This window comes from Homoserinimonas aerilata, assembly GCF_006716125.1.
Lineage (GTDB): Bacteria > Actinomycetota > Actinomycetes > Actinomycetales > Microbacteriaceae > Homoserinimonas > Homoserinimonas aerilata.
Genome location: NZ_VFOM01000001.1, coordinates 1,431,509 through 1,545,365, shown reverse-complemented (window position 1 = coordinate 1,545,365; position 113,857 = coordinate 1,431,509). Strand labels below are relative to the sequence as shown.

Annotated in this window: 107 protein-coding genes, 1 tRNA gene, 3 rRNA genes and 2 pseudogenes (1 of these 113 only partly in view); 91 read left to right on the top strand and 22 right to left on the bottom strand. The window is 66.1% G+C overall.

The genetic code is table 11. From position 1 onward, the window contains the following. The first annotated feature begins 2 nt into the window (after positions 1–2). Positions 3–2,282 (top strand): polyribonucleotide nucleotidyltransferase, encoded by a 2,280-nt coding sequence (locus FB562_RS07320; RefSeq protein WP_141880503.1) that lies wholly within the window; start codon positions 3–5, stop codon positions 2,280–2,282. A gap of 69 nt (positions 2,283–2,351) precedes the next feature. On the opposite strand, the gene FB562_RS07315 is transcribed toward FB562_RS07320, so the two are convergent. Then, complete coding sequence (locus FB562_RS07315) at positions 2,352–2,669, bottom strand: hypothetical protein (RefSeq protein WP_141880502.1); 318 nt, start codon at positions 2,667–2,669, stop codon at positions 2,352–2,354. Between the two features lie 104 nt (positions 2,670–2,773). On the opposite strand from FB562_RS07315, the gene FB562_RS07310 reads away from it, so the two are divergent. Next, positions 2,774–3,694 carry an aldo/keto reductase gene (locus FB562_RS07310; protein ID WP_185740472.1) on the top strand — a complete coding sequence of 307 codons (921 nt, stop codon included), beginning with the start codon at positions 2,774–2,776 and terminating at the stop codon, positions 3,692–3,694. 171 nt (positions 3,695–3,865) lie between these two features. Next, positions 3,866–5,023, top strand: a complete 1,158-nt coding sequence (locus FB562_RS07305) for an aldo/keto reductase (protein ID WP_246081379.1) — start codon at positions 3,866–3,868, stop codon at positions 5,021–5,023. Between the two features lie 8 nt (positions 5,024–5,031). On the opposite strand, the gene FB562_RS07300 is transcribed toward FB562_RS07305, so the two are convergent. Then, positions 5,032–5,664, bottom strand: a complete 633-nt coding sequence (locus tag FB562_RS07300) for a TetR/AcrR family transcriptional regulator (protein ID WP_221625366.1) — start codon at positions 5,662–5,664, stop codon at positions 5,032–5,034. 385 nt (positions 5,665–6,049) lie between these two features. Here FB562_RS07300 and FB562_RS07295 point away from each other — a divergent pair, with 385 nt between their 5' ends. From FB562_RS07295 to FB562_RS07270, 6 genes are read left to right on the top strand one after another with little or no spacing between them, the layout of a single operon-like run. After that, the gene (locus FB562_RS07295; protein ID WP_141880500.1) at positions 6,050–7,393 is read left to right on the top strand and encodes a M16 family metallopeptidase; all 1,344 of its coding nucleotides are present in this window, start codon (positions 6,050–6,052) and stop codon (positions 7,391–7,393) included. Positions 7,394–7,444: 51 nt separating this feature from the next. Further along, the gene (locus FB562_RS07290; protein WP_141880499.1) at positions 7,445–8,047 is read left to right on the top strand and encodes a histidine phosphatase family protein; all 603 of its coding nucleotides are present in this window, start codon (positions 7,445–7,447) and stop codon (positions 8,045–8,047) included. A gap of 34 nt (positions 8,048–8,081) precedes the next feature. Continuing rightward, positions 8,082–8,834: a 4-hydroxy-tetrahydrodipicolinate reductase gene (gene dapB, locus FB562_RS07285; protein ID WP_141880498.1), complete on the top strand. Its 753-nt coding sequence runs from the start codon at positions 8,082–8,084 to the stop codon at positions 8,832–8,834. Next, positions 8,831–9,274 (top strand): hypothetical protein, encoded by a 444-nt coding sequence (locus FB562_RS07280; RefSeq protein ID WP_185740471.1) that lies wholly within the window; start codon positions 8,831–8,833, stop codon positions 9,272–9,274. The genes dapB and FB562_RS07280 overlap by 4 nt, the downstream gene beginning before the upstream one ends. Before the next feature lie 52 nt (positions 9,275–9,326). Continuing rightward, on the top strand, positions 9,327–10,136 hold the full coding sequence (locus FB562_RS07275; RefSeq protein ID WP_141880497.1) for a thymidylate synthase: 810 nt from the start codon (positions 9,327–9,329) through the stop codon (positions 10,134–10,136). Beyond that, positions 10,133–10,690, top strand: a complete 558-nt coding sequence (locus FB562_RS07270) for a dihydrofolate reductase (protein WP_141880496.1) — start codon at positions 10,133–10,135, stop codon at positions 10,688–10,690. Before FB562_RS07275 ends, FB562_RS07270 begins: the two co-directional genes overlap by 4 nt. On the opposite strand, the gene FB562_RS07265 is transcribed toward FB562_RS07270, so the two are convergent. Both FB562_RS07265 and FB562_RS07260 read right to left on the bottom strand, forming a co-directional pair. Next, positions 10,687–12,366, bottom strand: a complete 1,680-nt coding sequence (locus FB562_RS07265) for a SulP family inorganic anion transporter (RefSeq protein ID WP_141880495.1) — start codon at positions 12,364–12,366, stop codon at positions 10,687–10,689. The two genes, FB562_RS07270 and FB562_RS07265, sit on opposite strands and share 4 nt — an antisense overlap. Then, positions 12,363–12,698 (bottom strand): ArsR/SmtB family transcription factor, encoded by a 336-nt coding sequence (locus FB562_RS07260; RefSeq protein ID WP_141880494.1) that lies wholly within the window; start codon positions 12,696–12,698, stop codon positions 12,363–12,365. The genes FB562_RS07265 and FB562_RS07260 overlap by 4 nt, the downstream gene beginning before the upstream one ends. Before the next feature lie 99 nt (positions 12,699–12,797). On the opposite strand from FB562_RS07260, the gene dapA reads away from it, so the two are divergent. The 8 genes from dapA (at position 12,798) to FB562_RS07220 (ending at position 22,514) form a co-directional block, all read left to right on the top strand. Then, positions 12,798–13,775 (top strand): 4-hydroxy-tetrahydrodipicolinate synthase, encoded by a 978-nt coding sequence (gene dapA, locus FB562_RS07255; protein ID WP_141880493.1) that lies wholly within the window; start codon positions 12,798–12,800, stop codon positions 13,773–13,775. Positions 13,776–13,855: 80 nt separating this feature from the next. Continuing rightward, the gene (locus tag FB562_RS07250) at positions 13,856–15,532 is read left to right on the top strand and encodes a ribonuclease J (RefSeq protein ID WP_141880492.1); all 1,677 of its coding nucleotides are present in this window, start codon (positions 13,856–13,858) and stop codon (positions 15,530–15,532) included. Between the two features lie 145 nt (positions 15,533–15,677). After that, positions 15,678–16,649 (top strand): efflux RND transporter periplasmic adaptor subunit, encoded by a 972-nt coding sequence (locus FB562_RS07245; protein WP_141880491.1) that lies wholly within the window; start codon positions 15,678–15,680, stop codon positions 16,647–16,649. After that, complete coding sequence (locus FB562_RS07240) at positions 16,646–17,371, top strand: ABC transporter ATP-binding protein (RefSeq protein WP_141880490.1); 726 nt, start codon at positions 16,646–16,648, stop codon at positions 17,369–17,371. Before FB562_RS07245 ends, FB562_RS07240 begins: the two co-directional genes overlap by 4 nt. Next, positions 17,371–18,591 (top strand): ABC transporter permease, encoded by a 1,221-nt coding sequence (locus tag FB562_RS07235; RefSeq protein WP_141880489.1) that lies wholly within the window; start codon positions 17,371–17,373, stop codon positions 18,589–18,591. The genes FB562_RS07240 and FB562_RS07235 overlap by 1 nt, the downstream gene beginning before the upstream one ends. 65 nt (positions 18,592–18,656) lie before the next feature. After that, the gene (locus FB562_RS07230) at positions 18,657–21,404 is read left to right on the top strand and encodes an FtsK/SpoIIIE family DNA translocase (RefSeq protein WP_141880488.1); all 2,748 of its coding nucleotides are present in this window, start codon (positions 18,657–18,659) and stop codon (positions 21,402–21,404) included. A 4-nt stretch (positions 21,405–21,408) separates the two neighbouring features. After that, positions 21,409–22,023: a CDP-diacylglycerol--glycerol-3-phosphate 3-phosphatidyltransferase gene (gene pgsA / locus FB562_RS07225; protein ID WP_141880487.1), complete on the top strand. Its 615-nt coding sequence runs from the start codon at positions 21,409–21,411 to the stop codon at positions 22,021–22,023. Further along, positions 22,020–22,514: a CinA family protein gene (locus tag FB562_RS07220; RefSeq protein ID WP_141880486.1), complete on the top strand. Its 495-nt coding sequence runs from the start codon at positions 22,020–22,022 to the stop codon at positions 22,512–22,514. Before pgsA ends, FB562_RS07220 begins: the two co-directional genes overlap by 4 nt. A 16-nt stretch (positions 22,515–22,530) precedes the next feature. On the opposite strand, the gene FB562_RS07215 is transcribed toward FB562_RS07220, so the two are convergent. Then, positions 22,531–23,223 (bottom strand): response regulator, encoded by a 693-nt coding sequence (locus FB562_RS07215; RefSeq protein ID WP_141880485.1) that lies wholly within the window; start codon positions 23,221–23,223, stop codon positions 22,531–22,533. Then, positions 23,220–24,860 carry an ATP-binding protein gene (locus tag FB562_RS07210; protein WP_246081378.1) on the bottom strand — a complete coding sequence of 547 codons (1,641 nt, stop codon included), beginning with the start codon at positions 24,858–24,860 and terminating at the stop codon, positions 23,220–23,222. The genes FB562_RS07215 and FB562_RS07210 overlap by 4 nt, the downstream gene beginning before the upstream one ends. Before the next feature lie 192 nt (positions 24,861–25,052). On the opposite strand from FB562_RS07210, the gene FB562_RS07205 reads away from it, so the two are divergent. The 11 genes from FB562_RS07205 to dapF all read left to right on the top strand — a co-directional run bounded on the left by FB562_RS07205 (position 25,053) and on the right by dapF (position 35,539). Further along, positions 25,053–26,093 carry a Bug family tripartite tricarboxylate transporter substrate binding protein gene (locus FB562_RS07205; RefSeq protein WP_246081377.1) on the top strand — a complete coding sequence of 347 codons (1,041 nt, stop codon included), beginning with the start codon at positions 25,053–25,055 and terminating at the stop codon, positions 26,091–26,093. Between the two features lie 2 nt (positions 26,094–26,095). Then, positions 26,096–26,641 (top strand): tripartite tricarboxylate transporter TctB family protein, encoded by a 546-nt coding sequence (locus FB562_RS07200; RefSeq protein WP_141880484.1) that lies wholly within the window; start codon positions 26,096–26,098, stop codon positions 26,639–26,641. Next, a complete protein-coding gene (locus tag FB562_RS07195) occupies positions 26,641–28,188 on the top strand; it encodes a tripartite tricarboxylate transporter permease (RefSeq protein ID WP_141881126.1) in 1,548 nt (515 codons plus the stop codon). Before FB562_RS07200 ends, FB562_RS07195 begins: the two co-directional genes overlap by 1 nt. Positions 28,189–28,321: 133 nt before the next feature. Continuing rightward, positions 28,322–28,669 carry a helix-turn-helix domain-containing protein gene (locus FB562_RS07190; protein WP_141880483.1) on the top strand — a complete coding sequence of 116 codons (348 nt, stop codon included), beginning with the start codon at positions 28,322–28,324 and terminating at the stop codon, positions 28,667–28,669. A gap of 208 nt (positions 28,670–28,877) precedes the next feature. Next, entirely contained in the window at positions 28,878–29,096 is a 219-nt protein-coding gene (locus tag FB562_RS07185) for a DUF3046 domain-containing protein (protein WP_141880482.1), read from the top strand. A 351-nt stretch (positions 29,097–29,447) separates the two neighbouring features. Beyond that, positions 29,448–30,527, top strand: coding sequence for a recombinase RecA (recA, locus tag FB562_RS07180; RefSeq protein ID WP_141880481.1), 1,080 nt, complete (start codon positions 29,448–29,450; stop codon positions 30,525–30,527). A gap of 8 nt (positions 30,528–30,535) precedes the next feature. Further along, the gene (locus FB562_RS07175) at positions 30,536–31,243 is read left to right on the top strand and encodes a regulatory protein RecX (RefSeq protein WP_141880480.1); all 708 of its coding nucleotides are present in this window, start codon (positions 30,536–30,538) and stop codon (positions 31,241–31,243) included. 26 nt (positions 31,244–31,269) lie between these two features. Then, positions 31,270–32,091 carry an ammonia-dependent NAD(+) synthetase gene (gene nadE / locus FB562_RS07170; RefSeq protein ID WP_141880479.1) on the top strand — a complete coding sequence of 274 codons (822 nt, stop codon included), beginning with the start codon at positions 31,270–31,272 and terminating at the stop codon, positions 32,089–32,091. 63 nt (positions 32,092–32,154) lie between these two features. Continuing rightward, positions 32,155–33,711, top strand: coding sequence for a tRNA (N6-isopentenyl adenosine(37)-C2)-methylthiotransferase MiaB (miaB, locus tag FB562_RS07165; RefSeq protein ID WP_141880478.1), 1,557 nt, complete (start codon positions 32,155–32,157; stop codon positions 33,709–33,711). 3 nt (positions 33,712–33,714) lie between these two features. Beyond that, on the top strand, positions 33,715–34,635 hold the full coding sequence (gene miaA, locus FB562_RS07160; RefSeq protein ID WP_141881125.1) for a tRNA (adenosine(37)-N6)-dimethylallyltransferase MiaA: 921 nt from the start codon (positions 33,715–33,717) through the stop codon (positions 34,633–34,635). Between the two features lie 28 nt (positions 34,636–34,663). After that, a complete protein-coding gene (gene dapF, locus FB562_RS07155) occupies positions 34,664–35,539 on the top strand; it encodes a diaminopimelate epimerase (protein WP_141880477.1) in 876 nt (291 codons plus the stop codon). Positions 35,540–35,557: 18 nt separating this feature from the next. Here dapF and FB562_RS07150 read toward each other — a convergent pair whose 3' ends face one another. Next, the gene (locus FB562_RS07150) at positions 35,558–36,166 is read right to left on the bottom strand and encodes a class I SAM-dependent methyltransferase (RefSeq protein WP_141880476.1); all 609 of its coding nucleotides are present in this window, start codon (positions 36,164–36,166) and stop codon (positions 35,558–35,560) included. Positions 36,167–36,208: 42 nt separating this feature from the next. Between FB562_RS07150 and hflX the strand changes: the two genes are divergently transcribed. After that, positions 36,209–37,738 (top strand): GTPase HflX, encoded by a 1,530-nt coding sequence (gene hflX, locus FB562_RS07145; protein ID WP_141880475.1) that lies wholly within the window; start codon positions 36,209–36,211, stop codon positions 37,736–37,738. A gap of 13 nt (positions 37,739–37,751) precedes the next feature. On the opposite strand, the gene lexA is transcribed toward hflX, so the two are convergent. Then, positions 37,752–38,429 (bottom strand): transcriptional repressor LexA, encoded by a 678-nt coding sequence (lexA, locus tag FB562_RS07140; RefSeq protein WP_141880474.1) that lies wholly within the window; start codon positions 38,427–38,429, stop codon positions 37,752–37,754. Positions 38,430–38,715: 286 nt separating this feature from the next. Here lexA and FB562_RS07135 point away from each other — a divergent pair, with 286 nt between their 5' ends. The 6 genes from FB562_RS07135 (at position 38,716) to FB562_RS07110 (ending at position 43,244) form a co-directional block, all read left to right on the top strand. Then, a complete protein-coding gene (locus FB562_RS07135) occupies positions 38,716–39,117 on the top strand; it encodes a LysM peptidoglycan-binding domain-containing protein (protein WP_246081376.1) in 402 nt (133 codons plus the stop codon). Positions 39,118–39,150: 33 nt separating this feature from the next. After that, positions 39,151–40,230 carry a histidinol-phosphate transaminase gene (locus FB562_RS07130; protein ID WP_141880473.1) on the top strand — a complete coding sequence of 360 codons (1,080 nt, stop codon included), beginning with the start codon at positions 39,151–39,153 and terminating at the stop codon, positions 40,228–40,230. A gap of 82 nt (positions 40,231–40,312) precedes the next feature. Continuing rightward, positions 40,313–40,936, top strand: coding sequence for an imidazoleglycerol-phosphate dehydratase HisB (gene hisB, locus FB562_RS07125; RefSeq protein WP_141880472.1), 624 nt, complete (start codon positions 40,313–40,315; stop codon positions 40,934–40,936). 16 nt (positions 40,937–40,952) lie between these two features. After that, positions 40,953–41,585 (top strand): imidazole glycerol phosphate synthase subunit HisH, encoded by a 633-nt coding sequence (gene hisH / locus FB562_RS07120; protein ID WP_141880471.1) that lies wholly within the window; start codon positions 40,953–40,955, stop codon positions 41,583–41,585. Between the two features lie 100 nt (positions 41,586–41,685). Next, entirely contained in the window at positions 41,686–42,435 is a 750-nt protein-coding gene (gene priA / locus FB562_RS07115; protein ID WP_141880470.1) for a bifunctional 1-(5-phosphoribosyl)-5-((5-phosphoribosylamino)methylideneamino)imidazole-4-carboxamide isomerase/phosphoribosylanthranilate isomerase PriA, read from the top strand. Then, positions 42,435–43,244, top strand: coding sequence for an SseB family protein (locus FB562_RS07110; RefSeq protein WP_141880469.1), 810 nt, complete (start codon positions 42,435–42,437; stop codon positions 43,242–43,244). The genes priA and FB562_RS07110 overlap by 1 nt, the downstream gene beginning before the upstream one ends. Positions 43,245–43,334: 90 nt before the next feature. Here FB562_RS07110 and FB562_RS07105 read toward each other — a convergent pair whose 3' ends face one another. Continuing rightward, positions 43,335–43,712, bottom strand: a complete 378-nt coding sequence (locus tag FB562_RS07105) for a DUF1844 domain-containing protein (RefSeq protein WP_141880468.1) — start codon at positions 43,710–43,712, stop codon at positions 43,335–43,337. 280 nt (positions 43,713–43,992) lie between these two features. Between FB562_RS07105 and infC the strand changes: the two genes are divergently transcribed. The 46 genes from infC to FB562_RS06875 all read left to right on the top strand — a co-directional run bounded on the left by infC (position 43,993) and on the right by FB562_RS06875 (position 96,348). Next, positions 43,993–44,637 (top strand): translation initiation factor IF-3, encoded by a 645-nt coding sequence (gene infC / locus FB562_RS07100; protein ID WP_221625393.1) that lies wholly within the window; start codon positions 43,993–43,995, stop codon positions 44,635–44,637. 62 nt (positions 44,638–44,699) lie between these two features. Beyond that, positions 44,700–44,903 carry a 50S ribosomal protein L35 gene (gene rpmI / locus FB562_RS07095; protein WP_141880466.1) on the top strand — a complete coding sequence of 68 codons (204 nt, stop codon included), beginning with the start codon at positions 44,700–44,702 and terminating at the stop codon, positions 44,901–44,903. A 41-nt stretch (positions 44,904–44,944) separates the two neighbouring features. Further along, positions 44,945–45,331, top strand: coding sequence for a 50S ribosomal protein L20 (gene rplT / locus FB562_RS07090; RefSeq protein WP_141880465.1), 387 nt, complete (start codon positions 44,945–44,947; stop codon positions 45,329–45,331). Positions 45,332–45,359: 28 nt separating this feature from the next. Beyond that, positions 45,360–46,178 carry a TrmH family RNA methyltransferase gene (locus tag FB562_RS07085; RefSeq protein WP_141880464.1) on the top strand — a complete coding sequence of 273 codons (819 nt, stop codon included), beginning with the start codon at positions 45,360–45,362 and terminating at the stop codon, positions 46,176–46,178. Positions 46,179–46,362: 184 nt separating this feature from the next. Further along, a complete protein-coding gene (locus FB562_RS07080; protein ID WP_221625392.1) occupies positions 46,363–47,082 on the top strand; it encodes an amino acid ABC transporter ATP-binding protein in 720 nt (239 codons plus the stop codon). 35 nt (positions 47,083–47,117) lie between these two features. Continuing rightward, positions 47,118–47,996 (top strand): glutamate ABC transporter substrate-binding protein, encoded by an 879-nt coding sequence (locus FB562_RS07075; RefSeq protein ID WP_141880462.1) that lies wholly within the window; start codon positions 47,118–47,120, stop codon positions 47,994–47,996. Positions 47,997–48,073: 77 nt separating this feature from the next. Next, a complete protein-coding gene (locus tag FB562_RS07070) occupies positions 48,074–48,721 on the top strand; it encodes an amino acid ABC transporter permease (protein ID WP_141880461.1) in 648 nt (215 codons plus the stop codon). Further along, a complete protein-coding gene (locus tag FB562_RS07065) occupies positions 48,718–49,632 on the top strand; it encodes an amino acid ABC transporter permease (RefSeq protein ID WP_141880460.1) in 915 nt (304 codons plus the stop codon). The genes FB562_RS07070 and FB562_RS07065 overlap by 4 nt, the downstream gene beginning before the upstream one ends. Positions 49,633–49,652: 20 nt before the next feature. Beyond that, positions 49,653–50,690: a phenylalanine--tRNA ligase subunit alpha gene (gene pheS, locus FB562_RS07060; protein WP_141880459.1), complete on the top strand. Its 1,038-nt coding sequence runs from the start codon at positions 49,653–49,655 to the stop codon at positions 50,688–50,690. Beyond that, positions 50,690–53,185: a phenylalanine--tRNA ligase subunit beta gene (pheT, locus tag FB562_RS07055; protein ID WP_141880458.1), complete on the top strand. Its 2,496-nt coding sequence runs from the start codon at positions 50,690–50,692 to the stop codon at positions 53,183–53,185. Before pheS ends, pheT begins: the two co-directional genes overlap by 1 nt. 250 nt (positions 53,186–53,435) lie before the next feature. Beyond that, positions 53,436–54,482 (top strand): N-acetyl-gamma-glutamyl-phosphate reductase, encoded by a 1,047-nt coding sequence (gene argC / locus FB562_RS07050; RefSeq protein ID WP_141880457.1) that lies wholly within the window; start codon positions 53,436–53,438, stop codon positions 54,480–54,482. Beyond that, positions 54,479–55,630 (top strand): bifunctional glutamate N-acetyltransferase/amino-acid acetyltransferase ArgJ, encoded by a 1,152-nt coding sequence (argJ, locus tag FB562_RS07045; RefSeq protein ID WP_141880456.1) that lies wholly within the window; start codon positions 54,479–54,481, stop codon positions 55,628–55,630. Before argC ends, argJ begins: the two co-directional genes overlap by 4 nt. Beyond that, complete coding sequence (argB, locus tag FB562_RS07040) at positions 55,630–56,592, top strand: acetylglutamate kinase (RefSeq protein ID WP_141880455.1); 963 nt, start codon at positions 55,630–55,632, stop codon at positions 56,590–56,592. Before argJ ends, argB begins: the two co-directional genes overlap by 1 nt. Then, positions 56,592–57,779: an acetylornithine transaminase gene (locus FB562_RS07035; protein ID WP_281284314.1), complete on the top strand. Its 1,188-nt coding sequence runs from the start codon at positions 56,592–56,594 to the stop codon at positions 57,777–57,779. Before argB ends, FB562_RS07035 begins: the two co-directional genes overlap by 1 nt. After that, positions 57,776–58,750: an ornithine carbamoyltransferase gene (argF, locus tag FB562_RS07030; protein WP_141880454.1), complete on the top strand. Its 975-nt coding sequence runs from the start codon at positions 57,776–57,778 to the stop codon at positions 58,748–58,750. Before FB562_RS07035 ends, argF begins: the two co-directional genes overlap by 4 nt. Then, complete coding sequence (gene argH / locus FB562_RS07025) at positions 58,743–60,185, top strand: argininosuccinate lyase (protein ID WP_141880453.1); 1,443 nt, start codon at positions 58,743–58,745, stop codon at positions 60,183–60,185. The genes argF and argH overlap by 8 nt, the downstream gene beginning before the upstream one ends. A 63-nt stretch (positions 60,186–60,248) precedes the next feature. After that, on the top strand, positions 60,249–60,866 hold the full coding sequence (locus tag FB562_RS07020; RefSeq protein WP_141880452.1) for a DNA-3-methyladenine glycosylase: 618 nt from the start codon (positions 60,249–60,251) through the stop codon (positions 60,864–60,866). 56 nt (positions 60,867–60,922) lie between these two features. Beyond that, positions 60,923–61,663 (top strand): ABC transporter ATP-binding protein, encoded by a 741-nt coding sequence (locus FB562_RS07015; protein ID WP_141880451.1) that lies wholly within the window; start codon positions 60,923–60,925, stop codon positions 61,661–61,663. Between the two features lie 38 nt (positions 61,664–61,701). Then, a complete protein-coding gene (locus FB562_RS07010; RefSeq protein ID WP_246081375.1) occupies positions 61,702–63,048 on the top strand; it encodes an FtsX-like permease family protein in 1,347 nt (448 codons plus the stop codon). Between the two features lie 75 nt (positions 63,049–63,123). Continuing rightward, positions 63,124–64,431, top strand: coding sequence for a tyrosine--tRNA ligase (gene tyrS, locus FB562_RS07005; RefSeq protein WP_425459818.1), 1,308 nt, complete (start codon positions 63,124–63,126; stop codon positions 64,429–64,431). 51 nt (positions 64,432–64,482) lie between these two features. After that, entirely contained in the window at positions 64,483–66,108 is a 1,626-nt protein-coding gene (locus FB562_RS07000) for a DUF4190 domain-containing protein (protein WP_141880449.1), read from the top strand. A gap of 665 nt (positions 66,109–66,773) precedes the next feature. After that, positions 66,774–68,298 (top strand): 16S ribosomal RNA (locus FB562_RS06995). Between the two features lie 447 nt (positions 68,299–68,745). After that, positions 68,746–71,871, top strand: a 23S ribosomal RNA gene (locus FB562_RS06990). A gap of 163 nt (positions 71,872–72,034) precedes the next feature. After that, a 5S ribosomal RNA gene (gene rrf, locus FB562_RS06985) occupies positions 72,035–72,151 on the top strand. The 16S, 23S and 5S rRNA genes sit together here, the layout of an rRNA operon. A 170-nt stretch (positions 72,152–72,321) precedes the next feature. Then, on the top strand, positions 72,322–73,692 hold the full coding sequence (locus FB562_RS13795) for a primosomal protein (protein WP_246081374.1): 1,371 nt from the start codon (positions 72,322–72,324) through the stop codon (positions 73,690–73,692). Then, on the top strand, positions 73,640–74,731 hold the full coding sequence (locus FB562_RS06975) for an HAD-IIA family hydrolase (RefSeq protein ID WP_425459817.1): 1,092 nt from the start codon (positions 73,640–73,642) through the stop codon (positions 74,729–74,731). Before FB562_RS13795 ends, FB562_RS06975 begins: the two co-directional genes overlap by 53 nt. Before the next feature lie 63 nt (positions 74,732–74,794). After that, a complete protein-coding gene (locus FB562_RS06970; protein WP_141880447.1) occupies positions 74,795–75,010 on the top strand; it encodes a hypothetical protein in 216 nt (71 codons plus the stop codon). Next, entirely contained in the window at positions 75,003–75,839 is an 837-nt protein-coding gene (locus FB562_RS06965) for a TlyA family RNA methyltransferase (protein ID WP_141880446.1), read from the top strand. Before FB562_RS06970 ends, FB562_RS06965 begins: the two co-directional genes overlap by 8 nt. 79 nt (positions 75,840–75,918) lie before the next feature. After that, entirely contained in the window at positions 75,919–76,905 is a 987-nt protein-coding gene (locus tag FB562_RS06960) for an NAD kinase (RefSeq protein ID WP_246081373.1), read from the top strand. After that, a complete protein-coding gene (gene recN, locus FB562_RS06955; RefSeq protein WP_141880444.1) occupies positions 76,902–78,638 on the top strand; it encodes a DNA repair protein RecN in 1,737 nt (578 codons plus the stop codon). Before FB562_RS06960 ends, recN begins: the two co-directional genes overlap by 4 nt. A 77-nt stretch (positions 78,639–78,715) precedes the next feature. Then, positions 78,716–80,410 (top strand): CTP synthase, encoded by a 1,695-nt coding sequence (locus FB562_RS06950; RefSeq protein WP_141880443.1) that lies wholly within the window; start codon positions 78,716–78,718, stop codon positions 80,408–80,410. A gap of 1 nt (position 80,411) precedes the next feature. Then, positions 80,412–80,975 carry an NUDIX domain-containing protein gene (locus FB562_RS06945; protein WP_141880442.1) on the top strand — a complete coding sequence of 188 codons (564 nt, stop codon included), beginning with the start codon at positions 80,412–80,414 and terminating at the stop codon, positions 80,973–80,975. An 8-nt stretch (positions 80,976–80,983) separates the two neighbouring features. Further along, positions 80,984–81,913: a site-specific tyrosine recombinase XerD gene (xerD, locus tag FB562_RS06940; protein WP_141880441.1), complete on the top strand. Its 930-nt coding sequence runs from the start codon at positions 80,984–80,986 to the stop codon at positions 81,911–81,913. A gap of 168 nt (positions 81,914–82,081) precedes the next feature. After that, positions 82,082–83,317 carry a hypothetical protein gene (locus tag FB562_RS06935; protein ID WP_141880440.1) on the top strand — a complete coding sequence of 412 codons (1,236 nt, stop codon included), beginning with the start codon at positions 82,082–82,084 and terminating at the stop codon, positions 83,315–83,317. Between the two features lie 150 nt (positions 83,318–83,467). Next, the gene (locus FB562_RS06930; protein WP_141880439.1) at positions 83,468–84,370 is read left to right on the top strand and encodes a ParA family protein; all 903 of its coding nucleotides are present in this window, start codon (positions 83,468–83,470) and stop codon (positions 84,368–84,370) included. Further along, positions 84,354–85,190, top strand: coding sequence for a segregation and condensation protein A (locus FB562_RS06925; protein ID WP_141880438.1), 837 nt, complete (start codon positions 84,354–84,356; stop codon positions 85,188–85,190). The genes FB562_RS06930 and FB562_RS06925 overlap by 17 nt, the downstream gene beginning before the upstream one ends. Beyond that, complete coding sequence (gene scpB, locus FB562_RS06920) at positions 85,180–85,827, top strand: SMC-Scp complex subunit ScpB (RefSeq protein ID WP_141880437.1); 648 nt, start codon at positions 85,180–85,182, stop codon at positions 85,825–85,827. The genes FB562_RS06925 and scpB overlap by 11 nt, the downstream gene beginning before the upstream one ends. Next, positions 85,796–86,617 (top strand): pseudouridine synthase, encoded by an 822-nt coding sequence (locus FB562_RS06915; RefSeq protein WP_246081372.1) that lies wholly within the window; start codon positions 85,796–85,798, stop codon positions 86,615–86,617. The genes scpB and FB562_RS06915 overlap by 32 nt, the downstream gene beginning before the upstream one ends. A gap of 5 nt (positions 86,618–86,622) precedes the next feature. After that, a complete protein-coding gene (locus tag FB562_RS06910) occupies positions 86,623–87,726 on the top strand; it encodes a prephenate dehydrogenase (protein WP_141881119.1) in 1,104 nt (367 codons plus the stop codon). After that, positions 87,699–88,406, top strand: a complete 708-nt coding sequence (cmk, locus tag FB562_RS06905) for a (d)CMP kinase (protein WP_141880436.1) — start codon at positions 87,699–87,701, stop codon at positions 88,404–88,406. Before FB562_RS06910 ends, cmk begins: the two co-directional genes overlap by 28 nt. 30 nt (positions 88,407–88,436) lie before the next feature. Continuing rightward, a complete protein-coding gene (der, locus tag FB562_RS06900) occupies positions 88,437–89,969 on the top strand; it encodes a ribosome biogenesis GTPase Der (protein WP_141880435.1) in 1,533 nt (510 codons plus the stop codon). A 69-nt stretch (positions 89,970–90,038) separates the two neighbouring features. Continuing rightward, the gene (locus FB562_RS06895) at positions 90,039–91,097 is read left to right on the top strand and encodes a serine hydrolase domain-containing protein (RefSeq protein WP_141880434.1); all 1,059 of its coding nucleotides are present in this window, start codon (positions 90,039–90,041) and stop codon (positions 91,095–91,097) included. Between the two features lie 65 nt (positions 91,098–91,162). After that, a complete protein-coding gene (locus FB562_RS06890; protein ID WP_141880433.1) occupies positions 91,163–92,248 on the top strand; it encodes an LLM class flavin-dependent oxidoreductase in 1,086 nt (361 codons plus the stop codon). A 199-nt stretch (positions 92,249–92,447) separates the two neighbouring features. Beyond that, a complete protein-coding gene (locus FB562_RS06885; protein WP_141880432.1) occupies positions 92,448–92,918 on the top strand; it encodes an NUDIX domain-containing protein in 471 nt (156 codons plus the stop codon). A 71-nt stretch (positions 92,919–92,989) separates the two neighbouring features. Beyond that, the gene (locus tag FB562_RS06880) at positions 92,990–94,201 is read left to right on the top strand and encodes an acetyl-CoA C-acetyltransferase (RefSeq protein WP_141880431.1); all 1,212 of its coding nucleotides are present in this window, start codon (positions 92,990–92,992) and stop codon (positions 94,199–94,201) included. A 2-nt stretch (positions 94,202–94,203) separates the two neighbouring features. Next, on the top strand, positions 94,204–96,348 hold the full coding sequence (locus FB562_RS06875) for a 3-hydroxyacyl-CoA dehydrogenase NAD-binding domain-containing protein (RefSeq protein ID WP_141880430.1): 2,145 nt from the start codon (positions 94,204–94,206) through the stop codon (positions 96,346–96,348). A 15-nt stretch (positions 96,349–96,363) separates the two neighbouring features. Here FB562_RS06875 and FB562_RS06870 read toward each other — a convergent pair whose 3' ends face one another. Beyond that, entirely contained in the window at positions 96,364–97,608 is a 1,245-nt protein-coding gene (locus tag FB562_RS06870) for a TetR/AcrR family transcriptional regulator (RefSeq protein ID WP_141880429.1), read from the bottom strand. 341 nt (positions 97,609–97,949) lie between these two features. Between FB562_RS06870 and FB562_RS06865 the strand changes: the two genes are divergently transcribed. Next, positions 97,950–98,023, top strand: a tRNA-Pro gene (locus FB562_RS06865). A 196-nt stretch (positions 98,024–98,219) separates the two neighbouring features. Here FB562_RS06865 and FB562_RS06860 read toward each other — a convergent pair. The 6 genes from FB562_RS06860 to FB562_RS06835 all read right to left on the bottom strand — a co-directional run bounded on the left by FB562_RS06860 (position 98,220) and on the right by FB562_RS06835 (position 103,085). Further along, positions 98,220–99,374 carry a tyrosine-type recombinase/integrase gene (locus FB562_RS06860; RefSeq protein WP_246081370.1) on the bottom strand — a complete coding sequence of 385 codons (1,155 nt, stop codon included), beginning with the start codon at positions 99,372–99,374 and terminating at the stop codon, positions 98,220–98,222. Positions 99,375–99,435: 61 nt separating this feature from the next. Next, complete coding sequence (locus FB562_RS06855; RefSeq protein WP_036297574.1) at positions 99,436–99,654, bottom strand: helix-turn-helix transcriptional regulator; 219 nt, start codon at positions 99,652–99,654, stop codon at positions 99,436–99,438. After that, entirely contained in the window at positions 99,651–100,214 is a 564-nt protein-coding gene (locus FB562_RS06850) for a hypothetical protein (RefSeq protein ID WP_036297572.1), read from the bottom strand. The genes FB562_RS06855 and FB562_RS06850 overlap by 4 nt, the downstream gene beginning before the upstream one ends. Before the next feature lie 15 nt (positions 100,215–100,229). After that, positions 100,230–100,694, bottom strand: coding sequence for a single-stranded DNA-binding protein (locus tag FB562_RS06845; protein ID WP_036297570.1), 465 nt, complete (start codon positions 100,692–100,694; stop codon positions 100,230–100,232). Positions 100,695–100,776: 82 nt separating this feature from the next. Further along, positions 100,777–102,501 carry a type IV secretory system conjugative DNA transfer family protein gene (locus tag FB562_RS06840; RefSeq protein ID WP_425459824.1) on the bottom strand — a complete coding sequence of 575 codons (1,725 nt, stop codon included), beginning with the start codon at positions 102,499–102,501 and terminating at the stop codon, positions 100,777–100,779. A gap of 53 nt (positions 102,502–102,554) precedes the next feature. Continuing rightward, on the bottom strand, positions 102,555–103,085 hold the full coding sequence (locus tag FB562_RS06835) for a hypothetical protein (protein WP_036297576.1): 531 nt from the start codon (positions 103,083–103,085) through the stop codon (positions 102,555–102,557). 266 nt (positions 103,086–103,351) lie between these two features. Here FB562_RS06835 and FB562_RS06830 point away from each other — a divergent pair. Continuing rightward, positions 103,352–103,507 (top strand): annotated as a pseudogene (locus tag FB562_RS06830) (ATP-binding protein); the annotation flags it as partial. 298 nt (positions 103,508–103,805) lie between these two features. Here FB562_RS06830 and FB562_RS06825 read toward each other — a convergent pair. Next, positions 103,806–104,789: an arsenic resistance protein gene (locus FB562_RS06825; RefSeq protein ID WP_036301240.1), complete on the bottom strand. Its 984-nt coding sequence runs from the start codon at positions 104,787–104,789 to the stop codon at positions 103,806–103,808. A 53-nt stretch (positions 104,790–104,842) separates the two neighbouring features. Between FB562_RS06825 and cmtR the strand changes: the two genes are divergently transcribed. From cmtR to FB562_RS06810, 3 genes are read left to right on the top strand one after another with little or no spacing between them, the layout of a single operon-like run. After that, complete coding sequence (gene cmtR / locus FB562_RS06820) at positions 104,843–105,202, top strand: Cd(II)/Pb(II)-sensing metalloregulatory transcriptional regulator CmtR (protein WP_081766446.1); 360 nt, start codon at positions 104,843–104,845, stop codon at positions 105,200–105,202. Continuing rightward, the gene (locus FB562_RS06815) at positions 105,199–105,864 is read left to right on the top strand and encodes a cation efflux transmembrane domain-containing protein (RefSeq protein WP_036301243.1); all 666 of its coding nucleotides are present in this window, start codon (positions 105,199–105,201) and stop codon (positions 105,862–105,864) included. Before cmtR ends, FB562_RS06815 begins: the two co-directional genes overlap by 4 nt. Next, positions 105,861–106,178, top strand: coding sequence for a hypothetical protein (locus tag FB562_RS06810; RefSeq protein WP_036301234.1), 318 nt, complete (start codon positions 105,861–105,863; stop codon positions 106,176–106,178). Before FB562_RS06815 ends, FB562_RS06810 begins: the two co-directional genes overlap by 4 nt. A 283-nt stretch (positions 106,179–106,461) precedes the next feature. Here the strand turns inward: FB562_RS06810 and FB562_RS06805 are convergent, their stop codons facing one another. Then, positions 106,462–107,703, bottom strand: coding sequence for an MFS transporter (locus tag FB562_RS06805; protein ID WP_051514050.1), 1,242 nt, complete (start codon positions 107,701–107,703; stop codon positions 106,462–106,464). After that, on the bottom strand, positions 107,700–108,044 hold the full coding sequence (locus tag FB562_RS06800; protein ID WP_141880427.1) for an ArsR/SmtB family transcription factor: 345 nt from the start codon (positions 108,042–108,044) through the stop codon (positions 107,700–107,702). Before FB562_RS06800 ends, FB562_RS06805 begins: the two co-directional genes overlap by 4 nt. 138 nt (positions 108,045–108,182) lie before the next feature. Here FB562_RS06800 and lgt point away from each other — a divergent pair, with 138 nt between their 5' ends. From lgt to FB562_RS06780, 4 genes and pseudogenes are all read left to right on the top strand, one after another. Then, positions 108,183–109,193: a prolipoprotein diacylglyceryl transferase gene (gene lgt, locus FB562_RS06795; protein WP_246081369.1), complete on the top strand. Its 1,011-nt coding sequence runs from the start codon at positions 108,183–108,185 to the stop codon at positions 109,191–109,193. An 11-nt stretch (positions 109,194–109,204) separates the two neighbouring features. Beyond that, positions 109,205–109,528: pseudogene (locus FB562_RS13945) on the top strand (YkvA family protein); the annotation flags it as partial. 229 nt (positions 109,529–109,757) lie between these two features. Further along, positions 109,758–110,162: a four-helix bundle copper-binding protein gene (locus FB562_RS06785; RefSeq protein ID WP_141880425.1), complete on the top strand. Its 405-nt coding sequence runs from the start codon at positions 109,758–109,760 to the stop codon at positions 110,160–110,162. Between the two features lie 61 nt (positions 110,163–110,223). After that, positions 110,224–110,814, top strand: a complete 591-nt coding sequence (locus FB562_RS06780; RefSeq protein ID WP_221625365.1) for a DUF305 domain-containing protein — start codon at positions 110,224–110,226, stop codon at positions 110,812–110,814. Positions 110,815–110,903: 89 nt separating this feature from the next. Here the strand turns inward: FB562_RS06780 and FB562_RS06775 are convergent, their stop codons facing one another. From FB562_RS06775 to FB562_RS06765, 3 genes are read right to left on the bottom strand one after another with little or no spacing between them, the layout of a single operon-like run. Continuing rightward, entirely contained in the window at positions 110,904–111,362 is a 459-nt protein-coding gene (locus FB562_RS06775) for a hypothetical protein (RefSeq protein WP_051513709.1), read from the bottom strand. A gap of 40 nt (positions 111,363–111,402) precedes the next feature. Next, entirely contained in the window at positions 111,403–113,301 is a 1,899-nt protein-coding gene (locus tag FB562_RS06770) for a heavy metal translocating P-type ATPase (RefSeq protein WP_051513710.1), read from the bottom strand. Then, positions 113,298–113,705, bottom strand: coding sequence for an ArsR/SmtB family transcription factor (locus tag FB562_RS06765; RefSeq protein ID WP_051513712.1), 408 nt, complete (start codon positions 113,703–113,705; stop codon positions 113,298–113,300). The genes FB562_RS06770 and FB562_RS06765 overlap by 4 nt, the downstream gene beginning before the upstream one ends. Positions 113,706–113,752: 47 nt before the next feature. On the opposite strand from FB562_RS06765, the gene FB562_RS06760 reads away from it, so the two are divergent. After that, on the top strand, positions 113,753–113,857 hold the 5' portion of the coding sequence (locus FB562_RS06760; protein WP_036299925.1) for a hypothetical protein. The gene runs 96 nt beyond the window's last position; only the first 105 of its 201 coding nucleotides appear in the window; the start codon lies at positions 113,753–113,755; the stop codon falls past the right edge of the window.

Below are 113,857 nucleotides of genomic sequence, written 5' to 3'. Positions count from 1 at the left end.
TAATGGAGGGTCCAGAAATCAAGTTCGCCGAAGCCGTTCTCGACAACGGCAAGTTCGGCAAGCGCACGGTCCGTTTCGAGACGGGCCGCCTCGCGCAGCAGTCGCAGGGTGCGGTCGCCGCATACCTCGACGAGGAGACCATGCTTCTGAGCGCGACCAGCGCCGGCAAGCACCCGCGTGAAGGATTCGACTTCTTCCCGCTCACCGTCGACGTCGAAGAGCGTTCGTACGCCGCGGGCAAGATCCCCGGCTCGTTCTTCCGCCGTGAGGGCCGCCCCTCGACCGAGGCGATCCTCGTCTGCCGCCTCATCGACCGGCCGCTGCGTCCGTCGTTCGTCGACGGCCTCCGCAACGAGGTCCAGATCGTCATCACCGTGCTGAGCATCGCCCCCGGCGAGTTCTACGACGCTCTCGCCATCAACGCGGCATCCGCGTCGACGCAGATCTCGGGTCTTCCGTTCAGCGGCCCGATCGGTGGCATCCGCCTCGCCCTGATCGGCGACCAGTGGGTTGCGTTCCCGAACGTCGAGCAGCTTGCCGATGCAGTGTTCGACCTGACCGTCGCAGGCCGCCTCGTCACCGACAAGGACGGCAACGAGGACATCGCCATCATGATGGTCGAGGCCGAGGCCACCGAGGGTTCCTGGGAGCTGATCAAGGCCGGCGGCACCAAGCCCGACGAGGCCGTTGTCGCTCAGGGTCTCGAGGCGGCGAAGCCGTTCCTCAAGCAGCTCGTGAAGGCGCAGGCGGAGCTTGCCGCGCAGGCGCCCAAGGCTCCGATCGTGTTCCCCGTCTTCGCGGCATACTCCGACGAGACGTTCGCCGCGGTCAAGGAGCTCGCCTCCTCCGAGCTCGCCTCGATCTACCAGATCGCCGCCAAGACGGAGCGCCAGGACGCGGATGACGCGCTCAAGGCCCGTGTCAAGGAAGCGATCGCCGCGAAGGTCGAGGCCGGCGAACTGCCCGACTCCGCCAACGGCGAGGTCTCGGGTGCCTACAAGTCGGTGACCAAGAAGATCGTCCGCGATCGCATCCTCACCGAGGGCGTCCGCATGGACGGCCGTGGGCTGGCGGACATCCGCCCGCTCGACGCCGAGGTTCAGGTCATCCCGCGCGTTCACGGTTCCGCCATCTTCCAGCGCGGCGAGACCCAGATCATGGGCATCACCACGCTGAACATGCTCAAGATGGAGCAGCAGATCGACTCGCTGAGCCCGGTCACCAAGAAGCGCTACCTGCACCACTACAACTTCCCGCCCTACTCGACCGGTGAGACCGGTCGTGTCGGTTCGCCGAAGCGTCGCGAGATCGGGCACGGCTTCCTCGCCGAGCGCGCCCTCGTGCCGGTGCTGCCGAGCCGCGAGGAGTTCCCCTACGCGATCCGCCAGGTGTCCGAGGCTCTCGGCTCCAACGGTTCGACGTCGATGGGTTCTGTCTGCGCCTCGACCCTGTCGCTGCTGAACGCCGGTGTGCCGCTGCGCGCGCCGGTCGCGGGCATCGCGATGGGCCTCGTCTCGGATGAGATCGATGGGGAGACGCGCTACGCGGCCCTCACCGACATCCTGGGTGCTGAGGATGCTCTCGGTGACATGGACTTCAAGGTTGCGGGAACGAGCGATTTCATCACCGCGATCCAGCTCGACACGAAGCTCGACGGCATCCCGTCGTCGGTTCTCGATGGCGCGCTCAAGCAGGCGAAGGAGGCCCGCACGGCCATCCTCGCCGTCCTGAACTCGGCGATCGACGCGCCCGATGAGATGGCTCCGACCGCGCCCCGCGTGATCTCGGTCCAGATCCCGGTCGACAAGATCGGTGAGCTGATCGGCCCGAAGGGCAAGACGATCAACCAGATCCAGGACGACACGGGCGCCGACATCTCCATCGAGGACGACGGCACCGTGTACATCGGCGCGGTCGACGGACCGTCGGCTGAGGCTGCCCGCATGGCGGTCAACGCCATCGCGAACCCCCTCAACCCTGAGGTCGGCGAGCGCTTCCTGGGCACCGTCGTGAAGATCGCCACCTTCGGCGCCTTCGTGTCGCTCATGCCCGGCCGTGACGGCCTGCTGCACATCTCCGAGGTGCGCAAGCTCGCCGGCGGCCAGCGGGTCGAGAACGTCGAGGATGTGCTCTCCATCGGTCAGAAGATCCAGGTGCAGATCACCAAGATCGACGACCGTGGCAAGCTCTCGCTCGAGCCCGTCCAGGACGAGGCTGAGGCTGCCGACACCGATGGTTCCGGCGCGACCGCCACCTCGGCGGAGGCTCCGGCAGAAGGCTAGGCTCCACGCATCACCACGATCGGCTCCGTCCCTGCAAGGGGGCGGGGCCGATCATCGTTTCGGGGTGCTTCAGCTCTCGTAGCCGAGGATGATGATCGAGGCGACGGTGATGAAGGTTCCCGCGATCGCGATCGCCAGCACGGCCAGCATCCAGAGCCTCACCCGGGTGTTGGCGATGCCGTAGCGCACCGCGATCATCGCCAGATACAGCACGATTATCGTCACGAAGCCGGTCGTGGCCGCGCCGATGGGTTCGAGTTCGCGCATGAACCAGAGCATCACCAGACAGATGAGGGCGGTCACGCCTGAGGTGAGCAGCCAGGTGGCCCCGGATGCGGTGGTGAGGTTGCGCTGCTGGGTGACCTTCTGTGGGTCTGACATTGTCATCACTTCCTGCTCTCCACGCTGCCACGTTGCGCACCGAAACGCCACCGTCGGAATCGCATGCCTCGGATGACGGGCGGATGCGCATCCGCCCGTATGCTTTCTGCATGCGGCAGGTGGGCGATACCGGGGTCATGGTGGCTCCCGTCGGTATCGACGGGGGAGTGTTCGGCTGGACGTCGGGCGCGAGCGCGACGAGCCGTGCGCTCGACAGCTTCGCCGATGCGGGGGGCAACCTCGTCTGCACGGCCGATCACTATGCGGGCGGCCGCAGCGAGGTGATGATCGGCTCTTGGCTGGCCACGCTGGCCGACCGTTCGAAGGCTGTCGTCTCGACGACGATCGGCAGGCATCCGGATGCTTTGGGGCTCGGTTCGCGTGAGGTGGTTCGCGCGGCGGAGGGCTCGCTGCGCAGACTCGGAACCGACTACATCGACTTCCTCACTCTTGACGGCGGCGGCGATGCCCCGGATGTTCCCATCGATGACACGCTCGAGGCGCTCGACATGCTGCGCCGTTCGGGAAAGGTCAGGCATGTGGCGGTCACGGGGCACAGCGTCGCCCGCATCCGGGCGATCGACGCCCGCGCGGAGGAGGCGGTGTATCCGAGTGTGAGTGCCATCGTGCAGCAGTACTCGCTGATGCAGCGCAGCGTCTTCGAGCGTGATCTGGCCCCCTTGGCTGCTGAGTTGGGGGCGGGCGTGTTCGCGCAGTTCCCGTTGGCGCACGGTTTTCTGACGGGCGACTTTCGCGACAGGAGCGCGTCGGTGGATGCCCCGGGTGCGGAGGAGGCGGTCGCCCACGTCGGGCGCAGGGGCTCTCGCGTGCTCGCTGCGATGGAGGGTGTCGCCGCGGAGCACGGCACGAGTCTGGCCTGCGTCGCCGTCGCCTGGACGATCTCGAGGCCGGGCGTCACGGCCGCTGTCGTGGTTCCGCGGAGCGTCGACGAGCTGCTCGGGGCGTTCGATGCGCGGGGTCTCTCCCTGACCCGGCAGCAGGTCGCGATGCTCGACAAGGCATCCGAGTAGCTGTTCGGCTGCTCGGCGCTGATGCGCCACTTGGTAACAATCGTGCCCAAATGTCGTCGTAAGGGGCGGTCGTGACGTATCCTCGGGGCAGGCGTGATGGCACCCGAAGCCGACCGACTCATACGCAGCATCGTTACCCCGAAGCTGCCAGAGAGGTAAGGCAGGGTGCTCGTGGTCGATACGAAGTCATATGCAGGGTCCGCGCCGACGGAGGCCACAGTACTGCCGGGCGTGGTGGCCGAGGTTGCAGAGCCCGAGGTCGCAGAGTTCGTGGAGAAGATCGAGCCCGTCGGCACCGCACCGGTCACGCTCTCTGAGCGCCCGGCTGAGCCTGCGGCGACCGTGCCGTTCCCTGTCATCCCGCGCACCGCACTTCTGCTGTCGCATGCGCCCAAGACCCTTGAGTTCTGGGGCAGGCGCTTGGGGGCATCCGATCTCACCGTGTTCCCACTCGCGATCGGCGGCAATGTGTTCGGTCTGTCGGCCGATGCTGCGGCCTCCCGCGAGGTGCTCGATGTCTTCGCCGATCACGGCGGCAACCTCATCGACACGGCCGACAGCTATTCCGACGGTCGGAGCGAGGAGATCATCGGCGAGTGGATGCGCGACAGGGGCGCGCGGTCACGCATGGTCATAGGCACGAAGGTCGGCAAGGGCGCCGAGTTTCCGGGGGTGACGGGCCCTGCCGTGACCTCGGCGGTGGAGGCGTCATTGCGGCGGTTGGGCACCGAGTACATCGACCTGCTCTCGCTCCACATCGATGATGAGGCCGTGCCGTTCGACGAGACGCTGCTGGCGGTCGATGAACTCATCCGGGCGGGCAAGGTGCGCTATTTCGGCGTCTCCGATCATTCGGCTAACCGGCTCGTCGAGGCGAGGGTCATTGCGGCGCAGCTCGGCGTCGCCCCGCTGATCGCGGTGCAGAGCCGGTACAACCTGATCGAGCGAACGGGCTATGAGCCGGATCTGGCTCGTGTGGTGGCGCAGCAGGGGCTCGGCTTTCTTCCGCGCTTCGGTCTTGCCGGCGGATTCCTGGCCGGTAAGTACCGCACGCGCGCAGACCTGGGCGGCCGGGCGCGGCGCAAGGAGACGGCGGGTCATCTGACGAAGCGGAATCTGCGCGTCCTGTCGGCGCTTGATCGGGTGGCGGAGGAGCAGGGTGCCAGTGTCGCGACGATCGCGATCGCCTGGCTGCTCACTCGCCCCGGCGTGGTCGCCCCTGTCGTGAGCGCGAACTCGGCTGAGCAGGTCTATGAGTTGGTGGCGGCCGCGAGGGTGCAGTTGAGTCGCCATCAGGCGCTCGACTTGGAGCGCGCTTCTGATCTGTAGCCGGGGCGTCAGCGGTCGCCGAGAATCCGATCCGCGAAGCGGCTGAGGGCTGAGCCTGCGGCGATGCTGTCGCCCACGTAGGCGCCGGTCATGGCGCCGTCGCGCAGGAGCATGAACTCGTCGGCTGCGTCGCCGGGCATCGGATGCTCTGCGGCACGGAACAGGGAGGCGAGCAGCTCGCTGAACCAGTCGCGGTGATCGCGCACGACCTCGCGCACCGGATGCCTGCTGTCGGCGAATTCGACGGCGGCGTTGTTGAAGGCGCAGCCTCTGAAGTCGGGTGCCTGGGTCTCGTGTTGGATGCGGGCGATGAGGCGCCGGAGGGCGTCGGAGGCGCTCGTGGAGTCGTTGACCAGCTCTTCGAGGATCGCCTGGGTCTCGTCGTGCACGTGCGCGACGTACGCGAGGATCAGCGTGTCCTTCGAGCCGTAGTGCTTGTAGAAGGTGGCCTTGGTGACGCTGGCCTCGCTGATCAGCCGGTCGATGCCGACGGCGCGGATGCCCTCGTAGTAGAACAGGCGCGTCGCGGTGCTGAGGATGCGCGCCTTGGCGCCGGGGCCGGATGCGAGTTTTGGCCGTTCGGGGGAGGCGGGAATGGCGGGAGCACGCTGCGCAGTGGTACCGAGTACTTCTTCCGACACAGCGTGACTCCCTCAGACGTGGCGACCGGGACGCGGGGGTTCCCAGGGCGCTGCGTTGTCTTCATTCCTGATTGTGGATCTTAGTGCTGCGGATTCGGGTCTCCGCCGACCAGGGCCGCGATTCGGGTTCGCGTCGATGGCCTTCTGTGCGCCGACCTTGCGGGCCGGCCCATCTTCGGGCGATGGTGACGCCGGAGGTTCGGGCTCCCCGGCGATGGTTTCCACACTATCAATCAAATCAAGTACAGACAGCTCTGTTTGTCCGCATGTCGGGGTACATTTCGACAATTCAGGGGTACGTTTCAATTTGTCGTGAGCGGGCGTCGATGGTGGCGGTGTCGAGGCTCGGCGCCGCACGTCAGTGGGGTGGCCTAGGCTCGTGACGATGAATGGCGCAGTAGATCTTCCCCTTGACGCAGGCGAACAGCGATTCGAGGCATCCGGGGAGTCCCTGGTTCGACGCAGTGTGCTTCCCAGCGGCGTCCGGATCCTCAGTGAGCGGGTTCCCGGCGCACGCAGCGCCACGATCGGCTTCTGGGTCGCGGTCGGTTCCCGCGATGAGCAGCCCGTCACCTACGGGTCGACGCATTTCCTCGAGCACCTCCTCTTCAAGGGCACCGCGAGCCGCAGCGCCCTCGACATCGCCGTGAGCTTCGACGCCGTCGGCGGCGAGCACAACGCAGCGACGGCCAAGGAGTACACCTGCTATTACGCCAAGGTGCAGGATCGCGACCTGCCCATGGCTGTCGAGGTGCTCGCCGACATGTTCACGTCCTCCCTTCTCGACACTGATGAGTTCGAGACTGAGCGCGGCGTCATCCTCGAGGAGCTGGCGATGGCGGATGATGACCCCGCCGATGTTGCCAGCGAGCGATTCTTCGAGGCCGTCATGGGGGAGCACCCGCTCGGTCGCCCCATCGGTGGCACGGTCGAATCCATCTCGGCCGTCTCGCGTGAGGCCGTCTGGGAGCACTATCGTGCCAACTACAGGGCCAATGATCTCGTCGTGACGGCGGCCGGTGCCGTCGACCACGATGAGCTGCTCGCGGTCGTCGAGGGCAGCCTGCGTGGCGCTGGCTGGGATCTCGGCGTCGAGGCTGCCCCTGTTCCCCGTCGCACGCCCTCGCTCGTCGCGCCCTCGCAGGGTTCTCCGCTTGTGCTGGTGCAGCGTCCGATCGAGCAGGCCAACATCCTGATCGGCGTGCCCGGTATCGCCTCGCGTGATCCCCGCAGGGCGACGCTCTCGGTGCTGAACTCTGTTCTCGGCGGTGGCATGTCGTCGCGCCTGTTCCAGGAGGTGCGCGAGAAGCGCGGGCTCGCCTACTCCGTCTACTCGTTCACTCCGAGTTTCTCCGATTCGGGGGTCGTCGGGCTGTATGCCGGATGCTCGCCCGCGAAGGCCGGTCAGGTGGCCGAGCTGATGCTGGGCGAGTTCCGCAGGCTTGCCGCCGATGGAATCAGCGAGACCGAGCTGGCGCGGGCTGTCGGGCAGCTGGGCGGAGCATCCGCTCTCGCTCTCGAAGATTCCGACACCCGCATGTCGCGGCTCGGCCGGTCGGAGATCACGCTCGGCGAGTTCGTCGATCTCGACGAGGCGCTGCGCAGGATCTCTGCGGTCACGCTCGATCAGGTCGCCGAGTTGGCGGCCGAGCTGGTCACGCGCCCGCTCTCGATCGCTGCTGTGGGTACTGTGGAGGAAGAGACTTTCGCCCCGCTGCTCTCCAGCTAGAGCGGCGCATGGCCGACGCACCATCACCACCCGAGGGGAAATAGGACGACGATGTCCCACTTCATCTACCTTGTTCGCCACGGCGAGCAGCAGAACGCAGAGCACGGTCTGCCCGACGGGCCGCTCTCGGCCAGGGGTAAGCGCCAGGCCCACGCCATCGCCGACCGGCTGAGCGGTGTGCCGTTCACGGGTGCCTGGCATTCGCCGCTGCAGCGTGCGGCCGACACGGCGACGACGATCACGGAGCGCATGACGGGCGTCGTGTCGGAGCCATCCGCGCTTCTCTTCGACTGTGTCCCCTCCGGCCCGGGCTCCGATATGCCGCACGCGTTCGAGCCGTTCTTCGGTTCGGTGACGGAGGCACAGATCGAGGCGGGCCAGGCGCAGATGACGGATGCGGTGGCCGAGTGGATGACCCCGTCGCGCGAAGATCGGCACAGCCTGCTGATCACGCACAACTTCGTCATCGGCTGGTTCGTGCGTGAGGTCTTCGGCGCCCCGTCGTGGCGGTGGGTGGGCATCAACCAGGCGAACTGCGGCCTGACGATCATCCGGGTGCGCTCGGTGAAGTCGCCCGAACTGGTCGCCCACAACGATCTCGGGCATCTGCCGCCCGAGCTGCGCACCGGCATGCCGGTGGACCAGCCCTACTGATGGCGAACCGCCGGCACGTTGCTAGATTTGCTCTATGACTACGAAGGTCGCCCTCGTCGGCGCGAGCGGTTCGATGGGCCGCCTGATCTCCCAGCTGATCGAATCTGAGCCCGGGTTCGAGGTGGTCGCCCGCTTGGGTTCGGCGTCGCCGCTGAGCGACATGCTGGGGGCGGATGTCGCGGTCGATGTGACGAGGCCGGGCGTGAGCCAGTCGGTTGTCGATTTCGCTCTCGACAACGGCTTGAGCGTGCTCGTGGGCACTTCGGGCTGGTCGGCGGATCGGATCACCGCGCTCGAGCACCGTCTGGCGACTCTGCCGGAGCTTGGCGTGATCATCGTCCCGAACTTCTCGCTCGGCTCTGTGCTTGCCACGCGTTTCGCGACGATGGCCGCCCGTTTCTTCGATTCGATCGAGATCGTTGAGGCGCATCATGCCGCGAAGATCGATTCGCCGTCGGGCACGGCGGTGCGCACGGCCGAGTTGATGGCTGCGGCGCGCGCGGAGCTCGGGCCGGTTGCGGCGCCGCACGCCGATCAGAGGGCCCGCGGGCAGCAGGTCGGGAGTATTCCTGTGCACAGCATCCGTCTGCAGGGGATCGTGGCCCGGCAGGAGGTCATCATGGGGGGCGATGGCGAGGTTCTCAGCTTCACGCATGACACGCTCTCGAACACCGCCTATGAGAAGGGCATCCGCATCGCCCTGCGTGCTGTTGTTGACGCCCGCGGGGTGACGGTCGGGCTCGACAGTCTCCTCGATCTCGAGTCGGGTTCTGGGGCTGGCGCGTGACCAAGAAGCTGGGCGTCGCCGTGATGGCGGTGCTTCTGCTGCTCTATATCTTTGCGGTTGCACAGCTCGCGGTCGGCTTGCTGCTCAGTGGCGATGCCGTCGCGGTGACGATGGGGGTCGCGCTCGCGGTTCTTCCTGTGGTGGGCGTGTGGGGCCTTGTCGTCGAGATCATGTTCGGGATGCGCAGCGAGCGACTGCTTGGTCGTCTCGAGGGGGAGGGCGCCCTGCCGTCTGAGCCTGTTCCACTGCTCACGAGCGGCCGCCCCGAACGTGATGCTGCGGAGGCTGAGTTCCCCAGATACCGTGCCGAGGTGGAGGCGTCGCCTGAGAGCTGGCAGGCCTGGCTGAGACTGGGTCTGGCCTATGACGCGAGCGGCGACCGTCGCAGGGCCAGGCAGTCGGTGCGTCGGGCGATCGCGTTGGAGCGTGCCGCGCGCTGAGCTGCGGCCGCGTCTCCCTCTGGGGCCTTGCCGAACAGGTAGCATCTGATGGATGGCTGCGACGATTTCTACCCCTTACGAAGACCTCCTGCGTGATGTCCTGCAGAACGGTGTACAGAAGACCGACCGTACGGGCACGGGCACGCGTAGCGTGTTCGGCCGGCAGATCCGTTTCGATCTGGCGGAGGGTTTTCCGCTGGTCACGACGAAGCGCGTGCATTTCAAGTCGATCGCCTATGAGCTGCTGTGGTTCCTGCGCGGCGAGAGCAACGTCTCCTGGCTGCGCGACAACGGGGTCACCATCTGGGACGAGTGGGCTGATGCTGAGGGCGAGCTCGGCCCGGTGTATGGCGTGCAGTGGCGCTCCTGGCCGACTCCGAGCGGCGAGCAGATCGATCAGATCTCGGATGTCATCGAGCAGATCCGCACGAATCCCGATTCCCGCAGACTGATCGTCTCGGCCTGGAATCCGGCCGACATCCCGAACATGGCGCTGGCGCCGTGCCATGCGCTGTTCCAGTTCTATGTGGCCGACGGCAGGCTGTCGTGCCAGCTCTACCAGCGCAGCGCCGACATGTTCCTCGGCGTGCCGTTCAACATCGCCAGCTACGCGCTGCTCACGCATATGGTCGCGGCCCAGGCCGGGCTCGAGGTGGGCGAGTTCGTCTGGACGGGCGGTGACTGCCACATCTACGACAACCATGTTGCGCAGGTCACCGAGCAGCTCAGCCGTGAGCCGTTCGCGCCGCCCCGCCTGAACGTGACGGCGCAGCGCGACAGCATCTTCGACTACGAGTACGACGATTTCGAGGTCGTCGGTTACGAGCACCACCCGGCGATCCGTGGGGCCGTCGCGGTATGAGCGCACCGCGCACAGCCCCGGCCGTGCGTATCGGGCTGATCTGGGCTGAGGCCGAGGGCGGCGTGATCGGCAGGGATGGCGCCATGCCGTGGCACATCCCCGAAGATCTGGCCCATTTCAAGCGGGTGACCTTGGGCAGCCCTGTGGTGATGGGGCGCAAGACGTGGGATTCTCTCCCGCCGCGCTTCCGGCCTCTGGAGGGCCGCCGCAACATCGTCGTCACCCGTGATGAGGGCTGGCAGGCGGAGGGTGCGGATGTCGTGCATTCGATTCCGGATGCTCTGGGCTTGGCGGCGTCCGAGGCATCCGGTTCTGGGTCTGCTTCCGGCGGTCTCGTGTGGGTCATCGGCGGCGGCGAGATATTTGCGGCCGTCATGGCGGATGCCGAGCGCCTCGAGGTGACGGAGATCCGTGCACGGTTCGAGGGCGATGCGATGGCGCCGGCAATCGGCGAGGGGTGGCGCGCGGTGTCCCGCGACCCTGAGGGGGGCTGGCTCAGCTCCCGCACGGGCCTCGACTATCGCTTCGTGTCGTATGAGCGCGCCCGGCTCTAGCCTGCCGCGCGGTTCTGCGATGTGATGCTGCGAGCTGCGGCGATGGCATCCGGAGTCGTGTCGAACACGCGGCCGAGTTCGCGCAGGTGCGGTGCGACGCCGAGCGCCCGCAGTGTCTTGCCGTGCGCGGGGTCCACTCCGGAGACGAGCACGGCGATGCCTTTGGCCTCGAGGCGTCGGATGGCGTCGTCGAGGATGCCCGCGCCTGTCGCGTCGAGGGTTGTCACGCGGGACATCCGCAGGATGACGACCTCGACATCCGTGACGTCGGTGAGTTCCAGGAGGAATCGGTGGGCTGCGCCGAAGAACAGCGGCCCGTCGAATCGGAAGGCTGCGATGCGATCGGAGAGCAGGGCGAGTTCTTCTGCGCTGTGGTCACCCCTGTCGTCCTCCAGCGGCACCCGGTCGAGCCGGGCGCTCCTGGAGACGTTGCGGAGGGCGAGGAAGGAGGCGATGACGAGACCGACGACGACGGCGGTGACGAGGTCGACGGCGACGGTCACGGCGAAGGTGAGCACCAGCACGACAGCGTCCTCCCGTGTGGATCGCAGCAGCGCCCGGATGGATCCGACTCCCACCATCTGCACGCAGGTGGCGATGAGCACCCCGGCGAGGGCCGCGAGGGGGATCGTCGAGACGAGTCCGGATGCGGAGAGCACCACCACCGCGAGCACGAGCGAGTGGGTGATGGATGCGACGCGCGAGTGCGCCCCCGCCCGCACGTTGACGGCGGTGCGGGCGATCGCTGCCGTCGCGGGCACCCCTCCGAGGAACGGTACGGCGATGTTGGCGATGCCCTGGCCGAACAGTTCCCGGTCGGGGTTGTGTCGTTCGCCGACGCTCATGGAGTCGGCGACGGTCGCGCACAGGAGGCTTTCGAGCGCGGCCAGTGCGGCGACGGCGAGCGCGGAGGGGATCAGCGCGGTGATCCGGCTGAGGTCGATGAAGTCGGTGGAGTATGAGCCGATGGTGCTGGGGATGGAGCCGATGCGGGTGAGGTCGAGGCTGGCCAGATCGGCGATGAGGGTGGCGACCACGATGGCCAGGATGGAGATGGGCAGCGATGGTTTGAGCCTCGCTCCGATGAGGATGACGGCGGCGACGCCCAGGGCCATGGCGATGGGCGCAAGCTGCGGGGCTGCCAGGTACTGCGTGATGGCGTCGCCCGCGATGGCCCACACCTGGGACTGTTCGCCGGCCTCCACGCCGAGCATGTTGGGCACCTGCTGCAGCACGATGATGACGGCGATGCCCGCGGTGAAGCCTTCGATGAGGGAGGTGGGCAGCAGGCGCACGTACCGGCCGATGCCGGAGACGCCGAGGGCGATGAGGATGACCCCTGCCATGAGTCCGACGAGGAGCACTCCGCTTGCCCCGAAGGAGTGCACGACGGGCAGCAGTACGACGGTCATGGCTCCGGTCGGCCCGGAGACCTGCAGGTTGCTGCCGCCGAAGACGGCCGCGAGGATTCCGGCGACGATCGCGGTGGTCAGGCCTGCCTGCGCCCCGAGCCCGGATGCGACTCCGAAGGCGAGCGCGAGAGGCAGGGCGACGATGGCGACGGTGAGCCCGGCGACGAGGTCGCGCAGGGGAGAGCGGCGGGCGGCGAGCAGGTCGGCTCTGCCGGGCAGCAGTTCGCGCAGTCGGGGCAGTCGCTGCGGCGTTCCGGTGCTCATCGCCGGCCGTCCAGCTGGTGCAGCATGTCCTGTGATTCGCGCAGCCCGGCGATGATCATCTCGCGGGCGAGTTGGATGATCTGCGACATCCGTTCGTCCCGCAGCGAGTAGTGGATGCTGTTGCCGTCTCTGCGGGTGACGACGACTCCGGCTCGCCGCAGCACGCCCAGCTGCTGGGAGAGGTGCGCCATCTCGAGGTCGACGAGGCCGGCGATCTCGCTGACGGTGTGCTCGCCTCCGCTGAGCACCTCGAGCACCCGGATGCGGGCGGGGTGGGCGAGGGCTTTGAAGAGTTCTGCCTTGACCTGGGCGACGGGGAGTTCGGATGCCATAAATCAACAATACGTCTATATTGCAATTTTGTTGAATAGACGCAATCAGGCGTGATCCACGTTCGCAGCGGCATGCCCCAGCGCGATACGCTGGGCACTGTGACGAATCCCGCGAATCCCTTCGGCCAGGTGCTGGTCGCCCTGGTCACCCCGTTCACCGCCGATGGCGAGGTCGCGTGGGATGACGTGGAGAAGCACATCGACGACGTCATCACCGGGGGAGCGGACGGCATCGTCGTCACGGGCACGACCGGCGAGACGAGCACCCTCACCGACCCGGAGAAGCTGCGGCTCGTCGAGGTCGCCAAGTCCGTCGCCGGCTCGCGCGCGAAGATCATCACGGGCGGCGGTTCCAACGAGACGGCGCACGCGATCGAGCTCTACAAGGCGAGCGAGAAGGCCGGCGCCGATGGCGTCATGATCGTCACGCCGTACTACAACAAGCCGACGCAGGCGGGCGTGCTCACCCACTTCCGCATGATCGCCGACGCGACCGACCTTCCGGTCATCCTCTACGACATCCCCGGGCGCACGGGAATCCCGATCAAGTACGAGACGATCCTGCGCGCGGCCAAGCATCCGAACATCATTGCTGTGAAGGATGCCAAGGGCGATCTCGCCGAGGTCAGCAGGGTTCTCAATCAGACCGATCTGCTGTACTTCTCGGGAGATGACCCCAATGTGCTTCCGCATCTCTCGATCGGTGCGACGGGGCTCATCGGTGTCACCGCGAACATCGCACCGACCCCGTACCGGGTCATCGTCGACGCCGTCAACGCCGGCGATCTGGCGACCGCGACGGCCGCCCACAAGCAGCTCGAGCCGCTCGTACGCGCCGTCATGACGCATGTTCCCGGCACTGTCGCGGCCAAGTACATCCTGCACGGGCTGGGCCGCATCGGCTCGCCGCGTGTGCGGCTCCCGCTCGTCGGCCCCGAGGATTTCGAGGCTGCCGTCATCGAGGACGAGCTGGCGCTCGTCGGCTCCATTCCCGGTCTCGACCTGGGCAACTTCCGCCCCGACCGCAATGCCGCGGCCGGCGGTGCGCTGCCGAAGGTCGCAGGCACGACGCGCTGAGGCGCGTCGCCCACACGTCAACAGGGGGCTGACGGCCCCAACGAGAATCGGCCGCTTCGGCCGCGACAGCACAGGACGCCATGAATTCACCCATCCACGAACCTGCACCCCTCCAGCCCGGCACCCTTCGGGTGACCCCGATCGGCGGCCTCGGCGAGATCGGCCGCAACATGACCGTCTACGAGTTCGGCGGCAAGCTGCTCGTCGTCGACTGCGGTGTGCTGTTCCCGGAGGAGCACCAGCCGGGCGTCGATCTGATCCTGCCCGACTTCAGCCCCATCCGGGATCGTCTCGACGACATCCTGGGCGTCGTGCTCACGCACGGCCACGAGGACCACATCGGTGCTGTGCCGTACCTGCTGCGCCTGCGCCAGGACATCCCGCTGATCGGCTCGAACCTGACGCTGGCACTTGTGGAGGCGAAGCTCAAGGAGCACCGCATCACGCCGTACACGCTCACGGTCGCGGAGGGCGACGAGGAGCGCTTCGGCCCCTTCAGTCTCGAGTTCATTGCGGTGAACCATTCGATTCCGGATGCTCTGGCGGTCGCCATCAAGACGGAGGCCGGCGTGGTTCTGCACACCGGCGACTTCAAGATGGATCAGCTGCCGCTCGACGACCGCATCACCGATCTTCGTGCCTTCGCCCGGCTCGGTGAGGCGGGCGTCGACCTGTTCCTGCCCGATTCGACGAACGCCGATGTTCCCGGCTTCACTGCTCCCGAGCGGGCCATCGGCCCCGTGCTCGAGGCGGTCATCCAGAAGGCCCGGCGCCGGGTGATCGTGGCGAGCTTCTCGAGCCACGTGCACAGGGTGCAGCAGGTTCTGGATGCCGCGCATGCGAACGGCCGCCGTGTCGCGTTCATGGGGCGCTCGATGGTGCGCAACATGGGCATCGCCGCCGATCTCGGCTACCTGAGGGTGCCGGATGGCGTTCTCATCGACCAGAAGAAGGCCGACGATCTGCCTGACAACAAGATCGTCTACATGAGCACGGGCTCGCAGGGCGAGCCGATGGCCGTTCTGGCGCGCATGGCGAACCTCGAGCACAAGATCGAGGTGGGCAGGGGCGACACGGTCATCCTCGCGTCAAGCCTCATCCCCGGCAACGAGAACGCCGTCTACCGGGTCATCAACGGGCTCATGAAGCTGGGCGCCACGGTCGTGCACAAGGGCAATGCGAAGGTGCATGTCTCAGGTCACGCGAGCGCGGGCGAGCTGCTCTACTGCTACAACATCCTGCGCCCGAAGAATGTGCTGCCGGTGCACGGCGAGCACCGCCATCTGGTGGCGAACGCCGAGCTGGCGATGCAGACGGGCGTGCCGGAGGAGAACATCATCCTGGGCGAGGACGGCGTCGTCATCGACCTGCGCGACGGCGTCGCGACGGTCGTCGGTCAGCTCGATCTGGGCTATGTCTATGTCGATGGTTCGACTGTCGGCGAGATCACGGATGCCGATCTCAAGGATCGCCGTATCCTCGCGGAGGAGGGATTCATCTCGATCTTCGTCGCGATCGATCCGCAGACCGGCAGGGTCATCGTCGGGCCGGAGATCCAGTCGCGCGGCTTTGCAGAGGATGAGGCCGTGTTCGATGCGGTGAAGCCGCAGATCGTGAAGGCGCTCACGGAGGCGGCGGAGAACGGCACGCGCGACACGCATGCCTTCACCCAGGTCATCCGCCGCACTGTGGGGCGCTGGGTGAACACGCAGCACCGGCGTCGCCCCATGATCGTGCCCGTCGTCATCGAGGCGTAGCGCGCCGCGTCTGACGGTTCACGGCCTCGTTTCGATGGGGTTTCACTTTCATCCTCAAGGATGATTCTCTTATCGTTCGCTAGCCGATACCTTGGAGCGGACGCCGGTGCGAGGTCGGCCGTCTTGAACGGAATCCGGGGTAGTCGTGGGCGTGTGGCGTAAGTGGATCTTTCCCATCATCAGGATCGTCATCTTCGCCGCCGTCGCTGCGGCGCTGGTGAAGTTGGCCTTCTTTGGCGATGCAGCACAGGATGCCGCGTCACCTGAGTTTCCGACGGCGGAGATCGTGGAGCCGCAGATTCCGGTCTCGCTGGGAACGATCCAGAACGATGTCGTGCTGAAGGGCACGATCGCCGCGGATGAGGCGGTCGAGGTCAAGTCGACGGCACCGGGTACGGTCCGCAAGGTTCTTGCTGGCCAGGGCGCCGCGGTGGGGGCTGGCGCCGAACTCTTCGTCGTGCGCGAGGAGGTCATGCGCGATGACGGAACGTCGTGGAAGCGCGACATCACCGTCGTCTCTCCGGCGGCGGGCATCCTGTCGGTCGTCTCGGTCATCGAGGGCCAGACCGTCACGATCGGCGAGGTTGTCGCCAAGGTGGCGCCACCGAGCTTCCATGTGACGGCGACGATGGAGCCTGAGCAGCAGTACCGCCTGCTCAACCAGCCGACTGAGGCGCTGGTTGCTGTCGCGGGCGGCCCTGCGCCGTTCACGTGCACCGGCCTGTCGATATCGACGGCGCTCGCGGGGGCGGAGGCCGACTCCGGCGGCACGGCCATGCGCTGTGCGGTGCCCGGTGATGTGCGGGTGTTCGCCGGGCTTGGTGCCGAGGTCACGATCTCGGGCGGTGTCGCCGAGAACGTCATGATGGTGCCGATCACTGCGGTCGAGGGTGTGGCAGACACCGGCAATGTCTACTTCGTGCTTGCCGACGGTTCCACGGAGCAGCGGCCGGTCACGCTCGGTCTCAACGACGGCATCAATGTCGAGGTGCGTGACGGTGTCGCCGAGGGCGACATGGTGCTGCAGTTCGTTCCCGGCGCTCAGGAGGCGCCCATGATGGGCGAGGACTGTTACGCGGTTGCCGGTGGCATGGCCTGTGGAGGTTTCGGCGGATGAGCCTGCTGCGGCTCGAGGCGGTGACCCGCTCTGTCGAGCTTCCGGATGCTCCGCCTCTCGAGATCCTCAAGGGGGTCGACCTCGAGGTGGCCGTCGGTGACCATGTGTCGGTCGTCGGTCGCAGTGGCTCGGGCAAGACGACTCTGCTCAACCTGCTCGGCCTGCTCGACACTCCCACCTCGGGGCAGATCGTGTTCGATGAACGGCCTGTCTCGCAGCTCGGTTCGCGAGCCCGCGACCGCGCTCGCGGCAGCGATATCGGCTTCATCTTCCAGCAGTTCAACCTGTTGCCGGGGCGCACCGCGCTCGAGAACGTCATGACCCCGTTGCTCTACGCGACGGGCAGGCAGTTCTGGCGCAGGCGGCAGTTGGCCGGCGAGATGCTCGAGCGTGTCGGGCTTGGCGAGCGGATGCTGTCGATGCCGGAGAAGCTCTCCGGCGGGGAGCAGCAGAGGGTCGCCATCGCCCGAGCGCTCGTGCGTGGCCCGCGACTCATCCTCGCGGACGAGCCGACAGGGGCCCTCGACATCGACACGGGGGCTTCGATCATGGCCCTCGTTGACGAGGTCGCCGAGCAGTCGGGTGCGGCGCTCATCACCATCACCCATGACGCGAATGTCGCGGCTCTCGCGCGCAGGCACTACAGGCTCGACAAGGGAGTGCTGACCGCCGTCGATGTGACGCGGGTGCTCGCGATGGCCGCCCCCGAGGTGTCGCTGTGATGCGGTTTCTCACGGGCTTCGTCGGAGCCGTCAGCGAGGCCTGGGCCGAGTTGCGCATCCACAGGACTCGGGTGATGTTGAGTCTCATCGGCGTGGGCGTTGCCGTCACGGCGATCACGACTGTCGTCGGCCTCGGCGGCATGGTGCAGCAGTCCACGACCGAGAGCATGGAGCGCAGCTCCGGCCGGCCGGCGACCCTCATGATCAGCGCCTTCAACCCGCAGACGGGGGAACAGGCATCCGGCGACTCGCTGCGCGAGGCCTTCGACGCCGTCGTCGAGCGCTACCAGATCAGCCATGCCGGCGCCAACCGCTGGGCCACCCTGTACGCCCAGTTCTCTGACGGCGTCGCTCCCGTGGAGACACAGGGTGTCGATGTCGCCTTCGGCACGATGCATCGCGTGCGGGTGTCGGATGGTGCGTGGTTCAGCGACTACGACGAGCAGCGTCTCGCGCCTGCACTCGTCGTCAACGAGCTGTTCTATGAGCGCATCGGCTCGCCCGATCTGCGCACCCACCCCACGATCTCGCTCGTGGGGGATTCGGCGGGCACGGCCGTGATCATCGGTGTCATGCCCGCTGAACCGTGGGAGACGTCGCCGCGTTCCTTCATCCTCAATACCGCGTTCGAGCGCATCTCGTCGGCGGCGGCGATCGCCGGGGCTGCGCCGTCATTCGAGTTGTGGGTTCCGCCGGAGCTCGCAGACGAGCTGACGTCGCTCATCCAGCGAGACACCGCCGGAGCGCTGGGGGAGGGGTTCCAGGTCGACGTCAGTCGCAACGACTATGCGGCATACAACAGCATGGACCCGCTGCTTCCGCTCAGGCTGCTCGTGGGAGGGGTCGCGGGGCTCGTCCTGCTGCTCGGCGCGCTCGGGCTCGTGAACATCTCGCTCGTGACCGTGCGCCAGCGCATCCGTGAGATCGGCATCCGCCGCAGCTTCGGGGCCACGGCGGGCAGGGTGTTCTTCTCGGTGATGATGGAGAGTGTCGTCGCGTCGTTCGCGGCGGGGGTCATCGGCGTGATCATCGCGATTCTCATCGTGCGCAATCCCTGGGTTCAGGAGCAGCTCGCGCAGGGGATCATGGATGTTCCGCCGTTCCCCATCGAGGCGGCCCTGCTCGGTCTCGGCGCGGCCACGGCGGTGGGTGCCCTCGCTGGACTGCTGCCCGCGCTCGTCGCCGTGCGGGTCAAGGTGATCGACGCCATTCGCTTCTGAGCCCCGCTGCTCAACACGCGCCCTGCCATCCCGGCGATGACAGTGGCCGCCGGTACCGTGGAAGCATGGCTACGAGCACCAGGTCGAACTCGCGTGCGCGCACGGCGCCGGCGCGCGGTTCGAAGGCGCCTGCGCGCACCGCGGCGACGAAGAAGCTGCCCGCGGCGAAGGTCGTCGAGTCCCGGCCCGGTCTGCTCTCCGGTGCGTGGCTGGGCATGGCGCATGTCGTGGGCGGGGCAGCCCGCCTCTTCGGGCGCGAGACCCTTGCCAAGGACGAGCGACGCGACGGCGTCCCGTTCATGTTCTTCCTGCTCGCGATCGCGGGCGCTGTCGTTGAGTGGTTCAACCCCAACGACCCCGTCGCGATAGCCCTCGACGCCTGGACGTTCGGCGGTCTGTTCGGGCGTCTCGCCTTCGCGCTGCCGGTCATCCTCCTCGTCTTCTCCGTGTGGCTCTTCCGGCATCCGGCGTCTGTCGACGACAACGGTCGGCTGGGGGTCGGTCTTGTCGTGCTCCTCATCAGCGTGAGCGCACTGAGTCATCTCCTCAGCGGTGCGCCGCAGCCGTCCGACGGTGCCGTGGCACTCGCCCGAGGCGGCGGTGTCATCGGATGGGTGACGGGCCAGCCGTTCGTGGCGGGCAACATCCTCTGGCTCGGGGTGGTCGTTGCGGCGCTGCTCCTCGTGCTCTCGCTGTTCATCATCACGAAGACGCCGCCGAATCGCATCGGCCGCCGTCTCCGCGAGCTCTACGCCTACCTCTTCGGGGAGCAGCTGGAGGAGCCCGCCCGGAAGCCCGCGAAGGGCTCCGGCGACACGACGGAGGCCTTCGGCGACTTCGGCGACCTCGGCATCGACCCCGAGGAGGCCGCCTCGCTTCCGTGGTGGCGACGCAACAAGACCCAGCGCGAGACCGATCCGGCCTTCGACAGCCCCGTGATCGAGCGCGCGAGCGACGCGAACGACGAGTCAGAGACTGAGGCCTTCGGCATCGAGCTGATTGAGGAGCTGACGAAGGCAGAGGATGCCGTCAAGCGCTTCACGGGAGAGGTCGAGCCCGCCGCGTCGACGGGCATCCGTGACGATGGCGAGCCCCTCGTGGCAGATCTGCTCCCCGGCTTCACCGACAACGTCTCGGAGAAGGGCCGCCAGGGCGACTTCGCCCAGCCCGCGCAGGAACGGCCGCAGACGCCGTACCGGCTGCCCGCGGCATCCGTTCTCAAGCAGGGAACGCCGCCGAAGGCGCGCTCGCAGGCCAACGACGACATCGTCGCCGCCATCACCGAGGTGCTCAAGCAGTTCACTGTCGACGCGAAGGTCACCGGGTTCAGCCGCGGCCCGACGGTCACCCGCTACGAGATCGAGCTCGGCCCCGGCGTCAAGGTCGAGCGCGTCACGGCGCTCAGCAAGAACCTCTCCTACGCGGTCGCGAGCAACGAGGTGCGCATCCTCTCGCCCATCCCGGGCAAGAGCGCCATCGGCATCGAGATCCCCAACACCGACCGTGAGATCGTCTCGCTCGGCGACGTTCTGCGCTCGAAGGCCAGCACGGGCAGCCAGCACCCCATGACGATCGGCGTGGGCAAGGATGTCGAGGGCGGCTTCGTCGTCGCCAACCTGGCCAAGATGCCGCATCTCCTCGTCGCGGGCTCCACCGGCTCGGGCAAGTCGAGCTTCGTCAACTCGATGATCACCTCGCTGCTGATGCGCGCCAAGCCCTCAGAGGTGCGCATGGTGCTCATTGACCCGAAGCGCGTCGAACTGGCGCCGTATGCGGGCATCCCGCATCTCATCACGCCCATCATCACGAACCCCAAGAAGGCAGCCGAAGCGCTCGCCTGGGTCGTGAAGGAGATGGACATGCGGTACGACGATCTGGCCAGCTTCGGCTACCGCCACATCGATGACTTCAACGCCGCCGTCGTCGCGAATGAGATCGTGCTGCCGGAGGGCAGCGAGCGCAAGCTCAAGGCGTACCCCTACCTGCTTGTCGTCGTCGATGAGTTGGCCGACCTCATGATGGTCGCCCCGCGCGACGTCGAGGATTCGATCGTGCGCATAACGCAGTTGGCCCGAGCATCCGGAATCCACCTCGTGCTCGCGACGCAGCGGCCGTCGGTCGACGTCGTCACGGGGCTCATCAAGGCCAATGTGCCGAGTCGCCTCGCGTTCGCGGTGAGCAGCATGACCGACTCCCGCGTCATCCTCGATCAGCCGGGGGCCGACAAGCTCATCGGCCAGGGAGACGCGCTGTTCCTGCCGATGGGGGCGTCGAAGGCGATCCGCGTGCAGGGTGCCTGGGTCGGTGAGGACGAGATCAACTCCGTCGTCAAGCACGTCACAGCGCAGGCGAGGCCCGAGTACCGCAACGATGTCGCCGTCGTCGCCGAGAAGAAGCAGATCGACAGCGACATCGGCGACGATCTCGAGGTTCTGCTCGCGGCGGCCGAGCTCGTCGTCAGCACGCAGTTCGGTTCGACGTCCATGCTGCAGCGCAAGCTCCGCGTCGGATTCGCGAAGGCGGGCAGGCTCATGGATCTGCTCGAGTCGCGCGAGATCGTCGGCCCCTCCGAGGGGTCGAAGGCCCGCGACGTGCTCGTGGCCCCCGAGCAGCTGCCCGGGGTTCTGGCGCGACTGCGCGGCGACGAGCCGGCGGCTGCTCCGGCCGCTCCGCAGGGTGGTGGAGCGTCGGCCGCGTCCGGTCACGACGCCGACCGCTACGGCTCAGACCCGGTCGCCGAGATGAGCAGCGGCTACGATGAGGTCGAGGCATCCGACAACGAGGATGCCTGGCAGCTCACAGACCGGGAGTAGGCGAATGGCTTCTTCCGAACTGTTCAGCGGCCGCATCCTGCGCGCGGGTGACACCCCCGCCAGCATCGCGAATGTGGCGAACATCATCACCGTCGTGCGCATCCTCATGGCTCCGGTCTTCTTCTGGCTGCTGCTGGCCGATGCGGGCGAGTGGGGTGTGCTGCGCTACATCGCCGCCGTACTGTTCGTCGTCGCGATCGCCACGGATGCCGTCGACGGTCATCTGGCGCGCAGCCGCAACCTCATCACCGATCTGGGCAAGCTGCTCGACCCGATCGCCGACAAGCTCCTCACGGGCGGCGCCCTCGTCTGCCTGTCGATCCTGGGCGAGCTCGCCTGGTGGGTGACGCTGCTCATCCTCGTCCGCGAGCTGGGCATCACGGTGTACCGGATGGCCGTTCTCCGAGACAGGGTCATCCCCGCGTCGCGCGGCGGCAAGCTCAAGACCGTGCTGCAGGCGGTGGCCATCTCGCTGTTCCTGTTCCCGCTGTGGGGGCCGCTGGGCGACTGGGTCCACTGGGTGAACGGCGCCGTCATGACGGCCGCTGTGATCGCCACCCTCGTCACGGGCCTCGACTACCTGGTGAAGGCGGTCAGGCATGGGAGGTCCGCGTCGTGACGGCATCCGATGATCTCGTGCATCTGCTGATCGAGCGCAGGCTGACGATCGCTGTGGCGGAGTCGCTGACGGGCGGGATGCTCGTCTCCGAGCTGGTGTCGACCCCGGGCGCGTCTGCCGCGGTGCTGGGCGGTGTCGTCGCGTACAACACCGAACTGAAGCACTCCATGCTCGGGGTGGATTCTGCGGTGATCAATGTGCACGGCGTCGTACATCCAGATGTCGCGGCGCAGATGGCGGTGCACGTGCGCGAACTGCTCGCGGTGGGCGGTCTTCCCGCTGACATCGGCGTCTCGACCACGGGGGTGGCGGGGCCGGAACCGCAGGATGGGCAGCCCGTCGGAACGGTTTTCGTGGGCGTATCGCTTGCCGGTGACGTGCGCGTGGTTCAGCTCGATCTCTCCGGCGACCGGGAGTCGATCCGGCGTCAGGTCGTCGATCGGGCGATCGACGAGGTGCTCGCACGGCTTTCGGAGGATGCTGGCGCCTGAGCATGCCAGCGCTGCGTCAGCGGCCGGCCCGGTAGCGATGCTCGGGGCGCCCCGCACTTCCGTAGCGGGGTTCGACGGCGGCGGTTCCCGTCTCGACGAGGTGTTCGAGGTAGCGCCGAGCGGCAACGCGCGACATGCCGATCTGCGCAGCAACCTCACTGGCCGAGAGGTCGTCGGATGCGTCGAGCAGTGTCGAGGTGACGAGCCGCAGCGTGGCCGCCGAGAGCCCCTTCGGTGGCAGGGCATTGCGGGGTGACAGGCCGGAGAGGATGGCGTCGACGGCGCTCTGGTCGAGCGAGACGCCTCCCGGGGTTCTGCGGAGTCTCGCGTGCTGCGCAGCGACGGCGTCGAGTCTCGCCCTCAGCGCCGTGGCGGTGAATGGTTTGACCAGGTAGTGCATGACGCCGTTCGCTCGGGCTTCGCGCACGCTGGCCAGATCGCGGGCCGCGGTGACGGCGATGACCTCCGTGTGGCGTGCGTGCTCGAGCCGGATCCTGCTGAGTACTTCGAGTCCGGAGAAGTCCGGCAGGTAGATGTCGAGCAGCACGAGCTCGGGGTCGAGTCTTGCTATGGCGGCGACGGCTTCGGCGCCGGTGTGGGCGACGCCGACGACGGCGAATGACGCGTGGGCTTCGACGAAGCGGCCGTGGATGCCGGCGACGGCGATGTCGTCGTCGACGATGAGGGTCCGCAGCGGTGCGCTGGTCACGGTGTGCTCGCCTCCTCTGCAGTGCTGCGGATGCCCGCGTGGCGCGGGCGGACGGGCAGCCGCACGGTGATCGCGGCTCCTCCGCTGGGGGAGGATGCGATCTCGACGTCGCCGCCGCGCCGTCGTGCGATGCGCCGCACGAGCGTCAGCCCGATTCCGCGGGCCGTGGTGAGGCGTCCGTGCCCGGGCGATTTGGAGGAGTATCCGGGGGCGAAGACGCGCTCGCGCAGCTTCGGCGGGATTCCGGGCCCCGTGTCGGAGACCTCCAGTTCGATGTCGCCGGGCGTTTCGACGACGGTGACGGTGACGATCGTGCCGGGCCTGCCTGCCTCGACGGCGTTGTCGATGAGGTTGCCGAGCACGGTCAGCAGGTCGTCGCGCAGCCTGTCCGATTCGGGGTGGGTGGCGAGCGGGGCGAGCGTGCTCGTTGCGTCGACGAGGAGCTCGATTCCGAGTTCGTGGGCCCGCGCCTGTTTGACGAGCAGGAGTGCCGCGAGTTCGAGGTCGGTTATGCCGCTTCCGCCGGTGGTGCTGGAGAGTGTGCCGCCGTCGCCCACACGTTCTATGAAGGCGACGGCTTCGTCGATGTGCCCGAGTTCGAGCAGCCCGGAGATCACGTGCAGTTTGTTGGAGAAGCCGTGGGCTTGGGCCCTGAGCCCGTCGGCGAGACCCTGTGCCCCGTCGAGGTCCCGCATGAGCGCGTGCAGTTCTGTGTTGTCCCGCAGGATGAACACGGAGCCGATGACCCGTTCGTCGAGGCGGGCGATGTCACGCTGCACGAGGAGGATGCGTTCGCCCGAGAGCAGAAGGCGGCTCGCCGATTCCTCGTGGTCGAGCATCCGTACGAGTTCGCTGTCGAGCACGTCTACCGCGGGGGTGCCGACGACGGCGCCGTGCTCCTCCAGCCCGAGGAGCCGGGCTGCCGCGTCGTTGATGAGGGCGATCCGCCCGTTCTCGTCGATGGCGACGAGCCCTTCCCTCACGCCGTGCAGCATGGCCTCGCGGGCTTCGAGCAGGCCGACGATCTCGTCGGGTTCGAGCCCGTAGATGCGTTTGCGGATGACGGTGCTGACCCACGCGGCGCCGATCACGCCGAACACGGCCGCCACGCCGATGGTGATGAAGAGCAGGGTTGCGTTGCCGAGGTAGTCGCTCCTGAGGTCGGCTTCGAGGATGCCGACCGAGACGACCCCGATGACCTCGTCGCCCGAGGCGATGGGCACCTTGACGCGCCACGATTCGCCGAGCGTGCCCGTCTGGGTGCCGACGTACACCTCGCCTGCGAGCGCTACGGAGGGATCCGTCGAGACCATCTCGCCGATGCGCTCCGGGTTGGGGTGCGAGAAGCGTGTGCCCGTGTCATCGGTGACGACGACGTAGGTGACGTCGGATGCCGCGCGCACGACTTCTGCGATGGGCTGGATGGTGCGGCTCGGCTCGGCGTCATCGAGTGCGTTGATGATGGCGGGCAGCGTCGCGACGGACTGGGCGACGGCGATCATCCGGTCCCTGTACGAGTCGCGCAGTTGTTGCTCCTGCAGCCAGCTCGCCATGACGCCGGTTCCGAGCACGGTGATGAGCACGATCGCGAGCTGCAGAAGGAGCAGCTGCGTGCGGAGCTTCATCGACCTGACCACGCCCCCAGTCTGACGGAGCGCGCGCCGTCCCGCGATTCCTTCGCGCCCCTGAATGAGTACAGAACGACCAAAACAACCACTACTTCCGCATCGTTCCGCCGGGCGGTGTCGCTCCCTACTGTGTGTCTCGTCCCTCGGCGCGACCCGGGAGCTGTTCTCGGGCGACGGTCGCCGAAAGCTCAAGGAGGAGCCATGCACGGTCACACAGCAGAACAGTCACTGAGGCGACGGAACAGGCGGGCGGCGATGCTCGCCTCAGCAGGGGTCGCGGTGCTGCTCCTCGCCGGATGCTCGAACGCTTCGACGCCCGGGGGTGCGCAGGAGGATGAGTCGGCGATCACATCGATCAAGGTCATCGTTCCGGCCGACCCGGGTGGCGGCTGGGACCAGACGGGCCGCGCCCTCGCCGAGGTCCTCACCCAGGAGGGCATCGTCGGTTCCGCCCCCGTCACGAACATCGGGGGAGCGGGCGGCACGATCGGTCTGGCGGCCCTCGCCAACGAGAAGGACCCGCACACGCTGATGCTCACGGGCTTCGTCATGGTGGGCGCGGTCGAGACGAACGACTCGGCGGTCAGGCTGGAGGACACGACGCCGATCGCGAGACTCACCGAGGAGGCGAGCGTCATCGTCGTTCCCAAGGACTCGCCGTACAAGGATCTGGGCGATCTCGTCGACGACATGATCGACAACGGCAAGGATGTGTCGGTCACGGGCGGTTCGGCCGGTGGCGTCGATCACATCCTGGCCGCGCAGCTGCTCAAGGTCGCCGGCCAGTCCTCTGCGCAGATCGGCGAGAAGCTGAACTACGTGCCGAACGCGGGCGGTGGCGAGGCTGTCACCCTGCTGCTCGGCAACAAGGTGTCCGCCGGCATCTCGGGCATCAGCGAGTTCGCGGAGCAGGTCAAGGCGGGCGAGCTGCGTGCGCTTGCGGTCTCGAGCGCCGAGCCGAGCGATTTGCTTCCTGATGTTCCGACGATCATCGAGTCCGGCTACGAGCTCGAGATCACGAACTGGCGCGGTGTCATCGCATCCGGTTCGATCTCGGAGGATGACCGCAAGGCACTCGTCGCGGTGCTCGACAAGATGCATGAGAGCGGAGCGTGGAAGGACATCCTGGAGTCGAAGGGGTGGGCTGACGCCTACATGTCCGGCGTCGAGTTCGACACCTCGCTCATGCAGAGCATCGGCGATGTCAACGCGGTGCTCAAGGATCTCGGACTGATCGACTAGTCGTGGAGGCTCTCGACAATCGTCCGGCCGGCGGGGATTCCTCGCCGGCCGGACGGCCCCGTGTTCCGATCGGCGAGTACGCCTTCGCCGGTGTCACCGCTGCGGTGGGCGTCTATGTGCTCGTCGCGGCCGCATTCATCCGCGTGCCCGTGTCGAGCACCTCGCTCGGACCGAAGGCGTTCCCCTATCTGGTCGGTGCGCTCCTGCTGGTGGCGGCGCTCGCCGTGTTGGTCGGCATCCGTCGGGGTCGTCTCGGTGAGGCGGAGGACGGCGAGGATGTCGATTCCTCTGTGCCGACGGACTGGCTCACGGTTGGCAAGCTGCTCGCGTTCTTCATCGCCCACGCGTATCTGGTGGGCCTCATCGGCTGGCCGCTCGCAGCCACCGTGCTCTTCGCAGGTGCGGCCTGGACGCTCGGCGCCGCCAAGCTGTGGCGCACGATCCTGATCGGCCTCGCTCTCTCCCTCGCCATCCAGTTCCTCTTCGGGTCGCTGCTCGGCCTCTCCCTGCCCGCAGGCCCCCTTCTCGATTGGATCCCCTTCCTGTGATCGACAACTTCGGTGAGCTCATGGCGGGTTTCGCCACGGCGATCCAGCCCGAGTATCTGCTCTACGCCTTCTTCGGCGTGCTCATCGGCACCGCGGTCGGTGTGCTGCCGGGCATCGGGCCGGCCATGACGGTGGCTCTGCTGCTGCCCATCACCTATTCGCTTGAACCTGCGGCGGCCCTCATCGTCTTCGCCGGCATCTACTACGGCGGAATGTATGGCGGGTCGACGACGTCGATCCTGTTGAACACGCCGGGGGAGTCCGCGTCGATCGTGACGGCCCTCGAGGGCAATCGGATGGCGCGCAAGGGTCGTGGGGCGTCGGCCCTCGCGACGGCCGCGATCGGTTCCTTCGTCGCGGCGAGCGTCGCGACGCTGGGTCTGACGCTGCTCGCCCCGATCCTGGCGCGCTGGGCGGTCACCCTGGGCCCGCCCGACTATTTCGCGCTCATGATCGTCGCGTTCCTGACGGTGGGTGCGCTGCTCGGCAGCTCGGTCGCCCGGGGTATGGTCTCGCTCGCGCTGGGGCTCCTGCTGGGTATCGTCGGCACCGAGGTGCTCACGGGGCAGCAGCGCTTCACCTTCGGGCTGCCGGTGCTGGCTGACGGCATCGATGTCGTGTTGATCGCGGTGGGGCTCTTCGCGGTGGGAGAGTCGCTCTATGTGGCCTCACGACTCCGCGGCGGCGGGATCGAGGTGATCCCTGTCAGCAAGGGCTGGCGCAACTGGATGACCCGCGAGGACTGGAGCCGCTCATGGCGCCCATGGTTGCGGGGCACGGCCATCGGCTTCCCGATCGGCACGATTCCGGCAGGAGGGGCGGATGTCGCCACCTTCCTGTCGTACGGCGCCGAGAAGAAACTGGCGAAAGGCAGGGCGAAGGCCGAATTCGGGCACGGTGCGATCGAGGGTGTCGCGGGTCCGGAGGCGGCCAACAACGCGGCGGCCGCGGGCGTGCTGGTTCCCCTTCTGACGCTCGGCCTGCCGACGACGGCGACGGCGGCGATCATCCTCTCCGCGTTCCAGTCGTACGGCATCCAGCCGGGGCCGCTTCTGTTCCAGAACCAGTCAACGCTCGTGTGGGCTCTCATCGCGAGCCTCTACATCGGCAACATCATGCTCCTGGTGCTCAACCTGCCGCTGGTCGGCATCTGGGTGAAGGTCCTGCAGATACCGAGGCCGTACCTGTATGCGGGCATCCTGCTGTTTGCAGCCCTCGGGGCCTACGCGACGAAGTTCAACCACCTGGATGTGCTGATCCTGTTGGCTGTCGGTGTCGTCGGGTTCCTGATGCGACGCTTCGGCTATCCGGTGGCGCCGATGGTGATCGGGGGCATCCTGGGGCCCATGGCCGAGACCCAGTTGCGCAAGACGCTGGCGATCAGCCAGGGCGATCTGAGTGCGCTGGTGACGAGTCCCTTCGCGGCCGCGGCATACGCGATCCTTCTCGTTCTGCTGTTGCTCGGGCTGTGGTTGAAGCGACGTCAGGCCCGCGTGGAGAGCCGTCTCGCGGAGCAGCTCGCCGGTGCCGGCTCGGGGCGGGAATAGCCCTGCTTTGCTTCGCGTTACAGCCGGTACATTCACAAGCACCGCACAGGCTGGATTGCGTAGAGTTCATGAACTGAAACAGGTTCTCGAGCACGGTAGGCTTTTCAGTCACTGAACATAAGGGGAGGGTCCAATGGTTCTGGTTCGTCAGGAGATCGGGGACGTACTCCGAGACTTCCGCCTGCAGAAGGGCCACACCCTCCGCCAGGTCGCAGGTCGGGCAAGCGTCGCCCTGGGTTACCTCAGCGAGGTCGAGCGAGGCCAGAAGGAGGCCAGCTCTGAGATTCTCGCGTCGGTGGCTGACGCCCTCGACACCCCCATCTCGGTGATCATGCATGAGGTCGGAGATCGCATGGCGATCATCGAAGGCCTCAACGTCATCCCCGACACGGTTCCCGAGAACTTCGGTTCCGCATTCGGCAAGCGCGATTTCGAGGGCTTCGGTTCCTCTGAGGTCGCTGCGGGGCTCGCGGTCCGCTGATCGCCGCCTGCTGATCGGCCCTCTGCTGATCGGCATCTGGTCGCATCGGCCGAATAATGACACTGCTTCACCGGATGCCCGGCTCGCAAGAGCCGGGCATCCGTCGTCTGGGAGGCCTCGCCTCGGAGGGGGTTGTGCGCGTGCTGCGAGCCGCGGGTGATGCCGTAGCGTTGTGGAATGCGGATGCGAGGGGCCCGGTGAGCAGACGATGAGGCTGAGCGAGTTCTGGATCGCGATGCGCGACGAGTTCGGCGCCTACGGCAGCACGCTCGCGCACGACCTCGTGCTGGCGGAGGTGGGCGGGGTGAGCGCAGAGCAGGCGCTGGCGGCGGGTGCCGCCCCCCGTGATGTGTGGCTCGCCATCTGCAGGGCGTCCGATGTTCCGCCGGAACGCTGGCACGGCATGGGGCGCCTCAACAAGGCCTGATTCGGCCGCTCTGCGGGTCACGCTGTCGTGTGCCGCCGTCCGCTGTTGCCGACTGTCGGTGCGACACGCCGGGTGGATTTTCTACCGGTTCTTCGAACATGTGTTCGGATGCGAGTAGGCTCCTCACCAGCGGAGTTCACCGGCTCCCTGTCCACAGAACGCACCTTCCGCATCATGTATGTCGGAGGTGCCGCCTAACGTCAGGGGTGCTGGCGATCAGCCGTCACAACCAGCCTTGCCGTACCCGACGAGACCTTGCACCACCGGTCGAGTCGCAGGCGGCAGCCGATAGGCGCAACATCCGAGGTTCCCGGCCCGAAGCCGGAGCCCATGACGAACAGGAGCACGACAATGGCATCAGCAGCAGACCGCGAGAAGGCCCTCGACACGGCCCTCGCCCAGATCGACCGGCAGTTCGGCAAGGGTTCCGTCATGCGCCTCGGCAGCGACGAGCGTGCGCCTGTCGCCGTGATCCCCACCGGCTCCATCGCCCTTGACGTCGCACTCGGTATCGGGGGGCTCCCGCGTGGCCGCATCGTCGAGATCTACGGTCCAGAGTCCTCTGGTAAGACCACGCTCACGCTGCACGCCATCGCGAACGCCCAGCGGGCGGGCGGCATCGCCGCCTTCATCGACGCCGAGCACGCCCTCGACCCCGAGTATGCCAAGTCTCTGGGGGTCGACATCGACGCCCTGCTGGTCTCTCAGCCCGACACCGGTGAGCAGGCCCTCGAGATCGCCGACATGCTGGTGCGCTCGGGGTCCATCGACCTCATCGTCATCGACTCCGTCGCCGCTCTCGTGCCTCGGGCCGAGATCGAGGGCGAGATGGGTGACACCCATGTCGGCCTCCAGGCGCGGCTCATGTCGCAGGCTCTGCGCAAGCTCACCGGTGGCCTCAGCTCGACCAACACGACGATGATCTTCATCAACCAGCTCCGCGAGAAGATCGGTGTGTTCTTCGGCAGCCCCGAGACGACCGCCGGCGGTAAGGCGCTCAAGTTCTATGCGTCGGTCCGCCTCGACATCCGCCGTATCGAGACCCTCAAGGACGGCACGGATGCGGTGGGCAACCGCACCCGCGTCAAGGTCGTGAAGAACAAGATGGCCCCGCCGTTCAAGCAGGCCGAATTCGACATCCTCTACGGCATCGGAATCTCCCGCGAGGGCAGCCTGATCGACTTCGGTGTCGAGCACGAGATCGTTCGCAAGTCGGGCGCGTGGTACACCTACGACGGCGACCAGCTCGGCCAGGGCAAGGAGAACTCGCGTCGCTACCTGACCGAGAACCCGGATGTCGCCAAGGAGATCGAAGACAAGATCCTCATCAAGCTCGGCATCGGTCAAGATCTGAAGGCCGTCGCACCGGCCGAGGTCGCCGTCGAGCCGATCGCGCCGAAGCTTGCGAGCCGCAGCAAGGCAGCGAGCTAGCAGTCATCATGTCCGTCCACCGGATTCCCTCGAAGGCCAGCTCATCGGGCGAGTCTCGCGACGATCGTCTGGCGCCCGTCATCTATCTGCCGGGCGCCAGACCCGCCGCCGCTACCGAAGACGCGCTCCTCCCCGAGGGGGCAGAAGAAGCGGCTGCAGTGTCACAGGCTGATGCCCCGGCAGCGGGTGGCTCGGCGGCACCGGCGAGCAGCCGTCGGGGCCCGGAGCGTCAGGCGCGGCGGGCCGAGAACGTCAGCCTTGCCGGCCTCACCCGCCGCAATATGTCGCGCTGGGAGATCGAGGGTCTGCTGCGTTCCCGAGAGATCGACGAGCAGCTGATCGAGGCCGAGGTGGCACGGCTTGAGTCGGTCGGGCTCATCGATGACGCAGCCCTTGCAGAGACCCTGGTGCGTACCCAGCACGAACGCAAGGGGCTCGGCAGGCAGGGCATCGTCTCGGAGCTCAGGCGTCGACACATTGATCAGCAACTGATCGATGAGGCCCTCGAGCAGTTGGAGGCGGGAGACGAGAGAGAGCGCGCGCGTGAACTCGCCGAGAAGCGGGCGTCGCAGTTGCGTTCCTACGATGCCGCCACCGCCGAGCGCCGCCTCACGGCGTTCCTCACGCGCAAGGGCTACTCCTCGTCGATCGTCCGGGAGGCCGTTGCCGGCGCGCTCAAGGGCGGCAGCCGCTCCGGGGGAGTGCGCTTCGAATGACTGTCACCACCGGGTAGGTTCTTCCTATGCGTGAGCTCCAGTCCCAGATCATCGCCGAACTCCACTCCGTGCCGGAGATCGACCCCGGCGAGGAGCTTGAGCGCCGCCTGAGTTTTCTCACGGACTACCTTGCGGCGACGGGGGCACGCGGACTGGTGCTCGGCATCAGCGGCGGGCAGGATTCGTCTCTTGCGGGCAGAATCTGCCAGCTCGCGGCCGAGCGGGTGAGAGCATCCGGTGGCGAAGCAGAGTTCATCGCGGTACGCCTGCCCTACGCGGTACAGCGTGACGAAGATGATGCGCAGCTTGCGCTCGAATTCATTCGGGCCGACCGCGAGCTCACCTTCAATGTGCAGCGCGGGGTCGACGGCTTCGAGGCGGAATACCTCGACGGCGTGGGCACCGAGATGCAGGATTTCACGAAGGGCAACGTCAAGGCCAGGGCACGCATGATCGCCCAGTACGCGATCGCGGGCCAGTCTGGTCTGCTCGTCGTCGGCACCGACCATGCCGCGGAGGCCGTGACCGGCTTCTTCACCAAGTTCGGAGACGGCGGTGCAGATGTGCTTCCGCTCTCCGGCCTCACCAAGCGTCAGGGCCGGCAGTTGCTTCAGCATCTGGGAGCCCCCGAACGCCTGTTCCTCAAGGTGCCCACGGCCGATCTGCTCGACGGGACCCCCGGCCAGAGCGATGAGGCCAACCTGGGGCTGGCCTACGACGACATCGATGACTTTCTTGAGGGCCGCGAGGTCGCGCAGGGGGTGGCGCAGGCGATCGAGCAGCGCTTCCTGGCCACCCGGCACAAACGCGCTCTGCCGGTCTCGCCGTTCGACGGCTGGTGGCGCTGAGGCCGCGCCGGGCAGCACCGCAGAACGCCTCTCTGGCCCGGCAGAGTTAGGCTTTACCCCATCATGACCACGCTCGCCCCCGCCGATTCAGCCGCCCCGACCTCCGCCGTTCCGCGCAGCTATGAGGTGCGCACCTACGGCTGTCAGATGAATGTCCACGACTCCGAGCGGCTCAGCGGCTCGCTCGAGGCTGCGGGCTATGTGCGCGCGACCGAGGGGCAGGCCGATGTCGTCGTCATCAACACCTGCGCCGTGCGCGAGAACGCCGACAACAAGCTGTACGGCAATCTGGGAATGCTCGCCTCGATCAAGCGTGAGCACGAGGGGATGCAGATCGCGGTCGGCGGATGCCTCGCCCAGAAGGACAAGAGCACCATCCTCGAGAAGGCGCCCTGGGTCGATGTCGTGTTCGGCACGCACAACATGGGCTCGCTCCCGACCCTGCTCGAACGTGCCCGCCACAACGGTGAGGCCCAACTCGAGATCCTCGAATCGCTCGAGGTCTTCCCCTCCACGCTGCCGACCCGCCGGGAGTCCACGCACAGCGGCTGGGTGTCCATCTCGGTGGGCTGCAACAACACCTGCACCTTCTGCATCGTGCCGGCGCTGCGCGGCAAGGAGAAGGATCGCCGGCCGGGCGACATCCTCGCCGAGGTTCAGGCGCTCGTCGACGACGGAGCCATCGAGGTGACTCTGCTCGGCCAGAACGTCAACTCCTATGGTGTCGAGTTCGGCGACCGCCACGCCTTCGGCAAGTTGCTGCGTGCCGCCGGCGAGATTCGCCGCCTCGAGCGCATCCGCTTCACAAGCCCGCATCCGGCGGCCTTCACCGACGATGTCATCGAGGCGATGGCGGAGACGCCCGCGGTCATGCCGCAGCTTCACATGCCCCTGCAGTCGGGTTCGGACCGCATCCTGAAGGCGATGCGCCGCAGCTACCGCTCTGAACGCTTCCTCGGCATCCTCGATCGCGTTCGCGAGCGCATCCCGAACGCGGCGATCTCGACGGACATCATCGTCGGCTTCCCCGGCGAGACGGAGGAGGACTTCCAGGAGACCCTCCGCGTGGTGGAGAGGGCGCGTTTCGCCTCTGCCTTCACCTTCCAGTATTCGATCCGTGAGGGCACGCCGGCGGCGACGATGGACGAGCAGGTGCCGAAGGCGGTCGTTCAGGAACGCTACGAGCGGCTCACCGCCCTGCAGGATCGAATCTCCTGGGAGGAGAACCGGGCGCTCGTCGGCACGACCGTGAACGTCATGGTCTCCGCCGAGGGCAGCAAGGATGCCCAGACGCATCGCCTCTCGGGGCGCGCGGAGGACAGTCGCTTGGTCCACTTCGATGTGCCGACGGGTGCCGAGGTGCCGCGTCCGGGCGATGTCGTCACGGTCACCGTCTCTGAGGCGAAGCCTTTCTATCTGATCGCCGACACCGCTGTGGGCGGAGGTTTCGCTGTCCGACGCACAACGGCGGGCGATGCCTGGGATCGCGCCGAGGCGGCCTCCTGCGGCGTCCCGGCCACCTCTGCTGGGTCCTCCGCACCGGCACGGGTCTCGCTCGGCCTCCCAACGCTGCGCGTGGCCACGACGCCGATCTACGATTCGTCCGACGGCCTGCGCTAGGTGGTGCTTCCCCTCATCGTCCTTGTCGGCGCGACCGGCACGGGCAAGACGGCGCTCTCCCTGGAGCTGGCGGCGCGGCTGGCGAGCGCCGGCAGGCCGACCGAGATCGTCAATGCGGATGCGATGCAGCTGTACAGGGGCATGGATATCGGTACGGCCAAGCTTCCGATCGCCGAGCGCCGCGGCATCCCGCACCACATGTTCGACGTGCTCGATGTCACCGACGAGGCGAGCGTCGCCGACTACCAGGTGCAGGCTCGCGCGGTGATCGGCGACATCCTGGCGCGTGGCGCTGTTCCGATCATGGTGGGCGGCTCCGGTCTCTATGTCTCTTCGGTGATCTACGACTTCCGATTCCCGGGCACGGATGCTGCGGTGCGGGCCAGACTCGAGGCGGAGCTCGCCGAGGTGGGTCCCGGCATCCTGTTCCAGCGTCTGCGGCAGCTGGATCCGGCCGCAGCGGAGTCCATCGGGCCGCACAACGCTCGCCGCATCGTGCGTGCGCTCGAGGTCGTCGAGCTCACGGGGGAGCCGTTCGGCTCCGGGTTGCCGGATGAGGGCGCCACCTGGCATGCCGACACCCGGGTCATAGGGGTGCGCGCCGAGAGGGCCGAGCTGGTGGCCCGACTCGACGAGCGGGTCGAGGGGATGTGGCGCGACGGGCTGCTTGATGAGGTGCGGATGCTCCGGGAGCGCGGGATCGAGCGCGGCGTCACCGCGAGCCGCGCCATCGGTTACGCGCAGGCGATCGGCGAGCTCAGGGGCGAGCTGAGCCAGGGGCAGGCGATCGAGCTGACCCAGGCGCTCACCCGCAAGTATGCGCGTCGGCAGGTGAGCTGGTTCCGGCGGTACGCGGCGACGACGTGGTTCGACCATGATGCCCCTGCGCTGATCGAGGATGCGTTCGCGCTCAGCGTGCGGTGACGTCCGCCTGCCGAACTATCCTTGGATGATGCCAGAGATTCACTTCACCAAGGGCCACGGCACGGGCAACGACTTCGTGCTGTTCTCCGACCCCGACGGCGAGGTGGAGCTGAGCCCGAAGCAGCTTGCGGCGATCGCCGATCGGCATTTCGGCGTCGGCGCCGATGGCATCATCAGGGCGGTCCGCTCTCGTAGTCTTCCGGAGGGTGCTGCGGCCCTTGCCGAGGATGACGGCGCGGAGTGGTTCATGGATTACCACAACTCCGACGGCTCCCCGTCGGAGATGTGTGGCAACGGCATCCGCGTCTTCGCCGAGTACCTCACGACGAACGGTCTCGTCGATCTGGGGCCCAACGACACGCTCACTGTCGGCACCCGCGCGGGCGTGCGCGATCTGCAGCGCAACCAGCGCGGCTTCCAGGTCGATCTCGGGCGCTGGTCGCTCGATGGGGGTGAGCCCCTCGTGCGGGCGAAGAACCTCCCGGTGGCGAGGCCCGGGCTCGGCATCAACGTCGGCAATCCGCATGTGGTCGTGGCGCTGTCGTCGCTCGATGAGCTCGCCGAGCTCGACCTCGGCTATATCCCCGTGCTCGAACCCGTGCCTGAGGCCGGCGCCAATGTCGAGTTCGTCGTTCCAAGCGATCCGCTCGTCGTCGATGGTGTCGGCAACATCACCATGAGGGTGCACGAGCGCGGCAGCGGTGAGACGCTCTCCTGCGGCACCGGTGCTGTCGCGGCTGCCCTCGCGACGCGTCACTGGGCGGGGGCGGGCGCGCCGAACAACTGGCGGGTCGAGGTTCCGGGCGGAACGCTCGGCGTGCGCATGTGGCCTGCCGAAGACGGAGAGCACGTCTCCCTGAGTGGGCCTGCGACGCTCGTGTTCGAGGGCGATCTCAGCCTGTAGGCATCCTGAGCGGCGAGGTCAGCGCCTGCGGACGCGCAGAACGCGGTAGCCCTTGTTGGTGGCTGCCCGTGACACGGAGAAGTCGGATGCGAGGGCGCCGTCGAGCCAGCGGTGCAGCGAGTCAGAGCCCAGATTTCGCTGCACGACGAGCCAGGCGTCCGTCGATGGCTGCAGTCGGGGCAGCCAGTGCGTGAGCATGTCGTGCAGCACGTCCTTGCCGACGCGGATCGGCGGATTGGAGCGGATGGTCATGAAGTCCACGTCGTCGGGAACATCCTCGGGCAGCACGGCGTTGATGTTGGTGAGGCCGAGAGCCTCGGCGTTGCGGCGGGTCAGATCGAGCGAGCGCTCGTTGACATCGACCGCCCAGACGGTGGCGTGGGGCGATTCGATCGCCATGGTCAGCGCGATGGGCCCCCATCCGCAGCCGAGATCAAGGAGATTCCCTCCGGGAGGAACGGGTGGCATGTTCGACAGCAGCACCTGTGTTCCGGCGTCGAGCCGCTCGGGGCTGAAGACGCCGCCGGCGGTGGTCAGTGCATAGGGCTGGCCCGCGAGTGTGACGGTGATCTGGCGAAGTTTGAGCTCACTCTCGGGAAGTGAAGAGAAGTAGTGCTCATTGGCCATGCAGAGAAACTTACCCAATACCAAGGAACTAGGGTTAACCCAATGACTGAAGTTAAAGCAGAAGACGCGAATGACGACGACGTCATCGAGCGCATCCTGTCGAGCGCATCTCAGCGTCCCGCCGGCTACACGATCTTCTCGAGCGGCCGCGCGCAGGCGTTGCAGTCCGACGGTGCCGTCGTCTCCGTCGATTCGGATGGCGACCAGCTCGATCGCGATGACCGCGAGGCGCTGCGTCGTGTCGCCGGGCTGTCGACCGAGCTGGAGGACGTCACCGAGGTCGAGTATCGCCAGCTCCGTCTGGAGCAGGTCGTGCTCATCGGCATCTATTCGCAGGGCAATGCGCAGGAGGCGGAGAACTCCATGCGCGAGCTGTTCGCGCTGGCGGAGACGGCGGGCGCTGTCGTTCTCGACGGCCTGCTGCAGAAGCGGGCCACTCCCGATCCGAGCACTTATTTCGGCAAGGGCAAGGCACAGGAGCTGCGCGGGGTGGTTGCGGCCGTGGGCGCCGACACGGTCATCGTCGACGGCGAGCTCGCCCCGAGCCAGCGTCGCGCGCTCGAGGATGTCATCAATGTGAAGGTCATCGACCGCACGGCGGTCATCCTCGACATCTTCAGCCAGCATGCGAAGAGCCGTGAGGGCAAGGCGCAGGTGGAGCTCGCTCAGCTCGAGTATCTCCTCCCGAGGCTGCGTGGTTGGGGTGAGTCGATGTCGCGCCAGGCCGGTGGTCAGGTCGGCGGTGCCGGCGCGGGTATGGGCAGCCGTGGCCCCGGTGAGACGAAGATCGAGCTCGATCGGCGTCACATCCACACCCGGATGTCCAAGCTGCGCAAGCAGATCAAGGAGTTCAAGCCGGCCCGCGAGACGAAGCGTGCCAATCGCAATCGCTTCGAGGTGTCGAGCGTGGCCATCACCGGCTACACGAATGCGGGCAAGTCGAGTCTTCTCAATCGCATCACGAGCGCCGGTGTTCTCGTCGAGAACGCGCTGTTCGCGACGCTTGATGCGACGGTGCGCAAGACCGTCACGGCGGACGGGCGCGGGTACACCCTCGTCGACACCGTCGGGTTCGTGCGCAATCTGCCGCATCAGCTCGTCGAGGCGTTCCGTTCGACCCTCGAGGAGGTGGCGGAGTCGGATGTCATTGTGCATGTCGTCGACGCCTCACACCCCGATCCGGCGAGCCAGCTGGCGACGGTGCGTGACGTCATCGGTGAGGTGGGCGCACGCGACATCCCCGAGATCGTGGCCTTCAACAAGGCAGACCTCGCAGACGAGGATCAGCGGATGCTGCTCCGTGGTCTGCAGCCGGATGGCATCTTCGTCTCGGCGCGTTCGGGTGAGGGTGTCGAGGAGCTGCTCCGGAGGATCGAGGAGCTTCTTCCGGCGCCGTCGGTCGAGGTTGAGCTTCTGGTGCCCTATGACCGTGGCGACATCGTGGCGTCACTCCATGGCCGCGGCATCATCACGTCGACGGACTACGAGGAGGCGGGAACCCGGGTTCACGCACTCGTGCGTGAGCAGGATGTTGCGACGTACAGCGAGTTCGTCGCCGCAGGGGCGTCCTAGACGAAACGGCGTCTCAGACGGAACGCAGTACGGCGACGACCTTGCCGAGAATCTGGGCGTAGTCGCCGAGGATCGGCTCGAAGTTGCTGTTGCGCGGCAGCAGCCAGGTGTGCCCATCGCGCTGGCGGAACACCTTGACGGTGGCCTCCTCGTCGAGCATCGCCGCGACGATCTCGCCGTTCTCGGCCGTCTTCTGCTGACGCACGACGACCCAGTCGCCGTCGCAGATCGCGGCGTCGATCATTGATTCGCCGACGACCTTGAGCATGAAGAGTTCGCCCTTGCCGACGAGCTGGCGGGGGAGCGGGAAGATCTCTTCGACCTGCTGTTCGGCCGTGATGGGGATTCCGGCGGCGATACGCCCCACGAGTGGCACCATCGCTGCGTCACCGATGGGTGCAGCCTGCGCGTACTCCTCACCGTCCGGCTCTCCGCGCTCGGACTGGGGGAGATCGATGAGGATCTCGATGGCGCGCGGGCGGTTGGGGTCGCGACGGATGTAGCCGCTGAGCTCGAGCTGGCCGAGCTGGTGGGTGACGCTGGAGAGGGAGGCGAGCCCGACGGCGTCGCCGATCTCGCGCATGCTCGGCGGGTAGCCACGCGACGACACGGTGCGCTGGATGAATTCCAGGATCGACAGCTGCTTCTCACTCAGGCTCTTACGCCTTCGTGTCGACGGTTTCTCGTCCATCTTCTGCTCCTGTCGCACCGAATGTCGGTGGCTCCTGATTGTGTGTGTCTCGCGACAGTCGAAACTGTATCCGCCTTCGTTCCCGGAGGCAAACACCTGTTCGAGTGTGTCGCGGCTTCACTGACACAGAGTTTCGAATCGGGCCTTGCATTTTCGAACAATCGAATATATGTTCGGAACAGAGCTTCGCATCCGATGTTCCCGGCCGAACATCGGATGCGGCTCTACCCCTTTCGATTCACCCTCCTTCCGGAGGGCGGGTTTCAAGAAAGAGAAGAGGCATCACATGAGCACCTCAGCAGTCGACATGGATTTCACCGGGGTCGCCCCGGCATCGTTCGAGGCTTCGGAGACCGCCGCGCCCCGCGCCGCCGCTTCGCACCTTCGGATCACGCAGCGAGGTCGCCGCGTGCTCATGACGCTCGCCGCACTCCCGCTCGTCGTGATCGCACTCTTCGTTGCTCTCAACGGCGGCATGGCGACGGCCACGGATGCATCGGGGCCAGCCGAGCTGAGCTACGTCACGGTCTCGGGTGGTGATTCGCTCTGGGGCATCGCCGAGGAGATCGCTCCCGGTGAGGATCCCCGCGAGGTCATCGCCCAGCTTCTCCGCTTCAACACCCTCAAGGGTTCGGATGTCGTTCCCGGCCAGCAGCTCGCCGTGCCGACCATGTACGTCAACGGCTGAATGAGGTCTGCCGGGCTGAAATAGGATTGAGCGGTGGCTTCCCTTTCAGACCTTCCCCTTCGTGACAGCCTTCGCGGCAAGAGTCCGTACGGCGCTCCGCAGATCAATGTGCGCTATGCGCTGAACGTCAACGAGAACACGCACCCGATCCCCGAGCCGGTCGCGCATGACATCGTCACGTCGTTGGCTCGGGCCATTCTGTCGGTCAATCGCTATCCTGATCGCGAGTTCACGGAGCTTCGTGAACGGCTCGCCGGTTATGTCGGCCACGGGCTGACGGCCGAGAACATCTGGGCTGCCAATGGGTCGAACGAGATCCTCCAGCAGCTTCTGCTGGCCTTCGGCGGTCCGGGGCGCAAGGTGCTCGGTTTTCCGCCGAGCTATTCGATGCACTCGATCATCGCCGAGATCACCGACACGCAGTGGGTGATGGGGGAGCGGGATGCCGGCTACGAGATCTCCCCGCAGACCGTCGTAGAGTCGATCCGTCGCACCCAGCCCGATGTCGTCTTTCTCTGCTCGCCCAACAACCCGACGGGCACGCACCTCTCGCTCGAGACGATCGCCGCCGCCTACGACGCGTGCGACGGGATCGTTGTCGTCGATGAGGCCTACGCCGAGTTCGCCCCCGATGGCGCGCCGTCGGCCCTCGATCTGCTCGAGGGCCGGGAGCGTCTGGTCGTTTCGCGCACCATGAGCAAGGCGTTCGCGTTCGCGGGCGCCCGGGTGGGCTATCTGGCGGCCGATCCGGTCATCGCCGACGCCCTTCGTCTTGTGCGGCTTCCATACCACCTGTCGGCGCTCACCCAGGCGGCGGCTGTCGCTGCACTCGAGCACACGCCCGAGATGTTGGCCATGGTCGATGACATCCGCACCCAGCGCGACCGCCTCGTGGTCGAGTTGGCTGCCCTTGGCTACACGCCGCTGCCCAGCGCATCCAACTTCGTGCTGTTCGGCGGTGTCGATGACCCGAAGGGGCTGTTCGAGGCTCTCCTCGAGCGCGACATCCTGATTCGCGATGTCGGCATCCCGCACCACCTGCGCGTGACGGCGGGAACGGAGGCGGAGACGAGTGCCTTCCTGGCCGCCCTCGCTGATCTCACCACTCGGTAGACTCGACCTCAGGGGCCCAGGCCCCGCGCCTTCTCGCGTTCGGGTTCTCCGTGCGCCCAGACCAGTGACCTAAGGATCCGGCATGTCAGAGCTCGGCAGTTCGACCCAGAGCAGGACGGCCCGGCTGTCCCGCGAGACCAGCGAGTCCAGCATCGAGCTCTCGGTGAACCTCGATGGCACGGGCACCTCGAACGTGTCCACGTCGGTGCCGTTCTTCGATCACATGCTGACCGCCTTCTCCAAGCACTCGCTCATCGATCTCGATGTGCGTGCGACAGGCGACACCGAGATCGACGTGCACCACACGGTGGAAGACATCGGTATCGTCCTCGGCAAGGCGATCGCTCAGGCGCTCGGCGACAAGGCGGGTATCTCGCGCTATGGTGACGCCCACGTCCCGCTCGACGAGGCGCTCGTCCGCGCAGTTGTTGATGTCTCTGGCCGCCCGTACCTGGTGCACAGCGGTGAGCCGGCGGGCTTCGAGTTCCACCTCATCGGTGGCCACTTCACCGGTTCGATGGTGCGTCATGTCTTCGAGGCGATCACGTTCCATGCCGGGCTCACGGTGCACATCACGGTGCTCGGCGGTCGCGACCCGCATCACATCGCGGAGGCGGAGTTCAAGGCTTTCGCCCGTGCCATGCGCACGGCGGTCCAGCGCGACTCCCGCGTGTCCGGCATCCCGTCGACGAAGGGCGCTCTCTGATGTCGGGGGCTCTCCTGTGACGCGCAAGTCGGTCGTCGTCCTTGACTACGGCAGCGGCAACGTCCACTCCGCGGTCAAGGCGCTCGAACTTGCGGGCGCAGACGTCGAGTTGACCGCCGATCGGCGCAGGGTGGCCGAGGCGGACGGCCTCCTGGTTCCCGGGGTCGGCGCGTTCTCGGCGGTCATGGAGGCGCTTCGCGCTGTCGGCGGTCCTGAACTCATCGAGCGGCGCCTTGCCGGCGGTCGACCGGTGATGGGCATCTGCGTCGGAATGCAGGTTCTGTTCGAGCACGGTGTCGAACGCGGGCAGGGTACGGAGGGTCTCGGCGAGTGGCCGGGCACCGTGAGCCTGCTCGATGCCCCCGTCGTGCCGCACATGGGCTGGAACACTGTGCAGCCGGATGCCGGTTCCGTGCTGTTCGAGGGAGTCGAAGACGAGCGCTTCTACTTCGTGCACTCCTACGCCGCGCATGAGTGGACGCTCGACATCGTGCCGCCGTTTCCTCCTGCCCTTCTGACCTGGTCCGAGCATGGCGAGCGCTTCCTCGCGGCGGTCGAGAACGGCCCGCTGTCGGCGACCCAGTTCCACCCGGAGAAGTCGGGGGCACCGGGCATTCGCGTGCTCTCGAACTGGATCGGCAGCCTCTGATTCTCTGCCGTGTCCAAACGCGGGTAGTATCTGTTTCTTGTTCAGCGCGTTCGCGCCCTCACCTGTATGCGTCCCCGGCGATCAGCCGAGAAAGCCCTTCATGAGCGAGTTCAACAAGACCCCCGGTCTCACCCTTTTTCCGGCGGTCGATGTTTCGGATGGCAAGGCGGTGCGGCTGACCCGCGGGGAGGCCGGCAGCGAGACCAGCTATGGCGACCCTGTGGCGGCCGCTGAGGAGTGGGCTGCGCAGGGCGCCGAGTGGATCCACCTGGTGGACCTCGATGCCGCGTTCGGCCGGGGCAACAACCACGGTGTCATCAAGAAGGTGATCCGTCAGGTGCGCGGCGTCGTCAACATTGAACTCTCTGGCGGCATCCGCGACGACGAGTCGCTCGAGGCGGCCCTGGCGACGGGGGCGAAGCGTCTCAACCTGGGCACAGCAGCCCTCGAGAACCCGGAGTGGGCGGCCCATGTGATCGCCGAGTACGGTGAGGCGATCGCGGTCGGCCTCGATGTGCGCGGCACGACGCTCGCGACGCGGGGATGGACGAAGGATGCGGGTGATCTCTGGTCGGTCATGGATCGACTGGAGGAGGCTGGCTGTGCGCGCTACGTCGTCACTGATGTGACGAAGGATGGCACGATGCAGGGCCCGAACGTCGAGCTGCTGCGGCAGGTGCTCGACCACACGCCGCGCCCGGTGATCGCCTCCGGTGGCATCTCGAACCTTGACGATCTGGTTGCCCTGCGCGAGCTTGTGCCGCTCGGGCTGGAGGGCGCGATCGTCGGCAAGGCGCTCTACAACAAGGCCTTCACGCTGGCCGAGGCGTTGGACGTCGCCAGCGACTGATGCACGACGGCGATTCGAAGCACGATGGCGTTCCGGTCTCGACGAGGCTGGCGGATTCCGCGGGGCGTCCGTGGGCCGGGCGGCATTTCGAGGAGGTCGATCCGGCGGTCGCCGAGGATGACGGCTCCGCGCCCGAGGGGCTGAGTTCGGCGCTGGACCGCTTCAGGGCTGGCCAGACGGATGCTGTCGAGGTCGTCGACGCTCTGCGCGAGTGCCGGCTGCTGGTGCCGCTGGTGGCGCAGCTGGGGGAGTCCGGCGTCAATGAGCACGGCGTCGTGGTTGACAAGAGCGCGGAGCTGTCGATCGTGACGGTGGCGGGGCCGGATGGCCGCAATGTGATGCCTGTGTTCGGCTCGGTCGAGGCGATGCAGCGCTGGAATCCGATGGCACGGCCTGTCCCCGTCGATGCGGTGCGCGTGGCGTTGGCTGCTGCCGATGAGGGCACCGATCTGGTGGTGCTCGACCCGACGTCTCCTTCGGAGTTCGTGGTGCGCCGACCCGCGCTCTGGGCGATCGCGCAGTCGCTGCCGTGGGTGCCGAGCCATTCTGATCCAGAGGTTGTCGCCGAGTTCGAGGCGTCGATCGCATCCGAGCCGCTTGTCGCGCAGCTCGTTCTGTCGCAGGGAGATCCGGATGCCCGTCTGCTGGGCCCCGAGCTCGTGGTGACGCTCACTCTGGCCCCGGGCCTCGATCAGGCCACCCTCGACGCGCTTCTGGCTCGGGTCCAGCAGCGCTGGGCCTCCAGCACCACGATCGCGGAACGCGTCGACTCCCTGGCGGTCAAACTCCGCCCAACCCCCGCGGGTTGAGGACCGAGGAGCGATCGTCCCCCGCGGGTTGAGGAGGCCGAGGAACGAGGCCGTCTCGAAACCTGACCTGCGAGCAACCCACCTACCGGTTCAGACGACCGAGCCTGTGAGCTTCTCTCCTGGCCCTTTGCCCGGCGCATCCGGAATGGATGATGCTTCGCGGAAGGCGAGTTGCACCGAGCGCAGGCCGTCGCGCAGCGGTCGCGCGTGTGAGTCGGAGAGGTCGGGTGCCGCCGCGGTGATGAGGCCGGCGAGGGCGTTGATGAGTTTGCGTGCTTCGTCGAGGTCGAGTTCGTTCTCGGGGTCGTCGGCGAGGCCGCATTTGACTGCGGCGGCGCTGAGCAGGTGCACGGCTACCGTGTTGATGATTTCGATGGCCGGTACTTCGCTGATATCGCGGGCCGCATCCGTCTCGGGTGACTCCGCGGGGGAGTCGGTGAATACGTGATTGTGCTCGGTATCGCTCATGAAGCTTTCCTCTGATAGACTCGTCCGGGCTCTGGGACCTGTGATGGTTCCAGATACGAAAGTGGAGATTCTCCCACCCGCGCTTGACCGCCTGTGTTGTTGTTTGGCACTTAAAGGTTACCGGGTTGTTGGCACCCCGCCGACGCGCACGCGAGTGTGCTGAGGTAGTTTCAAGGGCGCCGTGCCGGGTGTCCCGATTCTCTGATCGGGGTTGCTTCCGGTGCGATTTCTCTCCTCTCGTCGCCACGGCATCCGCCGAAGGCCAGGCAGGTAGTGCTTCATTGCGAAGCGACGATCTATAGAGGAGCACCGCATCAGCGATCCCAGAACGAATGACCGAATCCGTGTTCCCGAGGTTCGTCTCGTTGGCCCCGGGGGCGAGCAGGTTGGCGTCGTCCGTATCGAAGAGGCGATCCGTCTTGCCCAAGAGGCCGACCTGGATTTGGTTGAGGTTGCTCCCAATTCCAAGCCGCCTGTCGCAAAGATCATGGATTTCGGCAAGTTCAAGTACGAAACCGCGCAGAAGGCCAAGGAGGCCAAGCGCAATCAGACGAACACGATCCTCAAGGAGGTTCGTTTCCGTCTCAAGATCGACAAGCACGACTACGAGACCAAGCGCAAGCGCGCTGAGGGCTTCCTCAAGCAGGGCGACAAGGTCAAGGCCATGATCCTGTTCCGCGGTCGTGAGCAGTCGCGCCCCGAGCAGGGCGTTCGCCTGCTGCAGCGTTTTGCGGAGGATGTCGCGGAGTTCGGTTCGGTCGAGTCGACCCCTATGATCGATGGCCGCAACATGGTCATGGTCATCGGGCCGCTTCGCACGAAGGCGGAGGCCAAGGCGGAGTCGGATGCCCGTAAGACGGCGGCGAAGTCGTCTTCCAGCGCCGAGCCGGGTGCAGAGCAGCCGGCAGAGTCCCCGGCCGAGTAGCGGCCACAACAGTCTTGCGTCCGCGGGGGCGCCAAGCAGTACGACAGTGAACAAGGAGAGAAATGCCTAAGCAGAAGAGCCACTCAGGGGCTAAGAAGCGTTTCAAGGTCACCGGAAGCGGCAAGGTCATGAAGCAGCAGGCGGGTATGCGCCACAACCTCGAGGTGAAGTCGGGCCAGCGTAAGCGCCGTCTGAACTCCGACCAGGTGCTGGCACCGCAGGACGCGAAGGTCATCAAGCGCCTTCTCGGCAAAGCCGGCCGCTGAGCCGCTGAAGAACTCTGAAACGTTAAGGAAGTAGAAGCAAAATGGCAAGAGTAAAGCGGGCTGTCAACGCCCACAAGAAGCGTCGGGTCATCCTCGAGCGTGCCAGCGGTTACCGCGGCCAGCGTTCGCGTCTCTACCGCAAGGCGAAGGAGCAGGTCACCCACTCGCTCGTCTACGCGTACCGTGACCGTCGTGCCCGCAAGGGTGACTTCCGTCGCCTCTGGATCCAGCGCATCAACGCCGCGTCGCGTGCGAACGGCCTCACCTACAACCGCTTCATCCAGGGTCTGAACCTGGCTGGCGTGCAGGTCGACCGTCGCATCCTGGCCGACCTGGCCGTGACCGACCCGAAGACGTTCGCGGCTATTGTCGCGACCGCCAAGGCCGCGCTGCCTGCCGACACTTCGGCGCCCAAGGTGTCTGCCTAAGTAGCTCCTGACGGCCTAGACTTGGGCCATGCTTGACAACCCGCGCTCACCTCGTGTGCGCGGCGTCGCGAAACTTCGCAAGAGAGACGCCCGGTCCCAGACCGGGCTCTTTCTTTTGGAGGGCCCGCAGGCGGTGAGTGAGGCTCTGGCGTTTCGCCCTGAGCTGGTCATCGAGTTGTTTGCGACGCCGACGGCTTTGGAGCGGTATCCGGATCTCGCGCAGGCTGCCGTCGAGGCGGGCGTCGATGTCGAGTTCGTCACCGAGCATGTGCTTGAGGCGATGGCAGACACGGTGACGCCTCAGGGTGTTGTCGCGGTCTGTCATCAGTTCCCGGTCTCGGTGAAGGAGATGCTGGCCCCTCGCGGGGATGGTGCTGGCCCCAGGCTGATCGTGATCCTCGAGGAGGTTCGTGATCCCGGCAATGCGGGAACGATCATCCGGGCTGCGGATGCTGCGGGGGCCGACGGCGTGATCTTCAGCGGCCGCACGGTCGATGTCTACAACCCCAAGGTGGTGCGCTCGACGACGGGCTCGCTGTTCCATGTTCCGGTGGCGGTCGGTGCGGAGTTGTCTTCGCTGAGGGAGCGGGTGAGTGCGGCGGGCCTGCAGGTGCTCGCCGCTGACATCAAGGGTGATGATCTGCTGGCTGCGCGCACGTCTGGTCTGCTGGATGCGCCGACGGCGTGGCTGTTCGGCAATGAGGCCCGCGGGCTGAGTGACGAGCATCTGGCTCTGGCTGATCGTGCGATCACGGTGCCCATCTACGGGCATGCGGAGTCGATGAATCTGGCGACGGCGGCATCCGTCTGCCTGTATGAGAGCGCGTTCGCCCACCGTTCTGCGTAGTCTCGCGGCGGTCACGAATCGATAACACGCCACCCGTTCGGGTGCCTTGTGAAATGCGCAGGCAACATTCGCCCACTAGGTTTGATCCATGACCCCGAACGATGATGTTGCGGAGACTCAGCTCCCGCATTTTGAGACGCGGAGCAACCCCATCCAGGCGGCACGGGGTGAGCCCCTCGTCGTCATGGAAAATGTCGAGAAGTTCTATGGCGATTTTCAGGCGCTCAAGAACATCAACCTCACCGTGAACAAGGGCGAGGTCGTCGTGGTGATCGGCCCGTCGGGTTCAGGCAAGTCGACGCTCTGCCGCACGATCAATCGCCTCGAGACGATCACGTCCGGTGAGATCCGCATCGACGGCAAGAAACTGCCCGAGGAGGGCAAGCAGCTCGCCGCTCTGCGGGCGGATGTCGGCATGGTCTTCCAGTCCTTCAACCTTTTTGCGCACAAGACGATCCTGCAGAATGTGACGCTCGGTCCGATCAAGGTCCGCGGGCGTTCCAAGGCAGATGCCCAGAAGGATGCCCGTGCGCTGCTCGATCGGGTCGGTATCGGCGTGCAGGCCGACAAGATGCCGTCGCAGCTCTCTGGTGGGCAGCAGCAGCGTGTGGCGATCGCCCGCGCTCTGGCGATGAAGCCGAAGGTCATGCTCTTTGATGAGCCGACGAGTGCGCTCGACCCGGAGATGATCAATGAGGTGCTCGACGTCATGGTGCAGCTCGCCTCCGAGGGCATGACGATGATCGTGGTCACGCACGAGATGGGCTTCGCCCGTAAGGCGGCCGACCGGGTCGTCTTCATGGCGGATGGCGAGATCGTCGAGGAGTCGGACCCGGAGTCCTTCTTCACGAACCCCCAGTCTCCGAGAGCGAAGGACTTCCTCTCGAAGATCCTCGACCACTGACCAGTGGGCGAGTAACACAGCAACAAGGAGGAATCATGCGACTCAACAAGGGTCTGATGATGGGCGCGGTGGCCTTGGTCGGCGTGCTCGCACTTGCCGGCTGTTCCGACAGCGGAACACCTGGCACGGATGCCCCGGATGTCAACACCGGCGCAGAGTTCGAGGCTGGCACGACGATGGCGAAGGTCAGCGATGCGGGCGCCATCACCATTGGCACGAAGTTCGACCAGCCACTCTTCGGGCTGACGGGACCGTCCGGGCCGGAGGGTTTCGATGTCGAGATCGGCAAGATGATCGCGGCTGAGCTCGGCATCGCGCCTGAGGGAATCAAGTGGGTTGAGACTGTCTCGGCCAACCGCGAGCCCTTCATCGAGAGCGGCCAGGTTGACCTCGTGATCGCGACCTACACGATCAATGACACTCGCAAGGAGGTCGTTGACTTCGCCGGACCGTACTACGAGGCCGGTCAGGACTTCCTCGTGCTTGCGGGCAACCCTGACGGTATTGAGAACGTCGACAGTTTCAAGAACGACCCGAACCTCGCGGTCTGCACGGTCACCGGTTCGACGTCGCTGAAGAACATCAGCGAGTACACCTCGAACGTCCTCCAGGCGGAGACCTATTCCGCGTGCCTGGAGCCGCTGCGCAACGGTGAGGTTTCGGCTGTCACGACCGACAACGTGATCCTCGCGGGTCTCGCAGACCAGAACGAGGGCGAGTTCGAGGTTCTGGATCAGACGTTCACGGCCGAGCCCTACGGCATCGGTCTGAAGAAGGGTGACGACGCGTTCCGCACGTTCATCAACGACACGCTCGAGGCCTCTTACGAGGATGGCCGCTGGGCAAAGGCTTGGGAGTCGACCGCGGGCAAGGTTCTTGCCACGCCGACGCCCCCGGCTGTCGACCGCTACTGATCAACTGTGGTGGGTGGCCCCTCTTGGGGCCACCCACCCGGTAGTCGAAAAACCATGATGCGAAGGAGGATCGGCCTGTGGACGCAATAGTCCAGTTTCTGCCGGAGTTCGGCGAGGCCTTTCTCGTCACCTTGAGCCTGCTGGCCTTTGCGGGGCTGGGCGCGCTCGTGATCGGAGCGGTGATCGCGGCGATGCGGATCTCGCCTGTGGCGTCGTTTCGTGCCTTCGCAACCGCCTACACCGAGCTGTTTCGCAACATCCCGCTCACGCTCACCCTGTTCTTCTGCGCTTCTGTGCTCCCATACCTCCAGTTCAACCCGGGGTACTACCCGCTTGCGCTCATCGGTCTCACGGCCTACACCTCGCCTTTCGTGGCTGAGGCCCTCCGCTCCGGAATCAACGGCGTTGCGGTCGGGCAGGCCGAGGCGGCGCGTAGCATCGGGCTTCCCTTCGGGCAGGTGTTGACGCTCGTCGTCATGCCCCAGGCATTCCGGATGGTGATTCCTCCGCTCATCAACGTCTTCATCGCCTTGACGAAGAACACGTCGGTCGCCGGCGCTTTCTTCGTGGTTGAGATCTTCGCTGTGGCACGGACCGCCGCGAATGAGAGGGGCGATGCCGTCATCCCGATCCTGCTCGCGGCGGCCGTGCTCTATCTTGTGATCACGATTCCGCTCGGCTTTACCGCGGGTCGTATCGAGAAGAAGTTGGCGGTGCTCCGATGACCTCAGTCCTCTATGACGCTCCGGGGCCGCGCGCCCGTCGTCGGTCTCTCATCATCTCGATCGTCGGCGTGATCGCGATCGTCGGTGGGCTTGTTGCTCTCGTGATGGGGCTGGCTGCTCCGCGAGTTCTCCCCAATGGTGCCGAGTCGCCCGGGCTGCTTGATGGCAGTCGCTGGGACATCTTCCTCGATGTGCAGATCTGGCGCCTCATCGGCGAGGGTCTGTTGGCGACGCTTCGGATGGCGGGGGTTGCGGCGGTGTTCGCGATCATCGTCGGGATCCTGTTCTCGTTCGGGCGTTCTGCCAACTCGCGGTGGATCCGACTGCCCTCGACCGTCCTGCTCGAGTTCTTCCGCGGGATGCCCGTGCTGCTGATGATCCTCTTCATCCTGCTCGTGCTGGGGGTTGAGCCTTTCTGGGCCGGGACCTCGGCCCTCGCCATCTACAACGGGGCGATCATCGGAGAGGCCCTCCGTGCGGGAATCCAGGCCCTCCCGGCGGGGCAACGCGAGAGTGGACTCGCGTTGGGGCTGACGAGACTGCGCACGCGGTTCATCATCGAGTTCCCTCAGGCGTTCCGCCAGATGTTGCCGATCATCATCGCGCAGCTCGTGGTCCTCCTCAAGGACACGGCGCTCGCCTACATCGTCGGCTACCCGGAGTTGCTGCGCACGACGACGACCTACATCGCGAACTATGTCGGCAACCGCTACATGTTCTCGCTCTTCTTCGTGGCTCTCGCGATCTATCTGGTGATGAACCTGATCCTCTCCTGGGTCGCGCGATTCGTCGCGCGCAGGAGCGGCCCGAAGCTCGGCAAGACCGGCCCGGAGACGCCGACGGTGCTCGATGGGCCCGATGGGGTGAAGGCTGCCGCAGAATCCAGCTGGGGCAGCGGGCACCCGAACTAACTCGACTAAACTTGACCCTTGTGTCAGAGCCCCTCATCACAGAAGACAGCGTCGCCGAGGCGGTGGATGCCGCGCTTGCGGCGATCTCCGCTGCTGACGACACCGCAGGCCTGAGGGCGGTGCGCTCGGCGCACCTCGCCGAGGGCTCTCCGCTCGCGACGCTGAACGCGTCGCTGCGCAGCGTCCCGAACGAGCAGAAGGCTGCTCTCGGCAAGCTCGTCGGCCAGGCGCGCGGGCGCGTGAATCAGGCCTTCGCCGCCGCAGAGGAGGAGGTCTCGGCTGCGGAGGAGACCGCGAGGCTCGCCGCAGAATCGGTCGATGTCACGGCCGTCGCGACGCGCTGGACTGCCGGAGCACGGCATCCGCTCACCCTTCTCATGGAGGAGATGGCTGACATCTTCGTCGGCATGGGCTGGGAGGTGGCGGAGGGGCCGGAGCTCGAGAACGAGTGGTTCAACTTCGACGCCCTGAACTTCGATGAGGACCACCCGGCGCGGGCCACGCAGGACACCTTCTTCGTAGACCCCGTCGACTCGCATCTGCTGCTGCGCACGCACACCTCACCCGTGCAGATCCGTTCGCTCCTCGACCGGCCGCTCCCCGTGTACATCGTGGCGCCGGGCCGCGTCTACCGCAGTGACGAGCTCGACGCGACGCACACCCCCGTCTTCAACCAGATCGAGGGCATCGCGATCGATCGGGGTCTCACGATGGCGCACCTGCGCGGCACGCTCGAGCATCTTGCGCGGGCCATGTTCGGCGAGGAGGCGAAGATTCGCCTGCGCCCCAACTACTTTCCGTTCACCGAGCCGAGCGCCGAGATGGACGTGTGGCAGCCGAACGCCAAGGGCGGCGCCCGCTGGGTCGAGTGGGGCGGATGCGGCATGGTCAATCGCAACCTGCTGCGAGCGGCCGGCATCGACCCCGAGGAGTATCAGGGATTCGCCTTCGGCATGGGCATCGAGCGCACGCTCCAGTTCCGCAACGAGATGAATGACATGCGTGACATGGTCGAGGGCGACATCCGCTTCTCGCAGCAGTTTGGAATGGTGGTCTGATGCGCGTCCCCATCTCGTGGCTTCGCGAGTTCGTCGACGTCCCCGCCGATGCCACGGCAGAGAGCATCCAGGCGGTCCTTGTGCGTGTCGGGCTCGAAGAGGAGGCCATTCACGCGTCTGAGCTGAGCGGGCCCATCGTCGTCGGGACAGTTCTGGAGTTCGTCGACGAGCCGCAGTCGAACGGCAAGACGATCCGCTGGTGTCAGGTCGATGTGGGGGAGGCGGAGCCTCGCGGGATCGTCTGCGGCGCACACAACTTCCTCGTCGGCGACAAGGTCGTCGTGTCCCTTCCCGGTGCTGTGCTGCCCGGGCCGTTCCCCATCTCGGCCCGTAAGACCTATGGGCATGTCAGTGACGGCATGATCGCCTCCGCCCGCGAGCTGGGCCTCGGCGACGAGCATGACGGCATCCTGCGCCTCACCGAGATCGGCCTCGACCCGGAGCCCGGCACCGACGCGATCGCGCTGCTCGGCCTCGACGACTACTCGGTCGAGGTCAATGTGACCCCGGATCGCGGCTACGCGTTCTCCATCCGCGGTATCGCACGCGAGTACGCGAACTCCTCAGGGGCGGCGCTCCGCGACCCCGCGTTCGACCCCGCCCTTGCTGAACTCGTGCAGGCTCCGCACAGCGGATTCCCCGTCACGATCGACGACGGGGCTCCTGTGCGCGGTGTTGTCGGGGCATCCGTCTTCGTCACGAGGGTCGTGCGCGGCATAGACGCGACGCGGCCGACGCCCGCCTGGATGGCGACCCGTCTACGCCTCGCGGGCATCCGCTCGCTCTCGCTGCCGGTCGATGTGACCAACTACGTCATGTTCGAGCTCGGTCAGCCCATCCACGGATACGACCTCGACAGGCTCAGCGGCGGCATCACGGTGCGCCGCGCCTCGGAGGGCGAGCAGCTCGTCACGCTCGACGCCCAGAAGCGCAAGCTCAACAGCGAGGATCTTCTCATCGCTGATGAGTCCGGCCCGATCGGCCTTGCCGGTGTCATGGGTGGCGCGACGACCGAGATCACGGATGCGACGACGAATGTGCTCATCGAGGCGGCGAACTTCTCGCCGGTCTCCATCGCGCGCACCGCCCGACGCCACAAGCTGCCGAGCGAGGCGTCCAAGCGCTTCGAGCGCGGCGTCGACCCGCTCGTGGCGGAGGCTGCCGCGGCCCGTGTCGCGCAGCTGCTCGTGGAGCTCGCCGGCGGAACGCTCGACGAGCTGGGGTCCAGCCTGGTGACGCCGCCCACCCCGCAGCCGATCGTGCTGCGCCATGGTTTCGTGAATTCACTGATGGGTGCGGACTACACCGACGAGGAGGCTCGCTTCGCCCTCGAGGCCATCGGCGCCTCCGTGCGCACCGTCGACGGGGGTCTCGAGGTCACGCCGCCGAGCTGGCGCCCCGACCTCACCGATGAGCCGACGCTCGTCGAGGAGGTCGCCCGCATCATCGGTTACGACCGCATCCCCTCTGTTCTGCCCGTCGCGCCTCCGGGGCGTGGTCTGGCTCGTGCGCAGAAGCTGCGCCGTGCGGCGGCGAACATGCTCGCGGCCAACGGCCTCACCGAGGTGCAGTCGTACCCGTTCGTGTCCGCTGCATCCCATGCGCGCTTCTCGGGCGATGCGCCCGCGATCAGGCTCGCCAACGCGCTCGACGCGGAGGCGCCGCTGATGCGCCGCACGCTCCTGCCGGGTCTCATTGACACGGCGCGCCGCAACCTGTCGCGCGGGCTCACCGAGCTTGCCCTCTTCGAGGTGGGAACGGTGTTCCTGCCTCGCCGTGGCGTCGTCTACGGCAGCGGCCCGCTGCCGGTGGGCAACGAGCATCCGGGGGAGGGGCGACTGGCCGAACTCGACGAGAGCATCCCGCCGCAGCCGTGGCATGTCGGGGCGCTGTTCCTTGGTGACAGGGTCTCCCGCCAGCCGGGCCAGGCTGCGGTTCCGTCGTCGCTCGCCGACGCCATCTCTGCGGCCCAGCAGCTCGCAGCATCCGTTGCCGTTGAACTCCGAGTGGAGCAGGGCAACCACCCGGCGCTCCACCCGGGCCGCACGGCCGAGTTCTATGCCGGCGACGCGGTCGTCGGCACAGCAGGGGAGTTGCTGCCGTCGCTCGCCGACGATCTCGACCTGCCGCGCATGGTCGCGGTGCTCGAGCTGGATCTCGATGCGCTCATCGAGCATGGCCGCCGCGAGGTGGTCGCGATTCCGCTCTCCTCCTATCCGGCCGCAACGCAGGATCTCTCCACGGTCGTGTCGGCGGATGTTCCGGCCGACGACGTTCTCGCAGCGGTCCGCCAGGGCGCGGGCGAGCTGCTGGAGCACATCCACCTCGTCGACGACTACCGCGGCTCCGGTGTTCCGGAGGGCAGCAGGTCGCTGACCTTCGCCCTGCGGTTCAGGGCGCCGGATCGCACCCTGACCGCAGCCGAGGCATCCGAGGCGAAGCTTGCGGGGCTGGCCGTCGCTGCCGAGCGTTTCGGTGCGACGCTGCGCGAGTAGTCCGAACAGTGGTCGCGTGTCGGTTCTCCGTTCTCGGGGCTCCGACACGCGGCCGTTCTGATTCGCCGCGACATCGCGGGAGGCTATACAGTGTTCCCGTGGACATCACCCGCGGTTCTGTGCTCGGCGAGCGTCGCCTTGAGCTGTTCCGCGTGCGCCGACTCTCGGCGACGTCGCCTCGCTGATCCATCAGTGTCGCCGCGTCGCCGCCTCTGCCCGTTCCATCCCATTCCTGATTTAAGGTAGAGACATGTCTTTTTCCGTTGCCGTTGCCGGAGCAAGCGGCTACGCGGGTGGCGAGATCCTTCGGATCTTGGCCGGCCACCCCGAGATCACCATCTCAACAGTCACAGCCCATTCGAATGCGGGTCAGCCTCTGACGGCGGTGCAACCGCATCTGCGCTCGCTCTCGGGCCTCACGCTCGTCGAGACGGTCCCCGAGAATCTCGCGGGCCACGACGTCGTCTTCGTCGCCCTGCCGCACGGCAAATCCGGTGAGCTGACCTCCCATCTGGGTGATGACACGATCGTCATCGACTGCGGTGCCGACCACAGGCTCACGAGCGAGGCCGACTGGGAGCGGTTCTACGGCGGCGAATTCTTCGGTGCCTGGGAGTACGGCATGCCCGAGCTGCTGCTCGCCGACGGCGGCATGCAGCGGCAGAATCTTGTGGGCGCTCGTCGCATCGCGGTGCCGGGCTGCAACGTGACGGCGGTGACATTGGGTCTGGCCCCGGGCATCCGCACCGGCCTGATCAGGGCGGATGATCTGGTCGCGGTCCTCGCGGTCGGCACGTCTGGGGCGGGCAAGAGCCTGAAGCCTCACCTGCTGGCCAGCGAGATCCACGGTTCGGCGGCGCCGTATGCCGTGGGCGGCACACACCGGCACATCCCTGAGATCCAGCAGAATCTCGCAGTGGCGGGGGGCCGCGACATCCGCGTCTCCTTCACTCCCGTGCTCGTGCCGATGTCGCGGGGAATCCTCGCCACCTCGACGGCTGTGCTCGAGCCCGGCGTGACGGCTGCCCAGGTCCGTGCGGCCTGGGAGGAGGCCTATGCGGGCGAGCCTTTCGTCCAGCTGCTGCCTGAGGGGTCATTCCCGAAGACGGCCGATGTGCTGGGCGCCAACACGGCACTCGTGGGTCTCGCCGTCGACGAGGCGGCCGGCCGCCTCGTCGTGATCAGCGCGATCGACAATCTCGTCAAGGGCACTGCGGGAGCGGCGGTGCAGTCGATGAACATCGCGCTCGGACTGCCCGAGAGTATGGGGCTCGTACAGGACGGGGTGGCGCCATGAGCGTGACAGCGGCATCAGGTTTCGAGGCGGCCGGCGTCGAGGCCGGGCTCAAGAATTCGGGCGGGCTCGATCTCGCCCTCGTCGTCAATCGCGGGCCGCTGCAGGCTGCGGCCGCGGTGTTCACCTCCAACAGGGCGAAGGCCAATCCGATCCTGTGGTCGCAGCAGGTGATCGCCGATGGCACGGTGTCCGCGGTCGTGCTCAACTCGGGCGGCGCGAACTGCTTCACCGGTTCTCAGGGCTTCCAGACGACGCACGCCACGGCGGAGCAGGTCGCCGCAGAATTGAGCGTCTCGGCGGGTGACGTTCTCGTCTGCTCGACCGGCCTCATCGGCGAGCAGCTTGACCGTGACCGCGTGCTGGCCGGCGTCTCGGCGGCGGCGGGCGCGCTCAGCGCGAATGGTGGGGCGGATGCCTCCCGGGCGATCATGACCACCGACACCAGGCCCAAGACGGCGGTGGTCAACACGGGCGGCTGGACCATCGGCGGCATGGCCAAGGGTGCCGGAATGCTCGCACCGGGCCTCGCCACCATGCTCGTCGTCATCACGACGGATGCGGTTCTCGAACCTGCCGAGCTCGATGCGGCCCTGCGCTCGGCGACGAGGGTCAGCTTCGACAGGCTCGATTCGGATGGCTGCATGTCGACGAACGACCATGTCACGCTCATGGCATCCGGGGCATCCGGTATCCGGCCGGAGGTGAACGAGTTCACAGAGTCTCTCACCGAGCTGTGCACGAACCTCGCGATGCAGTTGATGTCGGATGCCGAGGGCGCCAGCCACGACATCACGATCGAGGTCGTCGGGGCCGAGACGGAGGAGGACGCCGTCGAGGTGGGCCGCTCGGTCGCCCGCAACAACCTCTTCAAGGCGGCCGTGTTCGGTAACGACCCCAACTGGGGCCGTGTGCTGTCTGCGATCGGCACCACTGCGGCGGCCTTCGACCCCTATGAGGTCGATGTGAGCATGAACGGTGTGAGGGTCTGCCATGCGGGCGAGCCCGACCAGCCCCGCGAGCTGGTGGACCTTACGCCGCGCGCCGTGCATCTGGCCATCGATCTGAAGGTGGGCGCGGCGGCCGCGACGATCTTCACCAACGACCTCACGCACGATTATGTGCATGAGAACAGCGCGTACTCCAGCTGATGGCCACGTCACAGGAGCCCCAGGAGCTGAATGCGCTGCGCGCGGCCACGCTCATCGAGTCTCTGCCCTGGCTGAAACGGTTCCGGGGGCGTGTGATCGTCGTGAAGTTCGGCGGCAACGCGATGGTCGACGACGATCTCAAGCGGGCATTCGCTGAGGACATGGTCTACCTGCACCATGTGGGCATCCGCCCTGTCGTGGTGCACGGCGGTGGGCCGCAGATCTCGGCGGAGCTGAAGCGCCGTGGCATCCACAGCGAATTCCGTGGTGGCCTGCGCGTGACGAGCCCGGAGGCGATCGACGTCGTGCGTGAGGTGCTCACGACGCAGGTGAGCCACGAGCTGGTCCAGCTGATCGACGAGCATGCCTCCGGCGGGGAATCGCTGGCGCAGGCGCTCTCGGGAGAGACCGAGGGCATGTTCCGCGGTCGGCGCCGGGGCACGGTCGTCGACGGCGAGGAGGTCGACCTGGGTCTTGTCGGCGAGGTCGTCGGAGTCGATCCGGCCATCCTGCATGGTCTGCTCGATGCCGGTCGCATCCCCGTGGTCTCGTCGGTCGCGCCGGATGGCGATGTGCCGGGTCAGCTGCTCAATGTGAATGCCGACTCGGCCGCTGCCGCGGTCGCTGTTGCGCTGGGTGCGGCCAAGCTCGTGGTGCTCACCGACGTCACGGGTCTCTACGCCGACTGGCCCGACCGTGACTCGCTCGTTTCCCGAATCACCGTCTCGGAGCTTGAGGAGCTGCTTCCGTCACTGGAGTCGGGGATGATCCCCAAGATCGGTGCCTGCCTCGAGGCCGTCAACGGCGGGGTCGACAAGGCCGCCATCATCGACGGGCGGATCCCGCATTCGATCCTGCTCGAGATCTTCAGGGGCACCGGTATCGGCACGGAGGTCGTGCCGGATGCCTCACTCCTCGAACCATCACCATCCGTTTCAGTACCAGACGCAAAGGCACAGTAGTGGAAGATCAGAAGTGGGTCAGCAGATTCGGTGAGGCCATGATGGGCTCCCATGCGACGCCGTTGGCGATGCTCGAGCGCGGCGAGGGCTGCCACGTCTGGGGCGTCGACGGTAAGCGATACCTCGACTTCCTTGCGGGCATTGCGGTGAACTCGCTCGGCCATGCACATCCGGCGATCGTCGACGCCGTGACGAGCCAGATCTCCACCCTCGCGCACGTGTCGAACTACTTCGCCACGCCTCCGCAGCTCGAGCTGGCCGAGAAGCTGCGCCGCATCACCGGCGCGGGTGCCGCCGGCCGGGTGTACTTCGGCAATTCGGGCGCGGAGGCCATGGAGGCGGCATTCAAGCTGGCGCGTCTCAACAACGACGGCGGACGCCGCACCCGCATCATCGCCCTCACGAACTCCTTCCACGGCAGAACCATGGGGGCGCTGTCTCTGACGGGCAAGGCGGCCATCCGTGATCCCTTCGTGCCGCTGTTGAGTGGCGTCGAGCACATCGAGGCGACGGTCGAGGCACTCGAGGCGACGATCGACGACACCGTTGCTGCTGTCGTGTTCGAGCCGATCAAGGGCGAGGCCGGCGTCGTCGACCTGCCAGAGGGCTTCGTCGTGCGCGCCCGCGAGCTGACGCAGGAGCATGGTGCGCTGCTGATCCTCGACGAGATCCAGACGGGTGTCGGCCGCACCGGCACCTGGTTCACATACCAGCAGTTCGGCATTACCCCGGATGCGGTGGCCATTGCGAAGGGGATCGCCGGCGGTCTCCCGCTCAGCGCCCTCGTGACCTTCGGTGGCGCATCCGATCTCTTCCACAGGGGCAGCCATGGCAGCACCTTCGGTGGCAATCCGCTCGTGACGGCTGCAGCCAACGCGGTGATCGCTGAGATCGAGCGTGCCGATCTCATCGACAACGCTGTTCTGCGTGGCAATCAGTTGCGCGAGATCATCACCTCGATGGAGTCGCCGCTGGTCGCGGAGGTGCGCGGTCGCGGCCTGCTCATCGGCGTCGGTCTCACGGAGCCCGTCGCGGGCAGGGTTGCTGCCGCTGCGTTGGAGGCCGGCCTGATCGTGAATGCCGCGAACGAGTCCAGCATCCGCATCGCGCCGCCTCTGATCGTGGGCGAGCAGGAGCTCACCGAGTTCGAGGCGCTCTTCCAGAAGGCGCTGGAGGCGGTCGTATGACCCGGCATTTCCTTCGGGACGACGACATCAACCAGGCGGAGCAGTCCGAGATCCTCGAGCTCGCACTGGCCCTGAAGAAGGACCGTTTCCAGACGCGTCCGCTTGAGGGCCCGCAGACGGTGGCGGTCATCTTCGACAAGTCGTCAACGCGCACCCGCGTCTCCTTCGCGGTGGGCATCGCCGATCTCGGCGGTGTCCCGCTCATCATCAGCACTGCGAGCAGTCAGCTCGGGGGCAAGGAGACCGCCTCCGACACGGCTCGGGTGATGGAGCGTCTGGTCGCTGCGATCGTGTGGCGCACCTATGCCCAGTCGGGGCTCGAGGAGATGGCTGCGGGCACGAGGGTGCCGGTGGTCAACGCGCTCTCCGACGATTTCCATCCCTGCCAGCTGCTCGCCGATCTGCTCACCATTCGCGAGCACAGGGGTGAGCTCGCCGGTCAGACGGTGACGTTCCTGGGTGACGGCGCCTGCAACATGGCACAGTCGTATCTGCTTGCCGGTGCGACAGCGGGGATGCACGTCCGCGTCGCGTCGCCGATCGGCTACGCGCCGGCCGATGCCGTTGTCGCGGATGCGGATGCGATCGCCGCGAAGACGGGAGGCTCGGTGACGCTCTTCACCGACCCGAACGAGGCCGTCGCCGGAAGCGACGTGGTTGTGACGGACACCTGGGTGTCGATGGGCAAGGAGGCCGAGAAGGCGGAGCGCGTCTCCTCGCTCGGCGCTTACCGGGTCGATGCCGAGCTGATGTCACTCGCCAAGCCGGATGCACTGTTCATGCACTGCCTCCCCGCTGATCGCGGCTATGAGGTGACCGCCGATGTGATCGACGGCCCGCAGAGTGTCATCTGGGACGAGTCGGAGAACAGGTTGCACGCGCAGAAGGCGCTGCTCGTCTGGCTCTTGGAGAGATCGGATGCGCTGGCCGAGTTGCGTGCTGGCGCGGGGAGTGTGGTCGTCGATGGCTGAGCGGCAGGCAGGGTCCGGGCACGCCGGAGGCACCAATGAGGGTTCGCTCTGGGGCGCCCGCTTCAGCGGCGGTCCGTCACCCGAGCTCGCACGGCTGAGCAGGTCGACGCATTTCGACTGGCAGCTGGCTTCCTACGATCTGGCCGGTTCGCGGGCGCATGCCAAGGCGCTCGCCGCTGCGGGTTATCTCGACGCAGACGAGTTGCCTCGGATGCTCGACGCCCTGGCCGCGCTCGGCGCGGCTGTCGAGTCCGGCGAGATCATTGCGGAGGAGTCCGATGAGGATGTCCACGGTGCGCTGGAGCGGCACCTGATCGCGATCGCGGGGCCTGAGCTGGGCGGCAAGCTGCGCGCCGGTCGCAGCCGCAACGATCAGATCGCCACGCTCATCCGCCTCTATCTTCTCGACCACGGGCGCGCGATCTCGCATCTGCTGGTGCAGTTGGTCGATGCGATCGCTGCGCAGGCGGATGCGCATCCGGCCGCGGTCATGCCGGGTCGTACCCATCTGCAGCACGCCCAGCCGGTTCTGCTGGCCCATCATCTGCTGGCCCACGCGTGGCCGCTCGTGCGTGATCTGGAGCGCCTGCGTGACTGGTCCGTGCGGGCGTCGGCGTCGCCGTATGGTTCTGGCGCGCTTGCGGGCAGCTCGCTGCGTCTCGACCCGGCCCTCGTGGCATCCGAGCTGGGTCTCGCAGGGCCGTCGGAGAATTCGATCGACGCGACGGCGAGCCGTGACGTGGTCGCAGAGTTCGCGTTCATCCTGTCGATGGTCGGGGTGAATCTGTCGCGTTTCGCGGAGGAGATCATCCTCTGGAACACCCGCGAGTTCGATTTCGTCACGCTCGATGACGGTTATTCGACGGGGTCGTCGATCATGCCGCAGAAGAAGAACCCTGACATCGCCGAGCTGGCGCGGGGCAAGGCGGGGCGCCTGATCGGCAATCTTTCTGGGCTTCTGGCGACGTTGAAGGGTCTTCCGCTCGCTTACAACCGCGACCTGCAGGAGGACAAGGAGCCGGTCTTCGATTCGGTGGTGACGCTGGAGGTGCTCCTCCCCGCGTTCACCGGAATGGTGGCGACGCTGCGCTTCAACACGGAGCGGATGGCGGAGCTGGCCCCGCAGGGTTTCTCCTTGGCGACGGATGTTGCGGAGTGGCTGGTGAAGCAGCGGGTGCCGTTCCGTGAGGCGCACGAGATCAGCGGCGCGCTGGTCGCCTTCTGTGAGCGGCATGGGATGGAGCTGCATGAGCCGAGCGATGAGGAGTATGCCGCGATCGACGCCCGGCTGACGGGTGGCGTGCGCGCTGTTCTCTCGGTGGAGGGAGCGATCTCGAGCCGGGATGGCGTCGGCGGCACTGCTCCGGTGCGCGTCGCCGAGCAGCTCGCCCAGCTCACGGAGCGCATCCGTGCACTGGCCCCCTCCGCGGGCTGAGCGGCACCCCTCCGCGGGTTGAGCAGGCCGCCCGCGGCCGTATCGAAACCAAGGAGCCCCAAAGTGTTCGACCGCGAAGCTCTCTCCCTCCCCGCGGTAGAGGTCGCCCCGCTCCTGCTGGGTTCCTTGCTGAGCGTCGATTCTCCTGAGGGCAGGGTGGTGCTGCGCATCTCCGAGGTGGAGGCGTATCACGGCGCGCAGGATCCGGGTTCGCACGCGTTTCGTGGCCGCACGGCACGTAACGCGGTGATGTTCGGCGAGGCGGGGCATCTGTACACGTATTTCACCTACGGCATGCACACGTGCGCGAATGTGGTCTGCGCGACGGAGGGCACGGCATCCGGATGTCTGCTGCGCGCCGGCGAGATCGTTGAGGGTGTCGAGGTGGCCAGGTCTCGTCGTGCAAGTTCGCGCGTGGATGCGGATCTCGCCCGCGGGCCGGGGCGCCTGTGTGTGGCGCTGGGCATCACGTTGGCCGATGGGGGAGCGGATCTCGCGTCGTCGCGTGTGCGGCTCGAGCTTGCACGCCAGCCGTCGCCTTACGAGACGAGCGCACGCACGGGCGTGTCCGGCGCAGGTGGCACGGATGATTTCCCGTGGCGCTTCTTGATTCCGGGCGACCCCACGGTGTCGCCTTACAAGCGGCATGTGCCGAAGCGGAGGAATACATCGCTGGGATGAGCTGACTGCATCTCCTGGCCGATGTGCGGCGTTCCTCCTGTGGCGAGGCTGGTGGCATGAACATTTCTGCCTCCGAATCAACACCTCTTCTCACTGCGTCTCGAATCAGCGTTCGCTATGCCGAGACGCCCGCCCTCGATGGGGTGAGTCTCGCTGTCCAGCCGGGGGAGTCTGTCGCCATCATGGGGCCGTCGGGGTCAGGCAAGACGAGCCTGCTGCATGTGCTCGCCGGCATCATCACGCCGACGAGCGGGGAGGTGACCGTCGCGACCGGCCCGATCCCCGTGAACGTGAGCGCATTGGGGGAGGCCGAGCGGTCTCGTCTTCGGCGTGAGGAGTTCGGTTTCGTGTTCCAGCAGGGGCTCCTGATTCCCGAGTTGACAGTTGTGGAGAATGCCGCGTTGCCATTGCTGCTCGCGGGGCAGCCTCGGGCTGCCGCGGAGGCGCAGGCCACGAGCTGGCTTGCCGCTCTCGGGCTTGCGGGTCTGGAGCGCCGCCGTATCGGCGAGCTCTCCGGCGGTCAGGCGCAGCGTGTGGCGATCGCTCGCGCGCAGGTGACGGGCGCCACGATCGTCTTCGCCGATGAGCCGACCGGCGCTCTTGATTCCGTCACTTCTTTCGAGGTGATGACGGCGCTGCTCGGTGTTGCCGCTGATGGCAGTCGCGCATTGGTCGTGGTGACCCATGACGAGCAGGTGGCGGCCCGCTGTTCGCGCATCATCCGCCTCAGGGACGGCCGGATCGAGCACGTGTCTGATGCGAGTGCAGTGACGACGGATGCGGCGGCCCGTTCATGAGCGCCCTCACCGTGAATTCCCCGGCGCCTCTGCCTCGGGTGAGGCGTCCTGCCCCGATCGCGCGGATCACCTGGATGCTCGCCCGCCCGAGCGCCGATTCCGCTGCGACCCTCGCCCTGCCGGTTGTTGCTTTCGCTGTGACGACGGCGCTTCTGCTGATCGTCGCGGGTGGTGGTGTCATGTTCTGGTCGTGGCCGCCCGCCGACTTCACTGGCACGTACCGTCTCCTCAGCGCGCTGGCGCTCGCGCTTCTCGTGGTCCCGCTTCTGGGTCTGAGCGGTGCTGCCGCTCGTCTTTCGGCTCGTCGGCGTGACGACCGGCTGGCCACGCTCCGATTGCTGGGCGCGACGGCCGCCCATGTCGTGCGCATCACCGTTCTGGAGTCGGTGCTCGTGGCTGCGGTCGGCGCGGTCGTGGGCGTTGCCCTCTACCTGCTCGCGAGCCCTCTTGTCGGGTTGATTCATTTCGGCGGGGAGGCGATCGGGGCGGGTTCTCTGATGCTTCCGCCGTGGGTGGTGGCTCTTGTGGTGGTCGCCGTTGTGTCGCTTGCTGCGGTCAGCGCGGCGATCGGGCTGCGCAAGGTGGTCATCTCGCCGCTCGGTGTGCGCATGAAGCAGACGGCGCCGCGCTTGAGTTGGTTGCGTGGGCTCATCGGCGGGGTCGTCATCACGGTGGCCGTTGTGGTGCTCACGAGCCTCGGGGTGCTTCCCAGCTATGCCGCCGTTGTTCTTGCGATCGGCATTGCATTCGCGATCGGGGTGGGGGTGCTGGGTCTGATCGGTCCGTGGGTGATCTGGCTTGTCGCGAAGGTGCAGGTCTCCCGTGCCCGCACAGCGACTCGCCTCATTGCTGCCCGCACGATTCTGGAGGCACCGCTGGCGGCATGGAGGCAGGTGAGCGGTCTCGCGATGACGAGTTTTGTCGCGGTGGTCGCGGGCACGGGTATCGCCTTCCTTGACACGCTCGGAGATTCGGGTGGCCCGGATGAGGTTGTATTCTTCGGCGATGTTCGCACGGGCGTGCTGATCACTCTTGTCGCGTCGTTCCTCATGGTGGCCTGTTCTGTGGGGGTGAATCAGGCGGCCGCCATTCTCGACCGACGAGATCTGTACGTCAACCTCGATCGGGTCGGTACTCCTCGTTCGGTGTTGGAGGGTGCGAGGGCGAGGGCGATCATGGTTCCGCTGTGCTGGGTGTCGCTCGGCTCGGCTGGGCTGGGTGCCCTGCTCGTGTTCCCGCTCGCAGGGTGGACGCTGATCACGGCTCCGTTGTCGCTCGTGGTCATTGCTGCGGCGTTCGCGCTGGGCATCGGTCTCGTCGCCTGTGCGGTGATGGTGACCCGATCCGTGACGACGCGCGTGCTGAGGCATCCCGAGCGGGCCTGACGATGGTCGCGGCCGGGAGTGGCAGGCTTCCGGTCGCGCCGCTGGGGCGACTGATCCTCCGGTAGCCTTGAATCCGTGCCGATCCCTGTCTCAGACGCCCTCTCCGCCCAGCGCAACGATGCCTCGTTCCCCGATGTCTGGGAGGAGCTGCTGTGGCGTGGCCTGGTCCATGTGTCGACGGATGCGGAGGCGCTGAAGGCGCTTCTCGCGGGGCCGCCGATCACCTACTACTGCGGCTTCGATCCGACGGCCCCGAGCCTCCATCTCGGCAATCTGGTGCAGCTGCTCCTCTTGCGTCGCATCCAGCTGGCGGGTCACCGTCCGTTGGCTCTGGTGGGCGGGTCGACGGGACTCATCGGCGATCCCAAGCCGACGGCGGAGCGCACCCTCAACACTCCTGACGTCGTCGCCGAGTGGGTCGGATACCTGCAGGGGCAGGTCTCGAGGTTCCTCAGCTTCGAGGGTGACAATGCTGCCCGGCTGGTGAACAACCTCGACTGGACTGCGCCGCTGTCGGCGATCGATTTCCTTCGCGAGGTGGGCAAGCACTTCCGTGTCGGTTCCATGCTCAAGAAGGATGCCGTCAGTGCGAGGCTCAACTCCTCCGAGGGCATCAGCTACACAGAGTTCAGCTACCAGGTGTTGCAGGGCATGGATTTCCTCGAGCTGTTCCGGCAGTACGGATGCGTGTTGCAGACGGGCGGTTCCGATCAGTGGGGCAATCTCACGAGTGGCGGCGATCTCATCCACAAGGCCGAGGGTGTGAGCGTGCACGCGATCGGCACGCCTTTGATCACGAATTCGGATGGCACGAAGTTCGGCAAGAGCGAGGGCAATGCCGTCTGGCTTGATCCCGCGCTGACGAGCCCGTACGCGATGTACCAGTTCTGGCTGAACACCGACGACGCTGATGTCGTCGACCGGCTCAAGATCTTCACCTTCCTCGGGCGCGAGCGCATCGAGGAGCTCGCCGAGCTGGTCGAGAAGGAGCCGTTCCGGCGTGAGGCGCAGCGCACTCTCGCTTTCGAGGTGACGGCGCTCGTGCACGGTGTCGAGGCGACGGAGGCTGCGATCGCGGCCGCGCAGGCGCTCTTCGGTCAGGGCGATCTCTTCTCGCTCGATGAGGCGACGCTTGCGGCGGCCATCGCCGAGTTGCCGTCTGCCACGGCGTCGGCCGGGGTGACGGTGGCCCAGTTGCTTGTGGATTCGAAGCTGACGTCGAGCCTGGGGGAGTCGCGGCGGGCGATCGAGCAGGGCGGCGTCTACCTCAACAATGTGAAGGTGACGGATGCGACGGCGGAGGCGAGCGAGGCCCTTCTGTTCTCGCGTTACGCCGTGCTGCGCAGGGGCAAGAAGACCCTTGCGGGGATCGTCGCGGCTTAGACTGTGCTTCGCCCGCGTTGATATCGTGGGCGGAACTATCGAGGGGACCGAGTGGAAGACCAAGCACCAGGAGCCGAGTCGGGTGATCTGAACCAGGCTCCGGCCGGTGGCGAGTTGCGGCGTGATCGTCGCGCACTGAGGGAGTCGGCCCGCAGGTCGGGTTCGCTTTTCGGGCGCTCGAGGGATCGCGGAGCCGCAGCGTCTGAGTCCGGTCAGGATTCCGGCGCTCAGGAGCCGACCGCTCAGCAGCCTGCTGCCCCCGAGCCGGCCACTCAGCAGCCGCCTGTCTTCTCGCAGCCGTTCGCTGCGCCGGTTGCTCCCGGTTCGGCGTTCCCAGAGCCTTCGCTGCCGACCGTCCCTCCGGCAGCTCCTGCGGTTCCGCCGGATTCCGCTCCGACCCTCTCGTCTCTGTTCGAGCCGTCGCCGTTCGAGCCTCCTGTTGTTGACGAACCTTTTGCCGAGCCGCGGCAGCCTGATCGTTTCCGTTCGGCGACGGAGGAGTTCGCGGACTTCGGCCTCGATTTCGCTGAGGCGTCCGAGCCTCCGCCCGCGGCGCCCCCCACGGAGGTTCCGCCCGCTCCGCCCGCTTCCGCCGGGTTCTTCCCGCCTCCGCCCGCGGTTCCTGAAGCTGCAGCGTTCACTGCTCGGCCCGCTCCGCATCCGGATTCTGCATTCCCTGAGACGGCGGCGTTCACCGAGCAGGAGTCGGCTTCGTCAGGTCAGACTTTCGATGAGCCCATCGCCGCTCCGGGCCCGGCGTTCTTCTCTGAGCCGACGACTGAGGCTGGGGCGGTCCCTCGTCCGCAGACCTCGTTGCCGGAGGTCTCCGATCTGGGGGAGGCTCCCGCGCCTGACCGCGCAGCCCCCGACTGGTCGGCTCTCGGTCGGGTCACTCCTGAGAACCCATTCGATGATCGCGACTACGTCGTTCCGGCCGATGAGTCTGGTTCTCCGCTCGGGTCGGCGCCGCTTCCTCCGGGGTTGCAGCCGGATGCGCTGGGTCGGTTCTCTTCACAGGAGGGCGCGGGTGCGCGCTCGCATCCTCGGCTCGGTGTGATCCGTCCGGAGTTGCCGACGCCGGAACCCGGCCTCGCGGTGCTCGACACGGTGGCGCTGGTCGCTGCCGTGCTGCTACCCCCGATCGGTGTCGTGCTCGGTTTCGTCGCTTCGGCGAGGGGGCGGATATATCGGGGCTGGGCTTCGGGCATCGCCCGCGCGGCGATCGCGGTCGGTGTGGTGATGACGCTGGTCTTCGCGGTCGCAGGTGCGTTCCTCTGGGCTGAGGAGCAGAAGCGTGCGGATGAGCGTGCCGCGGCTGCCGAGGTTGCGGCCGCCCACGATTCGGTCGTTCAGGCGAGTGCTGAGTTCTGTGCGGGCCTGGCGGGGTATCCGTCGATCTTCGCGGAGGGTGACCCCGACTTCGGGTGGCCTTCGCTCGAGGACCCGAACGGTTATCTCCCGGCGATAGCCAACTACAGCGCTGTCTGGCAGGGCTTGGTTCCGGTGGCCCCTGAGGGCATATCCGCCCAGGTTCAGTCGTTCAGCACCCGTGTCGACGGCATCGTGGGCTTGGCCCAGAGTCTGCAGACGGCGAACCGCAGCGGGGATGTCCTCGGGGTGCACAGCTCCGATGACATCACGTCGATCGCGGCCTATGTCGGCGACTACTGCGAGTAGCCCTGACGTACTCCGATGCAGGCTCTAAATCGGGGTTCTGCTCAGGACACGCCCGGGATGACAAGTCGTTTTGCCTCGGAGGGCCTCGTGTCCGTAGAGTACTGATTCGTCACCCCGTGAGGGCGGGCCGGCCAAGTGCCGGAAGCCCCGAAGGGGTGGCGGATCTGGGTGAAAGCCCGTCTCAGACGATGACCGTCACGCAGGAGCTCGCTCTTGCAGTGCGACGCGTTCGAGATTAGGATGAAAGACCCACTCTCAGTTCGGTGTATTCCGAGTGAATCGGAGCAATCCGAGGGTGTTGTTCTGCGTCCAACTGACGTTGTGGATCTGGCTGAAGCCGGTTCGCGAAGATGTCGAGTTGGTTTGACAGGCTCACTGAAAGTGGTAGGGTAGAGAAGTTGCCCCGAAGGCCGAATCGCAAGATGAGGCGCGGGAGCGTCCGATCCTTGAGAACTCAACAGCGTGCACTATGTCAAATGCCAAAAACCTCGGCATCGAATCTTTTGGTTTGATGTGGAGATTCCTTTGGAAAAACATTTAAACAACAAAGCAAGTCAGTAATGATTTGTTCTTGTCAGTTTCAAACTTGTGTCTTGTCTGCCTATTTCCGGTGGTGGGACACACTAGATGTGCCGTTCGGCTTAGGTCGTTCGTGCTATCAAACATTTACGGAGAGTTTGATCCTGGCTCAGGATGAACGCTGGCGGCGTGCTTAACACATGCAAGTCGAACGATGAAGGCTGGAGCTTGCTCTGGCTGGATTAGTGGCGAACGGGTGAGTAACACGTGAGTAACCTGCCCCAGACTCTGGGATAAGCACTGGAAACGGTGTCTAATACCGGATACGATCCTCGGCCGCATGGTCAGGGGGTGGAAAGAATTTCGGTCTGGGATGGACTCGCGGCCTATCAGGTAGTTGGTGAGGTAACGGCTCACCAAGCCGACGACGGGTAGCCGGCCTGAGAGGGTGACCGGCCACACTGGGACTGAGACACGGCCCAGACTCCTACGGGAGGCAGCAGTGGGGAATATTGCACAATGGGCGCAAGCCTGATGCAGCAACGCCGCGTGAGGGACGACGGCCTTCGGGTTGTAAACCTCTTTTAGTAGGGAAGAAGCGAAAGTGACGGTACCTGCAGAAAAAGCACCGGCTAACTACGTGCCAGCAGCCGCGGTAATACGTAGGGTGCAAGCGTTATCCGGAATTATTGGGCGTAAAGAGCTCGTAGGCGGTTTGTCGCGTCTGCTGTGAAATCTGGGGGCTCAACCCCCAGCCTGCAGTGGGTACGGGCAGACTAGAGTGCGGTAGGGGAGATTGGAATTCCTGGTGTAGCGGTGGAATGCGCAGATATCAGGAGGAACACCGATGGCGAAGGCAGATCTCTGGGCCGTAACTGACGCTGAGGAGCGAAAGCATGGGTAGCGAACAGGATTAGATACCCTGGTAGTCCATGCCGTAAACGTTGGGAACTAGATGTAGGGTCCATTCCACGGATTCTGTGTCGCAGCTAACGCATTAAGTTCCCCGCCTGGGGAGTACGGCCGCAAGGCTAAAACTCAAAGGAATTGACGGGGGCCCGCACAAGCGGCGGAGCATGCGGATTAATTCGATGCAACGCGAAGAACCTTACCAAGGCTTGACATATACGAGAACGGGCCAGAAATGGTCAACTCTTTGGACACTCGTAAACAGGTGGTGCATGGTTGTCGTCAGCTCGTGTCGTGAGATGTTGGGTTAAGTCCCGCAACGAGCGCAACCCTCGTTCTATGTTGCCAGCACGTAATGGTGGGAACTCATAGGAGACTGCCGGGGTCAACTCGGAGGAAGGTGGGGATGACGTCAAATCATCATGCCCCTTATGTCTTGGGCTTCACGCATGCTACAATGGCCGGTACAAAGGGCAGCGATACCGTAAGGTGGAGCGAATCCCAAAAAGCCGGTCTCAGTTCGGATTGAGGTCTGCAACTCGACCTCATGAAGTCGGAGTCGCTAGTAATCGCAGATCAGCAACGCTGCGGTGAATACGTTCCCGGGCCTTGTACACACCGCCCGTCAAGTCATGAAAGTCGGTAACACCCGAAGCCAGTGGCCCAACCGTAAGGGGGGAGCTGTCGAAGGTGGGATCGGTAATTAGGACTAAGTCGTAACAAGGTAGCCGTACCGGAAGGTGCGGCTGGATCACCTCCTTTCTAAGGAGCATGTGCAGCTCGGATCTGTATACAGTCCGATTACAGCTGCCAAGTCATTTCGGAGACACATGTTCTCCGGTGACGCTCATGGGTGGAACATTGACATGGTGACCAGATCGAAGGCTCTGGGTTTAGTACGTCGGCACTTGTGTCGGAAGGAACGATTCGGGGTGTGAGGGCTGGTCTGTTGCACGCTGTTGGGTCCTGAGGGACCGGATCGGTCGGGGAAGGGTTACCTTTTCTGGTCGTATCGAACTCCTCTGGACCTCTGTCGGACTGGCGTTTTTGCCAGGATGAGGGGGTACCGCCCGTATTTTGAGAACTACACAGTGGACGCGAGCATCTTAGACAGTGCGTCATGGATTCCAGACTTGTTCTGGGAGAGATGATGTGGTGTCTATTCAAAGATCAGCAATTTATTTTGCTGGTTCTTTGTGCAAATTTTGTCATCAAGTTTTTAAGTGCAAACGGTGAATGCCTTGGCTTCTGGAGCCGAAGAAGGACGTAGAAATCTGCGATAAGCCTCGGGGAGCTGATAATCGAGCTGTGATCCGAGGATTTCCGAATGGGGAAACCCCGCCAGGCGTAGCAATACGACCTGGTGACTCCCGCCTGAATATATAGGGCGGGTAGAGGGAACGTGGGGAAGTGAAACATCTCAGTACCCACAGGAAGAGAAAACAACAGTGATTCCGTGAGTAGTGGCGAGCGAAATCGGAAGAGGCCAAACCGATCATGTGTGATAGCCGGCAGGCGTTGCATGGTCGGGGTTGCGGGACTTTTCAGCAGTGACTGCCGTTGCTGCAGCGTTACAGAGGAATATAGACGAACAGGTTTGAAAGCCTGGCCATAGCGGGTGCCAGCCCCGTAGTCGAAATGTTTTGTTCTGACGCGAGAAGTATCCCAAGTATCACGGGGCCCGAGAAATCCCGTGTGAATCTGCCAGGACCACCTGGTAAGCCTAAATACTCCCAGAAGACCGATAGCGGACAAGTACCGTGAGGGAAAGGTGAAAAGTACCCCGGGAGGGGAGTGAAATAGTACCTGAAACCGTTTGCATACAAACCGTTGGAGCCTCCTTTGTAGGGGTGACAGCGTGCCTTTTGAAGAATGAGCCTGCGAGTTAGCGATATGTGGCGAGGTTAACCCGAGTGGGGAAGCCGTAGCGAAAGCGAGTCTGAATAGGGCGATTCAGTCGCATGTCCTAGACCCGAAGCGAAGTGATCTATCCATGGCCAGGTTGAAGCGCGTGTAAGAGCGCGTGGAGGACCGAACCCACTTCAGTTGAAAATGGAGGGGATGAGCTGTGGATAGGGGTGAAAGGCCAATCAAACTTCGTGATAGCTGGTTCTCTCCGAAATGCATTTAGGTGCAGCGTTGCGTGTTTCTTGCCGGAGGTAGAGCTACTGGATGGCCGATGGGCCCTACAAGGTTACTGACGTCAGCCAAACTCCGAATGCCGGTAAGTGAGAGCGCAGCAGTGAGACGGTGGGGGATAAGCTTCATCGTCGAGAGGGAAACAACCCAGACTACCAACTAAGGTCCCCAAGCGTGTGCTAAGTGGAAAAGGATGTGGAGTTGCAGAGACAACCAGGAGGTTGGCTTAGAAGCAGCCACCCTTGAAAGAGTGCGTAATAGCTCACTGGTCAAGTGATTCCGCGCCGACAATGTAACGGGGCTCAAGCACACCACCGAAGTTGTAGATTTCGTATATTAGGTAAGCCTTCGTGGTTCAGCCGTACGGAGTGGTAGGAGAGCGTCGTGTGGGCAGTGAAGCGGCGGTGTAAACCAGCCGTGGAGCCTACACGAGTGAGAATGCAGGCATGAGTAGCGAAAGACGGGTGAGAAACCCGTCCTCCGAAAGAACAAGGGTTCCAGGGCCAGGTTAATCCGCCCTGGGTAAGTCGGGACCTAAGGCGAGGCCGACAGGCGTAGTCGATGGACAACGGGTTGATATTCCCGTACTGACGAAGAACCGCCCGAGCTAATCCAGTAGTGCTAAGAGTCCTAACCCGTATCCAGTTGATCCCTTCGGGGTGAGACGGTGCGGTCTAACGCTCGACCCCGTTCTGGTGCGGCTAGCGTATTAACAGGTGTGACGCAGGAAGGTAGCTGAGCCGGGCGATGGTTGTCCCGGTCTAAGGATGTAGGCCGAGAGATAGGCAAATCCGTCTCTCATATAAGGCTGAGACCCGATGGGTAGCCCGTAGGGGCGAAATCAGTGATCCTATGCTGCCAAGAAAAGCATCGACGCGAGGTTCTAGTCACCCGTACCCCAAACCGACTCAGGTGTTCAGGTAGAGAATACTAAGGAGATCGAGAGAATCGTGGTTAAGGAACTCGGCAAAATGCCCCCGTAACTTCGGGAGAAGGGGGGCCTGAGGCGTGAACGGATTTACTCCGGGAGCGCTGTAGGGCCGCAGAGACCAGTGGGAAGCGACTGTTTACTAAAAACACAGGTCCGTGCCAAGTCGCAAGACGATGTATACGGACTGACGCCTGCCCGGTGCTGGAAGGTTAAGAGGAACGGTTAGCACGCAAGTGCGAAGCTGAGAATTTAAGCCCCAGTAAACGGCGGTGGTAACTATAACCATCCTAAGGTAGCGAAATTCCTTGTCGGGTAAGTTCCGACCTGCACGAATGGCGTAACGACTTCCCAGCTGTCTCAACCGCGAACTCGGCGAAATTGCACTACGAGTAAAGATGCTCGTTACGCGCAGAAGGACGGAAAGACCCCGTGACCTTTACTACAGCTTGGTATTGGTGTTCGGTGTGGCTTGTGTAGGATAGGTGGGAGACTGTGAAGCTGGCACGCTAGTGTTGGTGGAGTCATTGTTGAAATACCACTCTGGTCATATTGGATATCTAACTACGAACCGTGATCCGGTTCTGGGACAGTGCCTGGTGGGTAGTTTAACTGGGGCGGTTGCCTCCTAAAAAGTAACGGAGGCGCCCAAAGGTTCCCTCAACCTGGTTGGCAATCAGGTGTCGAGTGTAAGTGCACAAGGGAGCTTGACTGTGAGACTGACAAGTCGAGCAGGGACGAAAGTCGGGACTAGTGATCCGGCAGTGGCTTGTGGAAGCGCTGTCGCTCAACGGATAAAAGGTACCTCGGGGATAACAGGCTGATCTTGCCCAAGAGTCCATATCGACGGCATGGTTTGGCACCTCGATGTCGGCTCGTCGCATCCTGGGGCTGGAGTAGGTCCCAAGGGTTGGGCTGTTCGCCCATTAAAGCGGTACGCGAGCTGGGTTTAGAACGTCGTGAGACAGTTCGGTCCCTATCCTCTGCGCGCGCAGGAAATTTGAGAAGATCTATCCCTAGTACGAGAGGACCGGGATGGACGAACCTCTGGTGTGTCAGTTGTTCCGCCAGGAGCACCGCTGATTAGCTACGTTCGGAATGGATAACCGCTGAAAGCATCTAAGCGGGAAGCCAGCTTCAAGATGAGATTTCCATGACTTAGGTCGAGAGGCTCCCAGCTAGACTACTGGGTTGATAGGCGGGATGTGGAAGTGCGGACTAACGACGCATGGAGCTGACCCGTACTAATAAGCCGATAACTTGATAACACCTTATTCCTTTTGGAATACGAACGATTTGCGTTGCTTGCGTCCACTTTGTGGTTCCCGATTTACGGTCGGGAACTGCGTCCAGCTAACACCTGGTCGACCCCATGTTGTGGGGGAGGCGGGTGGATTCTGGCCACAGATTCGATACATAAATCAATAGTGTTTCGGCGGCCATAGCGAGAGGGAAACGCCCGGTTACATTCCGAACCCGGAAGCTAAGACTCTCTGCGCCGATGGTACTGCAGGGGGGACCCTGTGGGAGAGTAGGACACCGCCGGACTCCTTTTGTTGATGGCCACCCTGGGTAACCCCAGGGTGGCCATCACACTTTAACGAGCAGAAACACGCACACAACTACACACGGCAGCCGGAGGCGACGGCCACAACCGGCATCGCAGGCGGTCCATCGGCGCTGCAGCCGGCCATACCGCAGGACATCAGGGAGCAATCGTGAGCGAGCAGTCAGACCAGGACGTGCGTCCGGAAGACAAGCAACCAAACGACGGACGGGCATCCGAACCATCACGCAACGACCCCGACGCCGAACGCCGCCCCAGAAGCAACGGCCGCGACGGTGACGCGCCCGACGCACGGAGCTCGAAGCCGCGGCACGGCGAAGGCGGATCCGCCGCCGGCCGCGACCGCAACGGAAGCAGCCACGGAGGCGGAGCCCGCGAGCGAGGCGACCACGCGCGCGGCGACTACGTCTCCGGCCCGCGCGGATACGGTGCCGGAGCATCCGGTGGCGACCGCGGCGCAAGCCGCCCCGCAAGAAGCGGCGACGCCCGCGACGGGGGAGCACCTCGACGCCCCGGAGCATCCGGCAGCGACCGCCCGCGTCGCGGTGACGACAAGCGCGGCACAGAACGTCGCAGCTTCGACGCGCGAGGCACCGACCGGCGCGACAGTGGCCCGCGCGGAAACGACCGCGGCAGCAACGACCGTCGCAGCAACGACCGTGGGGGAAACGACCGTCGCAGTAATGATCGCGGCGGCGTTGAGCACAGGATGACCGAGGCCGAACTGGAGCAGTACGCACTGCGGTCCGTGCGGAACCGGCACGACGACCCGATCGTCCCCGACGACGTGAAGCCGGGCGACCTCGACCGGGTTGCCCGTGCTCAGCTCAAGACGCTCGCCAAGGAGAACGCCGAAGCGGTTGCACTGCACATGGTCATGGCGGCCCGACTCATCGAAAGCGACCCCGAACTCGCGCACCGGCACGCGACATCCGCCGCCCGTCGCGCCGGACGCATCGCAGTCGTCCGCGAGACCCTCGCCATCACGGCCTACGCGGTCGGCGACTTCGCGCTCACGCTGCGCGAGCTGCGCACCTACCGCCGCATCTCCGGGCGCAACGACCAGCTGCCCATGATGGTCGACTCCGAGCGCGGCCTCGGACGCCCGGACCGCGCACTCGAACTCGGACGTTCCGTGCCGCGCAGCGAGCTCCCCGTCGACGTACAGGTCGAGCTGGCCATTGCCATGTCCGGCGCGCGACTCGACCTGGGACAGCTCGACGCCGCACTCGGCGAGCTCGAGATCCCGCAGCTCGACCCCGATCGCGCATTCTCGTGGAGCCCGGCGCTGTTCTCCGCCTACGCGACCGTGCTCGAAGACCTGGGGCGCGCATCCGAGGCCGAAGAATGGAACGCCAGGGCCGACCGCGCAGCGGACGCCCTCGACGGCACCACAGCAGACAGTGAGGACGATGACATTGTTGAGGTTTTCGAAGAGGAACTCGAAGACGAAGCCGGCGACGCAGCAGGTGACGAGCCAGCAGCAGACGACGGCTCTGGCTCCGACCAGCCCGACGCCTGACGCGGCGCCTGAGGCGACGCAGGAGCTGCCCCCGCTGCACGGCGTCGGGCTCATCCTCGCCGACCTCGACGGCGTGGTCTACAAGGGTGCGAACGCCATCCCGCACGCCGTCGACAGCCTGAACCGCGCGGATGCCCGGGTCGGCTACATCACCAACAACGCCTCGCGCACCGCAGTCTCGGTCGCCGAGCACCTCTCCGGGCTGGGCCTGCAGGCGCGGGAAGACGATGTGGTGACGTCGTCCCAGGCGGCTGTGCGGTTGCTGCGCGGGCTCGTCGACGAGGGCTCCGAGATCCTCGTCGTCGGCGGTGAGGGGCTCATCGTCGAGGTTGAGCGCGCGGGCTTCTCCGCGGTCTTCCGGTCGACCGCCGACACCGCTGCCGTCATCCAGGGCTTCGCCCCGCAGGTCGGCTGGGAGATGCTCGCCGAGGCGGCATTCTCCCTGCAGGGGGAGCACGCCGAGCGGCCCTGGGTCGCGACCAACAACGACTGGACGATCCCCGTCGCCCGTGGCATCGCGCCCGGCAACGGCACCCTCGTCTCCGCCGTGCACACCGCCGTCGGGCGCCTCCCCGTCGTGGCGGGCAAACCCGAGGTGGCGATCTTCGAATCGGCGATCGAACGCTTCGGGTCGGGCGACACGCTGTTCATCGGCGACCGCCTCGACACCGACATCCTGGGGGCGAACAGGGCGGGCATCCGTTCAGCGCATGTTCTCACCGGAGTCGACGGTGCCAAACAGCTGCTCGCGGCCGACAAGACGATGCGGCCCACGTTCATCCTCGGCGACCTGCGCGGGCTGTTCGAGTCGTACCCGGCCGTGCGCCACGGTCAGGACGGGCTTGTGGAGGTCGGTGATGCGGCCGTCAGCATGCGGGGCAACCGCGTCGAGCTGGTGCGACCCGGGGCCGAGACCGACGGTGTGCGCCTCGACCTGGTGAGGGCCGCGTCTGCCGCGATCTGGGCATCCGGGCTCGCCATCTACGGCATCGACGTGAACGAAGCGCTGCTCGACGAGTTGGGCATTGCCCGCCCGTGAGACTGTGCGCGGAGAGCGGTGCCGCGCCCAGAACCGGAAGCCGGATGTGGTGGAATGGTCGGCATGAGTGAACAGGATGCCGGGGGCCGGGCCGCAGAGGACCTGCCTGCGGAGGAGCAGGACCGCGCCGCCAACGACAGCTCCGACGACGGACTGCTCTCACGCCTGCGGGTGATCGAGGATCAGCCGCTCGAGCGTCGCGCGGAAGCGTTCTCCCAGCTCCACGACGAGCTGCAGTCACAGCTCGAAGCGGCCGACCCGTCGAGCCAGCGTGGTTGACGGAGAAGCCCCAGAGACAGAGACGGGCCAGGCTGGCACCCAACGCCTCGACGCCGCGCTCGCAGCTCGCGGCCTCGCCCGCTCGCGCACGCACGCGGCACGGCTGATCGCCGACGGACTCGTGACCGTTGATGGTGCGCAATCGGTGAAATCGTCGACGAGGGTCGGTGCCGACAGTGTGATCGTGGTCGCCGAGAACGACCACTACGTGAGCAGGGCGGCGCACAAACTCGTGGCGGCGCTCGACGGCTTCGGAGTCGCCGTCGAAGGGCGGGCCGCGCTCGACGTGGGCGCATCGACGGGAGGCTTCACGCAGGTGCTGCTGGAACGCGGGGCCGCCTCGGTTGTGGCCCTCGATGTCGGCCATGACCAGCTCGTCGACTCCATCGCATCCGATGCCCGCGTCACCGTGATCGAAGGCTTCAACGCGCGCGACATGACCCCCGAGACGCTCGCGGCGGCGGCCGGCCGCACGGTGCATGCCGATCTCGTCGTCGCCGATCTGTCGTTCATCTCGCTGACCATGGTGCTGCCGGCGATCGCGTCGACGGTCGGCACGGACGCCGACTTCGTGGTGCTGGTGAAACCGCAGTTCGAGGTGGGACGCACAGGAATCCGCGAGGGCATCGTGCACGATGCGGCGCTGCGGGCGGATGCCGTCGCCGGAGTCATGTGGGCAGCCTGGGACCTCGGCCTGCCCACGGCCGGTGTCATCTCCTCACCAATCCTCGGCGGCGCCGGGAATCACGAGTATCTGCTGTGGTTGAGCACCACGGCCGGTGGCAATCCGACAGAATGGTTGGACAGGGTCTCGGCGCTGTGCCGTTAGCGGCATGTCAGCCGCGGGCCCACCCGGCAGGACCTCGCCCCATCATCCTGTTCTTCACAGATCCGAAGGAGCCGCTCGAGTGATTTCCTCTTCCGACGCCGCGCAGCGATTCATCCTCGTGGTGTCGCACACGGGGCGCGAGGAATCGCTGGCCGCGGCCGCGACCGTGTGCCGCAAGCTCCTCGCCGAGGGCATCATTCCTGTCGCGGCCCTCGACGAGCACGGCGACATCCTCCGACATGATCCCGATCTCGGCGACTTGGATATGCCCGGCGGTGGGCGAACAGGCCTGTGCGTATTGGGTGGCGACGACGGCATCGACATCGGCGAACTCGAACTGGCGATCGTTCTCGGCGGCGACGGCACGATCCTGCGCGCTGCAGAACTGACGCGCGGATCATCCGCCCCCATCCTCGGCGTCAACCTCGGGCATGTGGGCTTCCTCGCCGAGAGCGAGCGCGACGGTCTCGACGAGACGGTGCGCAGGGCGGTGAGCCGCGACTACCTGGTCGAGGAGCGTATGACGCTCGACGTGCGGGTGAAGGTCGGCGGCGAGATCGTGTACGAGACCTGGGCTCTGAACGAGGCGACCGTCGAGAAGGCGAGCCGTGAGCGGATGCTCGAGGTCATCGTCGAGGTCGACAAGCGCCCGCTCTCATCATTCGGATGCGATGGCATCGTGATGTCGACGCCGACGGGGTCGACCGCCTACTCCTTCTCGGGCGGCGGGCCGATCGTCTGGCCGGAGCTCGACGCGATGCTGCTGGTGCCGCTGAGCGCGCATGCGCTGTTCGCGCGCCCGCTCGTGGTCGGCCCCGACTCGGTGTTCGCCGTGGAGGTGCTCGACCGCACGCAGGGCACGGGCGTGCTCTGGTGCGATGGGCGCCGCACCTGGGATCTGCCCCCGGGAGCGCGCGTCGTGGTGCGCCGCTCGACTGTTCCGGTCCGCCTTGCGCGGCTGCACCAGGGGCCGTTCACCGACCGGCTGGTGGGCAAGTTCAAGCTGCCCGTGACCGGATGGCGAGGGCCCGAGGAAAGCGACGCCGGAAAGGCAATGCAGCAGTGATCGAAGAGATCTCCATCCGCAACCTCGGGGTGATCGGTGAAGCGAGGTTGCCTCTCGGCGCCGGCTTCACCGCGGTCACCGGCGAGACGGGCGCGGGCAAGACCATGGTCGTGACGGCTCTGGGGTTGCTGTTGGGAGTCCGCTCCGACAGCGCCGTCGTGCGGCTGGGAAGCCAGGGCGCAGACGTGGAGGGGCACTGGATCGTGCCCGAGCGCGGCCCGGTGGCCGAGAGGGTGCGCGAGGCCGGCGGTGAGCTCGACCCCGTCGGCACGAAGGATCGCGACGGAGAAGACGAGGCGCAACTCATCCTGGGCCGCACGATCTCGCCCGAGGGGCGCAGTCGCGCCGTCGTTGGTGGGCGCTCCGCCCCAGTCGGGGTGCTCGGCGAGCTGGGGGAGAGGCTCGTGGTGGTGCACGGCCAGTCCGACCAGCTCCGCCTGCGCTCCGCAGCGGCGCAGCGCGAGGCTCTGGACCGCTTTGCCGGCGCCGGGTTCGCCGCGCTGCTGGGCGACTATCAGGCCGTCTACCGGCGCTGGCAGAAGGATCAGGGCGAACTCGATGTGCTCGTCGCCGAACGCGACAGGCGTGCGCAGGAGGCCGAAGAGCTGCGATCGTCGATGGATGAGATCGAGCGGGTCGCGCCCCAGCCCGGCGAGGATGTCGAACTCGACGAGCGCATCGCGCGGCTCACCAATCTCGAAGATCTGCGTCTCGCGGCGGCGGCCGCCCATGAGGCGATCTCGCACGAGCTGTCGTCAGGCGAGGTCGGCGATGCCCCGGATGCCGTCACCCTGCTCGACGCAGCCCGCCGGCAGTTGGAGCGAGTCGTAGCCCACGACGCGGCGCTCGCCCCGATCGTGGAGGCCGTGGAATCGGCATCCTTCGCCGTCGCCGACGTCGCGACCCAACTCGCCGGCTATCTGGGAGGCCTGGACGCCGAGGGCGCGGCCGAGCTCGAACAGCTGCAGCAGAGGCGGGCGGAGCTCTCAGCGCTCGTGCGCAGATACGGGCCGGGACTCGACGATGTGATCGAGTACCTCGACTCCGGCAGCGGGCGCCTGTTCGAACTCGACAACGACGGCGATCGCATCGTCGCGCTGGGGGAGTCGGTGGAGGCCGACCGGGTCACCGTGACAGAACTCGCGGCGCAGCTGCACGAAGGACGGAGCCGCGCTGCAGAGAAGCTCGGTGCCGCATTGAGTGAGGAACTCGCAGCCCTCGCGATGCCGGATGCCCGGCTCGTCGTCGAGGTCGGTGAACGTGCCGAGTTCGGCATGAGCGGTCGGGACCAGGTGTCGATCCTGCTGCAACCGCATCCGGGATCCGAGCCCAGGCCGCTCGGCAAGGGCGCATCCGGGGGCGAGCTGTCGCGTGTCATGCTCGCCATCGAGGTGGTGCTGGCCGGCAGCGACCCGGTGCCCACCTTCATCTTCGACGAGGTCGATGCGGGCGTCGGCGGGGCATCCGCCATCGAGATCGGGCGCAGGCTCGCGCGGCTGGCGGAGACGTCGCAGGTCATCGTCGTCACACATCTCGCCCAGGTCGCCGCTTTCGCGAGCAACCACCTCAGCGTGGTCAAGGACAGCGACGGCGAGGTCACGGCGAGCAGCGTGCGTCAGCTCGACGGTGAGGAGCGCACGGCCGAGATGGCCAGGCTGCTCTCGGGCCTTCCCGACTCGGAGAGCGGCCTCGCCCACGCGCGTGAACTGCTCGAGCTCGCCGCAGCGGGGTAGCGTTCGGAATCCGCGCGAGCGATTTGCGCGGCGACCGTCGGGAATATCCGGTGACGGTGATACGCTGTAAACCCGTGGTGGATAATTCAAATGCGGGCATAACAAAGCACATCTTCGTCACCGGCGGCGTCGTCTCATCCTTGGGAAAAGGACTCACGGCGGCAAGTCTCGGTAACCTGCTGACGGCTCGCGGTCTCCGCGTCGTCATGCAGAAGCTCGATCCCTATCTGAATGTGGATCCGGGCACGATGAACCCCTTCCAGCACGGCGAGGTCTTCGTGACCGACGACGGTGCCGAGACGGACCTCGACATCGGGCACTACGAACGATTCCTCGACATCAACCTGGGCCAGTCGGCCAATGTGACGACGGGCCAGATCTACTCGCAGGTGATCGCGCGCGAACGCCGCGGCGAGTACCTCGGCGACACGGTGCAGGTCATCCCGCACATCACCGACGAGATCAAGCGCCGCATGCGCCTGCAGGCGGCCGAGCCCGTCGACGGCAGCGCCCGCCCCGATGTGATCATCACCGAGATCGGCGGAACCGTCGGCGACATCGAGTCGCTGCCGTTCATCGAAGCCGCCCGGCAGGTGCGCCACGAGCTGGGGCGTTCGAACTGCTTCTTCGTGCATGTCTCGCTCGTGCCCTACCTGAGCGCGGCGGGCGAGCAGAAGACCAAGCCCACCCAGCACTCCGTCGCCGCACTGCGGTCCATCGGAATCCAGCCGGATGCGATCGTGCTGCGCAGTGACCGGCCCGTACCCGAGTCGATGAACCGCAAGATCGCACTCATGTGCGACGTGGACCCTGAGGCGGTCGTGAACTGCCCGGACGCATCCAGCATCTACGACATCCCGACGATCCTGCATGACCAGGGGCTCGACGCGTACATCATCGACCACTTCGGACTCGAGACCGACGACGTCGACTGGTCGGGCTGGAGCGAACTGCTCGACGTGGTGCACAACCCGAAGCACGAGGTCACGATCGGTCTCGTCGGCAAGTACATCGACCTGCCCGACGCCTACCTCTCCGTGACGGAGGCGCTCAAGGCCGGCGGCTTCGCGAACCACGCCAGGGTGAAGATCCAGTGGGTTCCCTCTGACGAGTGCGAGACGCCCGAGGGTGCGGCCCGCATGCTCGCGGATCTCGACGGCATCTGCGTTCCCGGCGGCTTCGGCGTGCGGGGCATCGAGGGCAAGCTGGGGGCGCTGCACTTCGCACGCGAGAACGGCATCCCCGTGCTCGGCCTGTGCCTCGGCCTGCAGTGCATGGTCGTCGAATACGCCCGCAACATGGCGGGCCTGGCGGAGGCATCCTCCTCCGAGTTCGACCCCGAGACCGCATACCCGGTGATCGCGACGATGGCAGAGCAGGTCGACATCATCGCCGGCGGCGACCTGGGCGGAACCATGCGCCTCGGCCTGTACGAGGCCTCCCTCGCCGAAGGCTCGATCGTGGCTGAGCTGTACGAGGCCCCCAGTATCTCTGAGCGTCACCGCCACCGCTACGAGGTCAACAACGCGTACCGTGAGCAGATCGCGGATGCGGGCCTCGTCTTCTCCGGAACCTCACCCGACGGAAACCTCGTCGAATTCGTCGAGCTGCCGCGCGACGTGCACCCGTTCTATGTGGGCACGCAGGCGCATCCGGAGCTGCGCTCGCGGCCGAACCGCGCGCATCCGCTGTTCCGGGGCCTCGTGGCGGCCGCGCTGGAGCGTCAGCGTTCCAGCAGGCTGTTCGAGGTCGCAGAGCCGGCCGGAGTCTAGAGTGCCGGAGGCGCCCCTCTCCGACCTGCCGGCGCCGCAGCGGGTCATCGAATCGGAGGTCGTCTTCGACGGCCACGTGTGGGATGTGCGCCGCGAGCGTTTCGCATACGGCGACGGCGAGATCGTTCGCGAATTCGTCGACCACACGGGAGCCGTGGCCATACTGGCCCAGGACGATGACGGCCGGGTGCTGGTGATCAGGCAGTACCGGCATCCGATCGCCACCCGAGACTGGGAGCTGCCCGCGGGGCTGCTCGACGTGCCGGGGGAGGACCCGCTTGAGGCTGCCAAGCGCGAACTGGCAGAAGAGGCCGACCTCGAGGCCCGCGACTGGCGCCTGCTCACCGAGTTCTTCACCTCGCCCGGCGGCAGCAACGAACTTCTGCGCGTGTACCTCGCCACAGGAGTGACGCGGCTGCCCACCGCGTTCGACCGCAGCGAGGAGGAGGCCGACATCGAGCTGCGCTGGGTGCTGCTCGATGACCTGCTGGAGGCGATCTCGCAGCATCGCGTGCGCAACGGCATCCTCGTGACGGCCGCGCTGGCTCTCCGCGTCGCAGGCTGAGGCCCACTATGCCGCCACTCGCCTTCGAGGATCTGGTGGAGCGCTACCTGCGCCACCTGGCCATCGAGCGAGGGCGTGCCATCAACACGATCACTGCGTACCGGCGCGACCTGCGGGTGTATCTCGACTTCGTGCAGGCTCGCGGCATCCACGGCCTCGACGAGGTCACGCCGGCGGACGTCTCCGCGTTCTCGCAGTCGCTGCGCGAGCGGGCGGATGCACCGTTGAGTGCGTCGTCGACGGCCCGGATGCTGTCATCGGTGCGCGGCCTGCACCGCTTCTGCCTCGAGGAGGGTCTCACGCAGACGGATGCGGCGGCCGACACGAAACCACCGAAGCAGCCGTCGAGGCTGCCGAAAGCGATCACGGTCGAGCAGGTCGAGAGCATCCTGAACGCCGCCGCCGGTGATGACGTCGTGTCCCTGCGGGACCGCGCGCTGCTGGAGCTGCTGTACGCGACGGGGGCCAGAGTCTCAGAGGCGGTGACGCTCAACGTCGACGACGTCATCGCCGGTGACGACGGAGACGGGGATGCGGTTCGCCTGTTCGGCAAGGGAGGCAAGCAGCGCGTGGTTCCGCTGGGGAGCTACGCGCGCTCGGCCATCGACGCCTACCTGGTGCGGGGGCGCCCCGTGCTCTCGGCGCGCGGCAGGGCGACCCCGGGGTTGTTCCTGGGGGTGCGCGGGGCGCGGCTGTCGCGTCAGAACGCGTGGCTCGTCATCCGGGCACGGGCCGAGCAGGCCGGCATGACCGTCGACGTCTCGCCTCACACGCTGAGACACTCCTTCGCGACGCACCTTCTCGAGGGGGGCGCCGATGTCCGCGTCGTACAGGAACTGTTGGGCCACGCATCCGTTTCGACCACGCAGTTGTACACCCTGGTGACGGCAGACACCCTGCGGGATATGTACACATCGGCACATCCTCGCGCCCGTTGAGAGGCTGAGTTAGAGGAACCCCTCAAGCCGTCCCCCTTAAGGGGGGCAGCTTTTTGCCCCCTTGACCCCTGTGCCCCAAAGGGGGGTAATTAAGCCACGTCGCTCTGGTCCGGTGGCGTCCCAACCACAGGGTCGTGGCATGCGAAAGTCTCGAGGAGGCGAATCGCAGTGTTTCACTCAGCACGAGCAGGAGGCGCCCGCTCCGGGCTGACGCTCGTCGCGACCACATCGCTTGCTCTGATTCTCGTGGCGCCGACTGCCGTCTCAGAAGCCGAGACTTCCGCATCCGATGACGCCCCCGGCGTCGTTCTACTCGTCAACAAGAGCGTCCCCGGCTTCGGCCCGGCACTCCCGGTGGATCCGATCTCGCCCACGGGCTCGGAGGGGAACATCGCGGTCATCTCGACACTGGGAGTTGCCGAACCGGAAGCCGAAGCGGCAGAGCACGAGGGAGAGGTCGGTGCTGGGAGCGCGGTGCTCCCCATCGATCCGCCGCTCGCCGAGCGGCTCACGGCCGAGGGACACACGGTGACACTCGTCGATCTCGGTATCGCGCTGCCCGCCGCACCTGCGACGCTGGCGACGATTCCCGCCGAGGTGCTCTCGCTCCCGGGCGATGCGGCGGACGGCGACGGCGGCGGGGCATCCATGACGCGGATGTCCACGGTCGTGACGATTCCCCTCAGTGGCAGCTATTCGTTCGCCATCGAAGGTGGGGGTGATGCCCGACTCACGGTGGACGGCATCGACGTCTCGCCGGGGTTCGCACCGGCGGCGATCAGTGCGGCCGTTGAGGTCATGGGTGCCGCGACAACGGCTCTGCTCGTGATCGACGGGGCGCTTCCGGTCGATCACACGCAACTCATCGCCGCGATCACGGACGTGCAGCCCCGCACCATCGTCGTGCTCGACGCCCGCTCAGACCCGAGACTCGTCGACTGGGTCGACGCTCCCGCAGCAATACTTCATGTTCCCCCCGAAAGCACCGACGCCCTCTCCGTCATCGACGGCACTGCGCAGCCCAGCTCCACGCTCGACGCTCCCATCCTTCGCCCGGCGGAGGAGCCCGGGGATGTCGACGGAGACGGGGCTGTTGTCGAGCAGGAGCTCATATTCGCCGAGGGGCATGGGCTCTTCTACCCGGACGACGCCGAGACGGAGAGCGGCGTTCCCGCGGAGGAGCCGAACGAGGCTCCCGAGGAGTCGCCAGGGGAGCAGCAGGAGCCCGCTGAGGAGACCACGGCCGCAGCTCATCGTGCTCGCCGCCCTCGTGCTGCTCGTGCTGGCGCTCGTGCGCTTGCGGGGCTGGCAGCGGAGACGCCACGAGGGGGCGCTCGCACGTGCCCGTGCGTAGGGCGCCCGAGCCGCAGCATCCGCTTCTGTGCAGCCTGCACCGTGAGCTGACGACCTCCAACCTTCAACCAACGGTCGAGGCGAGCTGTCACGCGCCCTCGCGTTGCGCGCCGGGTGCGGCCGAGAGGCTCGATAGAATCGGGAGCTGCGGCGGTCCGAGCATCCGATTGGGCCTGCGCGTCTACTGTGAGGATGAGGCGGATGACGGTACAGCGGAACAAGTCGGCCGAACTCGAGGGAATCGAGTTGCGACAGACCGAGACCCGACCGAACGGCCCCACCGGGCGCCCGCTGCGCAGCTTCGACGAGCCGGCCCCGCTGAAGGGCCACGGCCCTGCGCGCATCATCGCCCTCTGCAACCAGAAGGGCGGCGTGGGCAAGACGACCACGACCATCAGCGTCGGGGCGGCACTCGCCGACTACGGGCGCCGCGTGCTCGCCATCGACTTCGACCCGCAGGGGGCGCTCTCGGCGGGTCTCGGCGTGCAGACCCACGACGTTCCGAACATCTATGACCTGCTGCTCGGCTCCATCAAGGACCCGCATGAGGCCATCCAGAGCACCTCGACGCCGGGGCTCGACGTCATTCCCGCGAACATCGACCTCTCGGCTGCCGAGGTGCACCTCGTCAACGAGGTCGCGCGCGAGCAGATCCTGGCGAGCGTGCTGCGCAAGGTGAAGGACGAGTACGACGTCATCCTCATCGACTGCCAGCCCTCGCTCGGCCTGCTCACGGTGAACGCCCTCACCGCCAGTCACGGTGTCCTCATCCCGCTCGAATGCGAGTTCTTCGCCCTGCGCGGCGTCGCGCTGCTCATCGAGACGATCGAGAAGGTCAAGGACCGGCTGAACCCGGCGATCGGGCTCGACGGCATCTTGGCGACCATGTACGACTCGCGCACGCTGCACTCGCGTGAGGTGCTCGAGCGGGTCGTCGAGACCTTCGGCGAGAAGGTGTTCGAGACCGTCATCGGTCGTACCGTGAAGTTTCCGGATGCCTCGGTCGCCGCAGCGCCGATCACCTCCTTCGCCCCCGAGCATCCGGCTGCGGAGGCGTACCGTCAGCTCGCCCGTGAGTTGATCTCCCGTGGCGCAGTCGCCTGAGCTGGTCGCCGACGGCACCGAGACCGGGGCGGCCTCAGAGGGTGGCTTCAGTGTCAGCCTCGGCGTCTTCGACGGCCCATTCGATCTGCTGCTGAGCCTCATCGGCAAGCACGAACTCGACATCACCGAGGTGTCGCTGAGCCTCGTCACGAGCGAGTTCATCGCCTACATCCGCGGGCTCGACACGGCAGACAACCTCAACGAGGCGAGCGAGTTCCTCGTCGTCGCGGCCACGCTGCTCGACCTGAAGGTCGTCGGCCTGCTGCCCCAGGGCGAACTCGTCGACGCCGAGGACGTCGCCCTGCTGGAGGCCCGCGATCTGCTTTTCGCGCGCCTGCTGCAGTACCGTGCATTCAAGGAGGCGTCGGCCTGGTTCTCCTCGCACCTCGACGCCGAGGCGAGCAGGCACACGCGGTCGGTGCGGCTGGAGGAGAAGTACCGCAGGCAGACCCCCGAGCTGGTGTGGACCCTGTCGCTCGACGACTTCGCCGCGCTGGCTGCGCTGGCGATGGCTCCCCGGGAGCTGCCCACCGTGGGGCTGGACCATCTGCATGCACCGCTGGTGAGCATCCGGGAGCAGGCGGCCCATGTCGTGGCGCTGCTCCGCCGCGGCGAGCCGATGTCGTTCCGTCAGCTGATCGCCGGGGCCGAGCTGAAGGGCGTCGTCATCGCCCGCTTCCTGGCCGTTCTGGAGCTGTACCGGGGTGCCGCGATCTCGTTCGAGCAGATCGAGCCGCTCGGCGAGCTGACGCTGCGCTGGACGGCGGAACACTGGTCTGAGGAGAGCCTCGCGAACCTGGGGGCGGACTATGGAAACTGAAGATGAAGGCGAGACCGTGGCCGAAGGCACGACCGAGACCGTGATCGACGGGACCGAGACGGAGGCGCGCTCCGAGCCTGCCACCCCCGCGGAGCTCGAGCGGCGGCTGGAGGCGATCCTCGTGGTCGTCGACGAGCCGCAGGGCCTCGTCGCGCTGGCGACCGCGCTCGGCGCCCCCGTCGCCGCGGTGCGGCAGTCGATCGATCGTCTCGTCGCCGACTACGACGGCGAGACGGGCGGCCCGCGGCGAGGCTTCGAGCTGCGCGAGGTCGGCGGAGGCTGGCGCCTGTACGTGCGCGAGGAACACGACGAGGTCGTGCGCGACTTCGTGCTCACGCAGAGCCCCAGCAGGCTGTCTCAGGCGGCGCTCGAGACGCTCGCCGTGATCGCCTACAAGCAGCCGATCAGCCGCGGCGCCATCGCGTCGATCCGGGCCGTGAACGTCGACTCCGTCGTGCGCACCCTGCTCGGTCGCGGGCTCGTGACCGAGGCGTACACGGATGCCGAGACGGGCGCCATCCACTACGCGACGACCGAACTGCTGCTCACGCAGCTGGGGGTCAACTCGCTCGACGAGCTGCCGCCGATCTCGCCACTGTTGCCCGATGGAACGGACGGATTCGATGATGCACGCTGACGAGAACCAGGAATCGCCCGAGGGCGTGCGCCTGCAGAAGCTCATGGCTGCCGCAGGGGTCGCCTCGCGTCGGGTCTCCGAGAACCTCATCTCGGCCGGACGGGTCGCCGTCAACGGCGAGGTCGTCACCGAGCTCGGCCGGCGCGTGCTCGACACCGACGAGGTCTCGGTCGACGGCGTCGCCATCCAGCTCGACACGAGCCGCCGCTACCTCATGCTCAACAAGCCTGTCGGGATCGTCAGCTCGCTGCAGGATGAGCGCGGCCGGCCCGACCTGCGACGCTACGTCTCCCGCTATGAAGAGAGGCTGTTCAACGTGGGCCGCCTCGACGCGCAGACCTCTGGGCTGCTGATCCTCACCAACGACGGCGATCTCGCGCACGTTCTCGCGCATCCGTCGTTCGGGGTGATGAAGACCTACATCGCCAAGGTCGAGGGGCGCGTCTCGGCGCAGACCATCGGCAGGCTCACCGCCGGCGTCGAGCTGGAGGACGGCCCCATCGCGGCCGACAGGGCGCGCATCCTGGGCGCCTCGAGCGGCACCGAGACGATGGTCGAGGTGACGCTGCATTCTGGGCGCAATCGCATCGTGAGACGGATGCTCGACGCGGTCGGACATCCGGTCATCGATCTGGTGCGCAGGCAGTTCGGGCCGCTGCATCTGGGAACCCTCGCCTCCGGCGAGATCCGCGACCTCACTAAAATCGAACTGGGTCAGCTGCTGACGATCGCCCGCGAGGCGAAGCCCGGCGCTCAGGAGCAGGAACCCGAGCAGGACGACGGGGAGTGAGCACGGTGGACGAACAGCAGGTGACGGCGCGAACGGTCGGATCCGTGCGCGTCGTCGGCGCGGGGTTGCTGGGCGCGAGTGTCGCGCTCGGGCTCATGGCGAAGGGCGTCGATGTGATCGTGCACGACGCGTCGCCCTCGAATCTGCGGCTCGCCATCGACTACGGGGCGGGGCGTGCCGCGCACGCCACAGACTCGCCGGCGCTCATCGTGGTGGCGGTGCCGCCGGATCTCACGGCCGAGGTCGTGGCGCAGGAACTGAAGGCCTACCCCGACGCGCTCGTCACGGATGTCGCCAGCGTCAAGGTCGCGCCGCTCGCCGAACTGCGGGTCGTCGGTGCCGACGTCTCCCGCTACATCGGATCGCATCCGCTCGCCGGACGTGAGCGTGGGGGAGCGATCTCGGCCCGCGCCGATCTGTTCATCGGCCGGCCCTGGGTGATCACCGCGCATGCGGGCATCCCGGCGGCGCAGATCGCCGTGATCGAGCATCTCGTGCTCGACCTGGGCGCCGTGCCCGTCGCCATGTCTGCCGAAGACCACGACCGGGCGGTCGCCCTCGTCTCGCACGCGCCGCAGGCGATCTCGACCCTGCTCGCCCGTCGCCTCGTCGATGCGAACCCCGGCTCGCTGGAGCTCGCCGGGCAGGGGCTGCGCGACACCACCCGCATCGCGGCCAGCGCGCCCGAACTGTGGGTGCAGATCATGGGCGCCAACTCGCAGTACATCATCGAGGTGCTGCGCGACTTCCGCACCGACCTCGACGTCATGATCCACGCGCTCAGCGACCAGGAGGCCCGCGGCGCCCGCAAGTCGCTCGCGCAGATCCTCGCCGGCGGCAACAACGGCGTGTCAAGGCTGCCGGGCAAGCACGGGCAGGATCGGCGCTTCGCCCAGATCGTGGTGAAGATCGACGACCGGCCGGGGGAGCTTGCGCGACTGCTCACCGAGATCGGCGAACTGGGAGTGAACATGGAGGACCTTCGGCTGGAGCACTCGCCGGGAGCCCAGATCGGTCTCGCCGAGATCGCGGTGCTGCCCGAGGCCGAGGAGCGTCTCGTCTCGGAACTCGAGGAGCGCGGATGGAAGATCGCGGGGGCCTACCAGTGAACGACACGACAGCACAGGGGCGCACGGTCGTCGCGATCGACGGCCCCGCCGGCAGCGGCAAGTCGAGCGTGAGCAGGGCGGCAGCCCGACAGCTCGGCTTCGACTACCAGGATTCGGGCGCCGCGTACCGGGCGCTCGCCTGGTTCGTGCTCGAGCGCGGAATCGACCTCGACGACGAGGCGGCGGTCGTCGCCGCGCTCGCCGACTTCGACTACGGCATCGGCATCGACCCCGACGCCTACTTCGTGCGGGTGGGCGACGTCGACGTCGAGGCGGCCATCCGTGAACCGCGCATCTCTGCCGTCGTCAGCAGGATCGCCCGGATGCTGCCGGTGCGCGCGTACCTCGTCGAGCTGTTCCGTCACGTGATCTCGTCGAGCGAGCGACCCGGCATCATCACCGAGGGCCGCGACATCACCACCGTGGTGTCGCCGGATGCACCGGTGCGGATTCTGCTCACCGCATCCGAAGAAGCTAGAATGGCGAGGCGCTCCGCCGAGATCTCCGGGCAATCGGCCCAGGAGGTGGCGAAGCACCTCAGTTCGCGCGATGCACAGGATTCGCGCGTCGTGGACTTCATGAACGCCGCAGACGGCGTGACGACAATAGATTCAACCGATCTGGACTTCGACCAGACGATCCAGGCCGTCGTGGGCCTTGTTCGCCGCACGAGCGGCTGACGAGCGCGACGCCACCCAAAGGACCCCACCATGCGACACGACGACACGCCAGCCAACGAGACGGCCGACGACGACTTTCCCGAGCTCGACGAGCAGCTTGCCGAGCGCATCTCGTCGATCACCGACGACGATGCCGCCATCCGGGCGCGCGCGCTGCGGGCTGGCCTCGACGAGTATGACCTCGAGGCTGAGGACTTCGACATCCTCGACGCGACCGAGGGCGACCCCGACCAGGTCGTGTACCTGCCGGCGCTGCCCGTGCTCGCGATCGTCGGTCGCCCGAACGTGGGCAAGTCGGCGCTCGTGAACCGCATCCTCGGCCGCCGCGAGGCCGTCGTGGAGGACACCCCCGGCGTCACGCGTGACCGGGTCACCTACAAGGCCGAATGGAACGAACGCCGCTTCAGCCTCGTCGACACGGGCGGCTGGGAGCCCGACGCCAAGGGCATCGACGCCTCCGTCGCCGCGCAGGCCGAGGTCGCGGTCGACCTCGCCGACGCGGTGCTGTTCGTCGTCGACGCGAACGTCGGCGCCACCTCAACCGACGAGCATGTTGTGCGGATGCTCCGCCAGACGAAGAAGCCCGTCATCCTGGTCGCCAACAAGGTCGACGATGTGCGCCAGGAGGCCGAAGCCGCAGCGCTGTGGGGCCTCGGGCTGGGGGAGCCGTGGCCGGTCTCTGCCCTGCACGGGCGCGGCGTCGCCGATCTGCTCGACCACGTGCTCTCCGTGCTGCCCGAGGTCTCGGCCGTGGCGAAGGAAGAAGTGGGCGGCCCGCGCAGGGTCGCCATCATCGGCCGCCCGAATGTGGGCAAGTCGAGCCTGCTCAACAAGGCGGCGGGCGAGGAGCGCGTCGTCGTCAACGACCTCGCCGGCACCACGCGTGACCCGGTTGACGAGCAGGTGGAGATCGCGGGACGCGTGTGGCGTTTCGTCGACACCGCAGGCATCCGTCGTCGTGTGAATCTGGCGCAGGGCGCCGACTTCTACGCCTCCCTGCGCACCAGCGCGGCGCTCGAGAAGGCGGAGGTCGCCGTCGTCGTTCTCGACGTGACCGAGCCGATCAGCGTGCAGGACCTGCGGATCATCGAGCTGGTGCTCGAATCGGGTCGCGCCCTCGTGCTGGCATTCAACAAGTGGGACCTGCTCGACGATGAGCGCCGCGGGCTGCTGGAGCGCGAGATCGAACAGGACCTCGCGCATGTGTCGTGGGCGCCGCGCGTGAACATCTCCGCCAAGACGGGCCGCCACCTCGAGAAGCTGGTGCCCGCCCTCGAGACGGCACTCGACTCGTGGGACACCCGCATCCCGACCGGCAAGTTCAACGCCCTGCTCGCCGAGCTCACCGCGGAGCACCCGCACCCGCTGCGCGGCGGAAAGCAGCCGCGTATCCTGTTCGGCACCCAGGCATCCAGCCGACCGCCGACGTTCGTGCTGTTCACGACCGGGTTCCTCGACCCGCAGTACCGCCGCTTCATCACGCGGCGCCTGCGCGAGATCTTCGGCTTCGAGGGAACCCCCATCACGGTCAACATGCGGGTGCGCGAGCGTCGCAAGCGCTGAGCCCTGCCCTGAGTCCCCAGCCCCACACGGGGGTTAGCGGAGTTAGCCTCGAGAATCTAGGCTGTGCGCGTGGGACTCGACGAAACCCGATTACGCGCCGTGCTCGACGGCGTCTCGGCGCGCCCGGACATCGGGCCCGTGTCGTTCGCCCTCGCCCGCCCCGAAACGGGGTGGTCGTGGAGTTACGAGAGCGAGACGGAGCCGAAGCCGTACTTCGTGGGCTCCATCACCAACATGTACACGGCGGCGCTCGCGCTGCAGCTGAGGCAGGAGGGCCTGCTCGACCTGGACGAGCCGATCGCAGCTCACCTCGGCGCCGATCTGCTCGCCGGGCTGCACGTCTACCGTGAACATGATCGCAGCGAGGAGCTGACGGCCCGCCAGCTGCTCTCACAGACCTCCGGCCTCGCCGACTACTTCGAGCAGAGACGCGCCCACGATGGGGCTTCGGTGCGCGACGACGCGCTGCGCCGCGACCGCGGCTGGACCTTCGAGCAGGCACTCAGCACCGTGCGCACCCAGCTGCGCCCCGCATTCCCGCCGGGCACCGGACGTCGGGCGTTCTACTCGGACACGAACGCGCTGCTTCTCGGCCGCGTCATCGAGGTTCTCACAGGCCGCAGCTGGGAGCAGGCGGTGACCGAACGCATCCTGTCGCCCCTCTCGCTCGCCTCGAGCTGGCCGTTCGGTCTCGCCGACGTCGAACGCTACGACACCGTCGCCGCCATTCACAACGGGCCGGATGCGGTGCGCATCCCGCTGACGATGGCATCCGTGCGCGCACAGGGCAGCCTTGTGTCGACCGCGGATGACGGCATCGTGTTCCTGCGGGCATTCCTCGGCGGAGAGCTGTTCGACCGCGGGCAGCTCGACGAGATGACGGGGGAGTGGCGCCGCATCGCCTTCCCGCTGAGTTACGGGCTCGGGCTGATGCGCTTCTCGATGCCGCGACTGCTGTCGCCGGGGGCAGCGCCGCGCGAATTCTTCGGCCACGGCGGCTCCACCGGATCGGTGCTGTTCCACGCCCCAGAGTCGGGACTGTTCATCTCTGGCACGGTCAACCAGCTGAAGAACAAGACGCTCGCCTACCGGCTCATGGCGCGACTGGCGGCACTGGCCGTCGAGTGACGACCGGGGCCATCGAGTGACGACGCGGGGGAATGCCCGCCGCGGTAGCGCTGTTGGGCCGGATGATGACTGACTCACTGCCTGACGTGCCCGTACCCGCCGCATCCGACGCCCGCCTGGCACTGTCGGTGCTCGACCTCATTCCCGTGCGCAGCACGCAGACGACAGCGGATGCGGTGGCCGCGTCGATCGAACTGGCTCGCCGCGCCGACGAGCTCGGCTTCACCCGGTACTGGGTCGCCGAGCACCACAACATGCGGGCCGTCGCCTCGACGAACCCCGCCGTGCTCATCGGCATCCTCGCGGCGAACACCGAGCGCATCCGCATCGGATCGGGCGGCGTCATGCTGCCCAACCATTCACCGCTCATCGTTGCCGAGCAGTTCGCACTGCTGGAGGCCGCCTACCCGGGCCGCATCGACCTCGGGCTGGGGCGTGCGCCCGGCAGCGACCCCGTCATCACCTCGTTCCTGCGCACCAGCGGCACGACGAGCAACCCCGAGGACTTCCCGCAGCATGTGCAGGACATCGCGGCGCTGCTCGACGCCGACGGTGCCGCCCTCAGGCTGCCGAACGGGCAGATGTACACGCTCAGCGCGACCCCCGCGGCCACGAGCGTGGCCGACATCTGGCTGCTCGGATCGAGCGAGTTCTCCGCGCGCCTCGCCGCGCGGCTCGGCATGCCCTACGTGTTCGCGCACCACTTCTCGGGAGAGGGAACCGAACGCATCGTCGGGCTGTACCGCGACGGCTTCGAAGCATCCGAGACCCTGAAAGAGCCGCGCACGTTCCTCACCCTCAACGTTTCCGTCGCCGAGACCGCAGCAGAAGCGCACGCCGCCGCACTGCCGCAACTGCAGCAGATGGCGAGACTGCGCAGCGGCCAGCCACTCGGACCACTCGCCACCATCGAAGAGGCCGCCGCGACCGAACTGCCGCCAGCGCAGCAGCAACTCGTCGACTCCATGCTGGAGCGCTGGGTCATCGACGAGCCTGTGAACGCGGCCGCACGCATCCGCACGCTCGCGACGACACTCGGCGTCGACGAGGTCATGGTTGTGCCCGGGCTTTCGGCGCACAACAACGACGACCCCCGCACCGCACCGGCACGTGTGAGAGCGCTCGAGCTGCTCGCGGCGGAACTGCTGTAACGGACGTGAGCTGGGTCTCGAGACGATCGCCGTAGACGGCGATCCCTCGACCCGCGAGGTGTGGACGGCAACCCTCGACCCGCGAGGCCGCTGATCGAGGTGGTGCCCTCTGGGGCGCCAGTCTCGAGATCTGCCGCCGAGTTACTCCCGATTGCGATCGGACCGGCCACCGGCCACCGCATCGTGAGAGAGTGGATGCATGACGCAGCCGCCGACTTTCAGGCCCCGTGATTCGGGCGACGCCTGGGTTGAGGGGCCGAACGGTGACCGCTATTGGGGTCTGTTCGGCGCGGCCGGGTTGCTGGTCATCGATCGGGAGCGCGGCATCCTGCTGCAGCACCGGGCCGAGTGGAGTCACTTCGGCGGCACCTGGGGGTTGCCGGGTGGGGCGCGCCACGAGCACGAGTCGGCACTGGAGGCGGCGCTGCGCGAGGCGGGCGAGGAGGCGGCCGTTCCGGAGGATGCAGTGCGGCCACTGTTCGAGAGCGTTCTCGATCTGGGCTACTGGTCGTACACGACCGTCGCTGTGGAGGTGACGCGCCCGTTCGAGCCGCAGATCACCGACCCGGAGAGTCTCGACCTGCAGTGGATCGCGCTCGACCGCGTACTTGACCTGCCACTGCACCCGCGTTTCGAGGAGTCGTGGCCGCAGCTGAGGTCGAGGCTGTAACAGAACGGTTGGCGCGCAACGCTCGCTGAACACGCTGCGGTTGAACGCTACAAGCATCGAAGGAGATGTCAATGGCAGGGCAGGCTTTCATCTTTGACGCGCTGCGAACCCCGCGCGGTAAGAACAGGGGCGGTGCGCTGCACGGCACAAAGCCGGTCGATCTGGCGGCAGGGCTGCTGCGCGAGCTGGTGCCTCGCAACCCCGGGCTCGACACCGGACGTATCGATGATGTGATCTTCGGTGTTGTGTCGCCGGTGGGGGAGCAGGGCGGAGACATCGCGCGCACGGCAGCGCTGGTGGCGGGGCTGCCGCAGGAGGTGCCGGGCGTGCAGGTGAACCGTTTCTGCGCATCCGGTCTCGAGGCGGTGAACCTGGCTGCGGCGAGGGTTGCCGGCGGAGGCGATTCGTTGATCGTTGCCGGCGGGGTGGAGTCGATGTCGCGCGTGCCGATCGGTTCGGACGGGGGAGCAATCGGGCAGGACCCGACGACCGCCTATGACGGCTATTTCGTGCCGCAGGGCATCGGTGCCGACCTGATCGCCACGCTGGAAGGCTTCAGCCGCGCGGATGTCGACGCCTTCGCCGTCGGGTCGCAGGAGAAGGCGGATGCCGCGTGGCGTGCCGGCCGCTTCGACCGTTCGATCGTGCCCGTGGTCGACATGAACGGCCTGCCCGTGCTGGCTCACGACGAGCATCGCAGGCCGGGCGCGACGGTCGAGTCGCTCTCTGGGTTGTCGCCGGCCTTCGCCGGCATGGGGGAGCAGTTTGGTTTCGACGCGGTCGCCCTGCAGAAGTACCACTGGGTGGAGCGCATCGACCACGTTCACACGGCGGCGAACTCGTCGGGGATCGTCGACGGTGCGGCGATCATGCTCATCGGCGATGAGGACGCGGGGCGGCGGATGGGCGTGGCCCCGCGGGCGCGAATCGTCGCCCAGGCTGTGGTGGGTAGTGAGCCAACCATCATGCTGACGGGCCCGACGCCCGCAACACGCAAAGTGCTTGAGCGTGCGGGGCTCACAGTCGACGACATCGACCTGTTCGAGCTGAATGAGGCGTTCGCGGCTGTTGTGCTGAAGTGGATGCGCGACCTGGACATCCCCCCGGAGAAGGTCAACGTGAACGGCGGGGCGATTGCGATGGGTCACCCACTGGGGGCGACCGGTGCGATCATCCTGGGCACCCTGCTTGACGAGTTGGAGCTGCGCGGCCTGCGGTATGGCCTCGCAACGCTCTGTATCGGCTCGGGTATGGGCATCGCAACGATCATCGAGAGGGTGTGACCATGATCCGCTGGGAGCAGCATGACGACGGCGTCGTGATTCTGACGATGGACGACCCGAACGCATCCATCAACACCATCAACGAGACGTACATCTCGTCGATGGGGCACACACTCGACCGGCTCGAGGCGGAGCGCGACTCGATCGCCGGCGTTGTGCTGCTGAGTGCCAAGAAGACGTTCAGCGCGGGCGCCGATCTGCAGATGCTGCGGGATGCCGGGCCGCATGATGCTGAGCGCATCCACGATTTCATCTCCCGCGTGAAGGCGCAGTTCCGGCGGCTCGAGACCCTGGGCAGACCTGTCGTCGCGGCCATGTCGGGCACTGCGTTGGGGGGCGGCCTCGAGTTGGCGCTGGCGACCCACCGGCGCATCGCAGTGGATGCGCCGCGTAGCCGCTTCGGGCTGCCGGAGGTCACGCTGGGCCTGTTCCCTGGTGCCGGCGGCATCACCCGGCTGGTGCGCATGCTCGGTGTGCAACGCGCCCTCACCGACATTGTTCTGCCGGGCACCCGTTTCGGTGCGCGCGATGCGCTCGCCGCGGGACTGATCGACGAGCTGGTTGCGGATGCGGAGGCTCTGGTGCCCGCCGCGAAGCAATGGATCGCCTCGAACCCGTCACCGGTGAAGCCGTGGGATGAGAAAGGTTTTCGGCTGCCGGGCGGTGAGCCGGCGTCGATGGGCGCGACGCTGACAGCGATGCCGGCGATGCTGCGCCGCCAGCTGAAGGGGGCGCCGATGCCGGCGCCGAGGGCCGCCCTCGCAGCAGCGGTGGAGGGATCCTTCGTCGATGTGGACACGGCTCTGCTGGTGGAGACACGCTATTTCGTGAGCCTCGTCATCGGGCCGGTGGCGAAGAACATGACCGGCGCATTCTTCTTCGACATGCAACAGATCATGGCGGGCGCCAGCCGGCCCGCTCAGGTGCCGAAGTGGTCAACCTCGCGCGTGGGCGTGCTCGGCGCCGGCATGATGGGCGCCGGCATCGCCTACGCCGCCGCGAAGGCGGGGGCGGATGTTGTGCTGAGAGACGTGACGCTGGAGGCGGCCGAGCACGGTAGGGCGCACGCGGCAGCGTTGGAGCAGCGCGCCATCGAACGGGGCCGCACCTCGCCGGAGCGGTCTGCGCAGCTGATGGATCGCATCCGCCCGACCGCGTCTGTCGACGATCTGGCCGACGTGGACATCGTGGTCGAGGCCGTGTTCGAGGGTGTTGACGTGAAGCAGCAGGTGTTCCGCGAGGTGGAGCCTGTCGTGGGGCCGGATGCGCTGCTCGGCTCGAACACGTCGACGTTGCCGATCACGCAGCTGGCGGAGGCGGTGTCGCGGCCGGCAGATTTCATCGGCATCCATTTCTTCTCGCCCGTGCACCGGATGCCGTTGGTGGAGATTGTGCGCGGCGAGCAGACCTCTGATGTGACGCTGGCGAGGGCGTTCGACTTCGTGCTGCAGCTGGGCAAGACGCCGATCGTGGTGAATGATTCGCGCGGCTTCTTCACCTCGCGGGTGATCATGCGCTACCTGACGGAGGCGGTCGCGGCGGTGGGCGAGGGTGTCGCGCCGTCGAGTGTGGAGCAGGCGGCGCTGCAGGCCGGCTACCCGTCGGGGCCGCTGCAGCTGGTGGACGAGTTGACGTTGACGCTGGCGCGCACGATCAATGACCGGCCGGAGCATGCTTCGGCGGTGGTGCTCGATCGCATGATCGACGAGTTCGACCGCCGCGGGCGCTCGTCTGGCGCTGGTTTCTACGACTATGTGGAAGGGCGCAGGGTGGGCCTGTGGCCGGGGCTGCGGCAGGCCTTCGGCGCGGTGGAGCCGCCGGCGAGGGGTCGGGCGGAGGCGGTACCGGTGGATGCGACGGCGTTCCGCGACCTGCAGCATCGGATGCTGTTCGCGGAGGCGATCGAGTCGGTGCGCTGCCTGGACGAGGGTGTGCTGTCGTCGGTGGCGGATGCGAATGTGGGCTCGCTGCTGGGCATCGGTTTTCCGTTGTGGACGGGCGGTGTGCTGCAGTTCATCGACCAGTTCGAGGGCGGCCTGCCCGGTTTTGTGGCGCGGGCGCGCGAGCTGGAGGCGCTGTTCGGTGAGCAGTTCACACCGCCAGCGTCGCTGCTGCGGCGTGCGGAGGCGGGGGAGTCGTTCCGGTAGGAGGCGCTGGCCTGCTCAGTAGCGGTTCGCCATGGCGGAGAGCACGAGCTTTTCGATCTTGGCTCTGACGGTCGGGTCGTTCTCCCACTGCACGAGGCGGCCGAGGTCGGCGACGATGCTGAGCCCGGCGAACACCAGGAACTGGGCTTCGGGGGAGGAGAGTTCTGGCCGCACCTGCCAGAGGGTGCGCACCCACTGGCTGATGAAGTGGCGCTGCAGTTCGAGCATCTTCTCCTGGTTGTCGTCGACCAGGTTGCGGGCGTCGTTGAGGAACACCGACATCATCTCGGTGTCGGCGAAGGAGTGGCGCACGTAGCCGCGGCTGAGCGCGGCGAGGATGTCGCCGGGCATGTCGCTGCTGGTGAGCGCGTTCTGCATTGTGGCGTCGAGCACCCGGTAGCTTTCGAGGCAGGCGTCGCGCAGCAGGTCCGAGGTGGTGGGGAAGTGCTGGGTGACCTGCTGCGGGATGATGCCGATCGCGTTCGCGATGTCGTCGATGGTGACCGCGTTGAAGCCGTGGACGTGGAACAGCTGGATGGCGGTGGCGAGGATGGTGCCGCGCGGGCTGGTGTCGGGCTGCCAGCGGCGGGTGGGCGCCTGCGCGAGGGGGTGGTGCTGCTCACCGTGCGGCATGCCGGGTGTTGCATCCGGTCGGTCTGCCGGGTCGCTTTCGAGGATGCGCATGGCCGACACGGTGAGCAGGGTCATCATCTTTGCTGCGGGCAGCGTTGTGGGGTGGATGGTGATGCTGGCGATGGCGCTGAGCGCTGCGGCGCTCATCAGTTCGGCGTCGCCGTCGCTGAGGCAGGGTCGCAGGCGTTGCAGCGGTTCGCGCACGGTGCGGCGCAGATCGGCGAGTCGGTTGCGCAGTTCCTGCAGGTGCGCGGGGCGGAGGTAGCGGCTCTCGCCGCGGTAGAAGCCGCCGGATGCGCGAGAGCTGATGCTGCTGCGGGCGACCGCCTCGATGACGGCCAGCAGGGCGGCGCGGGCCTGGCGGGCATCCGTTGTGGGGTTGCTGGCGCTCTGCGCTGCCCGCAGCTGGGTGTCGGCGGCGCCGAGCACGACCTGGTGGAAGAGTTCGTACTTGTCGGGGAACAGCGCGAGGATGCTGCGGCTGTCGACCCCTGATTCGGAGCAGATCTCTTCGATGCTGGTGTGGTGGTATCCGCGCGCGGCGAAGGCTTCGGTGGCGGCTGCGAGAATCCGTTCTCGTTGTCCACCGGTCGGCGACGTTACGCCGATGGTTGTCGGGTCCGACATCGTGGTGTCCCTTCCGTGATGTCTTGTCTCCAAGCAAACCACGAACCGTGTCCCCCTAAAAGAGGACTTTGTACCCCAAAGTGCGGGCAGACAGCTCGGGCGACCCTATCCCCGCGCAGCTCGCTATGTTGCGTCGATGTGCGGATGCGATTCGCGGATGCTCAGGCCGGCCGGTGTCTTCGGTGGCCGCCAAAACACGGTAAGCTGTTCCGGTTGCCACTGGTCCTGCGGGGCCGGCGGCGACAAGCCACGGGCTGTGGCGCAGCTTGGTAGCGCACTTGACTGGGGGTTAAGTGGTTTACCACTCTTCGGTCGGCCCGAACAACTGAAAAACAATGCCACGGGCTGTGGCGCAGCTTGGTAGCGCACTTGACTGGGGGTCAAGGGGTCGCAGGTTCAAATCCTGTCAGCCCGACAGAAAATCCCTGATGAGAAGCAATTTTCATCAGGGATTTGTTGTTTCTGAACGTCGTTTTCTCTGGTCCCCCTCTGGTCCCCCCGGACAGGTTGGCGTGGTCGACCCGTGGATGACAGAATCCGTCGCGATGCCCTGTCTGTGGATAAGGGGACCAAAAGGGGACCAGAACGGTGAATACCGGCGACGGAGCGGGTCACAGCCCGCGTCCCGTGCCCTGCCGCGGTCGTCGCGATGGGTTCCGAGGAGTGTCTCTGCTGAGGAAGGCGTTGGCTTGTTCTGCGGCGGAGGCGAGGTGGCGGTCATCGGGGTGGAGGTAGCCGCGAGTGGTCTCGATTGAGGCGTGTCCGAGGATCTCTTGGAGGACATGGAGGGGGACTCCGGCGTCGGCGAGCCAGGTGGCGCCGGTGTGTCGGAGACCGTGTCGTGTGAGATTGGGCAGGCCGAGGTCAGCAACAACCTGGTCCCAGCTGGTGGCGTCGCGAACGGTGGCTGTCGTAAGGAAACCGCCACGCGGACCGACGAGGAGTGGTGCGTCTGATTGCTTGAACGCGCAGAGTCGTTTCAGGACTGGCCGGAGTGGGTCGAGAATCGGCACGCGACGCTCTTTGCGGCTTTTGGTTGGCTTGGTGATGAGGCCGCCCCTGCCGGGAAAGACCTGTCGTCTGATGATGACGAGGTTCTTTGTGAAGTCCACGTCTCCGACTTGAAGCCCGGAGACTTCGGAAGAACGAGCTGCCAGTAGAGCGGCGAGCATCACGAAGTCTGAATAGGACTGATGGACAGTGCCGCAGGCGGAGGCGAGCTGGTTCAGTTTCTGCAGATCAGGGATCGCGTGCGCGCGCGGGGCAGCATCTTCGGCGGGTTGGATTCGGAAGGCGTTTCTGTGGAGACTCCGCTTCGCCCGGTGTTTGGCGGGATTGATTGTGATCAGGCCGTCGCGAACGGCTTCGTCGAGTACCCGCACGAGTGGGGCGATGGTGTTCTTAATCGTCGATGCGCCGTACTGCTTCTCCCAGTCGTCGATCGTGCGGTCGATCATTCCCGCGGTGATCTGAGTGACGGGCAGATGGCCAAGCGCCGGGAGCACTCGGAGCCGAAGACCGTACCGGTAGTTGTCTCCGGTGGAGGTCATATCGAGGCCGCGTGCCCATCGATCCTCGATCGAGGTAAAGAACTCCAGGAGCGTCATCGAGACGTCCATTCCCTTGACCGAAGAGTTCCGGAGCGTTTCGAAGAATGCGCGTGCGGTTGCCTCGTCTTTTACGATTTCGGTACGGATCACGCGTTGCTTGGTGAGCGGATCGGTCCAGCGTGCCCGCGCTCGAATTCCGTAGGAGCGTCGTTCCATGTCGGTGGAGATCCTCACCCCGATCGGTGGCACCGGTCGGGGTGAGGACTCTGGCATCGGCTCAACTGGGCGCGCCATGGTGCGGCTCCAAGTTCTGTAGCCATTGGTCGATGGCTTCGAGCCGGTATCGGGCGATACCGCCGAGCTTGATGAATGGTGGCCCGGTCTCCGCGGAGCGCCATCGAGACAATGTCGATTCGGAGACCTTCAGGTACGAGGCGACCTCTCGGCTATCCAGCAATGGTGAGACGGGCGCAGTCGCCTCGACCGCGTTGCTCATGACTCCTCCAGCGGAGGATCGCCGAGCGAACGGTAGAACTCGTCCTCAGCCGTTTGACGATGCTGAACATCATCAACGACGAATTCGACAAAGTCGGCTTCCCGGTCGGTGATCATTGACTCTTCAGAGGGAGTAGGCGGCTCCTCCCCGGGCCAGGTGGCTTGCCGTGTGGGGCGATCACGATCGAGTCGGGTCCCGGAAGTAGCTACCCAGTCCCGGAGGCGGAGGCGAGCATCCGCAAAATCGCGATGCCACCCCAGTGGTGCGGATCCGTTTTGGTTGGGGTCGTAGGCGCACAGCCAGTGCAGGTGCAGCGCTGACAGCTCCCACACGAGTTCGGGGTGACGATGCCAGTAGGGCGGGATCACTGCGGCGGGGAGTCCGTAAGTGCGGCGGAGCCAGTAGACCCAGCGATTCAGCTCCAGCCACTCAACCTCCGCGTCGTTCGCGGTGAGGAGATTCCAGTTGATCGGATGCGGTGGTTCAGCGACCAGCGATTCGTCGTCGTCATCCTCGTCGCGCCCTTCGTGTGCTTCAGCGGTGGGAACGAAGTCACTCATGATGACCGCTCCTGCTCAGATGCTGACCGCAGGAGCGGCATCTGACTGCGCTCGTGCTCGGGCGGGGGCTTCAAAAGGGGACGCATCACGACCGGTCGCCTCGCGCATGTTGCTGTCGCGATGGGGTCCGCGATCGACCTCGTATTGGGTGCGTGCGACGTCGTGACCGAAGCGGGAGACAATGAACTCCTCGGCCGCGACGCTCTGGCCGTCCTTCTCGTAGCTGTACTCGCGCACGCGTCCAGTGGCGATGAACTTGTCGCCCTTGTGGAATCGCGCGACTCCTTCTTCGGCTGCGCGCCGGAAGGCGCTCATGTCGTGGAAGGACGGGTCGAGCTGCGTGAAACTTCCGTCTGGGGTCTGCTGAGAATGCTCTATGCCGATCCGCGCGTAGAACCGCGCGGTGCCGTCCTCGGTGTAGGTCAGACGGGGCTCGGTCGCGATGAATCCTGTGATGGCTTGCTGGGTGTCGATGGACATGACGACTCCTTGATTTGTTGGGGCGGCCATCGGATGTGATGGCCGCTGCAACAGACAGGTGCGCGCTGCGCCCCAGCGCGGATCATGGCGTGGCAGGGCGTCTCAACAGCGACTCAACCGCTGCACGATCCGCTTTGAGCTGTTGACCGTCGGGGCGCTTGGGCCAGGGGTGGAGGTCAGTGACGATCGGGGGCGCCGACCGGAGCAAGATGACCCCGGTGCCAAACGGCAACGTGCGAATGCGGTCGGGCGGCAGGATCGGTACGCGACGGATGGAACGCTGGTTGGAACGCGAGCCATGGTCACCGAGCGTGACGGAGTCGGTGAACTCGTCGCGTTCGCCGATCAGCGTGGAGAGGTCTTGAAGGTCTCGTGAGTTCGAGGCGCCTCCAAGGATGATCTTCGCGATACTGGCGTCCCAGATCGCTGCCGACTTGTTCTCAGACCACTTGTCCCGCGCCTGGGCAAGGGATTGAAGCACCGGCATCGTTGTGATCCCGGTGCCGCCACCTTCTGCCATGAGTGTGGGCAGTGAGGGTAGCGGCGCAAGGTTTCCGATCTCGTCGAGCGCAAACAGTAGCGGCGGATCGAGCCGTGCGCCGGGTGATCGAGCAGCCATTCGGCGGGCGGTCTCGACAAGGTCTTCAACGAGAGCTGCGACGAGAGCTGCGCTGTTCCCGGCCCCAACGCCGGTCGCCAGAAGATACAGCGTGCCACGGTCGCGGATGAAACGCTCGGGATCGAACTGCTCGCCTTCTGCCGGGCTGACAGCATCTAGCACTCTGGGGTCGGCCAGCGCCGACAATGCGAGCGAAACACCCTGCCAGATACTGTCGCGCGTGCGCGGGTCGGCGTCGAGCGTTGCCTCCAGCGAATCCGCCCACCCCGTGGCTGCCAGCGGTGAGCCCGTCAGGATGGCGACTGCCTCCGCGGCGGCTGATGGGTCGAGGGTCCATCGGAACAGCTCAGCCGGACTTCGATGATCGAGCGCGGCCGCATGTAGGAGCGCCTGCAGAGCGATGCGGGTCTTTCCTTCCCAGAACCCTCCACCCTCGACGCCGCCAGCGGACAGCTCGGTGGCCGCTGCAAGACCAGTCGCGCGAATCATCGCGGTCAACGGGTCCTCGCAGCCCCGAATAGGCGACCACCGCAGCCCAGAGGAGACGCCTTCAGCAAGATGCTGAGGATCAAAGACGGCGACCGGACCGAACCGTTCGCGTGCGCGCATCGTTGCCGTCAAGTTGTCGGGCCGGGTCGACGTCGTCACCACTGCACCCGGCGCATCGAGAATCGCTGGGATCACAATGTGCAGGCCCTTACCTGAACGCGGCGGGCCGATGAGAAGGATCGAGTCTTCGACGCTGGCCCACACCTGCTTGCCGTGCGAGCGCCCGAGCAGGTAGCCCACGTCCGCGGGTTCTGGCTGTTCCAGTGAAGGGCGAAGCGTCGCAGCTCGGCGCAGGAGTGCCTTCGCCGACGCACTGGTTGCGACCTCGTGACTGCTGGCAGTTCCCGCGAGCCGCCGTGGATCGGTATCGACGTTGTGTGAGTGCCGACGCCAACGGACCCAAGCCCACCCGATAGCGCTGCCGAGAATGAGGAGCAGCAGTATTGCAATCGACCAGTAGAGAATTGCATTCAGACCGGGCGCCTGCAGCACCTCGGCCGGATTTGTCGGGCTGAACAGCAGGGTGACTCCGCCAGCAATCCCGACCTGAGGTTGCGCAGTGCCAGCGAGGAATGCCGCAACGGAACCCGCAGCTCGCAAGACGACGGCGACCCCGAAGACTGCGATCAACGCGATCATCAGGAAGTTGGTCAACTCATCGCCGAAACCCCGACCCTGACCGTGTGGGGTACTCACGATGGCAAAGATTCGGTGACGATGACGCCGGAGACGCGTCCGATGAGCAATATCTCCGATCGGTGATCCACGAGTTGGCTCATATCGATGACCGCACGAGCGCTCCCGTCAGCGGATCCTTCAGCACTGGAGACTGACAGCGCGACGGTGACGTCCTCGCCAGGGACGAATCCGGACCCGGTGACCTCGATCAGCTGATCCGTTGGGCGGTGCCGCGCTCGCCGCATCGTGCTGGGTGACTGAACGTCTGCGATGGCTTGCTCTCGTCGCACCGCATGGACGATGTCGGTGAACACCGAGCCATCGAACTCGTGCACCTCAACTCGGACGGTGTGGGAGCGGTGTTCGGATATCGCATCAAGAAGATCACCAAACCGTGCGCGGCTCCAAGGCGCGTCCGGCGTTGGAGGCGGGAAGTCGTTTCCGTTGCAGCTGACGTTTATGGCTCCGCGCTCGCTGACCGTGATGACTGCGAGGGGGAAAGCGATGGGCGATCCGAGTGGCGTTCCTGCAGGGCTATTGCTCATGCCACAGAGGTGCGCGGGTACCCGCGCCATTGCACAATGCACTCCAGGTACGGGCTGGACGTGACCGTCGACGGCCGGGTCTACAACTTCCGGACCGAGGATTCTCGTATTTGCTTTGATCGTTCGTCGGGGGTGCCCAGGCTGGACCGTGTGCTATTGCTGCGCGTCAAGGGAGTCAAGCACCGCCCGTGGATCGGTGACGAGTCGAGCTAGTCCGACCGGCTTCGTGAGGAACCCGTTGGGGGTTAGACTCGAAGGCTGCCTCGTCGTTCTCCGGCTGGACGAAGACTCTCACTGATCCGCGGCTTTGCGCTGCGATCGTGGACCGTCTCACCTTCGGCGGCAACATCATCGAAACCGGCAGCGACTCCTGCCGCCTCGCCCACACGAAGAACACCCACGCGTGGGACACGGGAAAGTAAGCAAACTGAGCGGACCCGGCGAGCAGTTCATCACCGGATCCGCTGTAGCGTTTAGCGTCCCCTGACCAGGCATTTTCTCGGGCGGGTCTTACGGGAATGTCCGCCTGCCGGAACCACACGCGTCGGCACCGGTGTGTCATTCCGGGGCAGGAGTCCCGGTGGGCGTCCAGCTTGCGAGTCTCGGTGGCCTGTGCTTGGCAGCCTTCGGTAAAGACGCGCTTCCAAGTAATGATCGCCTGATGCAACTGCATAGTCGCTGACGTCGTGGAAGGTGTCGGAGCGTCCAGGTCCAACGCGGTTAGGAGTCCGCACGTTCCGAGGCATGGGCCGGGAGTAGGCGCGGGATGAGTCGGACGAAGAGAACCATGGCGACGAGCTCGACGAGCGTCTGCGTGACGACGACGAGCGGGGCAAGGTCGAAGATTGCCGGCAGCGCAAGGACGAGCGGGAGGACAACCAGGGAGTTGCGCGTGGCGCCGCTGAACACGATCGCTCGACGCCCTGCAACGTCAAGTCGAGCGATCCTCCCTGCTGCAGCACCAATGGGGATCATGGCCGCGGCGAACAAAAAGAAAACCGGGATGGCCCGGAGCAACGAAGCGAGTTGTTGCCAGACGCCGCCGATTTGTGAGACGACAACTACCGCAAGGGTCAGCATCATCAGTGGCACCATCGCCCCCAGTACGATCTCCTGCAGGACCTTTCCAGCGCGGGTGCGGACTGCGAGAAACTGGGTCAGCCCGGCGGCGATGAGAGGTAGCGCGATGAGTAGTAGGAAAGCTTCGACGAACGGGGCAAGGTCGACGGCGCGGACGAACTCATTGCCGACGAACAGCCACAGGTAGACCGGGAGTAGGAGCATCTGCACGAGCATCAGTAGTGGTGCTGCGGCGAGGAGCCGGTCTCTGGCACCACCGGCGACCCCGGTGAACACGATGACGTAGTCCACGCATGGTGTCAGCAACACGAACAGCACACCGACCAGCAGGACTTGATCGTGTGCGACGATGCGCGACAGGAGGAACACGACCACCGGAACGAGGGCGAAGTTCACCACGAGCACCGTGATCAGGAAGCGCCAGTCGCGGAAAGCCTGGCCTATCTTTGCGAACGGCACTCCGAGGAATGTCGCGTAGAGCAGTGGCCCGAGCACAGGGTTGATCGCGCCCTCGGCCGGGTGCGCGACACCAGGGACCAGCAGGCCGACTCCCGCTCCGACGAGAAGGGCGATGAGGTAAAGCGCGACCTGGTATCGTTCCAGCCATTCCACCCTTGAGCGCATGTCGTTCATTCTCCAAGCTTCCAATTGGTCATTGCTCACTGTATAGTCATCAAATGCTGACTATAGCTTCTCGTATCGATGTGATGAACCGTCTCGGTCGAGCGATGGCCGATCCGACCCGCTCTCGAATCCTGATGACGCTGCTCGGCGGGTCGAGCTACCCGGCCGTGCTCTCGCGATCGTTGGATCTATCCCGGTCGAATGTCTCTAACCACCTGACCTGTCTGCGGGACTGCGGGATTGTCGTGGCAGAGCCGGAGGGCCGGCAGACGCGATACGAAATCGCCGACCCTCACTTGGCGGCCGCTCTCACCGCTCTCGTGGATGTGACGCTATCTGTTGACGAGAACGCCCCGTGCGTCGATGAATCGTGCAGCGTCCCTGGATGCTGCGGAACGGCAGTGAACGCATGAGCACATCCCTGACCGCTGAACGTCGCTCTAGGCTGCACCGTCGCGTCCGTTTCATCGTGGGGTTTACGATCACGTACAACGTGATCGAAGCCATCGTGGCGGTGTGGGCAGGTACTGTCGCATCCTCCGCGGCCCTGATCGGGTTTGGCCTTGATTCCATCGTGGAAGTGCTGTCTGCGGCCGCGATCGCATGGCAGTTCACGCGGAAAGATCCGGAGCGCTGGGAGAAAGTTACGGTGCGGGTGATCGGCCTCGCTTTCTTCGCCCTCGCCGCCTACGTCTCAATCGATGCTGTCCTGAGCCTTATTCGGGTGGAGGGGCCCGCGCACAGCCCATTCGGGCTCGGGATCACGGCACTCAGCCTGGTCATCATGCCGCTGCTTGCCTGGTTCGAGGTGCGCACCGGTCGAGAGCTGGATTCCAAGAGCGTCATGGCTGACGCTAGGCAGCTCATCCTCTGCGTCTACCTCTCAGGGGCAGTCTTCATCGGCCTCGCCCTCAACAGCCTGTTCGGTTGGTGGTGGGCCGACTCCGTTGCCGCCCTCGTCGTGGCGGTACTCGCAATCCGTGAAGGCATCGAGGCGTGGCGCGGCGATGTGGAGTCCCCGTTCGAAGTCCTCGAGGACCTCGACAACGAAGAGGTAGAGGCGACGGTTCGATGACACACAACGGCCCCTTCAACGAAGCTCCGATCGCGTGCACTCTGCCCACCATCGCCGAGGCCAAGGCGCAGGTTGAGAAGTGGCAGGCCTTCGACGCCGACTACGCGCAGTCCTCCGAACGCACCGACACACAACTCACCGTTCACTACGCGAAAGTCGAGGACTCAATCTTGCGCCTGCGAGACCTCGTCGCGGTCGAACGGCGCTGCTGCGCGTTCGTGGATTGGAGCACCGAGGAAAGCGATGAGGAATTGCGCCTAATCGCGCGCGGCACCTCCGACCAACTCGCCGCGCTCAACATCGGCCACGGCTGACGCACCGCCAAACGCTCCTGTATGTGACCCCTCGCCGCGCTTGCGGGTACACGATCTGGGTCGAATCGCGGTCTCTGGTGCATGTCCGCAACCACTGAATATGCCGCCCGCTGATCGTCCCACCAGCGATGTGGCGGGTTCTCTAGCCAATTCCGTCGGCAGCCGACTCTTCTATGACCGCCTTGACTGCTGCGCAGTAGATGCCCTACGTCCTTGGCGGAGAGGAAGCCGGCGGTAGATCTCAGTGGAAGCCACCGCGGCCATCGCGCGTTTCGTGGGTTCTTCAGGTCGTTGTCGTGAGGTGATCGATGTCTGCGGGCGGGGTTTGGCGGCGGTGGAGGAGGAGCGCAGCGATTGTGCCGAGGACGCCGACGCCCGCAAGGGCTTCGGCGGCGGCGGGAAGGCTTGTGGCGCCCAGCCATCCGGCGAGCGGGTAGGTGATGAGGAAGCAGGCGTGGGATAGCGCAAATTGGGCGGTGTAGACGAGGTTCCGGTTCGTTGGCGTGGAGGCTTCCGCGAGCAGCCTTGAGGAGGGCGTGTTGATCAGTGAGGTTCCGGCGCCGAGTATCAGCCAGACGATCAGCAGTGCCCACCACCCGGTACCTGTGTCGACGGCGATGATCGTGACACCGATCGCCGCAACAAGCCCGCTTGCCACCACGGCCGTGCCGGTAAGCATGGTGCGGGTCACTCCGATCCGCTCGACGACCCAGGGTATGTTCAACGCCACTACCAGTGAGCCGACGCCGTAAGCGCCGAGGGCGACGGCGAGGGCTGCGTCGTCGAAACCGAACACGCCCTTGGCGTAGACGACGGAGTTCACCAGAACGAGCGCGGTGCCGGCCGCGACGACGATGTTGGTGAGCATCAGAAACCGCAGGCTGGGCGAGCGGGCGAATACCCGCATCCCGGTCGATAGGCGCTGCCAGAACGAGGATGCCGGCTGATCGTGTGACAGCGCCGGGAGTCTGGTCGTCACTACTAGCGCGGCTGATGCGGCGAAGCCGACGGCAGTGCCCAGGAACAGGTTGTTGTAGCTGATCACGGTCAAGAGGACCGCGGCGAGGAGAGGGCTCAGCAATGCTTCGAGGTCGTACGCGAGGCGGGAGAGGGCCAGCGCTCGAGTGTAGTCGCGTGGTTCGGGGAGCACTGAAGGGATCAGCGACTGAAACGCGGGCGTGAATGTCGCGGATGCGGACTGCAGCACGAACACCAGCACATAGATCTGCCATGTCTCTGTCACGAACGGCAGCATCGCTGCGATCAACAGCCGGATCGCGTCGGCACTGACGAGGACGGCCTTCTTCGGGAGCCGGTCCACGACCGCGCCGATCAGCGGTGCGACGCCCACGTACGCGACCATCTTGATCGTCAACGCGGTCCCCAACACCGATCCCGCTGCCGCGCCGGCCAGATCGAACGCCAGCAAACCAAGTGCGACGGTGAGCAGCCCCGTGCCGACCAGTGCGATCACCTGCGCGGAAAACAGCGACCGGTACGTCCGGTTGCGAAGAACCTGGATCATGAGTGGTGCCGAGGGGTGTCTTCGACAGCATGTTCCGCTTGCAGAATCGCTTCGGTGACCAGGCGCTGCGCGCGCTCGTCCGTGAGCCGGTAGAACATCCGGTTGCCGTCCTGGCGAACCCGCACGATCTTCCCCCACCGCAACTTCGCGAGATGCTGCGACACGGCCGCAGGGCTGCGGTCCACGAGCTCGGCGAGAGCGCTCACCGACAGTTCCCCCTCTTGGAGGGCGAGGACGATGCGAATCCGTGTCGCATCTGCGAGCAACCGGAACACCTCCACCGCCACCTCAACGAACGGGCCATCCGACTGCAACCGATCTATATTAGTATCTGCATGCATGCTTACATACTAAGATAGGTCTTGGTTCGGATGTCCCCGTTCTCTATTGCGGTGGAGCGATGCCGGGTCACCCAGTCGGTTGCCATGGGCACGCCGTTGCGTAAGGTTCCTAGTCGAAGTCGAGTTGGAGGAGGCACCGTGATCGTCGCACCGCTAAGTATCCCGAGCCCGGATCCCTCGTGGGCGAGCTTCCAGATCGGCCCGCTCACCGTGCATGTCTATGCGCTGTGCATCATCGCCGGGATCATCACCGCGGTGCTGATCACCGACCGCCGGCTTCGCGCACGCGGAGTTGCCGCGTGGACCGTCATCGACGTCGCGTTGTGGGCGGTACCGCTGGGGATCGTCGTCGCGCGTTTCTATCACGTGTTCACCCATGTCACGGACTATTTCTATCCCGACGCGAACCTGTGGAACGTGTTCGCGATCTGGGACGGCGGCAACGCGATCTACGGGGCCCTTCTCGGCGGTGCGCTCGGCGTCTATATCGGGTGCCGTCGCGCCGGGCTCCGGTTCTGGGTCTTCGCTGACGCGCTGGCTCCCGCTCTGCTCGTTGCGCAGGCCATCGGCCGGCTCGGGAACTATTTCAACCAGGAACTTTTCGGCCTCCCCACCACGCTGCCCTGGGGATTGGAGATCCTGCCGACTGCACCGATGTTCCCCGACGGTGCACCGGCGGGCACCCTGTTTCATCCACTGTTCTTGTACGAGCTGATCTGGAACCTGCTCGGTGCGGCCCTCATCGTTGCGCTGGAGCGGCGTTTCGTTCGGGGCTGGGGGCGCAGCCTCGCGCTCTACCTGGTCTGGTACGGCCTCGGTCGCAGCGGGCTGGAAGCGATCCGCATCGATCCCACCAGTGATGCGCCCCTCGGCATCCCCGCCAACATCTGGGCATCCTTCGCCGTCGTCCTCGTCGGCATCGGCCTGCTCGTCATCCAGAGCATCCGCCACTCCGATCCGGAACTCTCGCCCTACCGCCCCGGGAGGACTCCCCCTCCTGCTGATTCCGCCGCCGGGGAGGACTCCAGCGGCGACGATCACGCACGCGAGCAGTCGCACGAACACACGGATGGCACGGGTGCGGTGTCGCCTCGCGGAGGGGTGTCCGATCCGGGAGTCCCGGGTCGCGGGCGATCCCCGGTGAGCTGAGGTCCGCACGCATGCCGTTCTGGTTGCAGATTCTTCTCAGTGTCCTCGGTGGTATCGCGCTTTTGTGGGGTGCGTTGATTGTTGCGCTGCTTGTTCACTACCGGCGAGCTGACCGCTCCATCGATTGGCGGGAAATGGCCCGTCTGGCCCCCGACGCCGTCCGGCTCATCAAACGTCTGGCCTTCGACAAGGGTGTGCCGCGCCCTACCCGGTGGTGGCTGGGTGGCCTTCTCGTCTATCTGCTGTTACCGATCGACCTGGTCCCCGACTTCATCCCGGTACTCGGATACCTCGACGACGCGATCCTCGTCGCGATCGGGTTGCGCTTCGCCATCACACACGCCGGCATGGACGCCCTTGAGCGAAACTGGCCAGGAACACCCGACGGGCTTGCCGCGCTCCTCGCGATCGCCAAAACGCGCGAGTAGCGCCAGCGGAGGTCGGCGTCGCTGCCAGCATTGGTCGGCTACCCCACGGGGATACGGCATACAACCCCCTTGCAGTCGCGCTGAGGCGCGCGAACCGTAGTAATCGTCGAACGATCAACGACGGAAGGAAACAGCCATGTCCACCACCGCAGAAATGCTGCGAACGTATCCAAAGGATCTCGGCGGTATCGACCAAGAAGCGCTCTCCACCTGCATTGACGCGTGTGTGGAGTGCGCACAGGCCTGCACCGCATGCGCCGACGCCTGCCTCAGCGAAGACATGGTCGCGGATCTCATCAAATGCATCCGCACGAACCTCGACTGCGCCGACCTGTGCGATGCAACAGCACGCATACTGTCCCGCCATACCGGCTACGACGCCAACCTCACCCGAGCAACGCTCGAGGCCTGCCGCACTGCATGCGCCAGCTGCGCCAGCGAATGCGAGCTACACGAAGACATGCACGAGCACTGCCGCATCTGTGCCGAAGCGTGCCGACGCTGCGAGCGAGCGTGCACCGAACTGCTCCAAGCCCTCTGACCACGGTTCGACACCTCCGGCCCCGGCCGAAACACCGAAACGAAAAGGAGGGCCGACCTTCATGCCGACAGACAAGAAAACCGGCACCGATCAGGGACAGCACAAGCCCCGCAAGCAGATGAACATGTACATCCGATTCGCGGCGATGATACTCACCGCGATGGTGGTGATGTACTGGGTGATGTTCGTTGGCTCCTGGGAATGGGCTCACGTCCGTTTCAGTGAAAGCCGGGTGTTCATGACGCTCACCATGGGTGGCACGATGGTGCTCATCATGCTCGGCTGGATGCTGAGCATGTACAAGAACACCAAAGCCAACATCGCCATCATCACCGCGGGCGTGCTGCTGATCGGAGGCGGCGTCGTCCTCGACCGCAGTCAGATCACTGTTGACGACACGGCCTTCATGCGCGCCATGATTCCCCACCACTCCATGGCGATCACCCGGGCCGAACGCGCTCAAATCCAGGACGTCCGCGTCTGCGAGCTCGCTGTCGAGATCAGCGAAGCGCAACGCCGCGAGATTCTCGAGATGGACTGGCTCATCCAAGACATCGAACGCAATGGCGTCGCGGCAACAGCTGAGCAAGCACAGACCCGACCCGTGCCGGTGTTCGAGGAATCAGCGGAGCGTGCATGCCCCACTGAATAGCGCTCACCATGGGACCACGACGCACCCCGCCTTTGCGCTCCCCTCACCGGACGTCCTTGAAAGATCGGGGTCACGACCAGTTGTCGGGCCTATCTCTTCCGGCCGCGACGGGTAGGGCGCGCTGCGGGCACCGTGTCCGGATCTTCCAGTTCGTGGCGGCTGCGGCGGGTGGGGGTGAAGGTGTGGATGTCGACGAGCGTGGGCGGCTGCACTGACCAAGGTGTGGGAGAGGTGACCCAGTCGATCAGATCGGCGGTGACGTCGGGGTCATTGACCTCGCCCAGCCAGACCGGCTCGGCTCCCCGGGTGCGATCTTCCTGTCCTGGGACGACGACGATGACGTTGGAGTGCTCGCACGCGTCGAGACACTTGCTGACCAACACCTCGGCCGCGCCGCCGACGCGGGTACGGATGGTCGTGAGCTGCGCGGCATGATCGACGGCGGGGTGCTTTCGCCGGCTCCCACAGTCACCGCCGCGACAGACGATGACCAGCGCGTTCTCGGAATCCAACGCGGACGCGGCCGCGGCGGGACGTTTGGGTGTCATGATCGGCCTCCGATAGACAGGGCTGGGCGGCAAGTGGTTCTCATGTCCAGGCGCTCTTACGTAGCAGTCGCAGCCCATTGAGGGCGACGATGACGGTAGATCCTTCGTGTCCGGCCACCGCGAGCGGCAACGGTAATGTGGCGATCAGGTCCCATGTCACCAGCACGGTGATGAAGGTCGCGGCGATGATCAGGTTCGCCACCACATACCGGTGCGCTTTGCGAGACAGGTTGATCACCGCCGGCACCGCCGACAGCTCGTCGCGGATGATCACCGCATCTGCAGTATCCAGGGCCAGGTCGGAGCCGTGCCGACCCATCGCGACGCCGATACTGGCCGCAGCCAGAGCGGGGGCGTCGTTGACCCCGTCGCCGACGACCATCACGGTGGCGCCGTCATCCTCGAGTCGTTTCACCGCGTCAGCCTTGTCAGCGGGGAGCAGCCGGGCGTGGACGACACGAATCCCGGTGCGTGCGGCGATGTCTGTGGCGGTGCGGTCGTTGTCCCCGGTGAGCAGGTGCACCGGCGATGCGGTGAGGGCTTCGGTTCGTGCGACCGAGGAGGCTGCGTCCGGGCGGAGTGCGTCATCGAGGGTGAGCGTTCCGACAGGTTCATTATCGACCAGGACGTCCACGATCGTGCCGACCGTGCCCGATTCGTCAACCGTCTGCACGACGCGGACCAGGCGCCCGTCGACGACCCCTTCGACCCCGTGGCCGGGGATCGCCCGAAAGTTCGTAGCAGGGGTGGTGCCCTCCGGGACGGCGCGGACGATGGCCCGCCCGATCGGGTGCTCGCTGTGCTGCTCTACAGCGGCCGCCCACGCCAGCACCGACTGGCGGGTGTGCCCGGGCCGTGCGGTGACGTCTCTCACTACGGGGGCGCCGTGGGTGAGCGTTCCGGTCTTATCGAACGCGACCAGCGAGGTCCGGCCGAGGCGTTCCATCACGGTCGCGGATTTGACCAGCACCCCGTGCCGTCCCGCGTTCGCGATCGACGCGAGCAACGGCGGCATGGTGGAGAGGACCACCGCACACGGAGATGCCACGATCATGAAGGTGATCGCGCGCAGCAGCGCCTCCCGGAAGTCGGTACCGAACATCAACGGGACGAAGAACACCAGCAGGGTCGCCGCGACCACACCGAGGGAATATCGTTGCTCGACCTTCTCGATGAACATCTGCCGTTGGGACTTCGTCTCCGAGGCCTCGGACACCATCGTCACCACCCGGGCGATGACGGACTCGCTGGCGGGGCGGGTGACCCGGACGGTGAGAGCGCCGGTGCCGTTCACGGTTCCGGAGAGCACGTCCTGCCCTTCGCCGCGTCGGACCGGCATCGACTCCCCGGTCATCGCTGCCTGGTCGACTTCGCTGACCCCGTCGACCACGATCCCGTCCGCGCCGATGCGCTCACCGGGGCGCACCAGGATCAGATCCCCGACCTCCAGAGCGGATGTCGGAACCTCCGCCAGGTCCTCACGGTCCCGGCGGCGGGTGAGGCGTGTGGCGTGTTCTGGTGCGAGCGTCAAGAGGCTGCTCACGGAGTCCGCGGTGCGCTGAGTGACGAGAGCTTCAAGGGCGCCGCTGGTGGCGAAGATGACGATCAGAAGCGCGCCATCGAACACCTGTCCGATCGCGGCGGCGGCGATCGCGGCGACGATCATCAACAGATCCACGTCGAGAACCTTGTTCCGAAGCGCCGTCAGACCCGCCCAGGCCGGCTCCCACCCGCCCGCAACGTACCCGACAAGATACAGCGTCCACCACACCGGCTCCGGGGCACCGGCCACCTGCAGCGGCCACGCGACCAGAAACAGCAACAGAGCAAGAGCCGCCCACCGCACCTCGGGCAAACGTGCCCCGGTGACGAAGATCGATGGTGGCTTCGGCAGTGCCCGGCCCCCAGGGCGCAGCCCCGGTTCGGTGAGGATGCTCATACGTCCGCGCTCTGAAGGCGCGGTTCTGCGGAGGCGGTTTCTACCGTGGCCGCCTCCGGGTGGTGGTGGCGGGGGGTGCCGCCCAGGGAGTGCTCGGCCTGGAAGATCGCATCTCGGACCAGCTGCGACGCGTGCTCATTCTCCAGCCGGTAAAACACCCGGGTCCCGTCCTGCCGGGTCGAGACGATACGCGCCAGCCGGAGCTTGGCAAGATGCTGCGACACCGACGGCGGGGCCTTATCCACCATCTCCGCCAGGTCGTTCACGGACAGCTCCCCGGCCTCACGCAACGCCAGAATCAACCGCACGCGCGTCGCATCGGCAAGCATCCCGAAGATCTCAACCGCCAGCTCGACGAAGTCGCTCTCGGGCATCCGACCACAAACCTTACTATCTGCATTCATGCGTAGATAATAACATCTTCGTTGGATCGACGGGGTACCGTCGAAGGATGACCATCAAGACGTACGTTGCGGTATTGCACGATGGACCGACACCCACCGATGCGGGGCAGCCCGTTCTGTGCCCGTTTCAGCCGGACGGCATGCCCAAGCCC

What these genes read in the sequence shown, in the direction of transcription:
- FB562_RS07320 (WP_141880503.1), top strand. Translation starts at nt 3, where the DNA reads ATGGAGGGTCCAGAAATCAAGTTCGCCGAAGCCGTTCTCGACAACGGC.
- FB562_RS07315 (WP_141880502.1), bottom strand. Translation starts at nt 2,669, where the DNA reads ATGACAATGTCAGACCCACAGAAGGTCACCCAGCAGCGCAACCTCACC.
- FB562_RS07310 (WP_185740472.1), top strand. Translation starts at nt 2,774, where the DNA reads ATGCGGCAGGTGGGCGATACCGGGGTCATGGTGGCTCCCGTCGGTATC.
- FB562_RS07295 (WP_141880500.1), top strand. Translation starts at nt 6,050, where the DNA reads ATGAATGGCGCAGTAGATCTTCCCCTTGACGCAGGCGAACAGCGATTC.
- FB562_RS07290 (WP_141880499.1), top strand. Translation starts at nt 7,445, where the DNA reads ATGTCCCACTTCATCTACCTTGTTCGCCACGGCGAGCAGCAGAACGCA.
- dapB (WP_141880498.1), top strand. Translation starts at nt 8,082, where the DNA reads ATGACTACGAAGGTCGCCCTCGTCGGCGCGAGCGGTTCGATGGGCCGC.
- FB562_RS07275 (WP_141880497.1), top strand. Translation starts at nt 9,327, where the DNA reads ATGGCTGCGACGATTTCTACCCCTTACGAAGACCTCCTGCGTGATGTC.
- FB562_RS07270 (WP_141880496.1), top strand. Translation starts at nt 10,133, where the DNA reads ATGAGCGCACCGCGCACAGCCCCGGCCGTGCGTATCGGGCTGATCTGG.
- FB562_RS07265 (WP_141880495.1), bottom strand. Translation starts at nt 12,366, where the DNA reads ATGAGCACCGGAACGCCGCAGCGACTGCCCCGACTGCGCGAACTGCTG.
- FB562_RS07260 (WP_141880494.1), bottom strand. Translation starts at nt 12,698, where the DNA reads ATGGCATCCGAACTCCCCGTCGCCCAGGTCAAGGCAGAACTCTTCAAA.
- FB562_RS07250 (WP_141880492.1), top strand. Translation starts at nt 13,856, where the DNA reads ATGAATTCACCCATCCACGAACCTGCACCCCTCCAGCCCGGCACCCTT.
- FB562_RS07240 (WP_141880490.1), top strand. Translation starts at nt 16,646, where the DNA reads ATGAGCCTGCTGCGGCTCGAGGCGGTGACCCGCTCTGTCGAGCTTCCG.
- FB562_RS07235 (WP_141880489.1), top strand. Translation starts at nt 17,371, where the DNA reads ATGCGGTTTCTCACGGGCTTCGTCGGAGCCGTCAGCGAGGCCTGGGCC.
- FB562_RS07230 (WP_141880488.1), top strand. Translation starts at nt 18,657, where the DNA reads ATGGCTACGAGCACCAGGTCGAACTCGCGTGCGCGCACGGCGCCGGCG.
- pgsA (WP_141880487.1), top strand. Translation starts at nt 21,409, where the DNA reads ATGGCTTCTTCCGAACTGTTCAGCGGCCGCATCCTGCGCGCGGGTGAC.
- FB562_RS07205 (WP_246081377.1), top strand. Translation starts at nt 25,053, where the DNA reads ATGCACGGTCACACAGCAGAACAGTCACTGAGGCGACGGAACAGGCGG.
- FB562_RS07190 (WP_141880483.1), top strand. Translation starts at nt 28,322, where the DNA reads ATGGTTCTGGTTCGTCAGGAGATCGGGGACGTACTCCGAGACTTCCGC.
- FB562_RS07185 (WP_141880482.1), top strand. Translation starts at nt 28,878, where the DNA reads ATGAGGCTGAGCGAGTTCTGGATCGCGATGCGCGACGAGTTCGGCGCC.
- recA (WP_141880481.1), top strand. Translation starts at nt 29,448, where the DNA reads ATGGCATCAGCAGCAGACCGCGAGAAGGCCCTCGACACGGCCCTCGCC.
- FB562_RS07175 (WP_141880480.1), top strand. Translation starts at nt 30,536, where the DNA reads ATGTCCGTCCACCGGATTCCCTCGAAGGCCAGCTCATCGGGCGAGTCT.
- nadE (WP_141880479.1), top strand. Translation starts at nt 31,270, where the DNA reads ATGCGTGAGCTCCAGTCCCAGATCATCGCCGAACTCCACTCCGTGCCG.
- miaB (WP_141880478.1), top strand. Translation starts at nt 32,155, where the DNA reads ATGACCACGCTCGCCCCCGCCGATTCAGCCGCCCCGACCTCCGCCGTT.
- dapF (WP_141880477.1), top strand. Translation starts at nt 34,664, where the DNA reads ATGCCAGAGATTCACTTCACCAAGGGCCACGGCACGGGCAACGACTTC.
- FB562_RS07150 (WP_141880476.1), bottom strand. Translation starts at nt 36,166, where the DNA reads ATGGCCAATGAGCACTACTTCTCTTCACTTCCCGAGAGTGAGCTCAAA.
- hflX (WP_141880475.1), top strand. Translation starts at nt 36,209, where the DNA reads ATGACTGAAGTTAAAGCAGAAGACGCGAATGACGACGACGTCATCGAG.
- lexA (WP_141880474.1), bottom strand. Translation starts at nt 38,429, where the DNA reads ATGGACGAGAAACCGTCGACACGAAGGCGTAAGAGCCTGAGTGAGAAG.
- FB562_RS07135 (WP_246081376.1), top strand. Translation starts at nt 38,716, where the DNA reads ATGAGCACCTCAGCAGTCGACATGGATTTCACCGGGGTCGCCCCGGCA.
- hisB (WP_141880472.1), top strand. Translation starts at nt 40,313, where the DNA reads ATGTCAGAGCTCGGCAGTTCGACCCAGAGCAGGACGGCCCGGCTGTCC.
- priA (WP_141880470.1), top strand. Translation starts at nt 41,686, where the DNA reads ATGAGCGAGTTCAACAAGACCCCCGGTCTCACCCTTTTTCCGGCGGTC.
- FB562_RS07110 (WP_141880469.1), top strand. Translation starts at nt 42,435, where the DNA reads ATGCACGACGGCGATTCGAAGCACGATGGCGTTCCGGTCTCGACGAGG.
- FB562_RS07105 (WP_141880468.1), bottom strand. Translation starts at nt 43,712, where the DNA reads ATGAGCGATACCGAGCACAATCACGTATTCACCGACTCCCCCGCGGAG.
- rpmI (WP_141880466.1), top strand. Translation starts at nt 44,700, where the DNA reads ATGCCTAAGCAGAAGAGCCACTCAGGGGCTAAGAAGCGTTTCAAGGTC.
- rplT (WP_141880465.1), top strand. Translation starts at nt 44,945, where the DNA reads ATGGCAAGAGTAAAGCGGGCTGTCAACGCCCACAAGAAGCGTCGGGTC.
- FB562_RS07085 (WP_141880464.1), top strand. Translation starts at nt 45,360, where the DNA reads ATGCTTGACAACCCGCGCTCACCTCGTGTGCGCGGCGTCGCGAAACTT.
- FB562_RS07080 (WP_221625392.1), top strand. Translation starts at nt 46,363, where the DNA reads ATGGAAAATGTCGAGAAGTTCTATGGCGATTTTCAGGCGCTCAAGAAC.
- FB562_RS07075 (WP_141880462.1), top strand. Translation starts at nt 47,118, where the DNA reads ATGCGACTCAACAAGGGTCTGATGATGGGCGCGGTGGCCTTGGTCGGC.
- FB562_RS07065 (WP_141880460.1), top strand. Translation starts at nt 48,718, where the DNA reads ATGACCTCAGTCCTCTATGACGCTCCGGGGCCGCGCGCCCGTCGTCGG.
- pheT (WP_141880458.1), top strand. Translation starts at nt 50,690, where the DNA reads ATGCGCGTCCCCATCTCGTGGCTTCGCGAGTTCGTCGACGTCCCCGCC.
- argC (WP_141880457.1), top strand. Translation starts at nt 53,436, where the DNA reads ATGTCTTTTTCCGTTGCCGTTGCCGGAGCAAGCGGCTACGCGGGTGGC.
- argJ (WP_141880456.1), top strand. Translation starts at nt 54,479, where the DNA reads ATGAGCGTGACAGCGGCATCAGGTTTCGAGGCGGCCGGCGTCGAGGCC.
- argB (WP_141880455.1), top strand. Translation starts at nt 55,630, where the DNA reads ATGGCCACGTCACAGGAGCCCCAGGAGCTGAATGCGCTGCGCGCGGCC.
- argF (WP_141880454.1), top strand. Translation starts at nt 57,776, where the DNA reads ATGACCCGGCATTTCCTTCGGGACGACGACATCAACCAGGCGGAGCAG.
- argH (WP_141880453.1), top strand. Translation starts at nt 58,743, where the DNA reads ATGGCTGAGCGGCAGGCAGGGTCCGGGCACGCCGGAGGCACCAATGAG.
- FB562_RS07015 (WP_141880451.1), top strand. Translation starts at nt 60,923, where the DNA reads ATGAACATTTCTGCCTCCGAATCAACACCTCTTCTCACTGCGTCTCGA.
- FB562_RS06970 (WP_141880447.1), top strand. Translation starts at nt 74,795, where the DNA reads ATGAGTGAACAGGATGCCGGGGGCCGGGCCGCAGAGGACCTGCCTGCG.
- xerD (WP_141880441.1), top strand. Translation starts at nt 80,984, where the DNA reads ATGCCGCCACTCGCCTTCGAGGATCTGGTGGAGCGCTACCTGCGCCAC.
- FB562_RS06930 (WP_141880439.1), top strand. Translation starts at nt 83,468, where the DNA reads ATGACGGTACAGCGGAACAAGTCGGCCGAACTCGAGGGAATCGAGTTG.
- scpB (WP_141880437.1), top strand. Translation starts at nt 85,180, where the DNA reads ATGGAAACTGAAGATGAAGGCGAGACCGTGGCCGAAGGCACGACCGAG.
- FB562_RS06915 (WP_246081372.1), top strand. Translation starts at nt 85,796, where the DNA reads ATGGAACGGACGGATTCGATGATGCACGCTGACGAGAACCAGGAATCG.
- cmk (WP_141880436.1), top strand. Translation starts at nt 87,699, where the DNA reads ATGGAAGATCGCGGGGGCCTACCAGTGAACGACACGACAGCACAGGGG.
- der (WP_141880435.1), top strand. Translation starts at nt 88,437, where the DNA reads ATGCGACACGACGACACGCCAGCCAACGAGACGGCCGACGACGACTTT.
- FB562_RS06890 (WP_141880433.1), top strand. Translation starts at nt 91,163, where the DNA reads ATGACTGACTCACTGCCTGACGTGCCCGTACCCGCCGCATCCGACGCC.
- FB562_RS06885 (WP_141880432.1), top strand. Translation starts at nt 92,448, where the DNA reads ATGACGCAGCCGCCGACTTTCAGGCCCCGTGATTCGGGCGACGCCTGG.
- FB562_RS06880 (WP_141880431.1), top strand. Translation starts at nt 92,990, where the DNA reads ATGGCAGGGCAGGCTTTCATCTTTGACGCGCTGCGAACCCCGCGCGGT.
- FB562_RS06875 (WP_141880430.1), top strand. Translation starts at nt 94,204, where the DNA reads ATGATCCGCTGGGAGCAGCATGACGACGGCGTCGTGATTCTGACGATG.
- FB562_RS06870 (WP_141880429.1), bottom strand. Translation starts at nt 97,608, where the DNA reads ATGTCGGACCCGACAACCATCGGCGTAACGTCGCCGACCGGTGGACAA.
- FB562_RS06860 (WP_246081370.1), bottom strand. Translation starts at nt 99,374, where the DNA reads ATGGAACGACGCTCCTACGGAATTCGAGCGCGGGCACGCTGGACCGAT.
- FB562_RS06855 (WP_036297574.1), bottom strand. Translation starts at nt 99,654, where the DNA reads ATGAGCAACGCGGTCGAGGCGACTGCGCCCGTCTCACCATTGCTGGAT.
- FB562_RS06850 (WP_036297572.1), bottom strand. Translation starts at nt 100,214, where the DNA reads ATGAGTGACTTCGTTCCCACCGCTGAAGCACACGAAGGGCGCGACGAG.
- FB562_RS06845 (WP_036297570.1), bottom strand. Translation starts at nt 100,694, where the DNA reads ATGTCCATCGACACCCAGCAAGCCATCACAGGATTCATCGCGACCGAG.
- FB562_RS06840 (WP_425459824.1), bottom strand. Translation starts at nt 102,501, where the DNA reads ATGATCGCGTTGATCGCAGTCTTCGGGGTCGCCGTCGTCTTGCGAGCT.
- FB562_RS06835 (WP_036297576.1), bottom strand. Translation starts at nt 103,085, where the DNA reads ATGAGCAATAGCCCTGCAGGAACGCCACTCGGATCGCCCATCGCTTTC.
- FB562_RS06825 (WP_036301240.1), bottom strand. Translation starts at nt 104,789, where the DNA reads ATGCGCTCAAGGGTGGAATGGCTGGAACGATACCAGGTCGCGCTTTAC.
- cmtR (WP_081766446.1), top strand. Translation starts at nt 104,843, where the DNA reads ATGCTGACTATAGCTTCTCGTATCGATGTGATGAACCGTCTCGGTCGA.
- FB562_RS06815 (WP_036301243.1), top strand. Translation starts at nt 105,199, where the DNA reads ATGAGCACATCCCTGACCGCTGAACGTCGCTCTAGGCTGCACCGTCGC.
- FB562_RS06810 (WP_036301234.1), top strand. Translation starts at nt 105,861, where the DNA reads ATGACACACAACGGCCCCTTCAACGAAGCTCCGATCGCGTGCACTCTG.
- FB562_RS06805 (WP_051514050.1), bottom strand. Translation starts at nt 107,703, where the DNA reads ATGATCCAGGTTCTTCGCAACCGGACGTACCGGTCGCTGTTTTCCGCG.
- FB562_RS06800 (WP_141880427.1), bottom strand. Translation starts at nt 108,044, where the DNA reads ATGCATGCAGATACTAATATAGATCGGTTGCAGTCGGATGGCCCGTTC.
- FB562_RS06785 (WP_141880425.1), top strand. Translation starts at nt 109,758, where the DNA reads ATGTCCACCACCGCAGAAATGCTGCGAACGTATCCAAAGGATCTCGGC.
- FB562_RS06780 (WP_221625365.1), top strand. Translation starts at nt 110,224, where the DNA reads ATGCCGACAGACAAGAAAACCGGCACCGATCAGGGACAGCACAAGCCC.
- FB562_RS06775 (WP_051513709.1), bottom strand. Translation starts at nt 111,362, where the DNA reads ATGACACCCAAACGTCCCGCCGCGGCCGCGTCCGCGTTGGATTCCGAG.
- FB562_RS06770 (WP_051513710.1), bottom strand. Translation starts at nt 113,301, where the DNA reads ATGAGCATCCTCACCGAACCGGGGCTGCGCCCTGGGGGCCGGGCACTG.
- FB562_RS06765 (WP_051513712.1), bottom strand. Translation starts at nt 113,705, where the DNA reads ATGAATGCAGATAGTAAGGTTTGTGGTCGGATGCCCGAGAGCGACTTC.